109 protein-coding genes, 2 tRNA genes, 1 pseudogene and 1 riboswitch (2 of these 113 only partly in view) are annotated in these 112,156 nt (G+C 57.2%); of the genes and pseudogenes, 53 read left to right on the forward strand and 59 right to left on the reverse strand.

Translation table 11 applies throughout. From position 1 onward, the window contains the following. The 4 genes from ELK40_RS08030 to ELK40_RS08045 form a co-directional block, all read left to right on the forward strand. Nucleotides 1–34, forward strand: partial view of a winged helix-turn-helix domain-containing protein gene (locus ELK40_RS08030; RefSeq protein WP_127730271.1) — the end only. 1,196 nt of this gene lie to the left of the window's left edge; the window shows 34 of its 1,230 coding nt (coding positions 1,197–1,230); its start codon lies beyond the left edge, outside the window; it ends in the stop codon at nt 32–34. A gap of 45 nt (nt 35–79) precedes the next feature. After that, entirely contained in the window at nt 80–262 is a 183-nt protein-coding gene (gene ycaR, locus ELK40_RS08035; RefSeq protein ID WP_006174474.1) for a protein YcaR, read from the forward strand. Then, the gene (gene kdsB / locus ELK40_RS08040; RefSeq protein WP_127730273.1) at nt 259–1,005 is read left to right on the forward strand and encodes a 3-deoxy-manno-octulosonate cytidylyltransferase; all 747 of its coding nucleotides are present in this window, start codon (nt 259–261) and stop codon (nt 1,003–1,005) included. The genes ycaR and kdsB overlap by 4 nt, the downstream gene beginning before the upstream one ends. 142 nt (nt 1,006–1,147) lie before the next feature. After that, the gene (locus ELK40_RS08045; RefSeq protein WP_111964561.1) at nt 1,148–2,041 is read left to right on the forward strand and encodes a YcbJ family phosphotransferase; all 894 of its coding nucleotides are present in this window, start codon (nt 1,148–1,150) and stop codon (nt 2,039–2,041) included. Here the strand turns inward: ELK40_RS08045 and elyC are convergent. Next, the gene (gene elyC / locus ELK40_RS08050) at nt 2,018–2,797 is read right to left on the reverse strand and encodes an envelope biogenesis factor ElyC (RefSeq protein WP_063408037.1); all 780 of its coding nucleotides are present in this window, start codon (nt 2,795–2,797) and stop codon (nt 2,018–2,020) included. The two genes, ELK40_RS08045 and elyC, sit on opposite strands and share 24 nt — an antisense overlap. Before the next feature lie 124 nt (nt 2,798–2,921). Between elyC and cmoM the strand changes: the two genes are divergently transcribed. From cmoM to ELK40_RS08085, 7 genes are all read left to right on the forward strand, one after another. After that, a complete protein-coding gene (gene cmoM / locus ELK40_RS08055) occupies nt 2,922–3,701 on the forward strand; it encodes a tRNA uridine 5-oxyacetic acid(34) methyltransferase CmoM (RefSeq protein WP_023311004.1) in 780 nt (259 codons plus the stop codon). Nucleotides 3,702–3,704: 3 nt separating this feature from the next. Continuing rightward, nucleotides 3,705–5,027 carry a chromosome partition protein MukF gene (mukF, locus tag ELK40_RS08060; protein WP_041910621.1) on the forward strand — a complete coding sequence of 441 codons (1,323 nt, stop codon included), beginning with the start codon at nt 3,705–3,707 and terminating at the stop codon, nt 5,025–5,027. Continuing rightward, nucleotides 5,008–5,712, forward strand: a complete 705-nt coding sequence (mukE, locus tag ELK40_RS08065; RefSeq protein ID WP_008499954.1) for a chromosome partition protein MukE — start codon at nt 5,008–5,010, stop codon at nt 5,710–5,712. The genes mukF and mukE overlap by 20 nt, the downstream gene beginning before the upstream one ends. After that, on the forward strand, nt 5,712–10,163 hold the full coding sequence (mukB, locus tag ELK40_RS08070) for a chromosome partition protein MukB (protein ID WP_127730275.1): 4,452 nt from the start codon (nt 5,712–5,714) through the stop codon (nt 10,161–10,163). Before mukE ends, mukB begins: the two co-directional genes overlap by 1 nt. Before the next feature lie 177 nt (nt 10,164–10,340). Beyond that, the gene (gene ldtD, locus ELK40_RS08075; RefSeq protein ID WP_115874641.1) at nt 10,341–12,164 is read left to right on the forward strand and encodes a L,D-transpeptidase; all 1,824 of its coding nucleotides are present in this window, start codon (nt 10,341–10,343) and stop codon (nt 12,162–12,164) included. Nucleotides 12,165–12,338: 174 nt separating this feature from the next. After that, nucleotides 12,339–12,890, forward strand: coding sequence for a YcbK family protein (locus tag ELK40_RS08080; RefSeq protein ID WP_032639289.1), 552 nt, complete (start codon nt 12,339–12,341; stop codon nt 12,888–12,890). A gap of 20 nt (nt 12,891–12,910) precedes the next feature. Beyond that, nucleotides 12,911–13,558, forward strand: a complete 648-nt coding sequence (locus tag ELK40_RS08085; RefSeq protein WP_008499950.1) for an MBL fold metallo-hydrolase — start codon at nt 12,911–12,913, stop codon at nt 13,556–13,558. 48 nt (nt 13,559–13,606) lie between these two features. Here the strand turns inward: ELK40_RS08085 and aspC are convergent, their stop codons facing one another. The 4 genes from aspC to pncB all read right to left on the reverse strand — a co-directional run bounded on the left by aspC (nt 13,607) and on the right by pncB (nt 19,460). Next, a complete protein-coding gene (gene aspC, locus ELK40_RS08090) occupies nt 13,607–14,797 on the reverse strand; it encodes an aspartate transaminase (RefSeq protein ID WP_033145106.1) in 1,191 nt (396 codons plus the stop codon). Between the two features lie 184 nt (nt 14,798–14,981). Continuing rightward, nucleotides 14,982–16,085, reverse strand: coding sequence for a porin (locus ELK40_RS08095; RefSeq protein ID WP_047651295.1), 1,104 nt, complete (start codon nt 16,083–16,085; stop codon nt 14,982–14,984). A 606-nt stretch (nt 16,086–16,691) separates the two neighbouring features. Further along, nucleotides 16,692–18,092 carry an asparagine--tRNA ligase gene (gene asnS, locus ELK40_RS08100; RefSeq protein WP_127730277.1) on the reverse strand — a complete coding sequence of 467 codons (1,401 nt, stop codon included), beginning with the start codon at nt 18,090–18,092 and terminating at the stop codon, nt 16,692–16,694. A 165-nt stretch (nt 18,093–18,257) separates the two neighbouring features. After that, a complete protein-coding gene (gene pncB / locus ELK40_RS08105) occupies nt 18,258–19,460 on the reverse strand; it encodes a nicotinate phosphoribosyltransferase (protein ID WP_127730279.1) in 1,203 nt (400 codons plus the stop codon). A 254-nt stretch (nt 19,461–19,714) separates the two neighbouring features. Between pncB and pepN the strand changes: the two genes are divergently transcribed. Continuing rightward, complete coding sequence (pepN, locus tag ELK40_RS08110; RefSeq protein ID WP_115874643.1) at nt 19,715–22,327, forward strand: aminopeptidase N; 2,613 nt, start codon at nt 19,715–19,717, stop codon at nt 22,325–22,327. A 50-nt stretch (nt 22,328–22,377) separates the two neighbouring features. Here pepN and ssuB read toward each other — a convergent pair whose 3' ends face one another. The 5 genes from ssuB to ssuE are packed head-to-tail and all read right to left on the reverse strand — an operon-like array spanning nt 22,378 to nt 26,618. Continuing rightward, nucleotides 22,378–23,148: an aliphatic sulfonates ABC transporter ATP-binding protein gene (ssuB, locus tag ELK40_RS08115; RefSeq protein ID WP_127730281.1), complete on the reverse strand. Its 771-nt coding sequence runs from the start codon at nt 23,146–23,148 to the stop codon at nt 22,378–22,380. Further along, nucleotides 23,145–23,936, reverse strand: coding sequence for an aliphatic sulfonate ABC transporter permease SsuC (gene ssuC, locus ELK40_RS08120; RefSeq protein WP_115874645.1), 792 nt, complete (start codon nt 23,934–23,936; stop codon nt 23,145–23,147). Before ssuC ends, ssuB begins: the two co-directional genes overlap by 4 nt. Nucleotides 23,937–23,945: 9 nt before the next feature. After that, a complete protein-coding gene (gene ssuD / locus ELK40_RS08125; protein WP_111964550.1) occupies nt 23,946–25,091 on the reverse strand; it encodes an FMNH2-dependent alkanesulfonate monooxygenase in 1,146 nt (381 codons plus the stop codon). Continuing rightward, nucleotides 25,088–26,050: a sulfonate ABC transporter substrate-binding protein gene (locus ELK40_RS08130; protein ID WP_127730283.1), complete on the reverse strand. Its 963-nt coding sequence runs from the start codon at nt 26,048–26,050 to the stop codon at nt 25,088–25,090. Before ELK40_RS08130 ends, ssuD begins: the two co-directional genes overlap by 4 nt. After that, on the reverse strand, nt 26,043–26,618 hold the full coding sequence (ssuE, locus tag ELK40_RS08135) for an NADPH-dependent FMN reductase (RefSeq protein WP_127730285.1): 576 nt from the start codon (nt 26,616–26,618) through the stop codon (nt 26,043–26,045). The genes ELK40_RS08130 and ssuE overlap by 8 nt, the downstream gene beginning before the upstream one ends. 248 nt (nt 26,619–26,866) lie before the next feature. On the opposite strand from ssuE, the gene pyrD reads away from it, so the two are divergent. Together pyrD and zapC are read left to right on the forward strand one after the other, a co-directional pair. After that, on the forward strand, nt 26,867–27,877 hold the full coding sequence (gene pyrD / locus ELK40_RS08140) for a quinone-dependent dihydroorotate dehydrogenase (RefSeq protein ID WP_111964548.1): 1,011 nt from the start codon (nt 26,867–26,869) through the stop codon (nt 27,875–27,877). A 165-nt stretch (nt 27,878–28,042) separates the two neighbouring features. Further along, nucleotides 28,043–28,585 carry a cell division protein ZapC gene (gene zapC, locus ELK40_RS08145; protein WP_032651189.1) on the forward strand — a complete coding sequence of 181 codons (543 nt, stop codon included), beginning with the start codon at nt 28,043–28,045 and terminating at the stop codon, nt 28,583–28,585. Here the strand turns inward: zapC and ELK40_RS08150 are convergent. Then, nucleotides 28,582–29,691 (reverse strand): YcbX family protein, encoded by a 1,110-nt coding sequence (locus tag ELK40_RS08150; protein ID WP_127730287.1) that lies wholly within the window; start codon nt 29,689–29,691, stop codon nt 28,582–28,584. The genes zapC and ELK40_RS08150 overlap by 4 nt on opposite strands. A gap of 98 nt (nt 29,692–29,789) precedes the next feature. Between ELK40_RS08150 and rlmKL the strand changes: the two genes are divergently transcribed. From rlmKL to rmf, 6 genes are all read left to right on the forward strand, one after another. Then, entirely contained in the window at nt 29,790–31,898 is a 2,109-nt protein-coding gene (gene rlmKL / locus ELK40_RS08155; RefSeq protein WP_127730289.1) for a bifunctional 23S rRNA (guanine(2069)-N(7))-methyltransferase RlmK/23S rRNA (guanine(2445)-N(2))-methyltransferase RlmL, read from the forward strand. 12 nt (nt 31,899–31,910) lie between these two features. Then, on the forward strand, nt 31,911–33,818 hold the full coding sequence (locus tag ELK40_RS08160) for an ABC transporter ATP-binding protein (protein WP_127730291.1): 1,908 nt from the start codon (nt 31,911–31,913) through the stop codon (nt 33,816–33,818). A gap of 13 nt (nt 33,819–33,831) precedes the next feature. Beyond that, nucleotides 33,832–35,085: a membrane integrity-associated transporter subunit PqiA gene (gene pqiA, locus ELK40_RS08165; protein ID WP_127730293.1), complete on the forward strand. Its 1,254-nt coding sequence runs from the start codon at nt 33,832–33,834 to the stop codon at nt 35,083–35,085. A 4-nt stretch (nt 35,086–35,089) separates the two neighbouring features. Beyond that, complete coding sequence (pqiB, locus tag ELK40_RS08170) at nt 35,090–36,730, forward strand: intermembrane transport protein PqiB (protein WP_111964544.1); 1,641 nt, start codon at nt 35,090–35,092, stop codon at nt 36,728–36,730. Next, the gene (gene pqiC, locus ELK40_RS08175) at nt 36,727–37,293 is read left to right on the forward strand and encodes a membrane integrity-associated transporter subunit PqiC (RefSeq protein WP_008499932.1); all 567 of its coding nucleotides are present in this window, start codon (nt 36,727–36,729) and stop codon (nt 37,291–37,293) included. Before pqiB ends, pqiC begins: the two co-directional genes overlap by 4 nt. Before the next feature lie 254 nt (nt 37,294–37,547). Next, a complete protein-coding gene (gene rmf, locus ELK40_RS08180) occupies nt 37,548–37,715 on the forward strand; it encodes a ribosome modulation factor (protein ID WP_013097261.1) in 168 nt (55 codons plus the stop codon). A 70-nt stretch (nt 37,716–37,785) separates the two neighbouring features. Here rmf and fabA read toward each other — a convergent pair whose 3' ends face one another. Together fabA and ELK40_RS08190 are read right to left on the reverse strand one after the other, a co-directional pair. Next, nucleotides 37,786–38,304 (reverse strand): 3-hydroxyacyl-[acyl-carrier-protein] dehydratase FabA, encoded by a 519-nt coding sequence (gene fabA / locus ELK40_RS08185; RefSeq protein WP_008499931.1) that lies wholly within the window; start codon nt 38,302–38,304, stop codon nt 37,786–37,788. A gap of 68 nt (nt 38,305–38,372) precedes the next feature. Then, the gene (locus tag ELK40_RS08190; RefSeq protein ID WP_127730295.1) at nt 38,373–40,133 is read right to left on the reverse strand and encodes a Lon protease family protein; all 1,761 of its coding nucleotides are present in this window, start codon (nt 40,131–40,133) and stop codon (nt 38,373–38,375) included. Nucleotides 40,134–40,319: 186 nt separating this feature from the next. On the opposite strand from ELK40_RS08190, the gene matP reads away from it, so the two are divergent. Then, entirely contained in the window at nt 40,320–40,772 is a 453-nt protein-coding gene (gene matP / locus ELK40_RS08195; RefSeq protein ID WP_008499929.1) for a macrodomain Ter protein MatP, read from the forward strand. A 65-nt stretch (nt 40,773–40,837) separates the two neighbouring features. Here the strand turns inward: matP and ompA are convergent, their stop codons facing one another. After that, the gene (gene ompA, locus ELK40_RS08200) at nt 40,838–41,893 is read right to left on the reverse strand and encodes a porin OmpA (RefSeq protein WP_023311028.1); all 1,056 of its coding nucleotides are present in this window, start codon (nt 41,891–41,893) and stop codon (nt 40,838–40,840) included. Between the two features lie 354 nt (nt 41,894–42,247). Then, nucleotides 42,248–42,757, reverse strand: a complete 510-nt coding sequence (gene sulA, locus ELK40_RS08205; protein WP_127732753.1) for an SOS-induced cell division inhibitor SulA — start codon at nt 42,755–42,757, stop codon at nt 42,248–42,250. Nucleotides 42,758–42,974: 217 nt separating this feature from the next. On the opposite strand from sulA, the gene ELK40_RS08210 reads away from it, so the two are divergent. Further along, nucleotides 42,975–43,601: a TfoX/Sxy family DNA transformation protein gene (locus ELK40_RS08210; protein WP_127730297.1), complete on the forward strand. Its 627-nt coding sequence runs from the start codon at nt 42,975–42,977 to the stop codon at nt 43,599–43,601. Here the strand turns inward: ELK40_RS08210 and yccS are convergent. Together yccS and ELK40_RS08220 are read right to left on the reverse strand one after the other, a co-directional pair. Continuing rightward, complete coding sequence (gene yccS / locus ELK40_RS08215; protein ID WP_127730299.1) at nt 43,558–45,720, reverse strand: YccS family putative transporter; 2,163 nt, start codon at nt 45,718–45,720, stop codon at nt 43,558–43,560. The two genes, ELK40_RS08210 and yccS, sit on opposite strands and share 44 nt — an antisense overlap. 19 nt (nt 45,721–45,739) lie before the next feature. Further along, the gene (locus ELK40_RS08220; protein ID WP_111964540.1) at nt 45,740–46,186 is read right to left on the reverse strand and encodes a YccF domain-containing protein; all 447 of its coding nucleotides are present in this window, start codon (nt 46,184–46,186) and stop codon (nt 45,740–45,742) included. A gap of 123 nt (nt 46,187–46,309) precedes the next feature. On the opposite strand from ELK40_RS08220, the gene helD reads away from it, so the two are divergent. After that, nucleotides 46,310–48,364, forward strand: a complete 2,055-nt coding sequence (gene helD, locus ELK40_RS08225) for a DNA helicase IV (protein ID WP_127730301.1) — start codon at nt 46,310–46,312, stop codon at nt 48,362–48,364. Nucleotides 48,365–48,423: 59 nt separating this feature from the next. On the opposite strand, the gene mgsA is transcribed toward helD, so the two are convergent. Together mgsA and ELK40_RS08235 are read right to left on the reverse strand one after the other, a co-directional pair. Then, entirely contained in the window at nt 48,424–48,882 is a 459-nt protein-coding gene (gene mgsA, locus ELK40_RS08230; protein ID WP_045330803.1) for a methylglyoxal synthase, read from the reverse strand. An 80-nt stretch (nt 48,883–48,962) separates the two neighbouring features. Then, nucleotides 48,963–49,625, reverse strand: a complete 663-nt coding sequence (locus ELK40_RS08235; protein WP_127730303.1) for a DUF2057 family protein — start codon at nt 49,623–49,625, stop codon at nt 48,963–48,965. A gap of 173 nt (nt 49,626–49,798) precedes the next feature. Here ELK40_RS08235 and ELK40_RS08240 point away from each other — a divergent pair, with 173 nt between their 5' ends. Then, nucleotides 49,799–50,212 (forward strand): CoA-binding protein, encoded by a 414-nt coding sequence (locus ELK40_RS08240; protein WP_008499920.1) that lies wholly within the window; start codon nt 49,799–49,801, stop codon nt 50,210–50,212. A 37-nt stretch (nt 50,213–50,249) separates the two neighbouring features. On the opposite strand, the gene hspQ is transcribed toward ELK40_RS08240, so the two are convergent. Together hspQ and rlmI are read right to left on the reverse strand one after the other, a co-directional pair. After that, nucleotides 50,250–50,567, reverse strand: a complete 318-nt coding sequence (hspQ, locus tag ELK40_RS08245) for a heat shock protein HspQ (RefSeq protein WP_008499919.1) — start codon at nt 50,565–50,567, stop codon at nt 50,250–50,252. A gap of 60 nt (nt 50,568–50,627) precedes the next feature. Next, nucleotides 50,628–51,818: a 23S rRNA (cytosine(1962)-C(5))-methyltransferase RlmI gene (gene rlmI / locus ELK40_RS08250; RefSeq protein ID WP_014883260.1), complete on the reverse strand. Its 1,191-nt coding sequence runs from the start codon at nt 51,816–51,818 to the stop codon at nt 50,628–50,630. Nucleotides 51,819–51,991: 173 nt separating this feature from the next. Between rlmI and ELK40_RS08255 the strand changes: the two genes are divergently transcribed. From ELK40_RS08255 to yccX, 3 genes are read left to right on the forward strand one after another with little or no spacing between them, the layout of a single operon-like run. Further along, nucleotides 51,992–52,549 carry a kinase inhibitor gene (locus ELK40_RS08255; RefSeq protein ID WP_127730305.1) on the forward strand — a complete coding sequence of 186 codons (558 nt, stop codon included), beginning with the start codon at nt 51,992–51,994 and terminating at the stop codon, nt 52,547–52,549. A gap of 10 nt (nt 52,550–52,559) precedes the next feature. After that, the gene (locus ELK40_RS08260; RefSeq protein ID WP_127730307.1) at nt 52,560–53,348 is read left to right on the forward strand and encodes an AraC family transcriptional regulator; all 789 of its coding nucleotides are present in this window, start codon (nt 52,560–52,562) and stop codon (nt 53,346–53,348) included. A gap of 11 nt (nt 53,349–53,359) precedes the next feature. Next, nucleotides 53,360–53,641: an acylphosphatase gene (gene yccX, locus ELK40_RS08265; RefSeq protein ID WP_029739909.1), complete on the forward strand. Its 282-nt coding sequence runs from the start codon at nt 53,360–53,362 to the stop codon at nt 53,639–53,641. Here yccX and tusE read toward each other — a convergent pair. The 6 genes from tusE to ELK40_RS08295 all read right to left on the reverse strand — a co-directional run bounded on the left by tusE (nt 53,638) and on the right by ELK40_RS08295 (nt 59,873). Then, nucleotides 53,638–53,967: a sulfurtransferase TusE gene (gene tusE, locus ELK40_RS08270; RefSeq protein WP_111964534.1), complete on the reverse strand. Its 330-nt coding sequence runs from the start codon at nt 53,965–53,967 to the stop codon at nt 53,638–53,640. The two genes, yccX and tusE, sit on opposite strands and share 4 nt — an antisense overlap. A gap of 69 nt (nt 53,968–54,036) precedes the next feature. Next, a complete protein-coding gene (locus ELK40_RS08275) occupies nt 54,037–54,588 on the reverse strand; it encodes a LuxR C-terminal-related transcriptional regulator (protein ID WP_126302784.1) in 552 nt (183 codons plus the stop codon). 10 nt (nt 54,589–54,598) lie between these two features. After that, nucleotides 54,599–55,756, reverse strand: a complete 1,158-nt coding sequence (locus tag ELK40_RS08280; RefSeq protein ID WP_127730309.1) for a CfaE/CblD family pilus tip adhesin — start codon at nt 55,754–55,756, stop codon at nt 54,599–54,601. 1 nt (nt 55,757) lies between these two features. Further along, on the reverse strand, nt 55,758–58,475 hold the full coding sequence (locus ELK40_RS08285; RefSeq protein ID WP_127730311.1) for a TcfC E-set like domain-containing protein: 2,718 nt from the start codon (nt 58,473–58,475) through the stop codon (nt 55,758–55,760). 72 nt (nt 58,476–58,547) lie between these two features. Next, nucleotides 58,548–59,054 (reverse strand): CS1 type fimbrial major subunit, encoded by a 507-nt coding sequence (locus ELK40_RS08290; RefSeq protein WP_021240847.1) that lies wholly within the window; start codon nt 59,052–59,054, stop codon nt 58,548–58,550. A gap of 75 nt (nt 59,055–59,129) precedes the next feature. Next, nucleotides 59,130–59,873 (reverse strand): fimbrial protein, encoded by a 744-nt coding sequence (locus tag ELK40_RS08295; protein WP_111964530.1) that lies wholly within the window; start codon nt 59,871–59,873, stop codon nt 59,130–59,132. A gap of 308 nt (nt 59,874–60,181) precedes the next feature. On the opposite strand from ELK40_RS08295, the gene ELK40_RS08300 reads away from it, so the two are divergent. After that, nucleotides 60,182–60,937, forward strand: a complete 756-nt coding sequence (locus tag ELK40_RS08300; protein WP_111964529.1) for a winged helix-turn-helix domain-containing protein — start codon at nt 60,182–60,184, stop codon at nt 60,935–60,937. Beyond that, nucleotides 60,934–61,410 (forward strand): hypothetical protein, encoded by a 477-nt coding sequence (locus ELK40_RS08305; protein WP_111964528.1) that lies wholly within the window; start codon nt 60,934–60,936, stop codon nt 61,408–61,410. The genes ELK40_RS08300 and ELK40_RS08305 overlap by 4 nt, the downstream gene beginning before the upstream one ends. Nucleotides 61,411–61,464: 54 nt before the next feature. Here the strand turns inward: ELK40_RS08305 and yccA are convergent, their stop codons facing one another. Beyond that, nucleotides 61,465–62,124 carry an FtsH protease modulator YccA gene (gene yccA / locus ELK40_RS08310; protein ID WP_023335168.1) on the reverse strand — a complete coding sequence of 220 codons (660 nt, stop codon included), beginning with the start codon at nt 62,122–62,124 and terminating at the stop codon, nt 61,465–61,467. A gap of 270 nt (nt 62,125–62,394) precedes the next feature. Here yccA and ELK40_RS08320 point away from each other — a divergent pair, with 270 nt between their 5' ends. The 3 genes from ELK40_RS08320 to ELK40_RS08330 all read left to right on the forward strand — a co-directional run bounded on the left by ELK40_RS08320 (nt 62,395) and on the right by ELK40_RS08330 (nt 64,803). Next, nucleotides 62,395–64,023, forward strand: a complete 1,629-nt coding sequence (locus ELK40_RS08320; protein ID WP_127730313.1) for an ABC transporter substrate-binding protein — start codon at nt 62,395–62,397, stop codon at nt 64,021–64,023. Between the two features lie 144 nt (nt 64,024–64,167). After that, nucleotides 64,168–64,255, forward strand: a tRNA-Ser gene (locus ELK40_RS08325). A 290-nt stretch (nt 64,256–64,545) separates the two neighbouring features. Continuing rightward, nucleotides 64,546–64,803, forward strand: coding sequence for a YjhX family toxin (locus ELK40_RS08330; RefSeq protein ID WP_063453335.1), 258 nt, complete (start codon nt 64,546–64,548; stop codon nt 64,801–64,803). Between the two features lie 106 nt (nt 64,804–64,909). Here ELK40_RS08330 and ELK40_RS08335 read toward each other — a convergent pair whose 3' ends face one another. The 6 genes from ELK40_RS08335 to ELK40_RS08355 all read right to left on the reverse strand — a co-directional run bounded on the left by ELK40_RS08335 (nt 64,910) and on the right by ELK40_RS08355 (nt 70,048). Next, a complete protein-coding gene (locus ELK40_RS08335; RefSeq protein ID WP_115874666.1) occupies nt 64,910–65,746 on the reverse strand; it encodes an alpha/beta hydrolase in 837 nt (278 codons plus the stop codon). Nucleotides 65,747–65,998: 252 nt separating this feature from the next. Beyond that, complete coding sequence (locus ELK40_RS08340) at nt 65,999–66,217, reverse strand: acyl carrier protein (protein WP_008499867.1); 219 nt, start codon at nt 66,215–66,217, stop codon at nt 65,999–66,001. 17 nt (nt 66,218–66,234) lie between these two features. Beyond that, nucleotides 66,235–67,668: an AMP-binding protein gene (locus tag ELK40_RS08345; protein WP_127730315.1), complete on the reverse strand. Its 1,434-nt coding sequence runs from the start codon at nt 67,666–67,668 to the stop codon at nt 66,235–66,237. Further along, nucleotides 67,665–68,783, reverse strand: a complete 1,119-nt coding sequence (locus ELK40_RS08350) for an MBOAT family O-acyltransferase (protein ID WP_127732755.1) — start codon at nt 68,781–68,783, stop codon at nt 67,665–67,667. The genes ELK40_RS08345 and ELK40_RS08350 overlap by 4 nt, the downstream gene beginning before the upstream one ends. Nucleotides 68,784–68,792: 9 nt before the next feature. Then, nucleotides 68,793–68,915: a hypothetical protein gene (locus ELK40_RS22970; RefSeq protein ID WP_256371422.1), complete on the reverse strand. Its 123-nt coding sequence runs from the start codon at nt 68,913–68,915 to the stop codon at nt 68,793–68,795. Next, nucleotides 68,912–70,048: a D-alanyl-lipoteichoic acid biosynthesis protein DltD gene (locus tag ELK40_RS08355; RefSeq protein ID WP_115874670.1), complete on the reverse strand. Its 1,137-nt coding sequence runs from the start codon at nt 70,046–70,048 to the stop codon at nt 68,912–68,914. The genes ELK40_RS22970 and ELK40_RS08355 overlap by 4 nt, the downstream gene beginning before the upstream one ends. 277 nt (nt 70,049–70,325) lie before the next feature. Between ELK40_RS08355 and ELK40_RS08360 the strand changes: the two genes are divergently transcribed. Beyond that, a tRNA-Ser gene (locus ELK40_RS08360) sits at nt 70,326–70,413 on the forward strand. Between the two features lie 44 nt (nt 70,414–70,457). Here ELK40_RS08360 and ELK40_RS08365 read toward each other — a convergent pair. The 3 genes from ELK40_RS08365 to hpxO are packed head-to-tail and all read right to left on the reverse strand — an operon-like array spanning nt 70,458 to nt 73,611. Continuing rightward, the gene (locus tag ELK40_RS08365) at nt 70,458–71,393 is read right to left on the reverse strand and encodes a PDR/VanB family oxidoreductase (RefSeq protein WP_115876046.1); all 936 of its coding nucleotides are present in this window, start codon (nt 71,391–71,393) and stop codon (nt 70,458–70,460) included. 11 nt (nt 71,394–71,404) lie between these two features. Further along, a complete protein-coding gene (gene hpxD / locus ELK40_RS08370) occupies nt 71,405–72,439 on the reverse strand; it encodes a molybdenum cofactor-independent xanthine hydroxylase subunit HpxD (RefSeq protein ID WP_115874671.1) in 1,035 nt (344 codons plus the stop codon). 17 nt (nt 72,440–72,456) lie between these two features. Beyond that, nucleotides 72,457–73,611: an FAD-dependent urate hydroxylase HpxO gene (gene hpxO, locus ELK40_RS08375; RefSeq protein WP_127730317.1), complete on the reverse strand. Its 1,155-nt coding sequence runs from the start codon at nt 73,609–73,611 to the stop codon at nt 72,457–72,459. Nucleotides 73,612–73,850: 239 nt separating this feature from the next. On the opposite strand from hpxO, the gene uraD reads away from it, so the two are divergent. Next, complete coding sequence (gene uraD / locus ELK40_RS08380) at nt 73,851–74,351, forward strand: 2-oxo-4-hydroxy-4-carboxy-5-ureidoimidazoline decarboxylase (protein WP_127730319.1); 501 nt, start codon at nt 73,851–73,853, stop codon at nt 74,349–74,351. Then, a complete protein-coding gene (uraH, locus tag ELK40_RS08385; protein WP_115874674.1) occupies nt 74,348–74,671 on the forward strand; it encodes a hydroxyisourate hydrolase in 324 nt (107 codons plus the stop codon). Before uraD ends, uraH begins: the two co-directional genes overlap by 4 nt. Here the strand turns inward: uraH and guaD are convergent. Then, the gene (guaD, locus tag ELK40_RS08390) at nt 74,651–75,970 is read right to left on the reverse strand and encodes a guanine deaminase (RefSeq protein ID WP_127730321.1); all 1,320 of its coding nucleotides are present in this window, start codon (nt 75,968–75,970) and stop codon (nt 74,651–74,653) included. The two genes, uraH and guaD, sit on opposite strands and share 21 nt — an antisense overlap. 101 nt (nt 75,971–76,071) lie before the next feature. Continuing rightward, the gene (locus ELK40_RS08395) at nt 76,072–77,568 is read right to left on the reverse strand and encodes an NCS1 family nucleobase:cation symporter-1 (protein ID WP_115874675.1); all 1,497 of its coding nucleotides are present in this window, start codon (nt 77,566–77,568) and stop codon (nt 76,072–76,074) included. A gap of 144 nt (nt 77,569–77,712) precedes the next feature. Between ELK40_RS08395 and ELK40_RS08400 the strand changes: the two genes are divergently transcribed. The 3 genes and pseudogenes from ELK40_RS08400 to puuE all read left to right on the forward strand — a co-directional run bounded on the left by ELK40_RS08400 (nt 77,713) and on the right by puuE (nt 80,117). Then, nucleotides 77,713–78,429, forward strand: coding sequence for a GntR family transcriptional regulator (locus ELK40_RS08400; protein ID WP_115874676.1), 717 nt, complete (start codon nt 77,713–77,715; stop codon nt 78,427–78,429). Further along, nucleotides 78,429–79,261 (forward strand): annotated as a pseudogene (gene hpxA / locus ELK40_RS08405) (allantoin racemase). Before ELK40_RS08400 ends, hpxA begins: the two are co-directional and overlap by 1 nt. After that, a complete protein-coding gene (gene puuE / locus ELK40_RS08410; protein WP_244599412.1) occupies nt 79,218–80,117 on the forward strand; it encodes an allantoinase PuuE in 900 nt (299 codons plus the stop codon). The pseudogene hpxA and the gene puuE overlap by 44 nt, the downstream one beginning before the upstream one ends. 48 nt (nt 80,118–80,165) lie before the next feature. Here the strand turns inward: puuE and hpxZ are convergent, their stop codons facing one another. Genes hpxZ through hpxW form a run of 4 tightly spaced genes read right to left on the reverse strand, consistent with a single transcriptional unit; the run spans nt 80,166 to nt 83,726 of the window. Continuing rightward, nucleotides 80,166–80,552 carry an oxalurate catabolism protein HpxZ gene (hpxZ, locus tag ELK40_RS08415; RefSeq protein WP_115874679.1) on the reverse strand — a complete coding sequence of 129 codons (387 nt, stop codon included), beginning with the start codon at nt 80,550–80,552 and terminating at the stop codon, nt 80,166–80,168. After that, nucleotides 80,549–81,946 (reverse strand): AtzE family amidohydrolase, encoded by a 1,398-nt coding sequence (locus tag ELK40_RS08420; RefSeq protein ID WP_115874680.1) that lies wholly within the window; start codon nt 81,944–81,946, stop codon nt 80,549–80,551. Before ELK40_RS08420 ends, hpxZ begins: the two co-directional genes overlap by 4 nt. After that, complete coding sequence (gene hpxX, locus ELK40_RS08425) at nt 81,943–82,131, reverse strand: oxalurate catabolism protein HpxX (protein WP_115874681.1); 189 nt, start codon at nt 82,129–82,131, stop codon at nt 81,943–81,945. The genes ELK40_RS08420 and hpxX overlap by 4 nt, the downstream gene beginning before the upstream one ends. Before the next feature lie 11 nt (nt 82,132–82,142). Continuing rightward, on the reverse strand, nt 82,143–83,726 hold the full coding sequence (gene hpxW / locus ELK40_RS08430; protein WP_115874682.1) for an oxamate amidohydrolase: 1,584 nt from the start codon (nt 83,724–83,726) through the stop codon (nt 82,143–82,145). A 142-nt stretch (nt 83,727–83,868) separates the two neighbouring features. On the opposite strand from hpxW, the gene hpxU reads away from it, so the two are divergent. The 7 genes from hpxU (at nt 83,869) to hpxK (ending at nt 90,240) form a co-directional block, all read left to right on the forward strand. Next, complete coding sequence (gene hpxU, locus ELK40_RS08435) at nt 83,869–84,708, forward strand: MurR/RpiR family transcriptional regulator HpxU (RefSeq protein ID WP_115874683.1); 840 nt, start codon at nt 83,869–83,871, stop codon at nt 84,706–84,708. A 191-nt stretch (nt 84,709–84,899) separates the two neighbouring features. Continuing rightward, nucleotides 84,900–85,682, forward strand: coding sequence for a transporter substrate-binding domain-containing protein (locus ELK40_RS08440; RefSeq protein WP_023311064.1), 783 nt, complete (start codon nt 84,900–84,902; stop codon nt 85,680–85,682). A 4-nt stretch (nt 85,683–85,686) separates the two neighbouring features. Then, nucleotides 85,687–86,352: an amino acid ABC transporter permease gene (locus tag ELK40_RS08445; protein ID WP_111964571.1), complete on the forward strand. Its 666-nt coding sequence runs from the start codon at nt 85,687–85,689 to the stop codon at nt 86,350–86,352. After that, a complete protein-coding gene (locus ELK40_RS08450; RefSeq protein WP_164850651.1) occupies nt 86,352–87,008 on the forward strand; it encodes an amino acid ABC transporter permease in 657 nt (218 codons plus the stop codon). The genes ELK40_RS08445 and ELK40_RS08450 overlap by 1 nt, the downstream gene beginning before the upstream one ends. Beyond that, nucleotides 86,989–87,726 carry an amino acid ABC transporter ATP-binding protein gene (locus ELK40_RS08455; protein ID WP_115874685.1) on the forward strand — a complete coding sequence of 246 codons (738 nt, stop codon included), beginning with the start codon at nt 86,989–86,991 and terminating at the stop codon, nt 87,724–87,726. Before ELK40_RS08450 ends, ELK40_RS08455 begins: the two co-directional genes overlap by 20 nt. A gap of 13 nt (nt 87,727–87,739) precedes the next feature. After that, entirely contained in the window at nt 87,740–88,981 is a 1,242-nt protein-coding gene (locus ELK40_RS08460; RefSeq protein ID WP_115874686.1) for an alanine--glyoxylate aminotransferase family protein, read from the forward strand. Next, nucleotides 88,978–90,240, forward strand: a complete 1,263-nt coding sequence (gene hpxK / locus ELK40_RS08465) for an allantoate amidohydrolase (RefSeq protein ID WP_127730323.1) — start codon at nt 88,978–88,980, stop codon at nt 90,238–90,240. The genes ELK40_RS08460 and hpxK overlap by 4 nt, the downstream gene beginning before the upstream one ends. On the opposite strand, the gene ELK40_RS08470 is transcribed toward hpxK, so the two are convergent. Continuing rightward, nucleotides 90,206–91,207, reverse strand: a complete 1,002-nt coding sequence (locus ELK40_RS08470) for a magnesium transporter (RefSeq protein WP_115874688.1) — start codon at nt 91,205–91,207, stop codon at nt 90,206–90,208. The genes hpxK and ELK40_RS08470 overlap by 35 nt on opposite strands. A gap of 60 nt (nt 91,208–91,267) precedes the next feature. Further along, nucleotides 91,268–91,437: riboswitch (M-box (ykoK) riboswitch) on the reverse strand. 158 nt (nt 91,438–91,595) lie between these two features. On the opposite strand from ELK40_RS08470, the gene ELK40_RS08475 reads away from it, so the two are divergent. Further along, nucleotides 91,596–92,099, forward strand: a complete 504-nt coding sequence (locus tag ELK40_RS08475; protein ID WP_127730326.1) for a DedA family protein — start codon at nt 91,596–91,598, stop codon at nt 92,097–92,099. A 1-nt stretch (nt 92,100) separates the two neighbouring features. Here the strand turns inward: ELK40_RS08475 and ELK40_RS08480 are convergent, their stop codons facing one another. Continuing rightward, nucleotides 92,101–92,850 carry an SDR family oxidoreductase gene (locus tag ELK40_RS08480; protein ID WP_127730327.1) on the reverse strand — a complete coding sequence of 250 codons (750 nt, stop codon included), beginning with the start codon at nt 92,848–92,850 and terminating at the stop codon, nt 92,101–92,103. Between the two features lie 100 nt (nt 92,851–92,950). Between ELK40_RS08480 and ELK40_RS08485 the strand changes: the two genes are divergently transcribed. Further along, complete coding sequence (locus tag ELK40_RS08485) at nt 92,951–93,310, forward strand: helix-turn-helix domain-containing protein (protein ID WP_127730329.1); 360 nt, start codon at nt 92,951–92,953, stop codon at nt 93,308–93,310. A gap of 1 nt (nt 93,311) precedes the next feature. On the opposite strand, the gene ELK40_RS08490 is transcribed toward ELK40_RS08485, so the two are convergent. Both ELK40_RS08490 and ELK40_RS08495 read right to left on the reverse strand, forming a co-directional pair. Then, nucleotides 93,312–94,106, reverse strand: coding sequence for an SDR family oxidoreductase (locus ELK40_RS08490; RefSeq protein WP_127730331.1), 795 nt, complete (start codon nt 94,104–94,106; stop codon nt 93,312–93,314). A 125-nt stretch (nt 94,107–94,231) separates the two neighbouring features. Beyond that, nucleotides 94,232–94,675 carry a helix-turn-helix domain-containing protein gene (locus ELK40_RS08495; RefSeq protein ID WP_127730333.1) on the reverse strand — a complete coding sequence of 148 codons (444 nt, stop codon included), beginning with the start codon at nt 94,673–94,675 and terminating at the stop codon, nt 94,232–94,234. 152 nt (nt 94,676–94,827) lie between these two features. Here ELK40_RS08495 and agp point away from each other — a divergent pair, with 152 nt between their 5' ends. Further along, complete coding sequence (gene agp, locus ELK40_RS08500; protein ID WP_127730335.1) at nt 94,828–96,069, forward strand: bifunctional glucose-1-phosphatase/inositol phosphatase; 1,242 nt, start codon at nt 94,828–94,830, stop codon at nt 96,067–96,069. 33 nt (nt 96,070–96,102) lie between these two features. On the opposite strand, the gene ELK40_RS08505 is transcribed toward agp, so the two are convergent. Then, a complete protein-coding gene (locus tag ELK40_RS08505) occupies nt 96,103–96,330 on the reverse strand; it encodes a YccJ family protein (protein ID WP_008499832.1) in 228 nt (75 codons plus the stop codon). Nucleotides 96,331–96,350: 20 nt separating this feature from the next. Then, nucleotides 96,351–96,947, reverse strand: a complete 597-nt coding sequence (gene wrbA / locus ELK40_RS08510) for an NAD(P)H:quinone oxidoreductase (RefSeq protein WP_024909629.1) — start codon at nt 96,945–96,947, stop codon at nt 96,351–96,353. A gap of 391 nt (nt 96,948–97,338) precedes the next feature. On the opposite strand from wrbA, the gene ELK40_RS08515 reads away from it, so the two are divergent. After that, nucleotides 97,339–97,509 (forward strand): general stress protein, encoded by a 171-nt coding sequence (locus ELK40_RS08515; RefSeq protein WP_023311077.1) that lies wholly within the window; start codon nt 97,339–97,341, stop codon nt 97,507–97,509. Between the two features lie 117 nt (nt 97,510–97,626). Continuing rightward, nucleotides 97,627–98,550 (forward strand): DMT family transporter, encoded by a 924-nt coding sequence (locus ELK40_RS08520; protein WP_127730337.1) that lies wholly within the window; start codon nt 97,627–97,629, stop codon nt 98,548–98,550. Here ELK40_RS08520 and rutG read toward each other — a convergent pair. From rutG to rutA, 7 genes are read right to left on the reverse strand one after another with little or no spacing between them, the layout of a single operon-like run. Beyond that, a complete protein-coding gene (gene rutG, locus ELK40_RS08525; RefSeq protein ID WP_127730339.1) occupies nt 98,538–99,860 on the reverse strand; it encodes a pyrimidine utilization transport protein G in 1,323 nt (440 codons plus the stop codon). The two genes, ELK40_RS08520 and rutG, sit on opposite strands and share 13 nt — an antisense overlap. Nucleotides 99,861–99,881: 21 nt before the next feature. Further along, nucleotides 99,882–100,376: an NADH-dependent FMN reductase RutF gene (gene rutF / locus ELK40_RS08530; RefSeq protein ID WP_127730341.1), complete on the reverse strand. Its 495-nt coding sequence runs from the start codon at nt 100,374–100,376 to the stop codon at nt 99,882–99,884. A gap of 9 nt (nt 100,377–100,385) precedes the next feature. After that, nucleotides 100,386–100,976 carry a malonic semialdehyde reductase gene (locus ELK40_RS08535; RefSeq protein WP_111964497.1) on the reverse strand — a complete coding sequence of 197 codons (591 nt, stop codon included), beginning with the start codon at nt 100,974–100,976 and terminating at the stop codon, nt 100,386–100,388. Between the two features lie 9 nt (nt 100,977–100,985). After that, entirely contained in the window at nt 100,986–101,786 is an 801-nt protein-coding gene (gene rutD / locus ELK40_RS08540) for a pyrimidine utilization protein D (protein WP_127730343.1), read from the reverse strand. A 7-nt stretch (nt 101,787–101,793) separates the two neighbouring features. After that, nucleotides 101,794–102,180: a pyrimidine utilization protein C gene (gene rutC, locus ELK40_RS08545; RefSeq protein ID WP_010429508.1), complete on the reverse strand. Its 387-nt coding sequence runs from the start codon at nt 102,178–102,180 to the stop codon at nt 101,794–101,796. An 11-nt stretch (nt 102,181–102,191) separates the two neighbouring features. Continuing rightward, on the reverse strand, nt 102,192–102,881 hold the full coding sequence (gene rutB, locus ELK40_RS08550) for a pyrimidine utilization protein B (protein ID WP_115874698.1): 690 nt from the start codon (nt 102,879–102,881) through the stop codon (nt 102,192–102,194). Beyond that, entirely contained in the window at nt 102,881–103,972 is a 1,092-nt protein-coding gene (gene rutA, locus ELK40_RS08555) for a pyrimidine utilization protein A (protein ID WP_115874699.1), read from the reverse strand. The genes rutB and rutA overlap by 1 nt, the downstream gene beginning before the upstream one ends. A 245-nt stretch (nt 103,973–104,217) precedes the next feature. On the opposite strand from rutA, the gene rutR reads away from it, so the two are divergent. Further along, entirely contained in the window at nt 104,218–104,856 is a 639-nt protein-coding gene (gene rutR, locus ELK40_RS08560) for an HTH-type transcriptional regulator RutR (RefSeq protein WP_008499819.1), read from the forward strand. On the opposite strand, the gene ELK40_RS08565 is transcribed toward rutR, so the two are convergent. Both ELK40_RS08565 and putA read right to left on the reverse strand, forming a co-directional pair. Beyond that, on the reverse strand, nt 104,853–105,248 hold the full coding sequence (locus tag ELK40_RS08565) for a lysozyme inhibitor LprI family protein (RefSeq protein ID WP_115874700.1): 396 nt from the start codon (nt 105,246–105,248) through the stop codon (nt 104,853–104,855). The two genes, rutR and ELK40_RS08565, sit on opposite strands and share 4 nt — an antisense overlap. Nucleotides 105,249–105,299: 51 nt before the next feature. After that, nucleotides 105,300–109,262 (reverse strand): trifunctional transcriptional regulator/proline dehydrogenase/L-glutamate gamma-semialdehyde dehydrogenase, encoded by a 3,963-nt coding sequence (gene putA / locus ELK40_RS08570; protein WP_127730345.1) that lies wholly within the window; start codon nt 109,260–109,262, stop codon nt 105,300–105,302. A 423-nt stretch (nt 109,263–109,685) separates the two neighbouring features. Between putA and putP the strand changes: the two genes are divergently transcribed. Continuing rightward, complete coding sequence (putP, locus tag ELK40_RS08575; RefSeq protein ID WP_111964491.1) at nt 109,686–111,194, forward strand: sodium/proline symporter PutP; 1,509 nt, start codon at nt 109,686–109,688, stop codon at nt 111,192–111,194. A gap of 116 nt (nt 111,195–111,310) precedes the next feature. Then, a complete protein-coding gene (locus ELK40_RS08580; RefSeq protein ID WP_127730347.1) occupies nt 111,311–111,730 on the forward strand; it encodes a DUF3574 domain-containing protein in 420 nt (139 codons plus the stop codon). Between the two features lie 70 nt (nt 111,731–111,800). Here ELK40_RS08580 and ELK40_RS08585 read toward each other — a convergent pair whose 3' ends face one another. After that, nucleotides 111,801–112,156: the 3' portion of a nucleoside transporter C-terminal domain-containing protein gene (locus ELK40_RS08585; RefSeq protein ID WP_127730349.1), read on the reverse strand. It continues 829 nt past the right edge of the window; 356 of the gene's 1,185 nt are visible here — the last part of the coding sequence; the start codon falls outside the window, past its right edge; its stop codon occupies nt 111,801–111,803.

Raw genomic sequence — 112,156 nt, forward strand, 5'->3', positions numbered from 1 at the left:
CTGTCGAAGTGGCTGGGAAACAGGCACGCCCTGAAAAGGGAATGTGTTAAGCTTTAGCGATTACCCATACGGAGGAACTATGGATCACCGTTTACTTGAAATTATTGCCTGCCCGGTATGCAACGGCAAACTCTACTACAGCCAGGACAAACAGGAGCTGATTTGCAAGCTGGACAGCCTGGCTTTCCCGCTGCGTGACGGCATTCCGGTACTGCTTGAAAATGAAGCCCGCTCCCTGGTAGCAGAAGAGAGCAAACCATGAGTTTTGTTGTCATTATCCCTGCGCGTTATGCCTCAACGCGTCTGCCGGGTAAACCGCTGGTGGATATCAACGGCAAGCCGATGATTGCGCATGTTCTTGAACGCGCGCGTGAATCCGGTGCCGATCGCGTGATTGTTGCTACCGACCATCCTGACGTCGCCCGTGCGGTTGAGGCAGCAGGCGGTGAGGTATGCATGACCCGCGCCGATCACCAGTCCGGCACCGAACGTCTGGCGGAAGTGGTTGAGAAATGTGGTTTCAGTGATGATACGGTCATCGTAAACGTGCAGGGTGACGAGCCGATGATCCCCGCTGTCATTATCCGTCAGGTGGCCGAAAACCTGGCCCAGCGTCAGGTCGGAATGGCCACGCTGGCGGTACCCATTCACCACGCTGAAGAGGCATTCAATCCGAATGCGGTGAAGGTCGTCATGGATGCGGAAGGCTATGCGCTCTATTTCTCCCGAGCTACGATTCCGTGGGATCGCGATCGCTTTGCGCTTTCTAAAGAGACCATCGGTGATACCTTCCTGCGTCATATTGGCATCTACGGCTATCGCGCCGGCTTTATTCGCCGCTATGTGGCCTGGGCGCCGAGCCCGCTGGAGCATATCGAAATGCTGGAGCAGCTTCGCGTGCTCTGGTATGGCGAGAAAATTCACGTTGCCGTTGCTGAGGAAGTTCCCGGCACGGGCGTAGACACCCCTGAAGATCTTGAGCGCGTTCGAGCCGAATTGCGTTAATCTTACCGGCATCTCTCCGCAGGGAGAGATGCACTCTCCGCTTTATTTTTCACTTTCTTTTTCCTGATTGATCTCTTCCGGGTGACATCTTCATTAAGGACGCTCATTATAAAAGCAGTAGTCTTAATGGGGGTAATCTCATATGGAACAGCTGCGTGCCGAACTTAGCCATCTGCTGGGTGAGAAATTAAGCCGGGTAGAATGCGTGAGTGAAAAGGCCGATACCGCGCTTTGGTCATTGTATGACAGTCAGGGCAACCCAATGCCGCTGATGGCCAGAAGTTTCACCTCGCCGGGAGTAGCCAGGCAGCTTGCATGGAAAATGTCGATGCTGGCGCGGGAGGGGACCGTCCGTATGCCGACGGTGTACGGCGTGATGACCCACGAGGAACACCCCGGCCCGGACGTGCTGCTGATTGAGCGTTTACGCGGTGTGTCCGTTGAAGCGCCTGCGCGCACGCCGGAACGCTGGGAGCAGTTAAAAGACCAGATTGTCGAGGCGCTGCTGGCCTGGCACCGTCAGGATAGCCGCGGACTTGTTGGTCCGGTCGACAGCACTCAGGAAAACCTGTGGCCGCAGTGGTACCGCCAGCGGGTGGAAGTGCTCTGGGGGACGCTTAACCAGTTCAACAATACCGGTTTAACCATGCAGGACAAACGCATTCTGTTTCGCACCCGCGAGTGCCTACCGGCACTGTTCGACGGCTTTAATGACAACTGCGTTTTGATCCACGGTAATTTCACCCTGCGCAGCATGCTCAAAGATGCCCGCAGCGATCAGCTTCTGGCGATGCTCGGGCCGGGGATCATGCTCTGGGCTCCGCGTGAATATGAGCTCTTCAGGCTCAGCGACAGCGGGGCGGCGGAAGGTTTACTGTGGCATTACCTTCAGCGCGCCCCTGTTGCGGAAGCATTTCTCTGGCGGCGCTGGCTCTACCTGCTCTGGGACGAAGTCGCGCAGCTGGTGAACACCGGACGTTTTAATCGCGCAAACTTCGATCTGGCAACAAAATCACTGTTGCCCTGGCTCGCCTGACGATCCTTTCAGCCACTGCCAGAGGCGTCCAAGCGTCTCATAGCCGACGCGGTCGCTATGCATCAGCCACGCCGGGGAGGGGATAGCCCGCTCCCACGGGTTGAGCGGCGCGTCAACGGCCATCTGGTTTGCCGGCGCGGGAAGCGGGTGCAGGCCTTGCTTCTCAAAGAAAATCATCGCGCGCGGCAGGTGTGAGGCGGAGGTCACCAGTAAGAACGGGGCATCGCCAATCGCCTGCTTCACAGCGGCAGCCTCTTCTTCGGTATCTTTTGGGCTGTCGAGAGTGATTATTGAAGAACGCGGTACGCCGAGCGATTCCGCGACCCTGGCGCCCGCTTCAGCCGTGCTCACCGGGTTCGTTTTGGCCGCCGCGCCGGTGAAGATCATTCTTGATCCCGGATTCGCCAGCCAGAGGCGAATACCTTCGTTCAGCCGCGGCAGGCTGTTGTTGATCAGGTTTGAACTGGGGGCCCAGTCAGGATCCCAGGTATATCCGCCGCCCAGCACCACGATGTACGCCACTTTCTGCTTTCCCTGCCATGTCGGGTACTTGTTTTCGATGGGGCGTAGCAGACCATCTGCCACCGGTTGCAGGCTTAGCAGCAGCAAGACTAACCAGCCGAGCGTGATAAGCGTTTTGCCACTTTTCTGAAAGCGACTGAACCACACCAGCGCCAGCCCCAGCGCGATGATGATGAGCAGCAGCGGAAGGGGAAGCATCATCCCTCCAATGTATTTCTTAAGGGTAAAAAGCATCCTTTTTGGTTCCTTTTTTGACCATATAGCAGGTGATTACCCGTGATATTACACCAGAGAGGTTCATTCTCCGCGCGGGTGTGACAAAATAGCGGTTTTGCAGTTAGCGAGTGGAACTCTCCCAATGCGGGATCGCAATTTTGATGACATCGCGGAAAAGTTTTCGCGCAACATTTATGGCACCACGAAAGGGCAGCTCCGTCAGACGATCCTCTGGCAGGATCTGGACACCATTCTGGCTACGTTCGGTGGTCAAACGTTGCGCGTGCTGGACGCCGGTGGCGGTGAAGGGCAGACGGCCATAAAAATGGCTGAACGCGGTCATCACGTCACGCTTTGCGATCTTTCTGCTGAAATGGTCGCCCGGGCGACGCGTGCGGCAGAAGAGAAAGGTGTGAGCGACAACATGCATTTTATACAATGCGCCGCTCAGGACATCGCACAGCATTTGGAAACCCAGGTTGATCTGATATTGTTTCATGCGGTGCTGGAGTGGGTTGCCGATCCGCAAAGCGTGTTACAAACCCTGTGGTCGATGTTGCGCCCGGGCGGCACGCTGTCGCTGATGTTCTACAATGCTAACGGCTTTCTGATGCACAACATGGTTGCAGGAAACTTCGACTATGTTCAGGTCGGGATGCCCAAAAAGAAAAAGCGCACGCTTTCCCCGGACTATCCGCGCGATCCACAGCAGGTTTATGGCTGGCTTGAAGCGATTGGCTGGCAGATAGTCGGGAAGACGGGCGTCAGGGTGTTTCATGATTATCTGCGTGAAAAACACAAACAGCGTGACTGTTTTGACACCTTAACAGAATTAGAAACGCGGTATTGCCGTCAGGAGCCTTTTATCAGCCTTGGCCGCTATATTCACGTCACCGCGCACAAGCCGCAGATGCAAGGATAACCTATGAGTGAATTTTCCCAGACAGTCCCCGAACTGGTTGCCTGGGCCAGGAAAAACGATTTCTCCATCTCGCTGCCGGTAGACAGACTCTCTTTCCTGCTGGCGGTTGCCACGCTGAACGGCGAACGGCTGGATGGTGAAATGAGCGAGGGTGAACTGGTGGATGCGTTCCGCCATGTCAGTGATGCGTTTGAGCAAACCAGCGAAACCATTAGCGTGCGTGCCAACAACGCAATAAACGATATGGTGCGTCAACGTCTGCTGAACCGCTTTACCAGCGAGCAGGCGGAAGGAAACGCCATCTATCGTCTGACGCCACTGGGCATCGGCATCACCGATTATTATATCCGCCAGCGTGAATTTTCCACGCTGCGTCTTTCCATGCAGCTCTCGATCGTGGCGGGTGAGCTTAAGCGCGCCGCCGACGCGGCGGATGAAAACGGTGACGAATTCCACTGGCACCGTAACGTCTACGCGCCGCTGAAATATTCGGTGGCCGAGATTTTCGACAGTATCGATCTCACCCAGCGCCTGATGGACGAGCAGCAGCAGCAGGTGAAAGACGATATCGCGCAGCTGCTGAATAAAGACTGGCGAGCGGCCATCTCCAGCTGCGAACTTCTGCTGTCAGAAACCTCCGGCACGCTGCGTGAGCTCCAGGATACGCTGGAAGCCGCAGGGGATAAGCTTCAGGCGAACCTTCTGCGCATCCAGGATGCGACCCTGGCGCACGACGATCTGCACTTTATTGACCGTCTGGTGTTCGACCTGCAGAGCAAACTCGACCGTATTATCAGCTGGGGCCAGCAGTCGATCGACCTGTGGATCGGCTATGACCGACACGTGCATAAATTTATCCGTACCGCGATCGATATGGATAAAAACCGCGTGTTTGCTCAGCGTCTGCGTCAGTCGGTACAGACCTATTTCGATGCGCCGTGGGCGTTGACCTACGCCAATGCCGATCGTCTGCTGGATATGCGTGACGAAGAGATGGCGCTGCGCGATGAAGAGGTGACCGGTGAACTGCCGCCGGATCTGGAATACGAAGAATTTAACGAAATTCGCGAGCAGCTTGCGGCGATGATCGAAGAACAGCTCGCGGTCTACAAAACCAGACAAGCTCCGCTGGATCTTGGACTCGTGGTGCGCGACTATCTGGCGCAATATCCTCGTGCGCGCCACTTCGACGTTGCCCGCATTGTGGTAGACCAGGCGGTGCGCCTGGGTATCGCGCAAGCAGATTTCACCGGACTGCCGCCGAAGTGGCAGCCAATTAACGATTACGGAGCCAAGGTACAGGCGCATGTCATTGACAAATATTGAACAAGTGATGCCGGTTAAGCTGGCACAGGCGCTGGCGAATCCGTTATTTCCGGCGCTGGACAGCCAGCTGCGTGCCGGTCGTCACATTGGCTTAGACGAGCTGGATAATCACGCCTTTTTGATGGACTTTCAGGAGTACCTGGAAGAGTTTTACGCGCGCTACAACGTGGAGCTTATCCGCGCGCCGGAAGGGTTTTTCTACCTGCGCCCGCGCTCCACGACGCTGATTCCGCGTTCCGTGCTCTCCGAGCTGGATATGATGGTCGGCAAAATTCTTTGCTACCTCTACCTCAGCCCGGAACGTCTGGCGAATGAAGGGATCTTCACCCAGCAGGAACTTTACGACGAGCTGTTGACGCTGGCAGATGAGAGCAAGCTGCTCAAGCTGGTGAACAACCGTTCCACGGGTTCGGATCTTGACCGTCAGAAATTACAGGAAAAGGTTCGCTCTTCCCTGAACCGTCTGCGCCGTCTGGGAATGGTCTGGTTTATGGGACATGACAGCAGCAAATTCCGCATTACGGAATCTGTCTTCCGCTTCGGCGCCGACGTGCGTGCGGGCGATGACGCGCGTGAAGCGCAGCTTCGCATGATCCGCGACGGTGAAGCGATGCCGGTGGAAAACCATTTGCAGCTCAATGATGAGCATGAAGAGAATCTGCCGGATAGCGGGGAGGAAGAGTAATGATTGAACGCGGTAAATTTCGCTCACTGACGCTGATTAACTGGAACGGCTTCTTTGCCCGAACGTTCGATCTGGATGAGCTGGTCACGACGCTCTCCGGCGGTAACGGGGCGGGTAAATCCACCACCATGGCGGCCTTTGTCACGGCGCTGATCCCTGACCTTACGCTGCTTCACTTCCGTAACACCACCGAAGCGGGGGCAACAAGCGGCTCCCGTGATAAAGGTCTGCACGGTAAGCTGAAGGCCGGCGTCTGTTATTCGGTTCTGGACGTCATTAACTCCCGCCATCAGCGTGTAGTCGTGGGCGTGCGCCTGCAGCAGGTCGCCGGCCGCGACCGTAAAGTGGATATCAAGCCGTTTGCGATTCAGGGCTTGCCGACCTCCGTGCAGCCGACGGCGCTGCTGACGGAAACCCTGAATGAACGCCAGGCGCGCGTGCTGACGCTGCAGGAGCTGAAAGATAAGCTCGAAGCGATCGAAGGCGTGCAGTTCAAGCAGTTCAACTCGATTACCGACTACCACTCGCTCATGTTCGATCTGGGCGTGGTGGCGCGTCGTCTGCGCACGGCATCAGACCGCAGCAAATACTACCGCCTGATCGAAGCGTCTCTGTACGGCGGTATCTCCAGCGCCATTACCCGCTCCCTGCGCGACTACCTGCTGCCGGAAAACAGCGGGGTGCGTAAGGCCTTCCAGGATATGGAAGCGGCGCTGCGTGAAAACCGTATGACGCTGGAAGCGATACGCGTTACCCAGTCCGATCGTGACCTGTTTAAACACCTGATCAGCGAAGCCACCAACTACGTGGCGGCGGACTACATGCGCCACGCCAACGAGCGCCGCGTCCACCTCGATCAGGCATTAGAATACCGTCGCGAGCTGTTTACCTCCCGTAAACAGCTGGTGGCCGAGCAGTACAAGCACGTCGAAATGGCGCGCGAACTCGGTGAGCACAACGGTGCCGAGGGCGACCTGGAAGCCGACTACCAGGCCGCCAGCGACCACCTGAACCTGGTGCAAACCGCGCTGCGTCAGCAGGAAAAAATCGAGCGCTATGAAGCGGACCTCGACGAGCTGCAGATCCGTCTCGAAGAGCAAAATGAAGTGGTGGCCGAAGCCGCCGACATGCAGGAAGAGAACGAAGCCCGCGCCGAAGCCGCCGAGCTGGAAGTGGATGAGCTGAAAAGCCAGCTTGCCGATTACCAGCAGGCGCTGGACGTGCAGCAGACGCGCGCGATTCAGTACACCCAGGCACTGCAGGCATTGCAGCGCGCGAAAGAGCTGTGCCATCTGCCTGACCTGACGCCGGAAAGCGCCGACGAGTGGCTGGATACCTTCCAGGCCAAAGAGCAGGAAGCCACCGAAAAACTGCTGTCCCTCGAACAGAAAATGAGCGTCGCGCAAACGGCGCACAGCCAGTTTGAGCAGGCTTATCAGTTAGTCGTTGCGATTAACGGCCCGCTGGCGCGTAGCGAAGCTTGGGACGTTGCCCGTGAGCTGCTGCGCGACGGCGTGAACCAGCGCCATCTGGCCGAGCAGGTTCAGCCGCTGCGTATGCGTCTGAACGAGCTGGAGCAGCGCCTGCGCGAGCAGCAGGAAGCCGAGCGTCTGCTGGCGGAATTCTGCAAGCGTCAGGGAAAAAATTACGATTTTGACGAGCTTGAGGCCCTGCATCAGGAACTTGAGGCGCGTATCGCTGCGCTTTCAGACACGGTCTCCAGCGCCAGCGAACAGCGTATGACTCTGCGTCAGGAGCTGGAGCAGCTTCAGTCCCGTTCGAAGACGCTCCTGGAGCGGGCGCCGGTCTGGCTGGCGGCTCAAAGCAGCCTGAACCAGCTCAGCGAACAGTGCGGCGAGCAGTTCGAATCCAGTCAGGAAGTGACAGAATACCTGCAGCAGCTGCTGGAGCGCGAGCGCGAAGCCATTGTTGAGCGTGATGAAGTGGGCGCGCGCAAGCGTGACGTCGACGAAGAAATTGAACGCTTAAGCCAGCCGGGCGGGTCAGAAGATCCGCGCCTGAATGCACTCGCCGAGCGTTTTGGCGGCGTGCTGCTGTCCGAGATTTATGACGATGTAGGTCTTGATGATGCCCCGTACTTCTCCGCGCTGTACGGTCCATCCCGCAACGCGATAGTGGTCCCGGATCTGTCGCTGATTTCTGAGCAGCTTGCCGGCCTGGAAGATTGTCCGGAAGATCTCTACCTGATCGAAGGGGATCCGCAGTCGTTCGATGACAGCGTATTCAGCGTCGACGAGCTGGAAAAAGCGGTGGTGGTGAAAATCGCCGACCGTCAGTGGCGCTATTCCCGCTTCCCTGAGCTGCCGCTGTTTGGCCGCGCCGCGCGCGAAAGCCGCATCGAAAGCCTGCACGCCGAGCGTGAAACGCTGTCTGAACGTTTTGCGACCCTGTCGTTTGACGTGCAGAAAACCCAGCGCCTGCACCAGGCGTTCAGCCGCTTTATCGGCAGCCATCTCGCCGTGGCATTTGACACGGATCCGGAAGCCGAAATCCGCAAGCTCAATACCCGCCGTGGCGAGCTTGAACGTGCGATTGCCAGCCATGAAAGCGACAACCAGCAGAGCCGCGTCCAGTTCGAGCAGGCGAAAGAGGGCGTCGCGGCCCTTAACCGTATTCTGCCGCGCCTGAATCTGCTGGCGGATGACACGCTGGCCGATCGCGTGGACGAGATCCAGGAGCGTCTGGATGAAGCGCAGGAAGCCGCGCGCTTCGTGCAGCAGCACGGCAATCAGCTGGCGAAGCTCGAGCCGGTAGTCTCTGTCCTGCAGAGCGACCCGGAACAGTTTGAGCAGTTAAAAGAAGATTATGCCTGGTCGCAGCAGGTGCAGCGCGAGGCGCGTCAGCAGGCGTTTGCCCTGACGGAGGTGGTGCAGCGTCGCGCCCACTTCGGCTACTCCGATTCGGCGGAAATGCTGAGCGGTAACAGTGACCTGAACGAAAAGCTGCGTCAGCGCCTTGAGCAGGCTGAAGCGGAACGTACTCGCGCCCGCGAAGCAATGCGCAGCCACTCCGCTCAGCTGAACCAGTACAACCAGGTGCTGGCCTCGCTGAAAAGCTCCTTCGACACCAAGAAAGAGCTGTTAAACGATCTGCAGAAAGAGCTTCAGGACATCGGCGTTCGTGCCGACAGCGGGGCAGAAGAGCGCGCGCGTATCCGTCGTGACGAACTGCATTCGCAGCTCAGCAATAACCGTGCGCGTCGTAATCAGCTGGAAAAAGCGCTGACCTTCTGCGAAGCCGAAATGGATAACCTGACCCGTCGCCTGCGCAAGCTGGAACGCGATTATCATGAAATGCGTGAGCAGGTCGTGACCGCCAAGGCGGGTTGGTGCGCGGTGATGCGCATGGTGAAAGATAATAACGTTGAGCGTCGTCTGCACCGTCGTGAGCTGGCATATCTCTCCGCCGATGAGCTGCGTTCCATGTCGGATAAGGCGTTGGGTGCTCTGCGTCTGGCGGTGGCGGATAACGAACACCTGCGCGATGTCCTGCGCATGTCAGAGGATCCGAAACGTCCTGAACGTAAAATCCAGTTCTTCGTGGCGGTTTACCAGCACCTGCGCGAGCGTATTCGCCAGGACATCATCCGTACTGACGATCCGGTCGAAGCCATCGAACAGATGGAAATCGAGCTGGGCCGTCTGACGGAAGAGCTGACCTCCCGCGAGCAGAAGCTGGCAATCAGCTCCCGCAGCGTAGCGAACATTATTCGTAAAACCATTCAGCGCGAGCAGAACCGTATCCGCCAGCTCAACCAGGGGCTGCAGAGCGTGTCGTTTGGTCAGGTGAACAGCGTGCGCCTCAACGTTAACGTGCGTGAAGCGCATGCCACCCTGCTGGAAGTGCTTTCTGAGCAGCACGAGCAGCATCAGGATCTGTTTAACAGTAACCGTCTGACCTTCTCCGAAGCGCTGGCGAAGCTCTATCAGCGCCTGAACCCGCAGATTGATATGGGGCAGCGTACGCCGCAAACCATCGGTGAAGAGCTGCTGGACTACCGTAACTATCTGGAAATGGAAGTTGAGGTAAACCGTGGCTCAGACGGCTGGCTGCGTGCGGAATCCGGAGCGCTCTCTACCGGTGAAGCGATCGGTACCGGTATGTCAATTCTGGTGATGGTGGTACAGAGCTGGGAAGACGAAGCGCGCCGCCTGCGCGGCAAAGACATCTCCCCATGCCGACTGCTGTTCCTTGATGAGGCTGCGCGTCTTGATGCGCGCTCCATTGCCACGCTGTTTGAGCTTTGCGAACGTCTCGATATGCAGCTCATCATTGCGGCACCGGAGAACATCAGTCCCGAAAAAGGGACAACCTACAAGCTGGTGCGTAAAGTGTTCCAGAACAGCGAACACGTTCACGTTGTTGGGCTGCGTGGCTTTGCGCCGCAGCCGCCAGAATCATTGCCTGAAACCACGGCGGACGCTTCCTGAAGCGTCTTCTGACCCGAAGCGGCGCCCTGGCGCCGCTTTTTTTTAAACTTAACTTGTGCTTAGGGCTGCGTTATCTTTAAACTTCTTTACATAAGGTAAGGCAACCGCTTAGCCGTCTACCTATAATGAAAGAAAGCCCCAGCGTGATGGGCATGTCGTGAAAACAGGGGGCAAGGGATGTTGCTTAAGAAAGAATGTGGTCGTCAGCTGTCGGCGCTGAGTTTATGCCTGGCAGTGATGTTTGCTCCACTGTTAACCGCCCAGGCCGACGAGCCTGAAATTGTGCCGACTGACAGCTCGGCAACGACGGGCGCGCAGCCAACGTCGTTGTCCCAGCCTCTGGACCAGTCTCCGGCAACGGCTATCATGGCCGGTATTAAGCCGCTGCCGGAAGGCATCGACGCCGAATCGCTCAGCCAGCAGCTGCAGTCGGGGCTGCCGTCCGGGTACGCGCCTGTCTATCTCAATCAGCTCACGCTCCTTTATGCTGCCCGCGATATGAAACCGATGTGGGAAAACCGCGATGCCGTTCGCGCCTTCCAGCAGCAGCTGGCGGAGGTTGCGATTGCAGGGTTTCAGCCGCAGTTTACAAAATGGGTTGAGCTGTTAACCGATCCTGCCGTCACCGGGCAGGCGCGGGACGTGGTGCTTTCCGATGCCATGATGGGCTACCTGCAGTTCGTGGCGGGTATTCCGGTCAACGGCAACCGTTGGCTTTACAGCGATAAGCCGTACAAGCTGGCGACGCCGGCACTGTCGGTGATTAACCAATGGCAGTTAGCGCTGGATAACGGCGAACTGCCGCGCTTTATCGCCAGCCTCGCACCGGCGCACCCACAATATGCCACTCTGCACCAGTCGCTCCTCGCGCTGGTGGGTGACTCGCGCCCATGGCCTCAGATGCGCGGCACCGCGACGCTGCGTCCGGGGCAGTGGAGCAGCGATGTGCCTGCCCTGCGCGAGATCCTGACTCGCTCCGGTCTTCTTGATGGCGGGCCACATATTGCGTTGCCAGGCGACGATCCGCAAAACGCGGCGGTCAGCCCGTCAGCTCCCGTGAAAGAGAAAAAAACGATTGCCGTCAGCAATAAACCCGCAGCATACGATCGCGAGCTGGTTGCGGCAGTGAAGCAATTCCAGACCGCACAGGGGCTGGGGGCCGATGGCGTCATTGGCCAGACGACGCGAGACTGGCTGAACGTATCGCCTGCGCAGCGGGCAGGTGTGCTGGCGCTCAATATCCAGCGTTTGCGCCTGCTGCCTGGAACACTCTCTACCGGAATTATGGTTAACATTCCGGCTTATTCCCTGGTCTATTATCAGGACGGTAGCGAAAAACTGGCGTCGCGCGTGATTGTCGGACGTCCGGATCGTAAAACACCGATGATGAGCAGCGCGCTGAATAACGTGGTGGTTAACCCACCGTGGAACGTGCCGCCGACGCTGGCGAGAAAAGACATTCTGCCGAAGGTCTGGAACGATCCGGGGTATCTGGAACGTCATGGCTATACGGTGATGCGCGGATGGAACAGTAAAGAGGCCATCGATCCTTATATGGTCGACTGGTCGACAATTACGGCTTCTAATCTGCCGTTCCGTTTCCAGCAAGCACCCGGGGCGCATAACTCTTTAGGGCGTTACAAGTTCAATATGCCGAGTTCAGACGCTATCTATCTGCACGATACGCCGAACCACAACCTGTTCCAGAAAGATACTCGCGCGCTGAGTTCTGGCTGCGTACGCGTGAACAAAGCCTCGGAGCTGGCCAATATGCTATTGCAGGATGCGGGCTGGAACGATACGCGCATTTCGGATGCCCTGAAGCAGGGGGATACGCGTTACGTTAATATTCGACACAACATTCCGGTCAATCTCTACTATCTGACGGCGTTTGTTGGCGAAGACGGGCGTACTCAGTACCGTACAGATATTTACAATTATGATCTCACCGCGCGATCCGGCGCACAAATTTTGCCAAAAGCGGAACAATTAATCAGGTAAATGAAGCAGTTCGGGAAAAATGATTGTCGTAAGTTAGGGTGAATAAGGGGCAATATCGCTGTAAGCCGCGTATTCACTGGGGTTGGGCGCCTTGACGTACCCGGTTTTGCCAGTTAAGGTGCCCTTCGTGCGCTAAGCATATTACGATTTCTTTTACCTGTAGACCTGATTATCATGGACAAATTTGACGCTAATCGCCGCAAACTGCTGGCGTTAGGTGGTGTTGCGCTTGGCGCAGCGGCCATCTTGCCGACGCCAGCATTTGCCACCCTCTCGACACCTCGTCCGCGAGTTTTAACGCTCAACAACCTGCATACCGGTGAGTCGCTAAAAGCGGAGTTTTTCGATGGCAGAGGCTATATTCAGGATGAATTAGCAAGACTTAACCATTTTTTCCGTGATTTCCGCGCGAATAAAATAAAAGCCATCGATCCAGGACTGTTTGATCAGCTTTTCCGCCTTCAGGGCCTGCTGGGCACCAGCAAGCCGGTTCAGCTCATTTCTGGCTATCGCTCGATTGATACCAATAATGAACTGCGCGCCCACAGTCGCGGGGTAGCGAAAAAAAGCTATCACACGAAGGGACAGGCAATGGACTTCCATATTGAAGGCGTTTCGTTAGCCAATATTCGCAAAGCTGCGTTATCTATGCGCGCAGGTGGTGTAGGATATTACCCCAGCAGCAACTTTGTGCATATTGATACCGGTCCGGTTCGGCACTGGTAATAACGAAACACAGGAGCAGTATGAACTATCGTATTATTCCGGTTACCGCGTTCTCCCAGAATTGTTCATTGATCTGGTGCGAACAGACTAAACTGGCCGCGCTTGTCGATCCCGGCGGTGACGCTGAGAAGATCAAGCAGGAAGTCGCCGACAGCGGCGTGACGCTCATGCAGATTTTACTGACGCATGGTCACCTCGACCATGTGGGTGCAGCGGCTGAACTGGCTGAACACTACGGCGTGCCGATAGTTGGTCCGGAAAAAGAAGATGAGTTCTGGCTGCAGGGGTTACCCGCCCAAAGCCGCATGTTTGGCCTGGATGAGTGTCAGCCTTTGACGCCCGATCGCTGGCTGAACGAAGGAGAGCGCGTTAGCATAGGGAATGTGACTTTACAGGTGTTGCATTGTCCTGGGCATACGCCAGGCCATATCGTCTTCTTTGATGACCAGTCCCGTCTGCTGATTTCCGGCGATGTGATCTTCAAAGGTGGCGTAGGACGCAGCGATTTTCCGCGCGGCGATCACGGTCAACTGATTCAGTCGATTAAACAGAAGTTATTGCCGCTGGGTGATGATGTAACGTTTATCCCTGGACACGGTCCGATGTCGACGCTGGGCTATGAACGGCTCCATAACCCGTTCCTTCAGGATGAAATGCCTGTCTGGTAACCCGAATAAAAAAAGCCTGCATAACGCAGGCTTTTTTATGAGCGCAAATTACAGTACGGCGACAATCGCTTCGCACAGTGGCGCCATGTTGTCAGGCGTCATGCCTGCAACGTTCACGCGGCCAGAGGCCACGGCGTACACGCCAAACTCTTCACGCAGACGCAGAACCTGCTCTTTGGTCAGGCCGCTGAACGAGAACATACCGTTCTGTTTGATGATAAAGCTGAAGTCGCGATCCGCGCCTTTCTCAGCCAGGGTGTTCACAAACAGCAGGCGCATGCGCTGAATACGCTGACGCATATCGTTCAGCTCTTGTTCCCAGATAGCGCGCAGCGCATCGTTGCTCAGGATAGTCGCAACAACAGACGCACCGTGTGCAGGTGGGTTAGAGTAGTTAGCGCGGATAACCGATTTCATCTGGCTGAACGCACGATCGACGGTCTCTTCGTTAGCGGCAACCAGCGTACAGGCACCCACGCGCTCATTGTACAGACCAAAGTTCTTGGAGTAGGAGCTTGCGACAATCAGCTCCTGGTGCACGGCTGCGAACGCGCGCAGGCCTTCGGCATCTTCTTCCAGACCACGGGCGAAGCCCTGGTAGGCAAAGTCAAACAGCGGCAGCCAGCCTTTCTCTACGGACAGCTTCGCCAGATGTTGCCACTGCTCAAGCGTCGGGTCGATACCGGTTGGGTTATGGCAGCAGCCGTGGAACAGCACCACGTCACCTGCCTGCGCCTCGCTCAGGCTCGCCAGCAGGCCGTCAAAGTCGAGAGAGTGGTTTGCCGCGTCGTAGTAGGCGTATTCACGCACTTCCAGACCCGCAGAGTTAAACACGCTCTTGTGGTTAGGCCAGCTTGGGTTGCTTACCCATACGCGCTTAACAGAGGTGTTTTTCGCAAGGAAATCCGCCGCCACGCGCAGCGCACCGGTACCGCCTGGGGTCTGTGCTGTACGGGCACGTTTGTCACTCACAATTGCACTGCCTTTACCGAACAGCAGCTCCTGGGTGCAGCGACCAAATTCAGGGATACCATCAATACCGAGGTAGTTTTTGGTGGTTTCGTTTTCCAGCAGATACTGCTCAGCTTTCTTAACGCTGGTCAGTACCGGAGTTTTGCCGGTTTCATCTTTATATACACCAATACCCAGGTTGATTTTGCCAGGGCGGTCGTCGGCACGAAACAGATCGGCCAGGCCCAGAATCGGGTCGGCAGGAGCGGCGGTAATGTTCTCAAACATGACGAAGTTCCATTGTGATTACAGAAGTGAAATCCGCTATCAGGTTAACGGTAGATTTACAAAATGCCAACCGTTTGCGACGAAAAGCGTGCGGCTTTTCAAAAGTCGCCATTATTTTCTGTCAGGCATAAAAAAACAGGGCCGAAGCCCTGTTCATTAAGCATATAACAAAGTGGTGTACTGATTAGAACTGGTAGGTTACGCCAACGGTAGCCTGGTTGTCAGAGCCAACCCAGCTGGTGGACGCATCTTTGTCGTCCAGCAGGTTGAAGCGGTAGTCACCGTACACGTTGAAGTTCTTGTTGAAGTAGTAAGTCGCACCAGTGGTGATGTATTTCGCCAGGTCACGGTCGCCGATGCCGTTCAGGTCTTTACCTTTGGACTGAACGTAAGAAACGGAAGGACGCAGGCCGAAGTCGAACTGGTACTGAGCGATAACTTCGAAGTTCTGAGTCTTGTTAGCAATGTTATAAACATTACCATCATCATTCGGAACATAGTTTTCGCCGCTGTTACCCAGGCGGCTCATGTTGCGAGTCTCTGCATAAACGGTCGCGAGGTAGATGTTGTTTGCGTCGTATTTCGCGCCAACAGCCCAGGATTCAGCTTTATCGCCTTTACCATCTTTTTTCTGCTCAAGCGTACGGTTAGCGGTGCTGTAGGCACCGATCAGACCGAAGCCTTCACCGAACTCGTAACCCAGTGACAGGCCAACGCCGTCGCCGTTTGCTTCATTCAGGTTTTTACGATCGTTTTTACCCTGGTATTGAACGCCAAAGTTCAGACCATCAACCAGACCGAAGAAGTTGTTGTTACGGTAGGTCAGCAGGCCAGTAGAACGGCTGGTCATGTAGTTATCAACATAACCGCCACCCCAGGTTTCGCCAGAGAAGGATGGAGCCATATCGGTGTAGGATTCTACGTCATACACGATACCGTAGTTACGACCGTAGTCCAGAGAACCCGCGTCAGCGATTTTCAGGCCAGCGAAAGCCAGACGAGTTACGTTAGTCTGGTCACCTTCAGCTGCACCGGCGCGTGCACGGTATTCCCACTGACCGTAACCGGTCAGCTGATCATTGATCTGAGTTTCGCCTTTGAAGCCGATCTGGCCATAAGAGGAGTCAGCGTTTTTGTGTACGCCAGAAGTGGTGAAACCGTGCTCACCCACAACTTTACCGTAGAAGTCCAGCTTGTTGCCGTTCTTGTTATAGATTTCTGCAGCGTTAGCTGCACCGGCTACCAGCAGGGCAGGGATTACCACTGCCAGAATATTGCGCTTCATCATTATTTATTACCCTCATTGGTTTTTTTATGACACTCGCCACTGCCGTCAATAAATTCTGTCAATAAATATTTCCGGAACTATTGATGAGAGTTAGGTGTCTTTATGTATCTGACAGGCATCTTTCCATTCGCCGAAGCGTTTCGCTAGCCTGAAAGTGCTACAATTCTCAAGATTGAGTAACAGAAAGAAAATATGTGTAACTAAATATGTATTTTTGGGAACTTTGTGAACCACCTCAAACTTCAGAGTGCCCTGGCGAATTAAACAACAGAGCATATCCTATATATATGAATTCCTTATGATTAATTTGGATAAAGGCAATTCATATAAACAGACGCTAAACGACCCGTTTTTTCTTATGACTCCTGAAAGCCTTCTGGATGGCTGTAAAAATGGTTGAAATTTGTGCTATTGCCCGATGGAGAAATAATCGCAATAAGAATAGGGTTTGTTTTTTGTGGCTGGATGTTTCGCGGAAACAAAACGTAACAGGTAGTGGTTGTGACGGGGCGAAGGTTTAAAGACGCTGACTTTAAGCTGACGAAAACTGACAATACAGAATAAAATAATGGCCAGCATCTGCTGGCCATTTTAGTCTTTTAGCGATTAGAAGCTGGCGTTACGTGGAGTACGTGGGAACGGAATCACGTCGCGTACGTTCTGAACACCGGTCACGTAGGCAATCAGACGCTCGAAGCCCAGACCAAAACCGGCGTGCGGTACGGTACCGTAACGGCGTAGATCGCGGTACCAGCTGTAATCAGCTGGGTTGAGCCCCATCTCTTCCATACGCGCGTCCAGCACGTCAAGACGCTCTTCACGCTGAGAGCCACCGATGATTTCACCAATGCCCGGCGCCAGGACGTCCATCGCTGCCACGGTTTTACCGTCTTCGTTAAGGCGCATATAGAAGGCCTTAATGTCTTTCGGGTAGTTTTTAACGACAACCGGCGCTTTGAAATGCTTCTCGGCCAGATAGCGCTCGTGCTCAGACGCCAGGTCTACGCCCCAGTAAACCGGGTTCTCGAACTTCTCACCGCATTTCTCGAGGATCGCCACCGCGTCGGTGTAGTCCACCTGCGCAAAGTCGGCTGAGACAAAACGCTCCAGACGCGCTACTGCATCGCTGTCTACGCGTTCTGCAAAGAATTTCATGTCGTCAGGACGCTCTTCCAGCACCGCTTTGAAGACGTACTTGAGCATCGCTTCCGCCAGGCCCGCAACATCGTCCAGGTCGGCGAACGCCACTTCCGGCTCCAGCATCCAGAATTCCGCCAGGTGACGGCTGGTGTTGGAGTTTTCTGCGCGGAAGGTAGGGCCGAAGGTGTAGATCTTAGACAGCGCACAGGCGTACGTTTCGCCGTTGAGCTGACCGGAAACGGTCAGGAAGGCCTCTTTACCAAAGAAGTCTTTGTCATAGTCCACTTTACCTTCCGGCGTGCGCGGCAGGTTTTCGAGATCCAGCGTTGAGACACGGAACATCTCACCGGCACCTTCTGTGTCGGACGCAGTGATCAGCGGGGTAGACACCCAGAAGTAACCCTGTTCGTCGAAGAAACGATGCAGCGCCAGCGCCAGCGTATGACGCACGCGCGCCACCGCACCAATCAGGTTGGTACGCGGACGCAGGTGGGCCACTTCACGCAGATATTCGATGCTGTGACGTTTAGCCGCCATCGGATAGGTATCCGGATCTTCAACCCAGCCGGTGACTTCAATGGCAGAAGCCTGAATTTCGAAGCTCTGGCCCTGACCCGGTGATGCTACAACCACGCCGGTGACAATAACGGAACAGCCCGTTGTCAGGTGCAGAACGTCATCATTGTAATTGGGCAGAGAATTATTAATGACGGCCTGTACAGGATCAAAGCAGGAACCGTCATAGACGGCGAGGAAGGAGATGCCAGCTTTAGAATCTCGGCGGGTACGCACCCATCCGCGCACGGTGACTTCCTGGTCAACGGCGACACGGCCCTGGAGTACGTCGGCTACAGGCACAACGCTCATAATATTCTCTCTGTTAATAGTCGGAAAAAATAAACACTTGTCCACCCTTATGGGGGGATATCTATGTTACCTGCCATCCGCTATCAGACAAGTAAATTTCGCAGTCAAAAGAGAAGAATTGAGAAATAAATAAGGGAAGGGAGCCATAAAGGCTCCCGTAAGCGCTTAACTGGCTTTTTTAATCAAGGGGAGATCGAACGCTTTGCGCAATGCGCGGACAAACGCTTTGTCATGGCAGATGGTTTTACCCGGGCTGTCGGAGAGTTTCGCCACAGGCTTGCCGTTACATTCCACCAGCTTTATCACAATATTCAGAGGTTTTACCTGAGGAATGTCGCAGGTCAACCGGGTACCAATCCCGAAACTCAGGTTCACTCTGGTGTTGAAATGACGATAGAGTTCGACCGCTTTCGCCAGGTCGAGATTATCCGAGAAGACGAGCACTTTGCTCATCGGGTCAATGCCAAGTTTCTCGTAATGGGCAATCGCCTTCTCGCCCCACTCGATCGGATCCCCTGAATCGTGGCGTAACCCCTGATATCGCTCTGCAAATTCAGGTCCAAAGTCGCGAAGGAAGGCATCCATCGTAATGCAGTCGGTGAGGGCGATCCCGAGTTGATTCGGGTACTCCTCAAGCCATGCGGCCAGCGCCGCTCGCTGGCTGTTGGCCAGGTCAGGGCTGATCTGCTGATGCGCCTGGAACCACTCGTGCGCCTGGGTGCCCATCGGCGTCAGGTTGAGGCGACGGGCCAGATCGTAGTTACTGGTGCCCACGAACCACGGCTCCTGCTGCAGACGTTTAACGATGGCCTCCTGTACGTCGCGCGAAAAACGGCGCCGCGTACCAAAGTCCATCAGGCGGAAGCGGGACATGTCCAGCCCTGCGGTCAGCGTGGAGAAGCCAGCGAGTTTATTTTCCAGCGCGGCGACAGCCTGCGCTACGCCCGTTTCCGGCGAACGGTAGCGGTGAGCCAGTTCACTGATCACCGCCAGAAGCGGCACTTCCCACATGATCACTTCCCGCCACGGGCCTTCAAGGCGAATATCCAGCTTGCCGTTATCGTTAAGCACGGTGACCTGCTCCGGCTTATAGCGGAAATCGCGCAGCCAGTTCAGATAGTCGGCTTTGAAGAAAGGCAGGCCAGAAAGCCACTGATATTCCTCGTCCTGCAGCGTCAGATGCTGCATAGCATCGACCTGTTCACGAATGGCGTCTGCGTAGATACCGAGCAAGTCGTCGCCACGACAGCGGAATTCCGCCGCGACGTGAACGTCATAGTAGTGGTGGAAAACGGCTTGCTGCATATGCAGTTTATACGCGTCGGTATCCAGCAACGTATGCAGAACTGGAGAAGCGAATTGAGTCATAGGTGCGCAGTAGCATCCTCTCACAGGAGCGTTTAGTACAATAAACAACTCCGGAGTATACCTTGTTTAGTGATTTATTGAACCCCGATCACAACATAAGCGCGTTTTATGGTCGAGGGCATTTTGTGCCCCGTGTTATACAAATGTAGCAAAAAAGGGTTTTGACCCTGAAAAGATGAACATTCTGCATAGCGCGATTTGCGCAACAGGAATATATTGAAACGTTACTCGACAAACGATGCATAAGGTTTTCTATGACACAACAGCCACAAGCCAAATACCGCCACGACTACCGTGCGCCGGATTACCTGATTAGCGAAATCGATCTGACTTTTGACCTGGATGCCACAAAAACCGTTGTCACGGCGGTGAGTCAAGTGACGCGCCACAGCGCAACTGCCGTTCCGCTGCGTCTGGATGGCGAAGACCTGACGCTGGTCTCCCTGCATATCAATGATGAAGCTTGGTCGGACTATAAAGAAGAAAACAACCAACTGGTCATCGACAACCTGCCGGAACAGTTTACGCTGCGCATCGTGAATGAAATCAGCCCGGCCGCCAACACCGCGCTGGAAGGGCTTTACCAGTCTGGCGTGGCGCTGTGTACCCAGTGTGAAGCGGAAGGGTTCCGCCACATTACCTGGTATCTCGACCGTCCGGACGTCCTGGCGCGCTTCACCACCAAAATCATCGCCGATAAAACCCTGTATCCCTTCCTGCTCTCCAACGGCAACCGCGTAGGTGAAGGCGAGCTGGAGAATGGCCGTCACTGGGTTCAGTGGCAGGATCCGTTCCCGAAACCGTGCTACCTGTTTGCGCTGGTGGCGGGGGACTTCGACGTGCTGCGTGACACCTTCAAAACGCGCTCAGGCCGCGAGGTGGCGCTGGAGCTGTTCGTAGACCGCGGTAACCTTGACCGCGCGCCGTGGGCGATGACCTCGCTCATCAACTCCATGAAGTGGGACGAAGAGCGCTTCGGCCTCGAATATGACCTCGACATCTATATGATCGTCGCCGTTGATTTCTTCAACATGGGCGCAATGGAGAATAAAGGCCTCAACGTCTTTAACTCCAAATACGTGCTGGCGCGCACCGATACCGCTACCGATAAAGATTATCTCGATATCGAACGCGTCATCGGCCACGAATATTTCCACAACTGGACCGGTAACCGCGTCACCTGTCGCGACTGGTTCCAGCTGAGCCTGAAAGAGGGCCTGACCGTCTTCCGCGATCAGGAGTTCAGCTCCGATCTGGGGTCACGCGCGGTGAACCGCATCAACAACGTGCGAACCATGCGCGGCCTGCAGTTTGCAGAAGATGCCAGCCCAATGGCGCATCCGATCCGCCCGGATAAAGTCATTGAGATGAACAACTTCTACACCCTGACGGTGTACGAAAAAGGCGCAGAAATTATCCGCATGATCCACACCCTGCTGGGGGAAGAGAACTTCCAGAAAGGGATGCAGCTCTACTTCGAGCGTCATGACGGCAGCGCGGCCACCTGCGACGATTTCGTGCAGGCGATGGAAGATGCCTCTAATGTCGATCTTTCCCACTTCCGCCGCTGGTACAGCCAGGCCGGTACGCCAATTGTTACCGTCAAAGACGACTACAATCCGGAAACCGAGCAGTACACGCTGACCATCAGTCAGCGCACGCCGCCGACGGCAGAGCAGGAAGAGAAATACCCGCTGCATATTCCGTTTAGCATTGAGCTGTACGATAACGAAGGCAAAGTCATCCCACTGCAGAAGGGCGGCCACCCGGTACACCACGTATTGAACGTGACCCAGGCCGAGCAGACCTTTATCTTTGATAACGTCTACTTCCAGCCGGTGCCTGCTCTGCTGTGCGAATTCTCCGCGCCGGTGAAGCTGGAGTACAAGTGGAGCGATCAGCAGCTGACGTTCCTGATGCGTCACGCGCGCAACGATTTCTCCCGCTGGGATGCGGCGCAAAGCCTGCTGGCGACCTACATCAAGATCAACGTAAACCGTCACCAGCAGGGCCAGCCGCTGTCGCTGCCTGTGCACGTGGCTGACGCGTTCCGCGCGATCCTGCTGGATGAGAAGATTGACCCGGCGCTCGCCGCTGAAATTCTGACCCTGCCGTCAGCAACGGAAATCGCCGAGTTGTTCGAGATTATCGATCCGATCGCGATCGTGGCGGTGCGTGAAGCGCTGACCCGTACGCTGGCTGCTGAGCTGGCGGACGAGTTCCTCGCCATTTATAACGCCAACAAGCTTGATGCTTATCGCGTTGAGCACGCGGACATTGGTAAACGTTCTCTGCGTAATACCTGCCTGCGCTACCTGGCGTTTGGTGAAACCGAGCTCGCGAACACCCTTGTGAGCAAGCAGTATCATGAAGCGGATAACATGACCGACGCGCTGGCCGCGCTGGGTGCAAGCGTTGCCGCTGAGCTGCCGTGCCGCGACGCGCTGATGCAGGAGTACGACGACAAGTGGCATCAGGATGGCCTGGTGATGGACAAGTGGTTCATCCTGCAGGCGACCAGCCCGGCGGCCGATGCGCTCAGCAACGTGCGCAGCCTGCTGAAGCATCGTTCCTTTACACTGAGCAACCCAAACCGCGTGCGTTCGCTGATTGGCGCGTTTGCAAGCAGCAACCCGGCCGCGTTCCACGCCGAAGACGGCAGCGGTTATCAGTTCATGGTGGAAATGCTGACCGAGCTGAACAGCCGTAACCCGCAGGTGGCGTCGCGCCTGATTGAGCCGCTGATCCGTCTGAAACGCTACGATGCGAAGCGTCAGGCGAAAATGCGTGCCGCGCTTGAGCAGCTGAAAGGGCTGGAAAACCTGTCTGGCGATCTGTACGAGAAGATTGCTAAAGCCTTAGCGTAATAAAAATTAACCCGGCCCTCTCCCTGTGGGAGAGGGCCGGGGTGAGGGCATCAGGCATTAGCCTTAGCTCGCTGTAACTCCGTACCTCCACGCTTCATCACCCGATCCAGCACTTCCGCTTCCAGCTCCGCCAGTCTTGCCGAGCCCACGCGACGAGGCCGCGGAAGATCTACCGTCAGATCCAGACCTATTTTGCCATCTTCTATTAACAGCACCCGGTCGGCCATTGCGACGGCTTCGCTCACGTCATGCGTCACCAGCAGTACCGTAAAGCCGTGTGCCTGCCAGAGAGATCCAATCAAATCATGCATTTCGATTCGCGTCAGGGCGTCGAGCGCGCCCAGCGGTTCATCAAGCAACAGCAGGCCCGGACGGTGAATTAACGCGCGCGCCAGCGCCACGCGCTGCTTCTGCCCACCCGAAAGGGCTGCAGGCCATTCATCGGCTCGATTTTCCAGCCCAACGGCGGCCAGCGCCTGGCGGGCTTCATCCCGCCAGTTGCCCTTAAGACCGAGCCCGACATTATCGATAACCGATTTCCACGGCAGCAGGCGCGCGTCCTGGAACATCATGCGGGTATCGTCCTGGATATTCGAAAGCGGCGTTGTCCCTGCCAGAATGTCGCCGCCGTTGGGGGCTTCCAGTCCGGCCAGAAGCCGTAGCAGGGTACTCTTTCCGCCGCCGCTGCGCCCGACAACTGCCACAAACTGTCCGGCGGGAATATGCAGATCCAGCCCGTTAAGAATGGTGTTATCGCCGTAGCGTTTGGTGACGCCGTTCAGCAGTAGCGGTGTCCCCTGATTCAGTCGTGCAGTATTCATGCTTTCGCCTCCTGAAGGGTATAGGCCGGGTTCCAGCGCAGCCAGCTGCGCTCCAGCCACTGGGCGCTAACGTCAGCGAGTTTGCCGAGCAGGGCATAAAGGATAATGGCAACCACCACCACGTCCGTTTGCAGGAATTCACGGGCGTTCATCGCCAGGTAGCCAATCCCGGAGTTAGCTGAGATGGTTTCCGCCACAATCAACGTTAGCCACATCAGGCCGAGCGCGAAACGCACCCCGACCATAATGGAGGGCAGGGCGCCCGGCAGGATCACGTGAATAAACAGGGAAAAACCGGACAAGCCGTAGCTGCGCGCCATCTCGACCAGACCGCGATCGATATTGCGGATGCCGTGCCAGGTGTTGATGTAAATGGGGAACAGCGTGCCCAGCGCCACGAGGAAGATCTTGGCGCTCTCATCAATCCCAAACCACAGGATGACCAGCGGGATCAGCGCCAGATGCGGCACGTTGCGCAGCATCTGGATGGAGGTGTCCAGCAGCCGCTCGCCCCAGCGTGAAAGACCGCTGATCAGGCCCAGAACCAGACCGATGCTGCCGCCGATGGAAAACCCGATCGCCGCGCGCCAGGAGCTGATCGCCAGGTGCTGCCACAGCTCACCGCTGACGCTCAGCGACCAGAACGCTTCTACAACACCCTCCGGAGAGGGCAGAATGCGGCTCGACAGCCAGCCGGTGGACGACGCGAGCTGCCAGAGAGCCACAATGCCGACGGGTAAAAACCACGGCGCGGCGCGCAGCAGCCATTTTTGTGAGGTGGCAGACATGGTCGCTCCTTAGCTCTGTGCGGCTTTACGTGGAATGAATTCGTTCGCCACGGCTTCGCCCTGCAGCTGGAGCCGCTGCGGCTGCGGAATTTCCGGAATGGCGACATCCAGGTGCGGGAATAACAGCTCGCCCACCTTGTAGGCCTCTTCCAGGTGCGGATAACCGGAGAGAATGAAGCTGTCGATACCCAGCTCGGCGTATTCGTTGATGCGCGCGGCCACGGTCGGTCCGTCGCCGACCAGCGCCGTGCCAGCACCGCCGCGCACCAGACCAACGCCCGCCCACAGGTTCGGGCTGATCTCCAGATTCTCGCGCTTGCCGTTGTGCAGGGATGCCATCCGGTGCTGCCCGACGGAGTCGGTTTTGGCAAATGCGGCCTGGGCTCTGGCGATCGTTTCATCATCCAGATGGGAGATCAGGCGGTCCGCCGCCTGCCAGGCTTCTTCACTGGTTTCGCGCACAATCACATGCAGGCGAATGCCGAAGCGCACCTTACGGCCATGGGCGGCCGCCTTAGCGCGTACCTGGGCAATTTTTTCTTTCACCAGCTCAGGCGGTTCGCCCCAGGTCAGATAGAGATCGACCTGTTCTGCCGCCAGATCCTGGGCTACATCCGACGATCCGCCAAAATAGAGCGGCGGTCGCGGCTGCTGTACCGGCGGGAAGTAGAGTTTCGCGTCACGAACGTGGATATGCTTGCCTTCAAAGGTAACGGTTTCACCTTCCAGCAGGCGTCGCCAGACGCGGGTGAACTCGGCGGAAGCTTCATAGCGTTCGGTATGGTCGAGGAACACGCCGTCGCCTGCCAGCTCCTGCGGATCGCTGCCCGTCACCAGGTTAAACAGGGCGCGGCCGTTGGATAGTCTGTCCAGCGTTGCCGCCTGGCGTGCCGCCACGGTAGGGGAGACGACGCTTGGACGTAACGCAACCAGGAACTTCAGACGCTGGGTGACCGGAATCATTGATGCGGCGACCAGCCAGGCATCTTCACATGAACGTCCGGTCGGGATGAGCACCCCAGTGAAACCGATTCGGTCCGCCGCCTGCGCAATCTGTTGCAGGTAGCCGTGGTCAACCGGGCGCGAGCCCTCTTCTGTACCAAGATAGTGTCCATCACCGTGGGTGGGTAAAAACCAGAAAAGATTCAGACTCATGATTTAGCTCCTTCTTTGCCTGCGGGCTGCCAGATGCGTTCGCGAATAGTGACCTGTTTTGGCACCAGGTGGTTTTGATAGAAAAGGTCAGCCGTTTGTTGCTGAAGCGCGGCGACGTGTGCGTCCACCGGGGTAATGGTGGTCGGTGGACGGTGGTTGAGATAGCTCGCGATCACCGGCTCAGGCAAGCCCATGGTTTTCGCCAGCAGGGAAATGCTCTCCTGACGCTGGGTCTGGGTCAGGGCATCGGCCTGGGTAAAGGTATCCAGCACGCCCTGAATAAATGCGCCGTTCTTTTCCGCATACGGACGTGCGGCCAGATAGAACGAGCCGGTCTGCTTCAGCGTGGTACCGTCTTTCAGCACGCGAACGCCGCCCTGCAGCAATGCGGCGGAGTAGTACGGGTCCCAGATGGCCCAGGCATCAACGTTCTTCTGCTGGAACGCGGCGCGCGCGTCAGCGGGAGTCAGGTAGACGGGCTGAATGTCGGTGAACTTGAGTCCGGCCTCTTGCAGAGCTCGCAGCAAAAGGTTGTGTGAGCTGGAACCTTTCTGGAAAGCAACTTTATGTCCTTTAAGGTCGGCGACGCTTTTAATTTCGCTGTTTTCAGGCACCAGGATCACCTCGGCCTTCGGCTTAGGCGGCTCCACGCCTACATAGACGAGGTCCGCTCCCGCGGCCTGGGCGAAAATGGGCGGAATATCGCCAGTGCTGCCGAGATCGATACTGCCCACGTTAAGGGCCTCCAGCATCTGCGGGCCGGCAGGGAACTCCACCCAGGAGAATTTGGTGTCCGGGAAGCGTTTTTCCAGAAGCTGGTGGCTTTTCGCCAGCACCATGCTGACGCTGCCTTTCTGATAGCCAATGCGTAAACTTTCCGGAGCTGTTTCTGCGGCATGGGCCAGCGAGGTAAGGGCCATCAGACCTGCCAGTCCGATACGGGTGAACGTTTTAAACATGTGCGACTCCTTGAGGCTGACCAAACGCCGGAGCCTGGATATCCCTGCGGTGAAGGGCATGCCAGAACGTTTCCAGAGCGTTATCGAGGCGGGTTTGCAGGTTGGGCGTAAAGTGTGGTTTGTGTTGATAGTCAATGACCTGCGAGTCATCGGCGAAAACCCCGAGGAGGATCTCCTGCGCTTTCAGCGCGTTCAGTACCGGCTTCAGGGCGTAATCCACGGCCAGTAAATGGGCAACCGTACCGCCCGTTGCCAGCGGCAGCACGACTTTGCCGTCCAGGGCGCGTTCCGGAAGCAGATCGAGCAGGGTTTTCAGCGCGCCGGAAAAAGAGGCTTTATAAATGGGCGTTGCCACTATTAAGCCGTCAGCGCCGTTAAGCTGCTCGATGAGGGTTTTCAGCGCGGGGCTGTCGAAACGGGCGTAGAGCAAATCTTCAGGTTCGAAGTTATGCAGGTTCCAGTGGCACACTTCCACATCCAGAGCATTCAGTTTTTCACGGGCATATTCCAGCAGGGCGCTGGAGCGCGACGGGAATCGTGGACTTCCGGCCAGGGTAATGACGCGCATACTTCCTCCTTATAACTAATTGTTTGCTTTTATCTAACATTCATAACAATTTTAAGGAGTGTGACACCGCACCTTTATTCCACTAAATGATTTATCTGCAATTAAAATGCGAAAAAGTGCATAAGAAATGTACGGGGAGGTAAACGATTGCGTTTTACGCTGATTTTTTGCCGCAGGTCAATTCCCTTTCGCGACGGGATCGCCCATAATCCCCTCCCGGTTTGCACACCGGGAATCCAGGAGAGTTCATGTACTACCCCTTCGTTCGTAAAGCCCTTTTCCAGCTCGACCCTGAGCGCGCTCATGAATTTACATTCCAGCAATTACGTCGTATTACCGGAACGCCGCTGGCCGCTCTGGTACGTCAGAATGTGCCGGTAAAACCTGTGCAGTGCATGGGGCTGACCTTTAAAAATCCGCTGGGTCTGGCGGCCGGTCTGGACAAAAATGGCGAGTGCATTGATGCCCTGGGCGCGATGGGCTTTGGCTCCATTGAAATCGGTACCGTCACCCCGCGCCCGCAGCCGGGAAATGACAAGCCGCGCCTGTTCCGACTGGTGGAAGCCGAAGGGCTGATCAACCGCATGGGCTTTAATAATCTCGGTGTTGATCACCTGGTTGAGAATGTAAAAAAAGCCCATTTTGACGGGATATTAGGCATCAATATCGGCAAAAATAAAGACACGCCGGTAGAGCAGGGTAAAGATGACTATCTGATTTGTATGGAAAAAGTCTACGCCTATGCCGGTTATATTGCGGTGAATATTTCTTCACCCAATACCCCGGGGCTGCGCTCTTTACAATATGGCGAAGCGCTGGACGATCTTCTGAGTGCCATTAAAAATAAACAAAATGAACTTCAGTCGATCCACCATAAATATGTTCCGGTCGCGGTTAAGATCGCCCCGGATCTTTCTCCCGAAGAATTGATCCAGGTTGCCGACAGTTTGGTTCGCCATAATATTGATGGTGTGATTGCAACCAATACCACCCTCGATCGTTCCCTCGTGCAGGGAATGAAAAACTGTGACGAAGCGGGTGGGTTAAGTGGCCGTCCGGTACAATTAAAAAGCACCGAAATTATTCGCGCCCTGTCTGCGGAATTAAAAGGTCGTCTGCCGATTATTGGCGTCGGCGGCATTGACTCCGTGATTGCTGCGCGCGAGAAAATGGCGGCGGGTGCGTCGCTGGTGCAGATCTATTCCGGCTTTATTTTTAAAGGACCGCCGCTGATTAAAGAAATCGTTACTCATATCTAATCTTTTCTCTTAATCAGACAACCAGGGCTTTATTTCCAGCCCTGGTTGTTTTATATTCCGTCACTGTTGCTTATTTAGTCATTATAGTCTTTTATTAATGGTGTTATAAACGAGGCGGCAAACAGGACATTTTTAGTACAGGACGTTTGGGGACGGGAGAGACACATGCGAATTAAACCTGACGATAACTGGCGCTGGTATTTTTGCGACGAGCATGACCGAATGATGCTCGACTTAGCCAATGGCATGTTGTTTCGTTCTCGTTTTGCCCGCCGAATGTTAACCCCGGATGCGTTTTCCCCGTCGGGCTTTTGCGTTGACGATGCTGCGCTTTATTTCTCCTTTGAGGAAAAATGCCGCGATCTGGTGCTCTCTAAAGAGCAGCGCGCCGAGCTGGTATTAAATGCGCTGGTGGCTATCCGTTTCCTGAAACCGCAAATGCCAAAGAGCTGGCATTTTCTGCCCCACGGCATGAACTGGACCCCGGCGACGGGCGATGCGGCGAGCGTAAATCTGAGCGATACCGCAGAAGAGGTGAGCCTGCTGGTGGTTGAGCCTGGCGAAAATGCTGCACTCTGTCTGCTGGCGCAGCCCGGCGTAACGATTGCCGGGCGGACGATGCAGCTTGGGGATGCTATTAAGGTCATGAACGACAGGCTGAAGCCCCAGCTTCGCGTGGATGCTTTCAGCCTCGAGCAGGCGGTTTAAGCTTCCAGCTGTACGGACGTTTTCGGGACGCAGCTACAGCACAGAATTGTGCCGTCATTTCCAATTGCTGATTTTTTCAGCGCACTCACTTCGCCATCCACCAGCCTGATGCGGCAGCATCCGCAAATTCCCGCGCGACAGGAATAGGGGATGCGGATCCCTGCTTGTTCCAGTTGCTCAAGCAATACCTGTTGGTTATTACCCCGGATCACGTTGCCCTGCCAGTGAATCTCTACCGCAACGGCGACGTTTGTCTCAACGTCGACAAACTCCTCTTCCTGACCCGAGCCGTAAACCCTTGCTGGCCCACGGGCGAGCACTTCTACCTCATCACCGACGCGGATAGCGTCGCTGGAGCGCGGGATCAGGTTCTGGCCGAAATCGACATCGCTGTTATCCTGCGCGGTGCGGAATGACTGCAATGTCTTCAACGGTTCGCCGGAAGGGTGCTTCTGGCCTTTCTCCGGGCTTACCGTCGTGAAAATGCAGCGGCTGCACGGCTTCACCACGTCAAAAATGACGCTGCCAATGCGGATCACTTTCCAGGTGTCTTCATCCCAGGCGTCGGCGCCCGTTACTACCAGGTTTGGACGGAACTGTTCCATCTGAACGCTGGCTTTACAGCGGCCTTGCAAATCACGCAGTGAAGCTTCGTTAGTCAGCAGGAACGGGAAGCCATCGGCGAAGGAGAGAGGAACGGCGTCGTGGCGCTTCACGCGACGCGTCAGTTCAGGCCCAACCCAGCGCAGCTGCACATCGCGGGAGAAGAAGCCGCTCAGCCAGCGGTTGATCTCATCCGGGGCGATGCGCGCGGTAAAATGATTTCCCCACACTTCCGTCGGCGCATCGACGGGCGCAAAATCAGCAAAGCGAATTATCGCGCTGGAACCGTCCGGCGCGGTAAGGTGCAAACCGTCATGAAGCGGGGAAGGGGTAAAGCGAACCATCTGAGGGAACTGGCGTGCGGTAATGAACGTTCCGTCAGGCTCGGTGACCATAAAAATACGATCGAAGGCAAATCCGCTCATGTCGGCAAGCGCGTGAGAGACGCCGATGCCGCGCATGGATTTCACCGGATGAATAAAAAGCCTGGATAACGTCGCCACTGCACACTCCCTCGAATGAAAATAAGCCTTCAACTTTATGACATACACGCCATATTAGCTATAATGCGCGACAATTTTCTAAGAGTAAAAGTGACGATATGAATTCTCTGTTTGCCAGTACGGCCCGTGGGCTGGAAGAGCTGTTAAAAACTGAACTGGAAAGCCTGGGCGCGGAAGAGTGCCAGGTGGTTCAGGGTGGTGTCCATTTTGAGGGCGACACGCGGCTTATTTACCAGAGCCTGATGTGGAGCCGCCTGGCGTCGCGCATCATGCTGCCGATGAAGGAGTGCAAGGTCTATAGCGACCTTGATCTCTATACCGGCGTACAGATGATCGACTGGACAGAGATCTTCACCCCGAATGCCACCTTTGCGGTGCATTTCAACGGCGTGAACGACGAGATCCGCAACAGCCAGTACGGTGCCCTGCGCGTAAAAGACGCCATTGTGGACTGCTTCACCCGTAAAAATAAGGAACGTCCGAACGTCGATCGTGAAAACCCCGATCTGCGTATTAACGTCTGGCTGAACGGCGACACGGCGAGTATCTCCCTCGATCTGAGCGGCGCGGGCCTGCACCTGCGCGGCTACCGCGATCGTACCGGCATGGCACCCATCAAAGAGACCCTGGCGGCCGCCATTGTGATGCGCTCCGGCTGGCAGCCGGGCACGCCGCTGCTCGACCCGATGTGCGGTTCCGGTACGTTGCTGATTGAAGCGGCCATGCTGGCCACCGACCGCGCGCCGGGACTGCACCGCGGCCAGTGGGGCTTCAAAGGCTGGGCGCAGCACGATGAAGCGCTCTGGAAAGAGGTCAAAGACGACGCGCAGACCCGCGCACGTAAGGGGCTGGCGGAATATACCTCTCATTTCTACGGCTCCGATAGCGACCCTCGCGTCATTGAGCGCGCGCGCAGCAACGCCCGCCGTGCCGGTATCGGCGAGCTGGTCACCTTCGAAGTGAAAGACGTGGCGAACCTGACCAACCCGCTGCCAAAAGGCCCGTACGGTACCGTGATCAGCAACCCGCCATACGGCGAACGTCTCGACAGCGAACCGGCGCTGATTGCCCTGCACAGCCTGCTGGGCCGCAACATGAAGGACCACTTTGGCGGCTGGAACCTGTCTCTGTTCAGCGCCTCGCCGGAACTGCTGAGCTGCCTGCAGCTGCGTGCCGATCGCCAGTTTAAGGCGAAAAACGGCCCGCTGGACTGCGTGCAGAAAAACTACCATCTGGCGGAGAAGGCGGCCGACAGCAAGCCGTCCGGCGTGGCGGAAGATTACGCTAACCGTCTGCGCAAGAACCTGAAGAAATTTGAGAAGTGGGCGAAGCAGGAGGGCATTGAATGCTACCGCCTGTATGATGCCGACCTGCCGGAGTACAACGTGGCGGTTGACCGCTACGCGGACTGGGTGGTGATTCAGGAATATGCGCCGCCGAAAACCATTGATGCGCAAAAAGCGCGTCAGCGCATGCTGGACGTCATCGCCGCCACCATCGCCGTGCTGGGTATTGCGCCAAACAAGCTGGTGCTGAAAACGCGTGAACGTCAGAAAGGCAAAAACCAGTACCAGAAGATGGGCGAGAAGGGCGACTTTATCGAAGTGGGCGAATACAACGCGCGCCTGTGGGTCAACCTGACCGACTATCTGGATACCGGTCTGTTCCTCGACCACCGTATCGCCCGCCGCATGCTGGGCCAGATGAGTAAAGGCAAGGACTTCCTGAATCTCTTCTCCTACACCGGCAGCGCCAGCGTGCATGCCGGTCTGGGCGGCGCGCGTAGCACCACCACGGTAGATATGTCACGTACCTATCTGGAGTGGGCGGAGCGCAACCTGCGCCTTAACGGCTTAACCGGACGTCAGCATCGCCTGATGCAGGCCGACGTGCTGAGCTGGCTGCGCGATACCGACGAGCAGTTCGACCTGATCTTTATCGATCCGCCGACCTTTTCCAACTCCAAGCGTATGGAAGATAGCTTTGACGTTCAACGCGATCACCTGCGCCTGATGACCGACCTGAAGCGCCTGCTGCGCAAAGGCGGCACCATTATGTTCTCGAACAACAAACGCGGCTTCCGTATGGATCATGACGGCTTAGCAGCCCTGGGACTGAAAGCACAAGAAATCAGCCAAAAAACGCTGTCTCAGGACTTTGCCCGTAACCGTCAAATCCATAACTGCTGGTTGATTACCGCGGTCTGAAAGGAAAAATAAATGTCTTTAATTAGTATGCACGGCGCGTGGCTCTCTTTCAGCGACTCACCGCTTCTCGATAATGCAGAGCTGCACATCGAAGATAACGAGCGCGTCTGTCTGGTGGGCCGTAACGGCGCGGGTAAATCCACGCTGATGAAAATCCTTAACCGTGAACAGGGCCTGGATGACGGACGCATTGTTTACGAACAGGATCTGATCGTCTCCCGCCTCCAGCAGGACCCGCCGCGTCACGTGACCGGCAGCGTTTACGATTTCGTTGCGGAAGGGATCTCTGAGCAGGCCGAATATCTGAAGCGCTATCACGAGATTTCGCATCTGGTGATGACCGATCCGAGCGACAAAAACCTCAACGAACTTGCAAAAGTGCAGGAGATGCTCGATCACCACGGTCTGTGGCAGCTTGAAAACCGTATTAATGAAGTGCTGGCCCAGCTCGGTCTGGAACCCGATATGGAGCTGTCGGCGCTCTCCGGCGGCTGGCTGCGTAAGGCGGCCCTGGGCCGCGCGCTGGTTAGCGGGCCGAAGGTGCTGCTGCTGGACGAACCGACTAACCACCTGGATATCGAAGCGATCGACTGGCTGGAAGGCTTCCTGAAAACCTTCAGCGGCACCATTATTTTCATCTCACACGACCGTTCGTTTATCCGCAATATGGCGACGCGTATTGTCGATCTCGACCGCGGCAAGCTGGTCACCTATCCCGGGGATTACGACACCTATCTGCTGGAGAAAGAAGAAAACCTGCGCGTGGAAGAGCTGCAGAATGCCGAGTTCGACCGCAAGCTGGCGCAGGAAGAGGTCTGGATCCGCCAGGGCATCAAAGCCCGCCGTACCCGTAACGAAGGCCGCGTGCGCGCCCTGAAGGCGATGCGTCGCGAGCGCAGCGAACGCCGTGAAGTGATGGGCAGCGCCAAAATGCAGGTGGAAGAGGCGTCCCGCTCCGGCAAGATTGTCTTCGAAATGGAAAACGTCAACTACCAGGTTGACGGTAAAGTGCTGGTGAAAGACTTCTCCGCACAGGTCCAGCGCGGCGACAAAATCGCCCTGATTGGCCCGAACGGCTGCGGTAAAACCACGCTGCTGAAGCTGATGCTGGGCCAGCTGCAGGCCGACAGCGGCCGCATTCACTGCGGGACCAAGCTGGAGGTCGCCTACTTCGACCAGCACCGCGCGGAGCTGGATCCGGACCGTACGGTGATGGATAACCTCGCTGAAGGTAAGCAGGAGGTGATGGTAAACGGCAAGCCGCGCCACGTGCTGGGCTACCTGCAGGACTTCCTGTTCCATCCGAAACGCGCCATGACGCCGGTGCGCGCGCTGTCAGGCGGTGAGCGCAACCGTCTTCTGCTGGCGCGCCTGTTCCTGAAGCCAAGTAACTTGTTGATTCTCGATGAACCAACGAACGACCTTGATGTCGAAACGCTGGAACTACTCGAAGAGCTGATCGACGGCTATCAGGGTACCGTGATGCTGGTTAGCCACGATCGTCAGTTCGTTGACAACACCGTGACCGAGTGCTGGATCTTCGAAGGTGAAGGGCGAATTGGTCAATACGTAGGCGGTTATCACGACGCAAAAGGGCAGCAGGCACAGTCGCTGGCGACGAAGCAGTCAAAGTCCAAAATTGGTCCTGAAGCTACTGTAACAAAAGCAGAAACTGTCAAGAAAACCTCGGCTAAACTAAGCTATAACCTGCAGCGCGAACTGGAGGGACTGCCGCAGCGTCTTGAAGAGCTGGAGGCCGCGCTTGAGGATCTGCAAAAACAGGTTGCTGATGCGTCATTCTTTACCCAATCGCATGACTATACTCAGAAAGTACTGTCAGAACTGTCCGCGGCTGAAAAAGCCCTGGAAGAAGCATTTGAGCGCTGGGAGTACCTTGAGTCTCTGAAAAACGGCGCATAAACAGGGATAACATATGTGTGACCAGCACCATGCCGACAGGCATATTTTATGCTCGCAATGCGATATGCTCGTGGCGTTGCCAGAGCTTGGTCACGGACATAAAGCCCTGTGTCCACGTTGCGGTGCGACGTTGACAACCGAGTGGGACGCGCCGCGGCAGCGTCCCACTGCTTACGCTCTTGCAGCACTTTTTATGCTGCTGCTCTCCAATCTCTTCCCCTTCATCTATATGAAGGTGGGTGGGATAACCAGCCAGGTGGATTTGCTTGAAATCCCGGGCGTGATGTTCTCAGAAGATTACGCCAGCCTCGGCACCTTTTTTCTCCTGTTTGTCCAGATAGTTCCGGCTTTTTGCCTGGTCGTAATCCTTTTGCTGGTCAACCGCGTCAGGATGCCCGCATCACTGAAAATCCGGCTTGCGCGTATCCTTTTTCAGCTCAAAAACTGGGGCATGGCCGAGATCTTTCTGGCGGGCATTCTGGTCAGTTTCGTGAAGCTGATGGCGTACGGCGACGTGGGGATCGGCAGCAGCTTTATTCCCTGGTGTCTGTACTGCGTCCTCCAGCTGCGTGCATTCCAGTGCGTTGACAGGCGCTGGGCGTGGGATGATATCGCCCCGGCACCGACGCTTGCGCAGACGGTGAAGGTCGGCGTGCCCGGCATTCGTCAGGGGCTGCGTTCCTGCCCATGCTGTACCGCCGTGCTCCCCGCCGATCTCGACGTTTGTCCGCGCTGCGAAACGAAAGGGCACGTGCGGCGTAAAAATAGTCTTCAGTGGACGATGGCGCTGCTGGTCACGTCCATCATGCTGTATCTGCCTGCCAATATTCTGCCAATCATGATCACCGATTTGCTCGGTGACAAAATGCCCTCAACGATCCTGGCCGGGGTGATACTGCTTTGGGGCGAGGGTTCCTATCCGGTCGCTGGCGTCATCTTTATCGCCAGTATTATGGTGCCAACCTTAAAAATGATCGCCATCGCCTGGCTCTGTTGGGATGCGAAGGGCCATGGGAAACGCGATAGCGAACGCATGCACCTGATTTATGAAGTGGTCGAGTTTGTCGGACGCTGGTCAATGATAGACGTGTTTGTCATCGCCGTTCTCTCTGCGCTGGTGCGGATGGGCGGTTTGATGAGTATTTATCCCGCGATGGGGGCTTTAATGTTTGCACTGGTCGTGATCATGACCATGTTTGCGGCCATGACCTTCGACCCTCGTTTATCGTGGGATCGTGAGCCTGAATCAAGCCATGAGGAAGAGTAAGAGCATGGAAAATAAGAGTGGAGAGGCGAAAGTGCAGAAGGTCAAAAACTGGTCACCGGTGTGGATTTTTCCCATCGTGACCGCGCTGATCGGTGCATGGATCCTGTTTTATCATTACAGCCATCAGGGACCGGAAGTCACGCTGATAACCACCAATGCCGAGGGGATTGAGGGCGGTAAAACGACCATCAAAAGCCGTAGCGTGGATGTGGGCGTGGTCGAAAGCGCAACCCTGACCGACGATTTAACCCATGTGGAGATTAAGGCGCGCCTTAATGCCGGCATGGAGAAATTGTTGCATGGCGATTCCGTTTTCTGGGTCGTTAAACCGCAGGTGGGGCGTGAAGGGATCAGCGGCTTAGGAACGCTGCTTTCGGGCGCCTACATAGAGCTGCAGCCCGGCGCTAAGGGTAACCAGCCTGCCAAATACCAGCTTCTGGATTCACCGCCGCTTGCGCCGCCTGATGCCAAGGGCATCCGCGTGATCCTCGACAGCAAAAAAGCAGGTCAGCTCACGGCCGGCGACCCGGTCCTGTTCCGCGGCTACCGCGTCGGGTCGGTTGAGAAAAGCACGTTCGATCCGCAGAAACGCGCAATTAGCTATCAGCTCTTCATTAATGCGCCAAACGATCGCCTGGTCACCAGCAACGTCCGTTTCTGGAAAGACAGCGGGATCGCGGTGGATCTGACCTCGGCAGGCATGCGCGTTGAAATGGGTTCGCTGACCACGCTGTTTGGCGGCGGCGTGAGTTTTGACGTGCCGGAAGGCCTGGATTTGGGGCAGCCGGTTGCAGAGAACACCGCTTTCCGCCTCTTTGACGATCAAAAAAGCATTCAGGATGCACTCTATACCGATCACGTTGACTTCCTGATGTTCTTCAAAGACTCCGTTCGCGGCCTGCAGCCGGGGGCGCCCGTTGAGTTCCGCGGTATTCGCCTCGGTACGGTTGGGCAAGTGCCGTTCTTCGTCCCGGGTCTGAGCCAGATGCTGGATGATGACTATCGCATTCCGGTGCTGATCCGCATTGAACCAGAGCGTCTGCTTAACCAGATTGGTGAAAATCAGGATATCGCTACCCATATCACCCAACTGATGGAACGCGGTCTTCGCGGGTCGCTGAAAACCGGCAACCTGGTAACCGGCGCGCTGTATGTGGATATGGACTTCTACCCGAAAGCACCGCCGATTACCGGTATCCGTGAATTCGGCGGCTACAAGATCATCCCAACGGTGAGCAGCGGTCTGGCGCAGATCCAGCAGCGTCTGATGGAGACGCTGGACAAGATCAACAATCTGCCACTGAATCCGATGATTGAAGCGGCGACAAACTCGCTAAGCGAAAGCCAGGCAACGATGCGCCGTCTGCAAACCACGCTGGATAACATCAACAAGATCACGGCGAGCCAGAGCATGCAGCAGCTGCCGCAGGACATGCAGAAAACGCTGCGTGAGCTGAACCGCAGTATGCAGGGCTTCCAGCCGGGATCTGCGGCCTATAACAAGATGGTGGCAGATATGCAGCGTCTTGATCAGGTCCTGCGTGAACTGCAGCCGGTGCTGAAAACGCTCAACGAGAAGAGCAATGCGCTGGTGTTCGAAGCGAAAGATAAAAAGGATCCTGAGCCGAAGAGGGCAAAAGAATGAAAAAATGGCTATTGATGGTTGGCGCTCTGCTGTTAACGGCGTGCAGTTCAGGGGGAGATAATAAAAGTTATTATCAGCTGCCTGTGGCAACCCACAGCGGTGGGCAAAGCACGGCGAGTCAGGGAAACCGCCAGCTGTGGGTTGAGCAGGTCGCCGTGCCGGATTATCTGGCAGGAAACGGCGTGGTCTATCAGACCAGCGACGTTAAATACGTGATTGCGACCAACAACCTGTGGGCCAGCCCGCTGGATCAGCAGCTGCGCAACACGCTGGTGGCTAACCTGGGCAGCCAGCTTCCGGGCTGGGTAGTCGCGTCGCAGCCGCTGGGTAACGATCAGGATACGCTGAACGTCACCGTAACGGGCTTCCACGGCCGCTATGACGGTGCGGTGGTGATCAGCGGGGAGTGGTTGCTGAACCATCAGGGGCAGCTGATTAAGCGTCCTTTCCATCTGGAGCTGAAGCAGCAGAAGGATGGCTATGACGAAATGGTGAAAGTCCTGGCTCAGGGTTGGGCGCAGGAGTCGGCCAGTATCGCGAGGGAGATTTCCCGGCTGCCATAAGTAAAATTCATCATTAAAACCGCAGTTGGCCTGTCGCTGATTGCGGTTTTTTTTCGTTTTCAACTCAGGTTGTTACTTGTGCCACGTCACAATTTTTGTACAAATGAACTTCCATGTAGCTCACAGATATGACACCCGTATGAATTTTGAACATTGACGATGCGACTAATTCGGGGTATTCGTTATCTGTGCCTGTGCAGATAGTGCAGACACTGTTTTCTTTCCACCAGACAAAAGAATGAGGGAAACGAGGCATGAAGAGACAGAAACGAGATCGCCTGGAACGGGCTCATCAACGTGGTTATCAGGCCGGCATCGCTGGACGTTCTAAAGAAATGTGTCCTTATCAGACGATAAATCAAAGGTCACAATGGCTTGGAGGCTGGCGAGAAGCCATCGGCGACAGGGCACTCATAGCCTGATAACGTCTCTTTCAAAAAAGAAACCTCCGCATTGCGGAGGTTTCGCCTTTCCGGGGTTCGAAAAGCACGATCAGAACGCAGAAGTGTCCTGGAACAGGCCAACCTTCAGGTCGCTTGCGCTATAGATCAGACGACCGTCGACCAGTACTTCACCATCTGCCAGGCCCATAATCAGGCGGCGGTTTACGATGCGCTTGAAGTGAATACGATAGGTCACTTTCTTCGCTGTAGGCAGAACCTGACCAGTGAATTTCACTTCGCCCACGCCCAGTGCGCGGCCTTTACCTTCGCCACCCAGCCAGCCCAGATAGAAGCCAACCAGCTGCCACATAGCATCCAGGCCCAGACAACCAGGCATTACCGGATCGCCAATAAAGTGGCAACCGAAGAACCACAGGTCCGGGTTGATATCGAGTTCTGCTTCTACGTAACCCTTATCGAAGTTGCCGCCGGTTTCGGTCATTTTCACGACACGGTCCATCATCAGCATGTTCGGGGCCGGCAACTGTGGGCCTTTTGCGCCAAACAGTTCGCCGCGACCAGAGGCAAGAAGATCTTCTTTTGTATAGGATTCGCGTTTATCTACCATGTTCTCAGTAAGCCTTATTTTAGTGAAGGACGCAGGATAGCTAACACGTGTACGCTGAACAAGTCCGATCAGTTCGAACTAAACCAGCCCAGCCAGCGTAACGGCCATGGATAACGGTGACGAGCATCCTGCTGTGTTGCCTGAGCAATGCGCTCCTGGATAGTCTGCATCAGGGTGGTTTGCCCTTCGCCATCCCATACCAAGTTTGTCAGTAAGGGTAGTGCATCCTCAATCCCTTCGATGGCCCAGATGGCGAACTGCTCTTGTTCAACCGCATCCAGAATCTCCTGGCTAAGGCTTAAATGGCGTGCGTTAGGAGCAGGAATAATTACACCCTGCTTGCCGTTTAAACCGCGCTGCTGGCAGATAGAGAAGAAGCCTTCAATTTTTTCGTTGAGGCCGCCGACAGGCTGGGCACGACCGAATTGGTCCACCGAGCCGGTGATCGCGATGTTCTGATTGATGGGCACTTCCGCCAGGGCGCTGATTAAGGCGCACAGTTCAGCCATAGAGGCGCTATCGCCATCCACTTCGCTGTAGGACTGCTCAAACGTCAGCGAGGCCGAGAAGGGGATCTGTTGCTCAAGCTGCAGCTCAGACATCAAAAACGCCTGCATGATCATCATGCCTTTGGCGTGAATGTTGCCGCCCAGCTCGGCTTTGCGTTCGATGTCGGTAAATTCGCCATCGCCAATATGCACAACGCAGCTGATACGGGACGGTTCCCCGAATGCGCGCGGATGGCCAGGAAATTCAATCACCGACAGGGCGTTGATCTGCCCGACGCGTTCACCTTCGGTTTCCACCAGAATTTGTTCCAGCAGAATTTCATCCTGCATACGGTCAGCAAGATAGCCTTCTCGCCACTCTCGCTGAGCCAGCATCTGGGTGAGCTGCTCTCCGGTGAACGCACCGTTACCGCTAATCACACCCACTTCACGCAGCTGTTTGCCGATCCAGAGCGGGCAGAGTGGCAGCGTTTCCTGGTCACCGGTATAGCGCACCGCTTCGCGGATCAGGCCTGGCCACGCGTCAGCCGCAGGCGTTGGCAGCGCAAAACGTTCTGCAACGGTCATCACCCACTGGCACCACTGCGCCATATCGTCGGCATCGGCAATCTGGATATTATCTTCGTATTCGCTATATACCGCCTGCTCAGCCAGTTCAGGCTCCATTTCCTGGAAGTCCGCCAGCGACTCACGGTCGCCCGTCAGCACGACGGTTAACGACAGCGGCATAGACGGAACCGAGACAGGCAGGGGACGAGACTCATCGTAGCCGACCCAGTCGAAACGCTGCTGATGCACGATGGTTTTCAGACGCATCCACAGCAGCGGCTGCGAGAGCAGGGTACGCAGTGAGATGATGAGAACACCGCCATTTGCGCGATGTACCAGTCCCGGCTGCAGCGAAAGTTCGCCGTTAAACTGGCGCAGACAACCAAAGAGTTGTTCCGCCTCGACCCAGTTAGCGGTAACCACTTCGCCCTTAGCGGCAAAAGCGCCATCGGCCTGCGCCGCAGGTTCGAAAGTGACATCATGTCCCGCAATACGATACTGCCCGCCAAAAACGGCGTTCGCTTCCGGCTTCAGCTGATGCACAGCATCACCGAGCAGCGTCAGGTATTCCGCTTCTTCCGGGGCTTTGAGCAGCATGAAGGGCGCAGTTGCCCAGGGGCTTAACACCTGCTCTAGCGCGTAATGCAAACGGGGCTGCGTATCGCTAAGGATGAATTCGTGTTCTTTTGCGAGATCTGGCTGTGCAAACAGTTCCTGGTAACTTTCGGTATCCGGAACAAGGTCACGCCATGCAAGTTTCGTAATGGTCAAAGTTGATGTTTTTTAGTCAGATGTAAAAGCGTGGAGTATACCGTAAGCGGGGGGCTGTACCCAAGCAGGATTGGGGATTTCGACAGGGCGAATGGCTGCATTCACTCACAGGATATGATTTCTTTTCAGCAGATTGCTAAAAAACTGATATTCTGAACAGAGTTACGTGGTAACACTGAGATCGCAATGAAATATCAACAACTGGAAAATCTCGAAAGCGGCTGGAAATGGAAATACCTGGTCAAAAAGCACCGTGAAGGGGAGCTGATCACCTGCTACATCGAAGCCAGCGCTGCGCAAGAAGCCGTGGATATTTTGCTGACCCTCGAAAATGAACCGGTACAGGTTAACGGGTGGATTGAGAAACACATCAATCCTGCGTTGTTAAACCGGATGAAGCAAACTATCCGTGCGCGACGCAAACGGCATTTTAATGCTGAGCATCAGCACACTCGCAAAAAATCAATCGACCTTGAGTTCGTTGTCTGGCAGCGCCTGGCCGGGCTGGCACAACGACGGGGAAAAACGCTGTCGGAAACCATCGTGCAGCTGATTGAGGATGCAGAACATAAAGAGAAGTACGCCAACCAGATGTCGACGCTGAAGAACGACCTTCAGGCTCTGTTGGGTAAAAAGTAGATTTTTTACTTTTCTTCAGACAATAAAAAACCCCGCATGGCGGGGTTTTTTTATAAGACGATAACTTATGCCGCTGGCTGAGTTACAACGTCTTTGATGCCTTTAACTTCGATCTCTACGCGACGATCTGGAGCCAGGCAGTCGATCAGTGCAGCGCGAGCTTTCACGTTGTCACAGGTGTTGCCAGTAACTGGGTTAGATTCGCCCATACCACGTGGGGAGATCTTGTTAGCTGGGATACCTTTAGAGATCAGGTAATCAACAACAGACTGAGCACGTTTCTCAGACAGTTTCTGGTTGTAAGCGTCAGAACCGATACGGTCGGTGAAGCCCAGAACCACTACAGAACCGTCTTTAGGATCCAGGTTGCTCAGCTGGGTGTACAGCTGATCCAGTGCCTGCTGACCTTCTGGTTTCAGAGTCGCTTTGTTGAAGTTGAACAGAACGTCAGACTTCAGAGTGAAGTGCTTGGTCTGTACTTCTGGAGCTGGAGCCGGCGCTGGAGCAACAACTGGTGCTGCTTCTTCCTGCTGGCCGAAACGGTAGGAAACACCTACGCTCAGCATGCCGTTGTCTGGACGAACACCAACGGTGTTGCCGTCGCCGATGTTGTTAACCCACTGGTATTCCAGACGGGTAGCGATGTCACGGGTCATAGCCCACTCAACGCCACCAGCGAATACTGGGGAAACACCGGTGTCATGGTTGTCGCCAGAAATGTTGTTGCTGGAGTCAGCACGCCATACCATGCCGCCCAGACGGGTGTACACGTCCAGATCGTCAGTGATTGGGTAGCCCAGTTTAGCGGTCAGTTGAACGCCCTGTGCTTTGAAAGCGCCGTTGATGGTGTCGCCTTTGTATGGCATACGACCTAACCAGTCGTAACCCATTTCAAAACCAACATACGGGTTAACCTGATAGCCACCGAACGCACCTGCACCAAGCTGGCTCTCGTGAGTTGGGCCATCATTGTTCAGGCTGCTGTTGTACCAGCCAGTGTCGTGGAACTGAGACCAGCCCAGTTTACCACCTGCATACCAGGTATTATCTTTCGGAGCGGCCTGCGCTACGGTAGCGAAGCCAGCCAGTGCCACTGCAATCGCGATAGCTGTCTTTTTCATTTTTTGCGCCTCGTTATCATCCAAAATTCGCCATGAAAGTCTCAAGAGAGAATCACGGTTAAATCCTTCACCGGGGGGCGTGGTCAAATATAAATCTACCGATATCTTCGGCTTAGGCCGAGCACCCCTGGCGATGTAAAGTCTACAACGTAGCTGAAAACTTACAAGTGTGAAGTCCGTCAGGCATATGAAAAAAAAAGTTCCGTATACCGATTATTTAACATTTTTCGAACGAATTTTGTGCAATAAAATTAAGGAGAACCGCACCAGACAAGCCTTGCCGCAATTTTTAGGTCGGGAACTTAAATCCCATCTTGCGGTCAAAAAAAATTCCAGGAAAAATCTTAATTTCACTCAATGATACAAATTTGAGTGAATTTTTAGCCCAGAAAGTTGTCCTCTGCGGTAAGAATCCGATCGAACCGGACGCATAATGAACCCGATCGCATTCCCTTCTTCAGCGGCTTCAGACAGACGGAAATGTTCTTCTTCAGTCAATTCTTCCGGTAACCATCCAATCACCACGCTGTAATTCCCTGTGCGTAACGCGCGGATCATCGACTCAACGGTATCGCAAGGCGAGAGTTGATTAATTTGCATGACTTTCGTCAGCGGCAGGCCGGCGGACTGAACCCACTCACGGCTCAGCTTTTGCTGAGGCGTGAGCCAAAGCTGCCAGCGCGATTGCTGACCGAGCTGTTGTAATAACGGCAGTAACAGAAGTTGCGTTAACAAGGGCTGGTCTTCACGATAAACCACTTCACTGATAAGCCCCGTGGAAACACGCTCGATGGAATTCTGCGAGACATTGCCTGCAGCAGAAGAGAGAGAGGTAGCGCGATTTGCATAGCCTGAAGTGTGCATATTCATTCCAGCCCTGTAGTTACTGTATGGATATACAGTAACCCCTGTATACCTAAAGATCAACCTCATTTTCGGAAAGCGACTCGCAAAATTCATTCAATCTTGATGCTCCTCGAAAAATCATCTTGCTCAACGACGTTAAGTTGCCTATTTTCCTGCTAACGGATCCGCTAGTAAGAAATTTAGTTGTTACTTTATGATTTTGAAGGGAAATATCATGAAAAAGATATCTTATGAACGGATTTATAAATCTCAGGAATACCTCTCCCCGTTGGGCGAGATTCATCACCGCGCGTTGTTTGGCGGCTATACCCTTGCGGTGGATGATGCTGTTTTTGCCATGGTCTCAGATGGCGAGCTTTACCTTCGCGCCTGTGAGGAGAGTGCCAAATACTGTGTAAAAAATGCCTCCTCTTTTTTGACGTTGATGAAGCGAGGCCGCCCGGTGCTGCTCAACTATTATCGTGTTGATGACGGATTATGGCAGGACAGGGAGCGGTTACTTCAGCTCTCCTCGTTTGCGCTCAGTGCGGCAAGAAAAGAGCGTTATCAGCGCCATCAACGAAACCGACTAAAGGATCTGCCTAACCTGACCTTTCAGCTTGAAGTCTTGCTCTTTGAAGCTGGCATCACCAATGAGGAAATGTTGCGGGAGCTTGGTGCCAGGGCGTGCTGGCTAAAGATGCGGGCAAAAAATAAAGCGCTGAGTATTAAAGTACTCTTCGCGCTGGAAGGGGCTATCGAGGGGCTGCATGAAGCGGCACTCCCGGCAGACATTCGCCGGGAGCTCACGGAGTGGTTTAATGCGTTGACTGAGCCACAGGAGAATCACTCCTCCAGGTAGCAATGTGCTGTTGCAGCCGGCAAATTTCAGGCAGCAGAGCGATAAGCAGGCCTATCTGCTGAAGCACCAGAGGTGCTTTACTGTCATTTCCCGGGTCTAGATGCGCAATGCGTTGAGCCAGTTCATCCAGCGCCTGTTGAACGCGCGGCTCATCGGCTGGTCGATGATGAAGCGCGTCATCGACATAACAGACGGCGTCATCGAGCAGGTTGAGAATACCCGGGTTGGTGAGTTTCTCACGGTGAGCGCCCAGCGTCGAAATATAGCTGGTGAACGTATGGTTCAGGCAGAGCAGGCGGAACGCGGTCTCACGAATATCCGCCGTGGCGCGAGGCTCCGTCGACATGTTAGACACTACGGAGGCCAGTTCCGCATCACTGTTGTGCGCGTCGCGGCGGGCTATCCGGTAAGCCAGGCGGTTATCGCGGCCCTGATGATATTGCTCCAGGATCGCGTCAAGGTATCGACAGTTGGCGTTCATCGCCCTGTCTACCACGCGCGGCAAATTTCGGAAACGCCAGTCCGGCCAGATAAAGCTGACCGCGGCCCAGGCAATCGCACAGCCAATCAGGGTATCGATCACGCGGGGCAGGGCGACTTCAAACCCTTCACCCAGCAGGTTAAAGCAGAGCAGCACCAGCAGCGTGATGAACATGGTGGCATGGGCGTACTGCACGTTGCGAAACGCGAAGAACAACACGCCGGTAATCACGATCAGGATCAATTGACCTTCAACGGAGGGCACGAAATAGAGCACCGGAAGGCCAATCGCGACGCCCACCAGCGTGCCGATAATACGCAGCGCAAGACGGTGTCGGGTGGCATTATAGTTCGGCTGGCAGACGAACAGGCTGGTCAGCAGGATCCAATAGCCGTGATGCAGCCCGGTAATCTGGATAAAGGCATACCCCACGCACAGCACCAGCGACATTCGCACGGCGTGCCGAAAGAGAGCCGACTCCGGCGTAAAGTTGCGGCTCAGCCGTAGCCACATATCGCTAACGCTGTGTACGCTGTCATCAGCAAGCTGGTTTTCCACCTCACTGCCTGGCAGCGCCATCGCTTGTTCGGACTCAATGGTTGCCAGCTGGGCATCAATCGCACGCAGGTTGTTAAGCAGAAAACCCAGCGCTTTGATGTGTTCCGGTGACGTTCCGCTGGCCTGAACGCGGTCGAGTGCCGCATCAAGATGGCTGAATACGCGTTCAAAGCGGGGGTCATGCTGATAGGGCGTGCGCAGCAGAATGGAGTGCGAGAGCTGTTGGCACGCCTGGGACTGCATGGACAGCAGACGCTGGAAGCGGAACATCACGTCGCTGTAGCGGAACTTCTCGCGCAGGGCGGCATACTGAACGTGCGAGGAGCTGGCGCGTTCATGAATGTCCTGGGCGGCAAAATAGTAGTGAAGCGTCCGTCGTGTTCCACGCTGACCGCGATCGCCGCGCAGACGGGTAAGCAGGGAAGCTTTTGTCTGATTAAGAGTGGCGACCAGCTGGCCATTTGCCAGGGCCAGATCGTAGAGCGGTGCCTGGCTTTCTTCCTCGATGTCCGGGTCGAACAGCCGGGATTTCAGTTCCAGATAGCGGGCTAGCTGCTCAAAGCTGCGGGCAAGGTTATCCTGCAGCGGGCGAACCGGGAAAATCAGATGACCGGTTAGCGTCAGCAGGTTATACCAGATGGCGCCCAGCAACAGCAGAACCGGCTGCTGGTACCACTGGTCGTACAGGGAAACGCCCAGCATGGTGTAGATAGCGATCAGCAATGCACCAAAAGCGATGGTGGCATAGCGCTGCCCAAGCCCGCCCAGCAAAATAAACCCGCTGGTTGAGAGCGTAAGGCCCAGGGCAAACAGCCAGGGCCACGGGAAAAGCAGCTCAACGGAAGCTGACGCAATAAAAAAGCAGACGAGCGTAATGACCAGGTTACGTAAACGCCCGGCCAGACGGTCGTCCAGATCCGCCAGCGCCCCGGCGACCACCCCAAGCGTGAGCGGAATGGTGAGCTTGACATCATTCAGCCACCAGGGCAGGGCAACCGTGCCGCAAAGCGCGATAAATATCCTGACGTTATAAAGCCAGGTGCTGTTCCAGGTATAACGGCGAAGCAGTGGGCTTAGCATAAACGCGGCCAGTCCTTATTTACTGAAAACGACGGCGAGCGTTTGCTTCGCGCGCCGCTCTGGCCACTTCTACCGGAACAACCCTGCGACCAACGGGCCAAAGGGCGATAGCGGCGATCTTAAAGTTTGCGATCCCCACAGGAATACCAATAATCGTGATGCACTGTGCAATACCGGCAAAAATATGCATGATGCACAGCCACCAGCCAAAGAAAATCAGCCACAGAATGTTAAGCAGGGTTCCGCCCGTATTCATCAGAGCGTTTTTGCTCTCCGGATTCAGCTCGTCAACGTGGATGGCTTCATTCCCGTAGGGGATTAAGGAGAGTTTTGTGATTTCCCAGCAGGAACGGGTCAGGGGAAGCGTGAAAATCAGGACGATGCTCACCAGCGTGGCAAAAAGCCAGGAAAGGGTGGTGGCAAAACCGCCCAGCACAAAATTCAACACATTCAGAACGGTACGCATAAACGCTCACTTCCTTTCGATATAATTAACGCCCAATGATTGTAACGTTTTTTTAGGCTGGAGCACCTTAAAACTGGCAGTTAAACTGTCAGGTAAATTATCTCTTCGTGGATTTGGCGGAACATGGAACTGAAAGCAACGTCGCTGGGCAAACGCCTGGCACAACACCCTTACGACAGGGTTGTTCTCCTTAATGCCGGGGTGAAAGTCTCCGGGGAACGCCACGAATACCTTATTCCGTTTAATCAGCTTCTGGCTATTCATTGCAAACGCGGTCTGGTGTGGGGCGAGCTGGAGTTCGTTCTGCCTGACGATAAAGTCGTGCGCCTTCATGGCACCGAGTGGGCGGAAACCCAGCGTTTCCATCATCATCTGAACGCACTCTGGCAGCAGTGGAGCCAGGATATGAGCGTGATTGCCGCCCAGGTGCTGCAGCAGGTGCTGGACGATATCGCCCAGAGCAACGCGCAGCACGCGTGGCTGACCCGTCAGCAGACTGCCGGCCTGCAGCAAAAGATCCGGCAGGCACTCTCGGCGCTGCCGCTCTCCGTGACGCGTCTCGACGAGTTTGACAACTGTCGCGACGCCTGGCGCCAGTGTCAGGCCTGGCTGAATGAAAAGGATAAAAGCCGTCTCGCCCATAACCAGGCCTGGACGGATGCCATGCTTACCCAATACGCCGATTTTTTCAGTACGGTGGAATCTTCACCGCTCAATCCGGCTCAGGCGCGCGCGGTGGTCAACGGCGAGCAGTCGCAGTTGGTGCTCGCGGGAGCCGGTAGCGGAAAAACGTCGGTGCTGGTCGCGCGTGCCGGCTGGCTGCTGACGACCGGGGAAGCGGTTGCCGATCAAATCCTGCTTCTGGCCTTTGGCCGTAAGGCCGCGCAGGAGATGGACGAACGGATCCAGGAGCGCCTGCACACCCGGGATATCACGGCCAGAACATTCCATGCCCTTGCGCTACATATTATTCAGCAGGGCAGTAAAAAAGTGCCGTCCATCAGTAAGCTGGAAAACGACGCGCAGGCGCGTCAGGCGCTGTTCATCAAAACGTGGCGCCAGCAGTGCAGCGAGAAAAAGGCGCAGGCGAAAGGGTGGCGTCAGTGGCTGGAAGAGGAGCTTAACTGGGAGGTGCCAGAGGGCAGTTTCTGGCAGGATGACAAACTGGCGCGTCGGCTGGGTTCGCGACTTGACCGTTGGGTCAGCCTGATGCGAATGCACGGCGGATCGCAGGCTGAGATGATTGAAAGCGCGCCGGAGGCAATCCGCGAGCTGTTTTCGAAGCGGGTCAAGCTGATGGCTCCGCTGCTGAAGGCCTGGAAAACAGCATTGAAAGAAGAAAATGCGGTCGATTTCTCCGGTTTGATCCATCAAGCCATCATCATTCTTGAAAAGGGACGTTTTGTCAGCCCGTGGAAACATATTCTGGTGGATGAGTTCCAGGATATTTCTCCACAGCGTGCGGCTCTGCTCTCGGCGCTGCGGGCACAAAATAAACATACCTCTCTGTTTGCGGTGGGTGACGACTGGCAGGCCATCTATCGCTTCAGCGGGGCACAGCTTTCGCTGACGACCGCATTCCACCACTATTTTGGCGAAGGCGATCGCAGCGATCTGGACACGACCTACCGCTTCAATTCACGGATTGGTGAAATCGCCAACCGCTTTATCCAGCAGAACCCGCATCAGCTGGCAAAACCGCTCAATAGCCTGCGGCCTGGGGATAAAAAAGCAGTGACCCTGCTGGCGGACGATCAGCTGGAACCGCTGCTGGACAAGCTCAGCGGCTACGCGAAGCCCGATGAGCGTATCCTGGTGCTGGCACGCTACCATCACCTTAAACCTGAGGCGCTGGAAAAAGGCGCCACCCGCTGGCCGAAACTGCAGCTTGAATTTATGACGATTCATGCCAGCAAAGGGCAGCAGGCCGATTATGTGATCGTGGTGGGGCTGAAAGAGGGGAGCGACGGTTTCCCGGCCTCGGCCCGCGAGTCGGTGATGGAACAGGCCCTGCTGCCGGAGCCGGAAGATTTCCCGGATGCCGAAGAGCGGCGTTTGCTGTATGTGGCAATGACCCGCGCGCGCCATCGCGTGTGGCTGCTGTTCAATAAAGAGGAGCCATCCGTGTTTGTCGATATATTGAAGAGTATAGATGTGCCGGTGGCGCGGAAGCCATAACGCCGTCGGGCAAGGATGGGTAGGCCGGGTAAGGCGTAGCCGCCACCCGGCTAAAAAAGCTACTTCAATCTCTCTGAAAGATAACGCTGATAGTCCGGAATAAGGATATCTACCGGTGAGTTAAACTGCGGCGATTCGATGATGAAATCCGCCGTCGACAGGTTCGTCGCCACCGGAATATTCCACACCGTCGCCAGGCGCAGCAGCGCTTTGACATCCGGATCGTGCGGAACCGCGTTCAGCGGGTCCCAGAAGAAGATCAGCACATCAATTTTCCCTTCGGAAATCTGCGCGCCGACCTGCTGATCGCCGCCCATCGGGCCGCTCAGCATCGCATTCACCTGCAGACCCGTTTCGCGCTGGATCAGATTACCGGTTGTACCGGTCGCCGACAGGGCGTGTTTTTCCAGCAAAGACTGATGGCGGCGAACCCAGTTAAGCAGCATTTGTTTACAGTGATCGTGCGCTACAAGAGCAATGTGTTTGCGCTCAGGTAGCGTGCGTGTTGTCAGTTCCATAATCATATCCATCAGGTTAACTGACTACACGATGACGGGAACCGTCTGACGCTGCAAGAGAAAGGCGTAAAAAATGTGGCTTATGATGAAGGTTGTTGTTTTGCCCACTGTAAAAAACGGGCCCGCGTGTCGGGATCGGCCTGCTGGAACCAGAACTTAAGGCGCTGTTCCGTCAGGGTCTGGGACTGGGGAGGAATAACGTCCAGTTCTGAGACGCCGGAAAGCAGCGTACTGTCGTCAGCCATCATGGTGGCAAACTGAGGAAGCGATGCGCGTTTACCCGCTTTGTTATAGGTCTGGGTCGCTGCCTCGTAATCCGGGCCTTTCGGTGAGGTCGTCAACGCCAGAATATCCAGCTTCACCGGAATCGGCATCGCATCCCCGTCCAGCAGTTCAACGCGGGGTGAAGCGTCGAAGGCCGCAGATTCCTTCTCCGTTTCAAGGCGAGGCAGGGTGATATTCACCTGACTGATTTGCCGGGTATTAAAGCTGACGATCAGCGGCGGCGAGATGTACATCCTTTGCTCGTGATTCGCCAGACCGATCGATTTTTCCACCCTGAATACCAGCTGATGCGGCCCGTTATCCAGCTCGATGCTGTCTGCACCGCGCAATAACGAGCTGGAGACCTTTTTTCCGTCCAGTACAAGGAGATCAATGTCGGTAGAGAGCCGGAGCGTGGTAGCAAAAACCCAGACCGGCATCACTAACGCAATCAGAGCAGTGGCAATACCGGTTTTCATAAAAGGCTCCCGTCAGAAATCCTGTCGCCGCATTAATGTATCTAAATTTTTCGATAATCACGTTTACTAACATATAGACATATTTCGCCGTTTTGCCCTCATGCATCTGTATGGGATGGATGGTTGAGATGTGCGGTTTGGCGTACACTTTTAAAAAAGCCAGGAGAAAAACCATGAAAGAGAACGATATTGCCGAGATTCTGACATCCACGCGTACCATTGCGCTGGTGGGCGCGAGCGATAAACCCGATCGTCCAAGCTATCGGGTAATGAAATACCTTCTCGATCAGGGCTATCACGTCATCCCGGTCTCGCCAAAAGTGGCGGGAAAAACCTTACTGGGTCAGCAGGGGTATGCCACGCTCGCTGACGTGCCGGAAAAAATTGATATGGTTGATGTCTTTCGAAACTCCGAGGCAGCGTGGGAAGTGGCGCAGGACGCTATTGCCGTCGGGGCGAAAACGCTGTGGATGCAGCTGGGCGTGATTAACGAGCAGGCTGCGGTGCTGGCGCGGGATGCGGGGCTGAACGTCGTCATGGACCGCTGTCCGGCGATCGATATCCCCCGTCTGGGGCTGGCGAAGTAATAAAAAAAAGCCCGTTCATCGGGCTTTTTTTACACGCTTAGTTCCGCAGGCGCGGAGCCTGTAACTGTTTGCGGATAGTCTGAGCAAGTTCATCCATAGTGGGTTGCTCCGGATGCTCTTCCTGCAGCTCGCTACTCAGCTGCGCTTCGGCAAGGTAGGTGTGGACGGGTTGCCCGTCATCACCTTCCATCACCACATGGTACCAGGGCGCGGCGCGAAGCTCTGCATTCACCGCCAGCTCGTCTGCTGACGGTTCATCAAGGGAATACTCCGGGTCGATATCCACGACCACACCCAAATACCCGAGCAAAGTGTGGCGGACCTGCTGGCCGATACCGAATTTGCTGGCAATCATAGTCACCTCCCGGGAAATACGACTTACACGTTATGTGCGGGCAATATTTCTCTTTTCAAGTTACATGACGCGACAGGCAAACCCTTTCAGATACAGTCCTTCCGGGTAGGTAGCAATCACGGGATGATCGGCTGCCTGACGGAACTGCTCTATAAATTGTACATCACGGCCAGCATCTATTGCGGCGTCGGCGATGATTTTCTGAAATAAATCTGTGGTCATCAGGCCGGAGCAGGAGAACGTGAGCAGAACCCCGCCCGGGTTCAGCAGCTGGATGGCCAGCATGTTGATATCTTTATACCCACGGCACGCGCCCATCAGCTGGCTTTTATTTTCCACAAACTTTGGTGGATCCATCACGATGACGTCGAACTTCTCGCCCTGATCGCGATATTTACGCAGCAGCTTGAACACGTCATCGCGTACAAATTCCGCTTTGCTCAGATCCAGCTTGTTCAGCTCGACGTTCTGTTTTGCCACGTCCAGCGCTTCCTGCGAGGTATCCACGCTGACAACCTGGGCGCAGCCGCCCATCAGAGCTGAAACGGCAAAACCGCCGGTATAGGAGAAGCAGTTCAGCACGCGTTTGTCGGCAACGTACTGACGCGTAGCCAGACGACTGTCTCGCTGGTCGAGGTAATAACCCGTTTTGTGCCCGCCCTGAATATCCACCAGCAGCTTCATGCCGTGCTCTTCAATCGGCAGCAGGGCAGGCGGCAGTTCGCCGGTCACAGGACCTTGCGTCAGTTCCATACCCTCTTTTTTACGCACCGCCACATCGCTGCGATCGTAAATGGCACACTGCGGGAACAGAGTTTGCAGGGCGCTAATCAGCGCGGCACGCTGGTATTCCGCCCCAGCGCTCAGAAGTTGCAGCACCAGGAAGTTGCCGAAGCGATCGATGGTTACACCTGGCAGCCCGTCGGACTCACCGGCAATCAGGCGGTAACTGTCCAGCCCGTCGCGTTTTGCCAGCCACTCACGCCACTGCTGTGCCTGCTGCAGACGGCGAACGAAGAAGTCGATATCGATGGTTTCATCTTTATCAAACGTCCAGACGCGGGCACGGATCTGGGACGCTGGCGAGTAAGCGCCTCGCGCTAACCATTTCCCCTGATGGTCAACGATATCAATGGTTTCACCGAGGCTGGCTTTGCCTTCCATACGGGCAACCGCGCCGGAAAAGACCCAGGGATGACGGCGCAGTAATGATTTCTCGCGCCCTTTGGCTAACACTAAACGTACACTCATAATTTGCTGTTCTGTCGATTTCAGGAAATGGCGCGTAGATTACCACATTCAGCAAGGCGCAATCATCTGCGGATGCCGTTGAGCGTTTCGGCACAAAATCAAATCGCTTAGGCACATTGGGGCATTGTTGCGTGCTTTATCTTAGGGCTTCCGGTTCAGCAAAGGAAATACCCATGAAAAAGCACAGTGTAATCGCAATAGCCGCTCTGGCGGCAATGAGTTCTCAGGTTTTAGCGGCAACGCCTTTCGGCATCACCAGCCGGGATATTTCCGGCGAACGACGGTTAGCGCAACGGCAGGTGTTTGAGGGGTTCGGCTGCCACGGTGGAAATACTTCACCACAGCTGGCATGGAAGAATCCCCCCGCCGGTACGAAAAGTTTTGCCGTTACGGTATATGACCCGGATGCACCTACCGGCAGCGGCTGGTGGCACTGGACAGTAGCCAATATTCCGGCGAAGACAATGACGCTGCCTGCTGATGCCGGTAATCCGAACGGCGAGAAATTACCTGCCGGCACTGTGCAGGGGCGTAATGATTTCGGCTATTCTGGATTCGGCGGCGCATGTCCACCCGAAGGGGACAAGCCTCATCGCTATCAGATTACCGTCTGGGCGCTGGACGTGGATAAACTGCCCGTCGACAACAATGCCAGCGGCGCGCTGGTCGGTTTTATGCTCAACAGTCACGCTCTGGCAAAGGCTCAGTTAACAGCAACCTATAGCAGATAAGGATGGCAGGGTGCAGGAGTTTCATTTTCGACATAAACATCTTACAGCGGGTGAAGTGACTGCCAGCAAAATGCATCGCCTGCACCAGGTTAAACTTTTTTTTCCGGCTATTTGTCATATCACTCACGGCAGTAAGGTGATTGTTCAGGATGATAACCGCCTGGAGGCGACACGGGATGAGCTCATTATTATCCCGGCCAATACGTCGATGGAAATTATCAATCAGCCTGTAAACGGGCTGTTTCACTCGGATTTGCTAATGTTATCGCCGGAAATTGTTGCCGAGTTTAAAGCGCATTACCTGAAATCCTGGCCGCGCACGACGCTGCATTCGCTCTGTGCTCCGCTGAGCGAGGGGCTGGCATTTATGTGGGACAACCTGCTGCACGCCGTCCGTCAGGATTTACCGGAGGCGCTACAAAAGCATCAGGCTTTCGGCCTTTTGCTGGCCCTGCTGCATGACGGTGTGGCGGGTCCGCTGCTTGTTGAGCGAAACAGTAACCTGACCGAGCAGGTGCGACAGTTCATTATGCTGTCGCCCGCCAGAGCCTGGACCGCGCAGGACGTTGCCAGCCGTCTGGCCCTGAGCGTACCGACGCTGCGCAGACGGTTACGCGAGGAGTCACAGAGTTTTCGCCAGATTGTCGAGGAGGTGAGGATGGCCGTGGCTTTGTCACAGCTACAGTCAACCCGATTACCGATCGGCGAAATCGCATTACAATGTGGGTATCTTTCCAGCTCTCGTTTCACTGCCCGTTTCCGGCAACACTATGGCTGCTTACCGAAAACGCTACGTTAAGGAGAAGAAGAATGTCTAAAGTCTGCACTATTGCCTGGGTTCACGGCGTTGTTCAGGGCGTCGGGTTCCGCTACAGCACCCAGCGCGAAGCGGTTGAGCTTGGGCTAACGGGATACGCGCGCAACATGGACGACGGAAGCGTCGAAGTGGTCGCCTGCGGCGAAGCGGAGCAGGTCGACAAGCTGGTGGCGTGGCTGAAAGCGGGTGGGCCGCGCAGCGCGCGGGTTGATAAGGTCTTAACTGAACCCCATCAACCGGGGCGCGAATACGTAAACTTCGGTATTCGGTATTAAATACACTTCACCGGCTTAGGCAGGCCAGCAATTTTGGTGGCCTGTTTTGCCGGGCCTTTCGGGAACAGACGATACAGATAGCGGCTGTTGCCTTTCTCTTCACCGAACTTATTGGCCATCGCCTTGACCAGCATGCGGATGGCCGGAGAGGTGTTGAATTCAAGATAGAACTCGCGAACAAAACGCACCACTTCCCAGTGTTCTGGAGAGAGGGTTATCCCTTCGTTTTCCGCAATTTTCTCCGCCAGCGGTTCGCTCCAGATCGTCGTATCTTTCAGATAGCCTTCGCTATCGGTCTCAATTTCCTGGCCTGCAAAAATGAACATAATTTTCTGTCGTGTGTGAAAAAACCGGCGACAGTGTAGCAAAAAAGAGGCCGCAGGATAAACCGTGCCCTACAGGAGGAGCTGCAGCAGATTATTGGCATTAAGCTTTTTCAGCGCGTTGCATTTATGGGTCGAAACCTGTTTCTCAGACATACGCGTCATGATGGCAATGTGGCGTACCGGCAACCCGGTAAGCATCAGATCGAGCACGTTGAATTCAAGGCCGGTAAGACAGCAGTCAAGACTTCGAACGCGACGGGGCTCTTTTGCCAGCAAATACGCCGCATCGGCAACGGCGATCCTGTCGTCGATGATATAAAGCGTTAGCGTACCGAAACGCTTGCGTAAATGCGTCGCCAGCGCCCACCCTTTTTCATTGCAGACCAGATAAAGGCTGCCTTGCCAGCGGGCGGCTTCCAGTCTGAGTAAAATGTTAATCAGTGCCTGATGCGTACCCGCAACGGAAAAACGACAGCGTACGACAACCACGCGGCGGGTAAGCAGCGTTGGCTGCCATTGTACGGTATCGCTTATGACCTCTGGCTGGACGCCCCGACGCAGCAGCGCATAGCGCAACCCTTCGGCGTAAAATCGATTGTTGTCGAGAATGGCGTAACTCACGGTGACCTCGTTATATCGTGCTGGGCGTATAGATAACGCGCAGCGTGCCGGTGTAGTCGCCCGCGTTTTTGCTGCTGGCAGCAAACGCGGGGGTTTTCAGGATAATCGGTGCAGGAATGCACAGTACGCTCTCGCGTCCGCCGGGCAGCACGACCTGACGCAGATACTGCGGATCGTTTGTGCCTTGCCAGACAAGGGTTTTACCGTTCGAGACGGTTTCGGTTGCGCCTGTTATTGGATTGGTGACGGAGACCCGATAATCGAGACGATCCCGCGCATCGGTCTGGCTACCGCCACGTCGCCTGATAGAAAACGCGCCATCTGCACGGCCCGCTGACGTAAGTCCGTCGTCCTCAAACCGAAGGTAGGCGCGGGTGCTGGTACTGTTATTGCCGTCGTACAGGCACATATCCAGCGAGTTCTCACCCTGGATCTCACTGCCTCCCGGTCGCCCCGGGAAGTTGGTCAGGTTGAGGTTAACGATGGGCGTTGAGTGCGGAAAGGCTGGCAGATATATCTGCTGGTTTCCCGGGTCGACCACCTCAATGCGAATATTTGCCTGCCATTTGGCGATGGTGAGATAGCCAGGACAACCGACATTTACGTCATTGAAGTTGCCGCCGCAGTCGGCGCTTCCCCACTGACGCAGGTTCTGCTTCAGCGTGGCGGTCCAGATCCCCGGCAGGGCGAGCTTATCCAGTTCGCTTTTCACGATATAGAAATCGAAATAAGGCTCTCTGTTCCAGTCAGCGATGGTGGCCGTTCCCCCTGTCACGAAGCTGGCAAAGGTAAACACTTTGTTGTTGATAAACATGTAGTGATCGCCATACACCTTGATATCCGCCGTCTTGCCGGTGAGGGTATGCGTGAAACGTAAATTGATGGCATAGGGCGCGGCCGGGTTTGCCGAGAACCAGACCGGTGAGTTCATGCAGGCGCCGTTCGTGGTATCGGTACGGGACTGACAGGTCAGGGTATTGCGTCCCCACTTTTGCGGATCTGCGGCGTCAAAGCCGCCCGATTCATGAAACCAGATGTCAAAACGCGCGGGCGGCGCGGTGCGATCGAAGCTGATCCCTACGCTGGTGTTTCGTCCCGCGGGAGAGCCTGCCAGCGTCTGGCTGGCCCACAGGCTTAAGAACAGTAAAATAAAGAGGCACTTAATCACATCATTTCCCTTTTGTGAGGCTATCGGTGTTCATGGCAGTCGGGCCAGCAGGAACCGACCGTCCGGCCAGCATCAGCTGTGCCTGCTGCTGGACGGCATCCGGCAGGGCGGAGAAGGTTAACTCCTTACAGGGGATCGACCCGACGTAACGCACCACGTCGCGCATACTCTTCACGTTCAGCGCACACTGATAAAACTGCTGCTGACGCACCAGGTAGAGGTTATGCAGCAGGGCGTCGCTTTGGGCGCTAAACCCGCCGTTGCCAAGGTCGCTCCAGCCGTTCACGTTCAGCGGCACGCCGCCGATAAACGGCGAATGACGCTCGTCGGTTAACTGGCCGAGCCAGGTGTAGCTTGCGGTGGTTTGCACCTCCCGGCGCAGCAGTTTGCCAGGCACCATAAACAGCGTTCTGCTGCCCGATCCTTGCGTGATTTCACTGCTGGCTCCTCGTGAGACATCCAGCGATTCGTTAACCGTCAACGTTGTCTGCTGATAGCCCGGCACCGCGAAGAGGGCGCGGCTATTGCCCGGAATATCTGCGCTGCCGCCGTTATCCAGCGACACGGCCACGCGCGGATCCTGAGCATCTTCCGGCGTGGTCACGTTCACCGCGACGGCGGAAGCAGGGCGACCGTCGCTCCAGCGGCCCAGCCACAGGCCAGAACGCGACAGCGCAAGGGTCGAGCTGTAGTTGCCGCTGCTGCTCAGCGTATGGCGCCGATCCTGACGATCCCAGGCGTCGCTGACGGTAAGACTGCCGTTGCCATATCGCCCGCCCTGGCGCGTATAGGCTGAGGTATTCAGCGAGTCGCTGTTAATGCCCGATGCGCTAAGGCCGTACTCATTTTCGCCGCGGGCATCGGCATACCAGTTATGCGCCACGCTGTAGCTCAGCTGGTTTTTTTCACGTTGCTGGTGCTGCCATGTCGCGCCCAGAGAGGTGTAGCTTGATGCATCGCCCTGACGGTTATGCGTCATGGACAGGCTCACGCTCAGGTAGCCGCCTTTATCCCTGCCTTCGCGTGAGTCATCGTTACGCATGAACAGGTTAATGCTGCTGTTAATGTTCAGACCATGGGGGCTGAAGGCCTTGCTCAGGCCACCCTGCCAGGCCCGCGTACGCGAGCGGGTCATATAGACTGATTCCCACGGCAAACCCGCATCGTGGCGATCGTCGCTGTCCGGGAGCTCCCGACGTGAAACGTACCGTCCTTCGTTGCGGTTATCCGAATACCCCAGGCTCGCATACCAGGCGCCGACCGGGACGGAGAACATCACCGAGAGGGTGCGATAACAGCCGTTCACGGCATCAAACCCTGTACTTCGGGTGTTGCAGTTTTCCGCTGATAGCGCGTTGCGATAGAGGCTAAGTGAAAAACCGTCGTTGTAGCTGATTTGCTGGATATTGCCTCGCTGGCCTTCGCTGCCGTAAAGGTAGCTAAACCGGGTACTCAGCACGCCATCGATCGGGCCCGCGTTGAAGCCCCGGCTCCAGTCGATCGCATTTTCCAGGAAACGCTGGTTTTTCTTGAACGTTGCGCCGCTGGTTAGCGCCAGCGACGGGGTCAGGGGCAGGCGTACGCCCGCCTGCGCAACCGCACGGCGTTCTTCGTTTTGTTCGCTGTTGTCGGTTTCGCCCGCCTGCAGGAACCACTCGACGCGGTCGAATGGCGTAATGCCGGTTCGGGTAAACGGCACCTGCTCGGTGCGCGTCAGCCGGTTATTTTCATAGATGGAGAGCGTCACGGTGTAGCTCCCGTCCGGGAACGATCGCGTGTCCAGGGTTTGCGCCCCGGCATTCAGATAAAAGCTCGCCAGAAGCTGATTGCCCCGGCGGGCGTCGATACGCGCGTCATGGGAAAGTAGCACGGTAACAGGGGTTCCCTTCGACTGCTGAACCGGATTTATCCACGCCCTTGTCGATCCCGTGCGCAGGCCGCGAATTTTGCCCAGCGGCAGCTGGCTGAGGTTAATATTTCCGCCAGCATTACTGAACAGATCGCGGGTATCCATCTCGCCTAGCTGGACATAGTACTGACGCAAGATATCCTGGCGGAACCAGGCGTTGTTGACGGTTATCTCCTGCTGCTGCTGACGCCGTGAACGCTGTCCCAGCCAGGTCCAGTCGAGATTAACATAGCCGTCCTGCGTGAGCGCCAGCGCGCCGTTGCCCTGCACGGTAGCCGACTGATAATCCCTGTCGGCAACGAAGTTAATGTTCTGCTGATGGATCAGCGCATTTTCAGTGTCCTGCGTGGGCTGATACCACTGATTTTCCGCGATGGCTTTAGGCAGAAATTTCTTGTCCAAAAACAGGCTAATGCGGGCGTTATTCTCGTCATAGATAATGGCCGCGCGGTCGGTATCAATGTAATCGCAGCCTGCTGCGGAGCCGTTGCTGCTGCAGGCCAGGTTGCCGTTACGGGCAAGCGGAACGGCCAGCGCGGCAGACACGGTGGCAACGAGTGCAGGGGCGTCATTGAACCGTCGTTTGATGGCCGCAACCACGGTTTCAGGTGCGACAAAGCTCACCGTTTCAAGGGTGATATCCGTTTCAAAAAGTCCAAGCGACTCGCCGTAGAGGTTGACCTCTGTCCACAGGCGCTGCGTTTTCGCCAGATCTTCAAAACCTGCCGGGACGGCCATCCCGGCGCAGGCGAGTTGGATGGAAGCGGGTAACAAAGCAACAAAGAGGAGGGTATTTCTGTGAAACGCCATGAACGAGCCTCGACATCATCCTGACGTCAGAGGGTGGGCACCCTCTGACGTTATTCCTTAGGTGCTGTGTTGTTACGCACCGCCTTCCGTGGTAGTCGCCTGCGTCAGCATCAGGCTGACAACGCCGCTGTACTGACCGGTTTTCAGAATGCCTTTGGTGGTCTGGGAAATGGTCAGCGGAAGTACCGCTGAACCGTTTTCGATGCTTCCCGGGAACAGTTCGGTACCGGTGTATTCAACATCTGCGGTAGAGAGGGTTTTATCGCCCAGCTTCACCGTCATTGGGATGGTCTCAGCGCCGTCGGCATTCGCCAGCTTCGCGGCGCTCACCAGACGGACTTTCACGTTGCTGGTGGCGGAGTTAGACCACACCTTGGTATTCAGACGATAGCTTTCCAGACCGCGGCCAGGCAGGTACTGCATATCGATGCTTGCCGGCAGCGGCGTGTTATCGGCCTGGGTCATATCCAGCTGTGAATCAACGCTGGCGTTGACGGTAATATCTTTTTGAATCGCCAGCGCGCTAACGGACGTGGTCATCGCGGCAACAATCATTAGAGGTTTAAAGTACTTACGCATTGATATCTCCATATTTACAAATGAGCACCCTGGCTCTTTAAACAAACCCTTTGGGGTCTTTACGGTGACGTCGTGTTATTGCACGACGGGTAAATCAGCTTCTTCAGCGGTTTTATTCACCCAGTTGAAGTAGCGGAATTTATATTTCTGGCCTTGTGTCTTTGTGAGCGTTTTTAATTTCCGTTCGGTGTCCGGATAAATCGTCGCGTCTTCTTTAACCCATTTACACGACGAATCTGCGTTACAAATACCGATCTCTCTCAGCGGCACGCGCAACGTGCCGTTGTTTTTTAACGTGCCCCTGCGAGGGTCTATCGTCAGTGAAACCACACTTTTTTCCGGTGCGAGATGGATCAGGGCGCCCCAGATCACATTGACACCCAGTCTTGCCGTCGCCGCAGGGCTTTCTGCCTTGCCCGGAATAATGCTGTCAGGCTGCTTTACTCCTTCAAAATAGACGCGCCAGGTCGTCTCTTTTTCCGGGGGCGTAAGCGATACCAGACGAACCACTCGCATTGCGCCTGCCGCAAGGGCGAATTTTTCCGGTGTGACAACAACACCGCCTTCTTTCCACGAGGCCACATCAATCTCTTTTTCCTGGGCCGTGCCGGGATTAAGAATTTTCTTTTGCCTCACCCGAATGAACTGAATATCATCCGTTTTTGAGGCCACCTTAATTTGCGCCGCACCGGACTTATCCACGTTAAGTTCCATGGGATACACGCTCATATTGGCCAGTGCCATTTCTGAGAAAAATGGCAGTGACAGCGCAGCGATATAAAAGGCAGTTGTCTTATTCACATTTTTTTTCTGTTTCACTTTCGGTCCGCCTGCGTTGAGTTCATTCCCGGAGCATTCACAACGGGACACCCTCTGCTAACGTATCGCTTCAGGGCAGGGAAACTTTAACCAGAACAGCGGTTTGTGAAAATTTGTATTAATTAACTCGTTACATACAGTTTTTTATCCTGCTTTTCTGGCTTTAAGGTTGTATAGTTAAGCGAAAATACCGCGACCAGGGATGGAGAGAGAATTCCTTCTGATGAAAAAATAAGCAGATCGGGAGGCGATTTTCATGTCGATGTACCAGGGATTAAAAAGCATGCGGTAACAGCCGAGAATAAAAGATGTTTTTTATATGCAATAATTCGTTGTTATTTGATCCTGAAGCACATGCAATAAGTCTTGTTGGACAACCGGAATCTGTATTAACGCTTTCGGCACCCGCCGTTCGCCTCTTACAGGAATTTATTAAACACAAAGGGCACGACCTGAGTCGGGAGGAATTGATTACCCGCGTGTGGGAGGAGTTTGGCTTTACGCCATCGGGAAATAATCTCAATAAAGCGGTGAGCGAATTACGGAAAAGCTTCCAGGCGCTGGGAGAGAGGTATGAATTTATCGTAACCGTGCCCCGTTATGGGTTTCGCTTTGAGGCCGATGTGATTTTTCAGCCTGGAGAGAATATTCAAACCGCCGAGCCGCAGCCTCCGTCTGCACCGCAACAGGAAAAGCGGCGACCCGCTTCCCTGAAAAGGTGGGGGATTCCTGCCGTATTGATTGTCGCTGTATTGGGAGCGAGCTTCTGCTTTAGCCGACAGCAGGGGATATTCGTCCCGGCGAAACTCATGCCGGTTAAGGAGAAAATCGCGCGTTGCAGCATCTGGATTATCAACGATCACGGAAGACCGCTGGTGTTATCGAAATTAGCGGAGCGGCTGACGGCCAATAACGTGGCGTGCGAACGTGAGGAATACGACATTTATTATTTCAGCGCCCGTTTTTCTATTGCCACTGCAGATGAGGTGTTCATTGGCGCTTGCCCGGTCAGTAAATCCAGCCTGTGCAAAACCATCCGTTATAAAAGTGGGGCACAAAAATGAAAATAAAACTTCTTTTTGGGCTGGGTGGCGCATTGGTCGGCAGTGCCCTGGCGCTATTTTACTATTCCGGCTGTGTGTTTAAAAAGGATGTGCTGGCCTGCAGCACTGAATTTAACTTCACGCGCAATGAGGGAAAAGCCAGCGAAGTAAAGGTCAATACCGTTGCTCAGTTCTATTTTCACCGGGATGGTACAGGGGTAACTACCTATAAAGGCGCGGCAAGGGCTGACGGGCAAAATATGATCGTTGACAGGGACGTGGACTTTACCTGGCAGCAGCGGGACGACGATAAGGTCATTGTATTGAGCTACACCGAAACCTGGCGTCGGCACAATGACAATACGCCTGATGCACAGTGGGGGAGCTTTGCCAGTCCTACCGCACGTTATTACCTCACGATCTCTGAACTCTCGCCATCCGTGTGGCTGATTCAGGACCGGCGTTACCCCACCTATATTTGCCGGGGTGAGTAGGGCATAAAAAAAGGAGAATGCCAGAGGCATTCTCCTTTTTAATATCCGTTGTGCTTAATCGCGGCTGGCGAAGCCCAGGATGCTCAACAGGCTGACGAAGATGTTGTACAGCGACACGTAAAGGCTCACGGTGGCGCGGATATAGTTCGTCTCACCGCCGCGAATGATGTTGCTGGTTTCAAACAGGATCGCGCCGGAAGAAATCAGAATAAACACGGCGCTGATCGCCAGATGCAGGGCAGGCAGCTGCAGGAAGATGTTGGCCACCATACCCACCAGCACCACCACAACACCCGCCATCAGCATGCCGCCGAGGAAGGACATGTCCTTACGGGTGGTCAGCACGTAGGCCGAGCAGCAGAAGAATACCAGCGCGGTACCGCCCAGCGCCATGCCGATAAGGTCGCCCATACCGGCAGACAGATACGCGTTCAGCATCGGTCCCAGGATGTAGCCCAGGAAGCCGGTGAAGGCAAACGCCGACAGAATACCGACCGGTTTGTCAGCGGTTTTGTAGGTCAGGAACATCAGACCGTACATACCCACCAGCGTCAGAATGAGCCCCGGAGACGGCAGCATCAGCACGGTGCTGGCGGTGGCGGTGATCGCTGAAAACGCCAGCGTCAGGCTGAGCATGAAATAGGTATTGCGCAGCACCTTGTGGGTGCTGAGTAGCGATGTGCGGTCGCGTGAGGAAGTAATTATACGATCCATGAGTCACTCTCTTATGACAGATGTAATTAACGGAAAGAATAGGAAACGGGGCGCCAGTCTCAAAGTGGTTTTACCCATCTTTACTCAGCAGGTTAGCGCTGGAGCTGGTTGTTTCTTCTGCATAAATACATTTCACCAGTATGAACAGCGGTTTGATGCGATTAATCAGATCAACCTCTTATAGGTTACTGAAAATTATTGCCTTATTACCATAAGGCCGCTAAGAGTTATTTCCGGATCGTCACAAAAACAGACAATAAGGCGAAGGAAATGAAACCACAAACACGCACGCGCTTTACGCTCTCTTTACTTACCGCAGGGATCCTGTGCGCCAGCACGGCAACCTGGGCGGCTAACGTGCCGGCAGGAACGCAGCTGGCCGATAAGCAGGAACTGGTCAGGAACAACGGTAATGAGCCCGCTTCGCTCGACCCGCATAAAGTCGAAAGCGACGTCGAATTCAATATTATCAGTGATTTATTCGACGGGCTGGTCAGCGTTTCCCCGTCGGGTGAAGTTCAGCCCCGACTGGCGGAAAAATGGGAGAACAAGGACAACACCGTCTGGACGTTCCATCTGCGCCCGGGCATCACCTGGAGCGACGGCACTGCCATCACCGCGGAAGATGTGGTCTGGAGCTGGCAGCGTCTGGTTGATCCTAAAACCGCTTCACCGTATGCCAGCTATCCTGGCAACATGCACATCCTAAATGGTGCGGATATCGCTCAGGGGAAAAAAGCCCCCGATACGCTGGGCGTGAAAGCCATTAACGACACCACGCTGGAAGTGACATTGACTCAGCCTAATGCGGCATTCCTGGCAATGCTGGCGCACCCGTCACTGGTGCCGGTGGATAAAGTGCTGATTAGCCGCTTTGGCGACAAGTGGACCAAGCCTGAACATATCGTCACCAGCGGGGCGTATAAGCTTTCACAGTGGGTGGTCAACGAACGTATTGTGGCGGAGCGCAACCCGCGCTACTGGGATAATGATCATACCGTGATCAACAAGGTGACGTATCTGCCTATCACCTCCGAGGCTGCGGATGTGAACCGCTATAAAGCGGGTGAAATTGATATCGTGTACACCGTGCCGATCAACCAGTTTGCCCAGCTTAAGAAGACTCTGGGCAGCCAGCTGGATGTTTCTCCGCAGCTGGCGACCTATTACTACGAATTCAATACCACCCGGCCGCCGTTCAACGACGCCCGCGTACGTAAGGCGCTGAACATGGCGCTCGATAAAGACATCATTGCCGGGAAAGTGTTAGGGCAGGGGCAGCGCCCGGCCTGGCTCATCAGCCAGCCGGATATTGGCGGCGTTAAGCTCCATAACCCGGACTACGCCAGCTGGCCGCAGGACAAGCGCATCGCTGAGGCGAAAAAACTGCTCAACGAGGCCGGGTACAACGAAAGCCACCCTCTGCGCTTCAACCTGCTCTACAACACCTCTGAATCGCACCAGCGCATCGCAATTGCCGCCAGTTCCATGTGGAAAAAGAACCTCGGCGTGGAGGCGAAGCTGCAAAATCAGGAGTGGAAAACCATGCTGGATACCATGCACACCCACAACTTTGACGCGGTGCGGTACGCGTGGATTGCCGATTACGACGATGCCGCGACCTTCCTGAACACCTTCCGCACCGGCGACAGCGAAAACACCAGCCAGTACAGTAATCCGGAATACGACCAGGCGCTGGTGAATGCCGCAAAAGCCAAAACAACGGAAGAGCGGGGTAAGTTCTACCAGCAGGCGGAAGATCTGCTGGGGCGCGATGTGCCGGCCATTCCGGTGTATCACTACGTTCGCACGCACCTGGTGAAACCGTGGGTGGGTGGGTTTACGCCGGATAAGCTGGGGTACTATTACACCAAAGACATGTACATCAAAAAACACTAAGCCTGAGCGCGGGAGACTGTGCTGATAAAATCGTCGATGTGTCGTCAGTTCAACCGATTAAACACGTTTTGACTATTTTTACAGCGAACGAGTGCAGCCACTCTTTACAGCACGCGGTGAGGTGTTTATAGTTCGCCTCACTTAGGAAGTGTGGCCGAGCGGTTGAAGGCACCGGTCTTGAAAACCGGCGACCCGAAAGGGTTCCAGAGTTCGAATCTCTGCGCTTCCGCCAGATATAAACCCCAGGTTACTTGTGAACCTGGGGTTTTTGTTTTGGATTGACCGATCCGCCTCACACTTTCAAGACCCCGTTATTTCCCCGCAAAAATCAGGCGCTATTATTCACCCCGTAAATACCTTTTCATCTCTCATCGAGGCTTTGATGCTGGAGAATGTTTTCATCAGATAATCAGTTTCCCGACCTTTTCAGGACGGACTGGTTATCGCTGCGCTTAAACCTTACGCACGCACCTGCGGGTGTGGGCTCGTTTTTACGCATGATGATTACACAGGTTTTCCAGTATGAATTTATCCCGTCAGGAACAACGTACCTTACACGTTCTCGCCAAAGGTGGGCGTATTGTGCACGTCCGCGACAGTTCCGGCCGCGTTACGTCCGTAGAGTGCTATACTCGTGAAGGGCTGATATTGAGCGACTGCACGCTCAGCGTCTTCAAAAAACTCCGCACCAAAAAGCTGATCCGATCCGTGAACGGGCAACCTTATCGGATCAACACCACCGGGCTGAACAACGTTCGCGCCCAGCTGGATAATCGCTAAGCGAAATAGACAACGCCACCCTCGGGTGGCGTTCATGCATTGAACTGGATATCGTGGCGGAATGTAGGCCGGGTAAGCGCAGCGCCATCCGGCAAGAAACGCAGCGTTATGAGCGAATAAAAGCCAGAATGTCCGCGTTGATAGTATCCGCATGGGTGGTATGCATCCCGTGCGGGAAGCCCGGATAAATTTTCAGTACGCTGTTCGCCAGCAGCTTGTCCTGCAGCAGGGCGGCATTCTTATACGGCACGACCTGATCGTCGTCGCCCTGCATCACCAGAACGGGAACCGTGATGGTTTTTAAATCTTCCGTCTGATCGGTTTCAGAAAACGCCTTAATCCCCTCATAGTGGGCCTTGGCGCTGCCGATCATGCCCTGACGCCACCAGTTCTGAATCGTACCCTGTGAAACCTCGGCTCCCTCACGGTTAAAACCGTAGAAAGGACCGCTGGCGACGTCGAGATAAAACTGGGCGCGGTTAGCCGCCAGCGCTTTGCGGAAGCCATCGAAAACCTCGATCGGCGTTCCGCCGGGGTTAGTCTCCGTTTTGACCATGAGAGGCGGAACAGAGCTGACGAGCACCGCTTTGGCAACGCGCCCCTGCGGTTGGCCGTACCGGGCAACATAGCGGGCGACCTGGCCGCCGCCGGTGGAGTGACCGACGTGCACGGCATTACGCAGATCCAGGCTTTCAACCACGGCTGACGCATCGGCCGCATAATGATCCATATCGTGCCCTTCACTCACCTGGTCCGAACGCCCGTGACCGCGGCGATCGATAGCGATAACGCGATAGCCTTCAGCAAGGAAGAAGAGCATCTGGTTATCCCAGTCATCGGCACTCAGCGGCCAACCGTGGTGGAAGACAATGGGCTGGGCCTCTTTGGGGCCCCAGTCTTTGTAGTAAATGTTGACGCCGTCTTTCGTGGTTACGAATGCCATACTGCAGACTCCTCTGTTAAAGGCAAAACGATCGCAACCCGGGTGGAGAGCGAATCATTAATGCCTTAATTAAGTTGGCTTTTTTCTGTTTCCCGTACCGACAGTACCCCTAAAGTGTAGGTGAAATAGTAAAAGCAGTGGGTTTCATTCCTGTGAAAGGCAGCGTTTTGCTTTCAGGCGGGAGGGGGGAACGAAAAAAGGCTCTGGGGAGATCCTCCAGAGCCTTCAGGGCAGCATTAACTGCAGGGGCGTTTAGCGGTTTTCTTCAATATAGCGGGCCAGGTCAGCCGGGGTTTTCAGCACCGTCGCTACGTCAGTTGGCGGGATCATACAGCCGTAAACGTCCTGCACTTCCAGCACCATATCGACCGCCAGGATGGAGTCGAGAATGTCGGATTCAATCAGTTCATCGTGAAAGCCCACCTTACGGGATAACACTTTTTCGAACAGGGCGAGAATTTCTTGTTCCATAATTTTTCCTGGAGTCATTAATTTGTGCGGGCGTAAGCGTCCAGCAGCTTGCGGTCAATTTTGCCGTTGGGATTCAGCGGCAAAGCGTCTTTTACGATAATTTGTGAAGGCACCATATAGTGCGGAACCACCTTAGACAGCGACGTTTTGATGGTATCCGGCGCCATATCGGTCACGCAGAACGCGGCAATGCGCAGCACGCTGCCGCAGGATTTCATCAGCGGCAGAACCACCGCTTCGTTGATGCCGGACATGGCCAGCAGGCGGTTTTCAATCTCGTTAATTTCAATACGGTAGCCATTCAGTTTGACCTGGCTATCGTTGCGGCCCTGGCAGTAGATAAGTCCCGCTTCATAGCCCAAATCGCCGGTCCGGTAACCGCGAAATGCTTCATTTTCCCGACGGAGTAATTTTTCTGCGTTCTCCTGCGGCAGGCCGAGGTAGCCGCGCATGACGTTTTTACCCCAGATAATCAGCTCGCCTTCAGCGGAAATTTCCATTCTGCTCTCAGGCATCATGACCCCCACCGGCAGCACGGCGCTGTCGCTGTTCAGGATCTCATCCGTGATTTCAACCACGGTGGTCGCGATGGTTGCTTCCGTTGGACCATAGGAGTTAATGATTTTTGCCTGCGGGAAGCGGCGGCGAAGCTGTTTAACCAGCGCTTTATTCAACACTTCACCAATGAAGATAAAGACGTTGAGTTCAGGTAAATACTCGCTGTTAAACTGCGGGGAAAGCAGCTGCTGGTAAGCAAAAGAGGGGGTGGAAACCCAGGCGGAGACGGCGTTGCTTTTCAGTCGCTCCAGCCAGTTCTCTTTTTGAATGTCTTCTTTGGCGTTCAGCACGATGTGTCCACCCATCGCCAGATTCGCCAGCAAAGGGATCAGGGAGAGGTCAAAACTGAACACCGCGTGGTTCATCAGCACCGGTTTTTCCGGCAGCGAAAAGTCCTGGCTGACCCATTTCATGAAGTGCCATACGCTTTCACGTCCAATCTGCACCCCTTTAGGCTTGCCGGTACTGCCTGAGGTAAACATGATATAGGCCAGATCCTGCTCCTCCAGCACCTTGCCCGGTTCACCCGTAGCGATAAACTGCCGGGTCGCGACGTCGTAATAGTAAGGGGCGCTGGCCAGATGGCAGATCTCCCGCAGGCGCTCCTGCGGGTAAATGCAGTCCACCGGAATATACGGAATGTTGTGCAGCAGGCAGCTATAAATCGCCACGGCGAACTCGGCCTGCTGGTGTCCGTACAAGACGACCGGCGTACCGGCAACAGGCTGGCAACGCTGATAGCGCTGCGCCCAGTTCGTCACGGCCGCGGAAAGCTGCAGCCAGCTTAAGGCTTCGTCGCTGCCGCTGATGGCCGGCTGCTGCGGGGAGGCGGGATCGCATAATGCCGCACGCAAGAAATCGTGCATTTCCTGAAGATCGGAGTGATTTTTCATAGAGGTGACATTCCACTAAAGATGTAAAGGGAGCCCGCGGCGCTTCCCAGCGTCAGAATGCGTCCCAAAAACGCAACGGCCGGATACTGCAACCCGCGGTGTAACGTCGGGCTGCGTTTGGCTGACCACAGCAGCATGTTATGGGCGACAGAAATGCCGCCAAACAGCGCGCCGCTGATGACGTAATGGCGTTCCAGGCCATTCCATGCCCCCATGCAGAACAGGGTGCAAAAAATACCGATATTTTGCGCCAGCGTTTTGTTCTGACGGAAAAAGTTGAACTTCATCAGGTTCATATAAACGGGCATAAAGACCACATCGCGCAGCCATTCAGACAGGCTGATGTGGAAGCGGCGCCAGAAATCCTGCGGGTTCTTTGCCAGAAGCGGCATATTGAAGTTTGCCGGAATGTTGAGTCCAAACAGGCGGCCTGCGCCGATGGCCATATTGCTGTAGCCCGCAAAATCAAAGTACAGATAGGCGCTATAGGCAATCGACATCACCACGCCCACGGTCAGCGTAAACGGCTTATGGCTCCAGGGCTGCACGACAAGTGAGTCAACCAGCATCGCAAACAGGAACTTCTGGATAATGCCGGTAATGATTTGCTCCAGCGCCACTAAAAACTGTTCGCGAGTAAGAGCAAAGACGGGCTTGCTGACGTCGCTCATCCATGTCCGCCAGCGGTACATTGGGCCCGCCAGAATAATAAAGGGCATAAACAGATAGCAGAAATAGTGCAGGAAATTCTGCCCTTCTTTTTTACTGCGATAGAGCAGCACGTCCACCGCGCGGAACGTCATAAAAGAGAGGCCGATCATGCCGAGATGGTGATTAACGTGCAGTTTCACCAAAAATAAAGGAAGCAGCGTTAACACAATCGCCTGCCAGGTTTTTAACCATCCTTTTTCTTTCAACGCGGCGACAAGGTAAAAACTAAAAAAAACGACCGCGGGAACACGGTAATCACCCTGAAAAATATAGCCCCAGCCTAATGCGGCCAGGACGGATAAGGCCGATAAATACGTCAGGCGATGGCGTAATACGCGATTGACCAGCGCAAACGCCAGGGCGGATGAAAACAAATAGACAAAAAACATTCCTGAGCTATACATCATTCGGCCTCAGAACTTTTGATATTCAAAATGCAGCTGCATACTCATGCTGTCATCGACAGAGGTCCACGCGACGACGGTAATCGCCAGCAGGAGATAAAGGAAAAAAAGACGGATCGCAATTTTCATCATTTAAAACTCTGTGCAATAAAGCGAATCATAGGAACCCAGGCCAGTTCGGAAGGGTGCAAACGATCCCAGTTCCAGCCATTCTGATAAGGCATGGCGTACATATCTAAATAGGGGATCTGGTTCTTTTCCAGAATGGTTTTAATTTGCTTATCAACGGGGCGGAAGGTATCGGTGTTGTAAAGCGCCCAGGGGTTAACCGGGTCGACGATAGCAATCACCTGCACGTGATGTTCTTTCAGCAGCTGGACGGTTTTACTGAAAGCGGCGATTTGCGCAGGCACGACCGGCGTGTCGTCCCACTGTTGCCGCGTACCGTCCTCTTCGTAAATCGTTTTGTCCATCCACAGGGTGGCCGCGCTCTGCTGGCGTTTTTTATTTAACTCGCGGGCATTCGCCAGCTCTTTATCCCAGTCAGGGATAATGTGGGTGGCTGGCTGCGGCGGCCAGGTCTGAACCGTCTGGGGCCTAATGTTGAGCAGTGACAGCCAGTCGTTTTTTATCATGGTACAGACATTCGCAAACTGGAAGCTCAGCTCGTCCCAGATCAGATCGGGATGCCAGCCAAAGACGCGCATTTGGCCAAAGGTTAAATGGCTTATTTCTTTACTATCAATATGCTTTAAATAATTAACCAGCAGCGGGCGCGCCTGCGGATCCTTCATCAGTGGATTAAAAATAGAGCCGGGGAAATTATCGGCATAAATAGCCGGTGGCAGCCCTTTTGAGTAAAAGCTGTCAGGCGCCAGCAGCAAAACAACTTTACTGTTTGCGTTAAGGCTATTTTTAAAGCGTGAGAATAGTAAAAATTGCGTTTCATCATCGACAAACGCATCGCCATACGCCACGACGGGTTTGTGTAATTGCTTATTAAAGTAATTATATACAGCGTAATGTTCATCTTCTGAGGTGGCAACCTCAGACGCGCCAATGAAGAAAATAGCATTCCCTTCTAAGGCATGAGAAATAGTGGCAATTTTTTCCGCCTGTTCTTTAGGCGTGCCCGCCATTGATTTAATCAGCGGCTGGAAGGTGAGCGGCGGATCGAAACTCGTCACCAGCGGGTGAACACAGAGAAACAAAATGGCCAGCGTCGCCATCAGGATATGTAAGCAAAGCGAATTTTTGATTTTCATCATCAACCAGTAACACTGCATGGCAGTAATTTCTAAATCTGTGGCTACTCAGATTTATAACAATTACACAACAAATGACCGTTTATTTTTGTGGCATTCTATACCAGAGCGTTTTAAAACGATGAGCGTTGCTATGTTACGGTATGTACAAGGTCGCGGAGAGTGATGTGAAGTCAGCGTTTGGGTGACTTTTTGCGCAGTCAAACGCCTGTGGGGAAAAATAGAAAAATTCCTGCTTTACAAGGCGCTAATAGATGTTTATAGTGCGCCTCACTTTGGAAGCGTGGCCGAGCGGTTGAAGGCACCGGTCTTGAAAACCGGCGACCCGAAAGGGTTCTAGAGTTCGAATCTCTACGCTTCCGCCAAATTCGAAAACCCTGCGATAGCAATATCGCAGGGTTTTTTCGTTTTACAGCCCAATCACCAGCTCCCCGGAATGGCTTCGCGAACAGCACAGCGCCACCTGCTGGTTCGTCGCACTTTTTTCCGCCTCCGACTGCACGCTATCCCGGTGATCCACCACGCCGTCAATCACCGGCGTCAGGCACGCGCCGCAGATCCCCATTTCGCATGACAGCGGAATGTCCACCCCGTTTTCCTGTAATACCTGGGCAATGGTCTTATCCGCAGGCACCGGCCAGCGCTCACCGGTGGAGGCCAGTTTGACCGTGAAAATCTCCCCGGTTTCACCGCCTGCGGCGGGCGCAACGGGTTGAAACGCCTCGCTGTGAAGGTGGGCGTCATCCCATCCCTTTGCAGTGGCGACCTCACACACTTTTTCCATAAATCCTGCCGGTCCGCATATCCAGGCGTGAAGCCCCGCCTCGGGCGCGGGGAGATGATCTGCCAGCGTTATGCGCGGGCTGGCGGTATGAATGAGGCACTCGTCGAACCGGGAGAGTTCACGCGTAAACGCCGCGCTTTCGCGGTTTCTGACGTAGTAGTGCAGCGTGAATGGCGTTCCGGTTGCCTTCAGCTGCAGGGCCATCGCATACAGCGGTGTAATGCCAATGCCCGCCGCCAGCAGCAAAACCCGCTCTGCCTGCTGAAGCGGAAACAGGTTGCGCGGGGCCGATATCATCAGCTTCTGCCCGGGACGCAGCGTCTCGTGAACGTAGCGCGACCCGCCGCGCGAGGCGGTTTCACGCCCCACGCAAATAAGATAGCTCTCGTCCCCACATGCCCCGGTCAGTGAATACTGGCGCACCACGCCGCAGGGCAGGTGGACATCAACGTGCGCGCCGGCCTGCCACGCCGGGAGCGCTTCGCCGTTTTCAGCCACCAGCCTGACGGCGAGGCTTTTGTCGCCCTCGCGCCACAGCCCGTCAACAATTACGCTCAGCATATCGGCCTCCGTCATACCAGGAAAAATTCGCCAAAGCCCATCTTCTTCAGCCCCCGACGGTAGGCAATTGAGCTTTTATCTGCGGGAATATGGGCTTCCAGCGTCAGATCCAGCGGCAGGCTTTCCGGGCGCTGGGTTTCGACCATCAGGCGATCCTCTTCAAAAATGCGCAGGTTAAAGGCATGCACATCCTCCACCGGAATATGCAGGTCAAAGTTGCGGGCGATAGGGGCGAACATGCGGGTCACGCGCGACGACACGGGCGACGCGGCGTTCATGATCACCAGCCGCGATTCACCCGGAAAATGAATCGTCAGGGTAGCGGTAAACGGCAGGTGCATTTCAAAATGGCGCAGCCACTGGAACCCTTCTGGTGCCTGCACGGGTGAACTGGCGGGATAGTTGCTCACGGAGCTCCAGTAATCCGCCACGAAGCCGAACGGCGTCTCCTGCGGCTGATAGGCAGGTACAAGCTGATTATTGGGGTCGGCAAAGGTATCGGTGTGGATCCACGCAAAGTGCGCTACGTCCAGAAACCCCTCCACCTGACGCCCGGCGAAGCCGTTCACCTCAAACGCCGGGCAGTTGATCTGCTGAAATCCGTCGTCATCCCAGTGCGGCATGGTGGGCAGCGGCGCGGGGTTTTCCGGATCAAAGGCCAGGCAGGTCCAGATCAGCCCGAACCGCTCCTCCACGGCGTAGTTAATCAGGTTCAGCTTCGCCGGAACGGGCTGGTCGGGGCTGGACGGAATACGGTTGCAGCGCCCGTCCTCCCCAAAGCGTAAACCATGATAGGGGCAGATAATCCCGTGCTCATCGTGAAAGCCGAGCGTCAGCGGCACGCCGCGGTGCGGGCAAACGTCACGGGCGACCACAACCTGCTCGTTTATCCGATAAATCACCAGCTGTTCATCCAGCAGCGTCGCTTTGACCGGCGCCGGACCGACGTCGCAGGCGCGCGCGACCGGATGCCAGCATTTCGCCAGACGCAGCCAGTCTTCTGGCTCAAACGTGCAGTGGGCGGGTGGAGTCGGTTCTCTTTTCATCGTTGTCCCTCTTGCGTTCAGCCTAACGGGCCGCCCTGAATGGTCTCGCACAGACCGTTGATGATGCGCTCTCCGGTCTCTTCGCTAAGCTCCTGATACCAGGCCTGCGTCAGCGCCATGTCTTTCCCGTGGGTGACGTCGCAGCGCTTACGCGCCTTCAGGACCAGGTCGCGCACCCGGTCGCAGCGCAGCGCCTCGTACTGCCGCAGCGCCAGCGTAATATTATGGTTTTCACGCAGGCATTCCCCCAGCACTACGGCATCTTCCATCGCCGCGCAGCCGCCCTGGCCGATATCCGGCGTGGTGCTGTGCGCGGCGTCGCCGAGCAGCGCGACGTTGCCGCGCACCAGGCTGTCGAACGGCTCGATATCGTGGATTTCGATGCGGTTGGTCGTTTCAGGATCCAGCGCCGCGATAAGCTTCTGCACCGGCGGCGCCCAGCCGCGGAAGTAGCCCGTGAGATCGGCACGCAGGGTGGTGCGATCTTCCGCCAGGCCTGCGGGCAGCGGCACGTCAAAAAAGAAGTAGAAGCGTCCGCCGGAGACGGGCATCAGCGACACGCGTTTGCCTTCGCCAACGAAGGTGGTCCACTGGTGCGCCGGGGCAATCTCTTCGTCAATCTTCACCAGCCCGTTCCAGTTTACGTACCCGGCGTATCGGCGCTCCGGGGTATACCCCAGCACATACGGGCGAACCGCCGAGTGGCTGCCGTCGGCGGCAATCAGAAAATCGCCGGTTGCCGTGGTGCCATCGGTGAAGGTGACGTTCACGCCCGCGTCGTCTTCATGGACGTGTTCCACGCGCTTGCCGAACTGCACCCCGTCGCGCCCCCAGAAGTCCAGCATTTCGCGCTGGAGTTCAGCGCGCGAGACGGGGCAGGGACGCCCGCCGGTACGCTCAACCAGCGGGGCAAGGCTAAAGCGGGTCAGAGTCTCGCCGCGCCGGTAATCCTTGTAGGCCATAAAACGCATCGGCCCGCCCCAGGTCTCGATGATGTCGCCCATGCCGAGGTGCTGCATGCATTTCACGCCGTTAGGCCAGATGGAGATGGCCGCCCCGACGGGCCTGATCTCCTTCACGGCTTCAAACACGGTACAGTCGATGCCCGCTTTCTTCAGCGCCACGGCAGCGCTCAGGCCACCAATGCCCGCGCCAATCACGATTGCTTTCATGCTTCTCTCCTTTTGCAGGGTGTAAAGACATTCAGCAATTTGCGTACCAGGCTGCAGCATGGCGAAAACGGCGTTGTGAGGGAGACGTTTGCACTGCTAAGGTGCGTAAACGCGGTGAGCGTGCCTTTTTATGAATCAAAAATTTCCAGTTGAGCTATACGGAATCGACTGTTTCACGCCCGCGTTCAGGGTGGCGTGGTTTGTGCAATAGCCTGGAGAAGGATAACAAAGGAGACACTATGATCGCACTGCACGACTTCAATCAGCTTCCTGAGAAAGATGCTCTTACGCTGCTTCTGCCCTGCGTGGCGATACCCGGCTGGGCCGACGCGCTGGCTCTGGGGCGGCCATACGCCAGCCGGGACGAATTACTCAGTACGGCAAACGCGCTGACGCAAAACTGGGACGAAGCGGAGCTGGCGCAGGCCCTGAGCGCCCATCCGCGCATCGGGGAAAAGCCCGCGGGTTCAGCGGCGGAGGCGGCGCTGTCGCGTCAGGAGCAGGGCGCTGTGAACGATCGCGATGGCGCCCTTGCCCAGGCGCTGCGCGAGGGGAATGCCCGCTACGAGGCCCGCTTCGGACGCGTGTTTCTGATCCGCGCGAAGGGTCGCAGCGGCGAGGAGATATTGCGGGCCCTGCACGCGCGGCTGGAGAACAGCGACGCGCAGGAAATCCGTGCCGCGCTGGAACAGCTGCGGGAAATTACGCTGCTTCGGCTGGAAGGAGTTATTAGCGAATGAGCACACTCAGCACCCATATTCTCGATATCTCTACGGGCAAGCCCGCAGAGGGCGTAACGGTTCATCTGCAACAGGACGGAAAGACGCTGGCGACGGGCGTGACCAACGCGCAGGGGCGCATCGCCGCGTTCGTTGCCTCTCTGCCCGCGGGCCGCTATCGGCTGGTGGCGGAGATCGGGGCGTGGTTTAGCGATACCGGCCGGGAGACAATCTACCCCTGTGCGCAAATTGATTTTGTGACGGGAGAAACGGCAGACGAGCATTTCCATCTGCCGTTTGTGATTGCCCCCGGCGGGTGGTCAACCTACCGGGGCAGTTGACCACACCCGCTCGCCGTTAACCCAGGTCTCGCTGATGTTGCGCTCGTCTCCGAGGGTCATCAGCACAAAAAGCTGCTCGTAGATATCCTGACAGCGGCGATTGCGCAGGCGCTGCAGCGGCGTCACGTCGGGATCGATGACCACAAAATCCGCCTCTTTGCCGGTTGTGAAGTTGCCAATCTTATCGTCCAGCCGGAGGGCGTGCGCGCCGCCCAGCGTGGCGTGATAAAACGCCTCGCTGGCGCGCAGGCGGTAGCTCTGAAGCTGGCCGACCTTGTAGGCTTCCCCCAGCGTGCGCAGCATGCTGAAGGTCGTGCCCGCCCCAACGTCGGTGCCGATGCCCATCCGCACCCTGTGCTGCCAGCAGGCGGGGAGGCGAAACAGCCCGCTGCCGAGAAACAGGTTAGAGGTGGGGCAAAACGCCACCGCCGAGCCGGTGTCATGCAGGCACTGCCACTCGCTGTGGTGCAGATGGATCGCGTGGGCAAACACGCTGCGCTCGCCGGTCAGGCCGTAGTGGTGATACACGTCCAGATAGCGCTCGTGCTCCGGCCAGAGGTCGCTTACCCAGGCCACTTCGTTGGGGTTTTCGCTCAGATGGGTCTGCAGCCAGGTGTCCGGGAACTCCTCTCTGAGCAGGCTGACCGCCGCAAGCAGCTCGGGGGATGACGTCGGGGCAAAGCGCGGCGTAATGGCATAGCCCAGCCGTCCCCGATGGTGCCAGCGCTGGATTAGCGCCCGCGTCTGCCGGTAGCTCTGCTTCGCGTCTTCGCTCAGGTAGTCCGGCGCGTGTCTGTCCATCATCACCTTTCCGGCGATAAGGCGCATGTTGAGGCGCAGGGCCTCGGTAAACAGCGCCTCGACCGATTCAGGATGCAGCGTGCAAAATACCAGCGCGGTGGTAGTGCCGTTGCTCACCAGCTGCTGTATGAAAAATTCGGCGATCTCTTTCGCGTAGGCCTCATCGGCAAACTGGCTCTCCACCGGGAAGGTGTAGGTAGTCAGCCACTCCAGCAGCTGTTCGCCAAAGGCGCCGATCATCTCCGTTTGCGGGTAATGGACGTGGGTGTCGACAAAACCGGGCAGAAGCAGCCTGCCGCGCAGGTCGGTGTAGCCCTTGTGGGGGTCAAGATACTGCTCGCCCTCCTGCCACGGCATCTGCGCCAGAATTTTTCCGCTCTGTATAAACAGCAGCCCGTCCTCAAGGTAGCGCGCGTGTTGAGCAATGGCGTCTGCGCTGTCGCAGACCCGGGCAATATCAAAAAATGCACCGCGTATCGCAGTCTGGTATTCCATCATGGTTCCTGCCTTCGTGTTTGCGTAGCGGGGGGTGAGAAGGCTCAGCAAGAACGGTGCCAGAATGAAAGGGCCGCAGATAAGCTGCGGCCGGAGGGAGGGGGTTACTCTTTTTGCGTTGCCACGCGGGAGCTGAACGACGTCGCACCCGCCGTCTCTCGATCTTCCCGCGCCAGCCAGCGGTAGGTCACGCCGCCGAGGAAGACGCCGATAAACCAGCTGAAGTTCGCCACCTCATGCAGGGCCGGGATAAAGCTAATCACCAGGCCCACGGCAACGGACGGGATCAGCGCGCCAATGGCTTTCGGGTTAAAGCCGTTGCGGTACCAGTATTTGCCCTTTGGCGTGTCGTCGAACAGATCGTCAACCGACACCTTGCCGCGCTTAATCAGGTAGAAGTCGGCAATCAGAATGCCGAACAGCGGGCCGATGAACGCCCCGAGCACGTCCAGGGTGTAGTGGATAAGCTCCGGCGAGTTGAACAGGTTCCACGGGGTGAGCAGGATCGAGCCGACGGCGGCAATCATCCCTCCGGTGCGGAAGCTGATTTTCTGCGGCGAGCAGTTAGAGAAATCAAACGCCGGCGAGACGAAGTTTGCCACGATGTTGATCCCTATGGTGGCGGTGATCATCGTCAGCAGGCCAATCGCCACGGCCAGATCGTTGCCCACGCGGCTGACGGTCTCAATCGGGTCAGTGATCATGCGGCCAAACAGCGACTGGGTGCCGGAGACAATCACTACGGTGACGATGGAGAACAGCAGGAAGTTAAACGGCAGGCCCCAGCGGTTGCCGCGGCGGATCTCGCCCATGCTTTTGCCGTAGCGGGAGAAGTCGCCAAAGTTGAGCAGCGGGCCGGAGAAGTAGGAGACCACCAGCGCGGTCGCGGTGATCATCTGCCAGGTCTGCTCGCCCGCGCTCAGGGATTTGCTGGCGAGGGTAAAGGAGATCCCGTCAAAACCGGTCTTGTATACAATCCAGCCTGCGAGGGCAAGCATCACTACGTAGACCGCCGGACCGGCGATATCAATAAAGCGCTTGATGGCGGTCATGCCGTGCCAGAAGACCATCGCCTGCAGGACCCACATAATAGCGAAGCAGATCCAGCCCAGATGAGACAGGCCCAGGAACGCGCCGGCGGTGAGCGAAGAGAGCGATGGCCAGAACTTCAGCGCCACCAGCATCAGGGCGTTGGCGGCCAGATAGGTCTGAATCCCGTACCACGCAAAAGCGATCAGCCCGCGGATCACCGCCGGAATATTGGCCCCGAAGACGCCGAACGCCTGACGGCTGATCACCGCATAGGGCACGCCCGCCATCTGGCTCGGTTTGGCCACCAGATTGGCGCACAGCTGCACGATGCAAATCCCCACCAGCAGGCAGAGCAGCACCTGCCAGCTTGCCAGCCCGAGCGTAAAGAAGCTCGCGGCGACAACATAACCCCCCATGCTGTGAACGTCCGACATCCAGAACGAAAAGATGTTGTACCAGCTCCAGTTCTGGTCACGCGTCGGTGCCAGATCCTCATTGCAAAGACGTGGGCTGTAAACCGCACCGGAATCAGCGGCCGTACCTTGCTGTGCGTTTTGACTGTTTGGCATGAAACCTGCTCCTGTGAATGAAAACCCGTTAAGCGGGAGTGCAAATGGTGTTGCAGGATCCAGGCCAAAATAATAAATCTTGTATGCAATATTTTATTTTTATGTATACGATTCGATAACGAAGAGTAAAAGACGGAGTGGTGAATGAACAACATAAACGCCCTGCAGACCGCGCCAGACCTGCATGACAAAGACGAATCGATCTTTCAGGCGCTGATGACCGCGATTGTCGAACATCAGCTGCTGCCGGGGAGCAAATTGCCGGAAGAGGCGCTGGCCGAGGTGTTTGGCGTAAGCCGCACGGGCATCCGAAAGGTGCTTCAACGACTCGCCGCTGTGCAAATGGTCACCCTGACGCCCAAGCGTGGTGCACACGTCGCCAGCCCGACGGTGGAAGAGTCGCGACACATCTTTCGCACCCGCGCGCTGCTGGAGGTCGCTAACCTTCCGGACGTGCTGGCGCACTGCCAGCCGCCGCACCTTGCCGCGCTGGAGACCATTATTCGCCAGGAGCAGCAGGCGCACGAGGCCTATGACGGCCCGGCGGCGATTCGCCACTCCGCCAATTTCCACATTCAGCTGCAGGCCATATCCGGCAACCAGGTGCTCACTGAGATGGTGACCGGCCTGAGCCAGCGTTCTTCGCTGGTGATTGCCGCCTGGGGCGCGCCGTGGCGTCAGGGCTGCCGCTGCAACGATCACGAACAGCTTGTGGATCTGCTGCGCCAGAAGGCGCTCCAGCCGCTGAGCGATGCATTAATGCACCATTTTGAACATATCGTCGCCAGCCTCTGCTTCGAGCGGGCGGGCGAGTGCCTGCCTGATTTTGCCCGGCTGTTTGCCGGCCACAAGGAGTCGTAATGTCTGTCTGTATACAAGTGATCAACCCCAACACCAGCCTCGCCATGACGGAAACCATCGGCGCGGCGGCGCGCGCGGTGGCGGCGCCGGGGACGGAGATCCTCTCGGTCTGCCCGAGCGCGGGCTTGCCGTCTATAGAAGGCCACTTTGATGAGGCCATCGCCGCCGTCGGTGTCCTGGAACAGATCAAAAAAGGCAGGGAACAGGGCGTGTCGGGTCACGTGATTGCCTGCTTTGGCGATCCGGGCCTGCTGGCGGCGCGCGAGCTGGCCCAGGGGCCGGTTATCGGCATTGCCGAAGCCGCGATGCACATGGCGACGCTGGTGGCGACGCGTTTTTCGGTGGTTACCACGCTGCCGCGCACGCTGATTATTGCCCGTCATCTGTTGCACCAGTATGGCTTTCAGGACCATTGCGCGGCGCTGCACGCCATCGACCTTCCGGTGCTCGCGCTGGAGGACGGCAGCGGTCTGGCGCAGGAAAAAGTGCGCGCGCGTTGTATACAGGCGCTGAAAGAGGATGGCTGTGGCGCCATCGTGCTGGGCTGCGGCGGCATGGCAACGCTGGCGCAGGAGCTGACCCGTGAACTGCGCGTGCCGGTCATCGACGGCGTCAGCGCGGCGGTGAAGATGGTGGAATCGCTGGTAGCGCTGGGGCTGTCGACCAGCAAGCACGGGGATCTGGCGTTCCCGGAGAAAAAACCGTTAAGCGGGCATTTTCAGGCATTGAATCCATTTTAATTTTTGGGGGTGGCAATGGGGCTTTTTGAACAGGATTATCCGCGGGATCTGCGCGGCTACGCGGGCAACCCGCCGCACGCACGGTGGCCTAATCAGGCGCGCATCGCCGTGCAGTTTGTGCTCAACTATGAGGAAGGGGCGGAAAACCACGTTCTGCACGGCGATGCCGGATCCGAGCAGTTCCTGTCGGACATTATCGGCGCGGCCAGCTACCCGGATAAGCACATGTCGATGGACTCCCTCTACGAATACGGCAGCCGCGCCGGGTTCTGGCGGATCCACAATGAATTTCAAAAGCGCGGCCTGCCGCTGACGGTCTTTGGCGTGGCGATGGCGCTGGCGCGACACCCGGAGATCGTTGAGGCGATCAAAGCCGCGGATTACGACGTGGTCAGCCACGGCTGGCGCTGGATCCACTATCAAAACATGGACATCAGCCAGGAGCGCGAACACCTGCATAAGGCGGTGCACGTTCTGACCGACCTGTTCGGCAAGCCGCCAGCTGGCTGGTACACCGGACGAGACAGCCCCAACACGCGCCAGCTGGTGGTGGAGCACGGCGGTTTTGACTACGACAGCGACTACTACGGCGACGATTTGCCCTTCTGGACGGAAGTGGCCTGCAGCGACGGCTCCCGTAAACCGCACCTGATCGTGCCGTATACGCTGGATACGAACGACATGCGCTTTGCGACCGCGCAGGGGTTTAACACCGCCGAGCAGTTTTATACGTATCTGAAGGACAGTTTTGACGTGCTGTACGAAGAGGGAGAAAGCGCGCCGAAGATGATGTCCATCGGCATGCACTGTCGCCTGCTGGGCAGACCGGGGCGTTTTCGCGCGCTGCAGAAGTTCCTGGATTATGTGCAGCAGCACGAGCGGGTGTGGGTCTGTACCCGCCAGCAGATTGCCGACCACTGGCGGGAGGTGCATCCGTTTCAGAAATAACTGAGCCGTCTTTAGCCGGGTGGCGGCTGCGCCTTACCCGGCCTACGACTACGACATCAAACTCACCTGCGCCGCCACGATGCGCCATCCGTAGGCAAACCGCACCCACGTCTGCTGCTGGCGGCCAATGCGTTCCGTCCCCTCGCGGGTAAACTCGGTGCTGCACACGGCATAATCCTCCCCGAAGGTGGTAATCACTGTGTGGCGCAGCGTCCGCTGCAGCCCGGCGGCGGGGCGCGCCGCCCGAAAGGCGCGGATTTCATCAATCCCGTACAGGTTTTCACCCGCTCCGAGACGCACCGTGCTTTTGTCGTGCCAGAACAGCTCGTCCAGCACCGCAACGTTGTTGCTCACCAGCGCGTCCTCATAGCGGTAAAACGCGGCGGTCACCTCGGCAACCACCCACGGGAGGTTAATGTCATCGTGATTCATCATGCTGCTATCTCCGCCGGGCGGGCATCGGTGATGCCGTTCTCTTCCAGAACCCGCGCGACGCGCAGGCAGGCCTGCTCGTTAAACGGCGCGGCAATCAGCTGCAGGCCGATAGGCGCACCCTGCGCGGTGCGCAGGGGAACGGTGGTCACGGGCAGGCCCAAAAACGAAATCGGCTGGGTCAGCATCCCCATGCTGGCGCGAATGGGGAGCGGCTGGCCGTTAATATCCATGGTCTGCTCACCCGCCAGCGTGGCGCTGCGCGGAGTGGCCGGGGCGATCAGCACGTCGGCCTGCGCGAACAGGGTTTTGAACGCCTGCCGGGCGTGAGCGCGAAACCGCTGGGCCTGAATATACCAGGCGGAGGGGATCATCGCCCCGGCGAGCAGCCGTTCGCGAGAGTGCGGCTCAAAACGCGCCGGTTCATGGCGAAGCGCGGGCAGGTACTGATTTCCCCCTTCGGATGCGCTGATGATAAACGCAGCGGAACGCGCCAGCTCGGCGTCAGGGAACTGCAGCTCATCCTGCACGTCGAGCGCCTTCGCCACCCGCGCCACGGCGGCTCTGGCGTCTGCGTCGCACCAGGTGGTGAAATAGCCGCCGAGCACCGCGCAGCGCAGGCCATCAAGCCCGCGATCGAGCAGGGGGCGCGTCTGTTCCCGGGAGCACTCGGCCTGAAAACCGTCGCTGGTATCCCGTCCCTGCAGCGCGTCATACACGGACGCCAGGTCGCACACGCGGCGGGCGAAGGGGCCGATATGATCCAGGCTCGCGACAAACGGATGGCTGCCGGATCGCGACAGGCGGCCAAAGGTGGGCTTCAGGCCATAGATACCGCACAGGGAGGCCGGAACGCGAATCGAGCCGTTGGTGTCGGTGCCGAGCGAAAAGTGCACCAGCCCGGCGGCCACCGCGGCGGCTGAACCGCCGGACGACCCGCCCGCAATGCGCGTCAGGTCGTGCGGGTTACGCGTCGTGCCGTAGTGGCTGTTCTCGGTGGTAAAGCCGTAGGCGTAGGCGTCCATATTGACCATCCCTGTCAGCAGCCCGCCCGCGCTGCGCAGCTGGCGCACCGCAAAACTGTCAGCGGCGGCGGCAGGGCGCTGGCTGAACAATTCGGCTCCGGCGAGGGTGGTATGACCGGCAACGTCGAACAGATTTTTTACCGCGTAGGGCACGCCCGCCAGCGGCGGCAGGGGGCGCTTTTCCCGTCGCAGGGTATCGATATTGTCGGCCTCGGCGAGCATGCGTGCTTCCGTCACGGCGGTCCAGGCGCCGATCTGCGGGTTAACGCGCGCAATCCCCTCCAGCGTCTGTCGGGCGATCTCGCGAGCGCTCAGCTCCCCCGCGCTCAGCGCCTGCTGGATCGCGCTGATACTCATCTCGTGTAGCGTCATGCTTTATACACTCCTGCAATCTCCAGACGGTCGTCGAGCGGCAGCGCCATCAGCGGGGCGGCCATGGTGGCTATGCGGCTGAACTGCACCTGCAGCTCGGCGCGGCGGGCGTCATCCAGCGTCACGCCGAGTACAGTTTCCATTTGCGCCAGGTATGCCTGCCAGTCGGGTTGGTGTGTCGTCATTTTTTTTCTCCTCAGAATCCGGCGGCCGCGCCGTTGCTGCGCGGGTCAAATGCCCCTTCGAACAGCCCGTTGGGGTGGCGGACAATCGCGCCCGCGTGGCCCATGGCTTCACTAAAGTCAGGGAAAAGCTCCACCTCGTGACCGAGTGCCCGCAGGCGCACGACCGTCTCGGGTGAAAAACGTCCTTCAAGCTTTAGGGTGTCCGAGGTTTGTCCCCAGGTGCGCCCCAGCAGCCAGCGCGGGCGGGAAATGCTCTCCTGTAAAGGCACGCCCTGAATCGCATAGCGGGTAAAGAGCGCGGCCTGGGTCTGCGGCTGTCCGTCGCCGCCCATCGATCCGTAGACCATCACGCGCCCGTCCTTCAGACGCGCCGCCGCCGGGTTCAGGGTGTGGAACGGCTGTTTGCCCGGCGCGAGGGCCAGAAGATGGGCGGGATCGAGGCTGAAGGATGCGCCCCGGTTCTGCCAGACGATGCCGGTATCGGGCAGGACAACGCCGCTGCCGAACTCGTGATAGATACTCTGGATAAACGACACGGCAAGCCCGCTGCTGTCCATCACCCCCATCCACACCGTATCGCCGGGGCCTTTTCCGGTACCCCACGGCGCGGCGCGGCCGTCGTCAACCCTGTCGGCAAGCGCCTGCAGGGCGGCGGGATCCAGCAGATCCTGAATATCGGTTTTCAGCTCGCGCGGGTCGGTGATGTGGGCATCACGCAGGCCAAAGGCCAGCTTGGTGGCTTCAACGATGCGGTGAAGGGTTTCGGCGTCGTCGGCCTCCGCCATGTTCAGGCGGTCGGTGATGCCGAGTATCGCCAGCGAGACCAGCCCCTGCGTCGGCGGAGCGTGGTTAAAGACCTCCCCCTGCTGATGCTGCAGCTTCAGCGGCGCGGTGCGCCGGGCTGCGTGGGCGTGTAAATCGGCCAGCGTAACGGGCAGGCCCAGCGTCTCCATGCCGTGCGCCAGGACTTCCGCTAGCGGGCCGCGATAAAAACTGTCCAGACCGTCTTCCGCCAGGCGCCTCAGGGTTGTAGCCATGGCGGGCTGGTAAAAGCGGCTCCCGGCCTGCGGCGGCTTGCCGTCGACCAGCCAGGTTTCCGCGAAGCCCGGCACATCCTTCAGCTCGTCGAACTTGCTGGCGGTGGCGTGAGCCTGAGAGGCCGTGACCGGCGTGCCGTTCTGCGCGTAGTCAATGGCGTCGGCCAGCAGGCGGGCCAGCGGCAGCGACTTGCCGGTCATCTCACGGGAAACCTTCAGCGCCTCGTCCCAGCCGCTGACCGTGCCGGCGACGGTTAGCGCCGCCTGCGGTCCGCGATGGGGGATCTGCGTGAGCCCGTCGTAGGCGGCCAGCGTCGCGTGCGATCCTGCCGCGCCGCTGGCGTCAATGGCGATGGGGTCGCCTTCCGGCGGTACGATAAGCCAGAAGCCATCGCCGCCCAGCCCGTTCATATGCGGGTAAACCACGGCGATGGTGGCCGCCGCCGCGACCATCGCTTCTATCGCACTGCCGCCTTCGCGTAGCACCGCCAGCGCGCTCTGGCTGGCGAGGTGGTGGGGCGCAACCGCCATACCGTGTGTGGAGACATTACTTTGCATAAAGAGTCCTCGTAACCCTGAAAGTCACAAGGCGCTGCAAAAGCTGTTCCAGTTCTGAAAGAAAAGTTTCAGTAAACTGGCACGTATAATGAAAGGTAGAATGAAAACCAAAATGTGATGAAACAAAAGTTACAGAGGCGCTATGGAACAACTGGATGAACGTCTGAAAGCACAATACCCGTCGCTGTCGCCGCAGGAGCAGCGGGTGGCGGACTTTATTTTTGATCATTTTGACGATCTCATTAGCTACAACAGCGCCGAGCTGGCGCAGCTGAGCGGGGTATCGAAAGCCACGGTGAGCCGTCTGTTTAAGCGTCTGGGCTATGAGAAATATAAAGACATGCGCGAAGAGCTGCGCACCCTGCGCCAGAGCGGGATGCCGCTCACCGATAATCGCGACGCGGTGCAGGGCAACACGCTGCTGGCACGCCACTACAAGCAGGAGATGGCGAACCTGACCCAGTGGGTCAATGCCCTCGACGCGCAGCAGTTTGCCGACGCCATGGCCTGCATGGTGAAGGCGCGGCGCATCGTTATTATCGGCATGCGTAACGCCTATCCGGCGGCGCTCCACCTGCGCCAGCAGCTGCTGCAGGCGCGCGGTCAGGTGCTGGTCCTGCCGCAGCCGGGGCAGAGCCTGAGCGAGGAGCTGGTGGACTTAACGCCGGACGATCTGGTGGTCATGATGGCCTTCCGCCGCCGTCCGCGCATTATCCGCCCGCTGATGCAGCAGCTTCAGAGCAGCGGTATTCCGGTGCTGCTGATGTGCGAGCCGCAGGCCCACAGCCTGTTTCCGCTCGCCAGCTGGCAGCTCTGCGCCCCGCTGGACAGCGTCTCGGCCTATGACAGCTATTCCTCGGTTAACAGTCTGATCAACCTGCTGGCGAACGCCTTCCTGCATGAGATCCTCGATAAAGGCCGTCCGCGCATTCACGAGATTGCCTCCCTCTATCAGCAGCTGGACGAGCTCGAACAGCGATAATGGGGCATCAGGCTGGTGCTTTGCATTAAAATGGTGCGTAATGGCGGGGCGAAAATGGAGAGCATTTTCGCCCCGCCCGCGTTTTATAAGGCTTTAAAAGAATATTTCCCGCTTCGCCTTATCTGGCACATTAGTTGCAAAATCACATTCAAAGAATCTTTTGTTTCATGTTAACGTTACGGGGAAGCACCATGAAAAAATTGTTGATTGCACTGGCCGGGGCAGCATGCCTCTTCACTCAGCTGCCGGCAAAGGCTGACCAGCTACAGGATATCGAGAAGCGCGGCACTATCCGTATTGCCGTTCCGCAGGACTTCCCGCCGTTTGGCTCGGTGGGGACCGATCTGCAGCCGCAGGGGTACGACATCGATATGGCGCGCTATCTCGCTAAACAGATGAAGCTCAAGCTGCAGCTGGTGCCGGTGACCAGCGCCAACCGCGTGCCGTACCTGCAAACCGATAAGGTGGACCTGGTCATTTCCAGCCTCGGTAAAAACCCGGAGCGCGAGAAGGTAATCGACTTCAGCCGCGCCTACGCGCCGTTCTTCCTTGGCGTGTTTGGTCCAAAAGGGGCCGAGCTGAAGGACGCCGCCGCGCTGAGCGGAAAAACCATCGGCGTGACGCGCGGGGCGGTGGAGGACATGGTGCTGACCGGACTGGCGCCGAAAGACGCGGACGTGAAGCGCTACGAAGACAATAACACCACGCTCTCCGCTTACCTGTCGGGGCAGGTGCAGTACGTGGCAACCGGTAACCTCGTGGTGGCGGCCATTTCGCGCCAGAACGCGGATAAAGCCCCGGTGCCGAGCTTTATGCTGAAAGATTCGCCGTGCTTTATTGGCCTGAAGAAAAACGAACCGGCCCTGAAGGCAAAAGTGGATGCGCTGATTGAGCAGGGCATCAAGGACGGCACGCTGAACGGCCTGTCTGAGCAATGGCTGAAGGCCCCGCTGCCGGCAAACCTTGGCGCCTGAGCCGATGACTGAGCAACTTGATTTCTCCGCGCTCTGGCCGCACTGGCCGGAGCTGCTGGCAGGGCTGTGGGTCACCGTTCAGCTGACGGTGATGGCGACCGTCGGCGGGCTGGCGATAGGGATTTTCGGGGCGGCGATCCGCAGCGGACGCACGACCTGGTTCAGCCGGATCTGGGGCGGCTACGTGGAGATCATCCGCAACACGCCGTTTGTGGTACAGCTGTTTTTCATTGTCTTCGGCCTGCCAAATCTTGGCCTGAAGATGACGGCGGGGGAAGCGGCGCTGCTGGCCATGGTGGTAAACCTGGGCGCCTACAGCACCGAGATTATCCGCGCGGGCATTCAGGTCACGCCGAAAGGGCAGTGGGAAGCCGGACGCGTGCTGGGGCTCACCCGCCTGCAGACCTTTATTCGCGTGGTGCTGCCGCCCGCGCTGCAGCGCATTTACCCGGCGCTGGTGAGCCAGTGCATCATCGTGATGCTCGGCTCGTCGGTGGTGTCGCAGGTCTCCTATGAAGAGCTGACCTTCGCCGCCAACCTGATCCAGTCCAGAACGTTTTTGAGCTTTGAGGTTTATCTGGTGACAACCGGGATTTACCTGGCGCTGTCGATAACTCTGCGCCAGCTGATGATGGCGGCAGGACGCAAATGGCTGGGGGTGCAGGCATGATGACCACCTTTACCGACTGGGACATTATTCGCAACCTGCTGCTGGCCGGACGCTGGACGGTGCTGCTGTCGCTGGTGGCGTTCGTCGGCGGGGCGGTGGTAACCCTGCCGCTCCTGCTGCTGCGCCTGACGGGCGGGCGCACGGTGAAGCGCATTATCCGCGGCTATATTGAGCTGTTTCAGGGCACGCCGCTGCTGATGCAGCTGTTCCTGGCCTTCTTCGGCGTGGCGCTGTTCGGCATCGACGTCTCGCCGTGGACCGCCGCCTCGCTGGCGCTGACGTTTTACACCAGCGCGTTTCTGCTCGATATCTGGAACGGCTGCATTCGCGCTTTACCGAAGGGGCAGTGGGAAGCGTCGCGCTGCCTGGGGCTGACCTTCGGCCAGACCCTGTTTCGCGTCGTCGCCCCGCAGGCGCTGCGCATCGGCATCGCGCCGACGGTCGGCTTTGCAGTGCAGGTGATCAAAGGCACCGCGCTGGCGTCGATTATCGGCTTTATCGAGCTGACCAAGGCCGGGACGATGCTGACCAACGTGACGTATCAGCCGTTTAAGGTCTTTGCGCTGGTGGCGCTCGGCTACTTTATTCTGTGTTATCCGCTGTCGCGCTACAGCCGCTATCTGGAGACGAAATTCAATGCCTCTCATCACCATTAATCAGGTGCAGAAGTACTACGGCGATAACCACGTGCTCAAGGGCGTCGATCTGGATATCGACATGGGCCAGGTAATCTCCATTATCGGGCGCAGCGGATCGGGCAAAAGCACGCTGCTGCGCTGCATTAACGGTCTGGAAGGCTATCAGGACGGCAGCATCAAGCTGGGCGGCATGACCATTACCGACCGGGATTCCCAGGCGCGTGAAATCAGCCGCTCGGTGGGGATGGTGTTCCAGAGCTTCAACCTGTTCCCGCACATGACGGCGCTGGAAAACGTGATGCTCGCCCCGCGTCGGGTGCTGAAGAAAAGCGCCACCGAATGCCGCGAGCTGGCGCAGCGCATGCTGGAGAAGGTTGGCCTCGGCGATCGTCTGGATTACTACCCGTCGAGCCTCTCCGGCGGCCAGCAGCAGCGCGTGGCGATTGCCCGCGCGCTGGCGATGTCGCCGAAAGTATTGCTCTGCGACGAGATCACCTCCGCGCTCGACCCGGAGCTGGTGGGCGAAGTGCTCAAAGTTCTGGAGCAGCTGGCGGCCGAGGGGATGACGCTCATACTGGTTACCCATGAAATGAATTTTGCCCGCGAAGTGGGCGACCGCGTGGTGTTTATGCACCAGGGGAAAGTCTGGGAGCAGGGCGACAGCAAAACGCTGTTCGCCAACCCGCAGACCACGGAACTGAAGCAGTTCATCTCCTCCGTGCGCGGCCTCAACTGATAAGGACTTAACAATGGATATCGCACACTTTCCGCAAATCAACCCGCCGCAGCGCCTGCTGATGGGGCCGGGCCCGATCAACGCCGACCCGCGCGTGCTGCGCGCCATGTCGAGCCAGCTGATCGGGCAGTACGATCCGGCCATGACCCACTACATGAACGAGGTGATGGCGCTCTATCGCGGCGTATTCCGCACCGAAAACCGCTGGACGATGCTGGTGGACGGTACCTCCCGCGCGGGGATTGAAGCCATTCTGGTCTCCGCCATCCGCCCGGGAGATAAGGTGCTGGTGCCGGTCTTTGGCCGCTTTGGCCACCTGCTGTGCGAAATTGCCCGCCGCTGCCGCGCGGAGGTGCATACCATCGAGGTGCCGTGGGGCGAGGTGTTTACCCCGGACCAGGTCGAGGATGCGATTAAGCGTATTCGTCCGCGCCTGCTGCTGACCGTGCAGGGCGACACCTCCACCACCATGCTGCAGCCGCTTGCCGAGCTGGGCGCGATCTGCCGCCGCTACGACGTGCTGTTTTACACCGATGCCACCGCGTCGCTCGGCGGTAACGCCCTGGAAACCGATGCCTGGGGGCTGGATGCCGTCTCTGCCGGGATGCAGAAATGCCTCGGCGGCCCGTCTGGCACCTCGCCGATCACCCTGAGCGCGCGCATGGAGGAGGCGATCCGCCGCCGCAAATGCGTTGAGGAAGGCATACGCACCGACGCCCACCGCGACGGCGACGAGGAGATGATCTACTCCAACTACTTCGATCTCGGCATGGTGATGGACTACTGGGGGCCGGAACGTCTTAACCACCACACCGAAGCCACCACCGCGCTGTTTGGCGCCCGCGAGTGCGCGCGTCTGATCCTGCAGGAGGGGCTGGATAACGGCATCGCTCGCCACAGGCTGCACGGCGATGCGCTGCTGAAGGGCATTCAGGCGATGGGGCTGGAGACCTTCGGTGACCTGAAGCACAAGATGAACAACGTGCTGGGGGTGGTGATCCCACAGGGCATCAACGGTGACCAGGTGCGTAAGCTGATGCTGGAGGATTTCGGGATTGAAATCGGCACCTCGTTTGGCCCGCTGCACGGCAAAGTTTGGCGCATTGGCACCATGGGCTACAACGCACGCAAGGACTGCGTGATGACCACCCTGAGCGCGCTGGAGTCGGTGCTGAACTACCTGAAATTCTCCACCACGCAGGGGGCCGCCATGCAGGCCGCGTGGGACCACTATCGCCGCGAGACGCCGCAATGAGCCCGGCGGCAGAGCGGGTGATGGCGCGCGCCGACGCGCTGGCCGCCATCAGCGAAACCCCGGACGGCCTGACGCGGGTCTATCTCTCCACGCAGCATCTGCAGGCTAACCTGCTGGTCGGCGAGTGGATGCGCCAGGCGGGCATGACCGTCTGGCAGGACAGCGTGGGCAATATCTGCGGACGCTATGAAGGCCAGCAGGAGGGGGCGCAGGCGGTGCTGCTCGGCTCGCATCTCGATACCGTGCGCAATGCCGGGCGCTACGACGGCATGCTCGGCGTGCTTGCCGCCATTGAGGTGGTGGACAGCCTGCACCAGCAGGGTGTGCATCTGGCGCAGGCCATCGAGATTGTCGGCTTTTGCGACGAAGAGGGGACCCGCTTCGGCATTACGCTGTTAGGCAGCCGGGGCATCACCGGCACCTGGCCGCAGGGCTGGCTGGAGAAAGCCGACGCCAGCGGAATCAGCGTGGCGCAGGCGATGACCCTGGTGGGGCTCGATCCTGCACGCGTGTTGCATGCCGCGCGCCGTCAGGTGGATTTCAGCGCCTATCTGGAGCTGCATATTGAGCAGGGGCCGTGCCTTGAGCAGGAGGCGCTCGCCCTGGGCGTGGTGCAAGCCATTAACGGCGCGCGTCGTCTGAACTGCCGCTTTACCGGCGAGGCCGGGCACGCGGGAACCGTGCCGATGCACCACCGCAGGGATGCGCTGGCCGCCGCCGCCGAGTGGATGGTCATCATTGAAAACGCTACCCGACAGCAGGGCGGAAACCTGGTGGCGACGGTTGGCGAACTGCGCTGCCTGCCGGGGGCGGTGAACGTGATCCCCGGCGAGGTTCAGCTCTCGCTGGATATTCGCGGCCCGCAGGATGCGCCGCTGGATCGGTTGCTTAACGAGCTGCTGGAGCATGCGCAGGCGATCGCATCGCGCCGCAATCTGGACTTCAGCGCCGAGGAGTTTTACCGCATTGCCGCCACGCCGTGCGATATCCACCTGCAAAACGTGCTGGGGGAGGCCGTCACATCGGTACAGGGGCGCTCGCTATCGCTGCCCAGCGGTGCGGGCCACGATGCGATTGCCATCGCGGAACGCTGGCCGGTCGGCATGCTGTTTGTGCGCTGCAAAGGGGGCGTCAGCCACCATCCGGCGGAATCGGTGATGGCTGAAGATGTCGCCCTGGCGATTGAGGCGTTTTCGCGAGCGGTGATCCAGCTGGCGGACCGCGTTACTCCAGCCCCAGCGTATATTGCGCGATCTTAAAGTAGATAATCAGCCCGGTACCGTCGATAAGCGTCGCAATAAACGGCGCGGAGACGACCGCCGGGTCAATGCCGCAGCGCTTGAGCACCATCGGAATGACGGACGAGACAATCGCACTCCAGAGCGTAATACACACCAGCGTCAGGCTGACGATGAGCGTAATCTCCAGCCCAATCCCCATCATCCAGGCGCGGATACACCCTGCGATACCGAGCGTGGCGGCAATCATCAGCGAGGTGGTCATCTCTTTACGCAGCACGCGGCCAACGTCGCGCAGACGGACTTCTCCCAGCGCCATGGCGCGCACCAGCGTGGAGGTGATCTGCGTCCCGCTGTTGCCGCCCGTGCCGATCAGCAGTGGAATAAAGAACGCCAGCGCGATGGCGGACTCCAGCGCCTCTTCGAAATGCTGGATCACCGAGCTGGTGTAGGCTTCTGCGACAAAAAGCAGCAGCAGCCAGACGGAGCGTTTCTTCCACAGGCTATAAGGACTGGTATCCAGATAGGGCTTCTCCAGCGGTAGCGTCGCCCCCTGAAGCTGGGCGTCTTCAGTGACGTCATCTTCCAGCAGATGGGCGATTTCGCGCTCCGTCAGGCAGCCGACGAGCTTGCCGTGGGTGACCACAGGCACCACATCCGCCCCGCCGTGCGCCAGCAGTCCGGCAACGTCGGCACGTTCATCCTCCGGTTTGACCTGCAAAAACTGCGAAATCATCAGCGGTTTCACCGGCTGGACCGTGTCGGCGGTTTGCAGCAATTTACGCACGGCAATCATGCCCGCCAGGCGACCATTGTCTTCAATAAAAATATGAGACGGAATATCGTCGTCTTTTAATTTTTCGAAGAATTGCTCGCGCGCCAGCGCCACGCATAATGAAATATCAAGGACAATAAAATCGGTATTCATATATTGCGCGACAGCGCTGTCATTGAATGCAAGGTTTTGGTTGTGAATAGCGTAAGACATAGTGAATTCCCTTTGAATAATAACATCTCTCAGGGGCGAGCAAGACAGGGCATGTCGAAGAGGAGATCCCCACGTCCTGGGTTCAGCACTGTACACCGTATCCCGTGAGGGAAGTTATACTGACAAAGCCTTGATTCGACAGTGCCTGTTTTACCCTGTGCCGGTTCTCTCGAACCTACCAGAGCGATAACGTGTATTTGTACAGGAGCCTCGCCATAACGAGATCGTTGTAAAACGAGGGAAATAATACGCCTGTTTAAATTTACCGCTCAGGAAATTAAATAATGTTTAAGAACGGTTTAGATAAATATTATTAATAAAGCGTTGAGGGTTTATTTAGGTTTATTCATTTTAAATGGAGGGTTAAATAATTAACGGAGGAGAGAAAATGGCGTGGCTTGATAATCTGCTGAATCATTTTGCGCTGTATCCGGCACATCTTTTCGCGCTGTTATTTGTGATGGCGCTGAGTAAATCGACGGTGCTGATCTCCTCCGTGCTGCCGCCCGCGTCGGTGATGCTGCTGGCGTGCATTACCGTTAGCCAGGGGAGCATGCATCCAGCGTTGGCATGGCTGGCCGTAGTGATGGGGGCAACGGCGGGATCGGTGCTGAACTACCACTTAGGGCAACTGATGGGGCACACCCGGCTGGTCGCGCGCTTTACGTCGAAGCATGCCGCTACGTTTTTGCGGGTACAGCATCAGCTGCAAAAGAACGGCGTCATCGCACTGTTTACGTCGCGCTTTCTGGCGGTGCTGCGTTACATCGTGCCGCTGGCAGCGGGTATGCTCAGGCTGAACGCAGTTAAGGTCTACCTCGTCAGCCTGCTTTCCGCCTGCGCGTGGGCGGCGCTGTATGTCGGCGCGGTCACCGGCATCAGCGCCTTTTGAGTTACAGGCTCCCCATTCCGCCGTCCACCAGCAACTCCGTTCCTACCGTGTAGCTCGACTCGTCGGACGCCAGATAGAGCGCGGCTTTTGCCAGCTCCACCGTTGAGCCCATTCTGCCGAGCGGCACCAGCTTGATGATTTCCGCCATCATCGCGTTAAGCGCCTCGTCGCTTAAGCCCGTTTTGGTAAACGCCGGGGTCTCCACCGGACCGGGGCTCAGGCCGTTGACGCGTATCCCGCGCGGCAGCAGTTCCGCCGAGAGCGTGCGCGCCAGCGACAGCAGGGCGGCCTTGCTCGCGGCATACACGCTGCTGGTGGGCAGGCCGATGCGCGCGCTCACGGAGCCGCAGAGGATCACCGACGACGGGTTATTCAGCAGCGGCAGCAGCGCCTGAATCAAAAAGAACGGTCCCTTCAGGTTGATGCCCATCAGGCGATCCCAGGTCTCTTCCCGCCACTCTTCCAGCGGCGCGTGCGTTACGTCGCCGGCGTTGAGAAACACCGCGTCCAGGCGTGGCCAGCGGGCGGCGAGGGTTTCCGCCAGGGCTTTTTGCGACGAGATATCGCCCGCATCGGTTGGGATTACCCAGGCCTTATCGCCAAGAATGCGTTCTGCTTCGGCGAGGGTGTCCGGGTTACGCCCGGTCACGGCGACGCGCGCGCCTTCGGCGATAAACGCCTGCGCGGTGGCGAGACCGATGCCGCTGGTGCCGCCGGTAATCAGCGTATATTTATCTGTTAAACGACCCATATTCTTCTCCTGAAATGTCACTGGAGAAAGCACTATAGAAACGTTAGTATCGAAAGGAAACCAGGTACCAAATGGATACTAAAGAGGCAAGAGGTGTGCTATGGCAGAAATGCTGGAGGTGTGCTGTGAAAAAAAATCTGAGGCGTATACCTGCCCGATGACGCAGTTTGTGAACCTGATTTCCGGTAAATGGGCGATCCCCATTCTCTATCGCCTGATTGTCTTTAATACGCCCGTACGCTTTGGCGATCTGCTGCGGGCGGCTGCCCCCATCACGCAGAAAGAGCTGACTAAGCAGCTGCGCCTGTTTGAGCAGCGCGGGCTGGTGACGCGGACGGTCTACCCGGAGATCCCGCCGCGCGTGGAGTATCAGATAACCGAGCTGGGGTTAACCCTGCAGGACGCACTCTCCCCGCTGGCCGCCTGGATGAGCGAGTACGGCGGCCAGCTTGAGCGTTAGGCTACTGTTTTACGTAGCGCGGTGCCGGAATGCCGGTGCGCGCGCTGTTGAACAGCTCAAGACGCGCCGCTTCGTAGCGATCCCACAGGCCAGCGTCATGCATCGGCGGGATGGTGATCGGTTCACCCTGATCCAGACCCGCCAGCGACGCATCCACCATATCGTCGGTGGTCATCACCGATCCTTCCGGCAGATCGTCCACCGTGACGCCTGAATGGCTCCAGATTTCAGTCGCCGTGGCGGCAGGCAATACGGCCTGAATGCGCACGTTGCTGTCGGCAAATTCTTCCTGTAACCCACGTGTAAAGCTCAACACCCACGCCTTGGTGGCGCTGTAAAGCGCGCTGCCCGCCCGGACGTGCAGGGCCAGCACGGACGCGATATTGATCAGCGTGCCGCGATTGTTCTGCGCCAGGCGCGGCAGGATGGCGTAGGTCAGACGCATCAGCGCCGTGGTGTTCAGGGTATTGATGGCCTGATGCTGCGCCACCTCGCCCGCGAGGAACGGTGCCATCTGCGCGGTGCCCGCGTTGTTAACGAGCGTATCAATGGCGGTATTGCTGCGCAGCTCTTCTTCCACGGCGCAGATCCCGGCTTCATCGGTGAGATCGGCAACCAGAATATCGACGGCCACGCCATAGCGCGCGCGAAGGTCGGCGGCGAGGATTTTCAGGCGATCCTCGCGACGGGCGACCAGCACCAGGTTAGCGCCGCGCGCGGCAAGGCGGTCAGCATAGACGGCACCGATCCCGGAAGAGGCACCCGTAATCAGGGCTGTGGTGATTTGCGTAGTCATCGTGTGTTACCTCAAAGCAAAGTGGGTTATTTGGTTTCAATATGAAACTGAATAAACTCTCTGCTATTTGGTTTTATAATGCAACCATATTTGCGAGCATTTTGTGCTTTTGCCGTCGGGAACGGTCAGGAGGGGAGTTTAGCCACGATCTCTTCAGGCGTCAGTTCGCGCCCGTCGTCGGCGATAAGCGCCAGTTTACGCAGAGGTTTGCGCTGTTCGGTATCGACCAGCACGGTGCTGCATTCGTTTTCCGCGAACAAAAACTCGTTGCCCCACTGGGAGAGGGCAACCAGCACCGTTTGCAGGGCGCGCCCTTTATCGGTCAGGACATACTCTTGCCAGGCGCTGCCGTCAGACGCGGGCTGAAGCCGGAGTATGCCCTCGTCGACCAGCAGCTTGAGCCGCGTAGTCAGCATATTTTTTGCGATACCGAGGCTTTTCTGGAACTCGCCGAAGCGTTTAATCCCGCGTAGCGCGTCGCGAACAATCAGCAGCGACCACCAGTCGCCTATAATATCCAGCGAACGGGCGACGGGGCAGGTGCTCTCTTCAAGGCGGGTACGTTTCACAGCGAATTCTCCGGTGGGGTGTGGTTTTATTATAAAACTAATCTGCACGCGTCGTAAGCATGTTAATCATCAGTTTGAGAAATGCTTCCCGGAAAATTGTCACGAATCTGTCACACTGAACGCGACATTTTAAAACGAGTGAGGAATTATGGATGAGAAAAGCACTACTCGCGCTGGCAGTCGCCGGTTCCATTTCAGCAACGTTTGGCGTGCAGGCGCAAGAGACGCCGGAAGGGTATCAGCTGGAGCAAGTTTTAATCATGAGTCGCCATAACCTGCGCGCGCCGCTCGCTAATAACGGCAGCGTGCTGGAGCAGTCCACGCCGAAGCAGTGGCCGGAGTGGGAGGTGCCGGGCGGTCAGCTCACCACCAAAGGTGGCGTGCTGGAAGTCTATATGGGCCATTACATGCGCGAGTGGCTGGCGCAGCAGGGGATGGTGAAGACGGGAGAATGTCCAGCGGCGGATAGCGTTTATGCTTACGCCAACAGCCTGCAGCGTACCGTCGCCACCGCGCAGTTCTTCATTACCGGCGCGTTCCCGGGCTGCGATGTGCCCGTGCACCATCAGGAAAAAATGGGCACCATGGACCCGACGTTCAACCCGGTGATTACCGATAACTCGCCGGAATTCCGCGAAAAAGCGCTCAAGGCGATGGAGACCGAGCGGCAGAAAATGCAGCTTGGCGAAAGCTATAAGCTGCTTGAGCAGATGACTAACTACGCCGATTCGCCGTCCTGCAAAGAGAAAAAAGTCTGCTCTCTGGCGGACGCAAAAGATACCTTCAGCGCCGACTATGAAAAAGAGCCTGGCGTATCCGGGCCGCTGAAGGTGGGTAACTCGCTGGTGGACGCGTTTACGCTGCAGTATTACGAAGGCTTCCCGGCCGACCAGGTGGCCTGGGGAGAAATCAAAACCGACCAGCAGTGGCGCGTGCTGTCGAAGCTGAAGAACGGCTATCAGGACTCGCTGTTTACCTCAACCGAGGTGGCGCAAAATGTGGCGAAGCCGCTGGTGAAATATATCGATAAAACGCTGGTCACCGACCAGGCGAAAGCGCCTAAGATCACCCTGCTGGTAGGGCATGATTCGAACATTGCTTCCCTGCTGACGGCCCTGGATTTCAAACCGTATCAGCTGCACGATCAGCAGGAACGCACCCCGATTGGCGGCAAGATTGTCTTCCAGCGCTGGCATGACAAAAATGCCAACCAGGAGTTGATGAAAATCGAGTATGTCTATCAGAGCTCAGAGCAGCTGCGCAACGCCAGCGTGCTGTCGCTGCAGTCGCCTGCACAGCGCGTGACGCTGGAGCTGAAAGGCTGCCCGGTAGATGCGAACGGCTTCTGTCCTGTCGACAAATTCAATGCGGTGATGAATAACGCGGCGAAGTAAGAGAGAACCCCCCGCTGCGGCGGGGGGAAACGCTTAGACGTTTTTACGTTCGATGGTTTGCTCGCCCCAGAAGAGCGAGTCTTTATCCGTTTTTTCGAAGGCGCGCACCAGCACCTCATCGTTACCTTCCTCCCAAATCTGCTCGGCCAGCTTTTCATCGTATTTCGCGACTTCAAAGATAGCTTCGGCAATCTCTGGAGAGGTGTTGCGTAAACTTGCCCATTCGCCCACGTGGTGAGCTTTGGATTCTTGAGTTGGCATGCTTGTCCTCCTGTTGGGTGTTAGCCGTTCAGTTTTTTGGCCAGACCCGCGACGTATTCACCCTGATAGCGGGCGATAGACAGTTCTTCATTGCTTGGCTGACGTGAGCCATCACCACCGGCAATGGTGGTTGCGCCGTACGGCGTACCGCCACGCACCTGGGAAACGTCAAACAGCTCCTGCGCGCCGTAGCCAATCGGCACAATCACCATCCCGTGATGAGCAAGGGTAGTCCAGGTTGAGGTAATCGTCTGCTCCTGACCGCCGCCGGTGCCGGTAGAGCTGAACACGCTGGCGAGTTTGCCGTAGAGCGCCCCGGATGCCCAAAGTCCGCCGGTTTGATCGAGGAAGGTGCGCATCTGGCCTGACATATTGCCGAAGCGGGTCGGGGTGCCGAAGATAATGGCATCATAATCCGCCAGCTCCTGCGGGGTGGCGACCGGGGCGTTTTGCGTTTTCCCCCCGGCTTTCAGGAAGGCTTCCGCCTGCATGGTTTCCGGTACGCGTTTCACCACAACCTCAACGCCGTCAACCCTGTTTGCACCTTCTGCTACCGCGTGAGCCATGGTTTCAATGTGTCCATACATGGAATAATAGAGCACCAGAACTTTTGCCATTTTGCTTCACTCCTCGTTGGTTTCTCTGACAGCGGATCGCTGCGCTCTTTTAAAGATATGCCATCACGGCCAGACTGCAAAAATGAACGCCATTTATTTGATTTATAACAACATGAGTAGAAAAATGGCTTTGTAGCAAAATGATACAACTTTCCAGGTGCGGATTTTTAAAATGATAAGAAAGGCTTATGCATCCCCGCCGCGTCATCTCACCTGAAAGACTGAGATCATGTTGCAGGATATTACCTGTGGCTTGCCGGACAGCCTCAGTCCACTAAGCTTAGTTTCACGCGGCACAGATTGAGGCGTCGTCCTTGCGCCGCGAGGTGAAAGAATCCTCTTTTACTGAATGCAATATGATGTCTAATGTTTCACACTCTGGAGGTTAGAGATGGCAAACCATCGTGGTGGTTCAGGTAATTTCGCTGAAGACCGTGAAAGAGCATCAGAAGCAGGTCGTAAAGGTGGCCAGCACAGCGGGGGCAATTTTAAAAATGACCCTCAGCGCGCATCAGAAGCTGGTAAAAAAGGGGGGAAAAACAGCCACGGCAGCAGTAAGTAATACGCCGGGTTGAACCTCTGCCGCCGGGATCTCCCGGCGGTTTTTTTATTTCTGCAACATTGAACTGTAACCAAAGGCAACGCACACTACAGAATTGTTTTCTCTTTCTGGTGCCGCATGTCTGTCTCACGCTTCAAATTCTCCGTTAAACCGCAGGAAGCCATCCTCATTCTCATCACCATGTTCTGGGGCGGGACGTTTCTGGCCGTTCAGTACGCGGTGACCCTCAGCGATCCGTTCTTTTTTGTTGGCCTGCGCTTTGCGACGGCGGCGCTTGCCGTGGGGCTAATTTCGCTTAAAACGCTGAGGGGGCTGACGCTGAAAGAGCTTAAGGCCGGCGTGGCGATTGGGGTGGCGATAGCGATGGGCTACAGCCTCCAGACGTGGGGATTGCAGACCATCTCCAGCAGCAAATCCGCATTTATCACCGCCATGTATGTGCCCCTGGTGCCGCTGCTGCAGTGGCTCTGCCTGGGTCGGCTGCCGGGGATGATGTCCTGTATTGGCATAGTGCTGGCGTTTATCGGTCTGATTTTGCTGGCCGGGCCGGAAAACAATCTTCTGGCACTGGGGCCGGGCGAAATCATTACCCTGATTGGGGCGATCGCCATTGCGGCGGAAATTATTCTGATTAGCGCCTGGGCGGGCAAGGTCGACGTCAAACGCGTAACGGTGGTGCAGCTCGCGACGGCGTCTCTGGTGGCCTTTGCGACGATGGTTCCGGCAGGGGAGTCCGTGCCGCAGATGTCCACCGGTCTGGTGGTAGTCGCACTGGGGCTGGGTATCTTCAGCGCCATTATCCAGGTCACCATGAACTGGGCGCAGCGCAGCGTGTCGCCGACGCGGGCAACGGTGATCTACACCGGTGAGCCGGTCTGGGCAGGCATTTTCGGGCGACTCGCCGGCGAGCGTTTGCCGCTGCTGGCCCTGGTGGGCGCGGCGTTTATTGTCGCCGGGGTGCTGGTGAGCGAGCTGAGGCTCAAGCGGAAGAAAAACGCGCTGCCAGAAGATGACAGCGCGACGTTAAATCACGAATCCTGACGCACCACCTCGCCCTGCGGCGCAGCGGCCATCCGGCGGCTCAGCAGGGCGTTAAGCAGGATCGCGCCGAAGGTTGCCGTGCCAATCCCGCCGATCGTAAACCCGCCCAGCGTCAGGGCAAAATCGCCTGCGCCCAGCACCAGCGTGACGGCCACCATAATCAGGTTGCCGTTCTGGCTGAGATCGACCCGATGCTGCACCCAGATACGCGCGCCGGCCACCGCGATCAGCCCAAACACCACGATTGAGGCCCCGCCGATGACCGGTGACGGAATGGTGTGGATCAGCGCGCCGAACTTCGGCGAGAAGCCGAGCAGCATCGCCATCACCGCCGCCGCGACAAAGACCAGCGTCGAATAGACTTTGGTTACCGCCATCACGCCGATGTTTTCGGCATAGGTGGTGACGCCGCTGCCGCCCACGGAACCGGAGAGCATGGTCGCCAGCCCGTCGCCGACGAAAGCGCGGCCCATGTACGGGTCCATACTGCGCCCGGTCATCCCCGCGACCGCCTTCAGGTGACCCAGGTTTTCCGCCACCAGGATCACCGCCACCGGTGCGATAAGCATCATCGCCTGGGTGTTAAAGGTGGGCGAGGTGATTTTCGGCAGGCCGAACCAGGCGGCCTGATGCAGCAGGGTAAAATCAATCGGCTTGCCCAGACCAAAAACGTTCGCCAGCACGGCGTAGACCAGACAGGCGAAAATCAAACCGACCAGGATCAGCAGCCTCTGGATCATGCCTCGCGTAAACACCGCCACCAGGCCGATGCACAGCACGGTCACGACGGCCATCCAGCTTTCAAACGGCGAGCCGGAGACGCTTTTCACTGCAATCGGCGCAAGGTTCAGGCCAATCGCCATCACCACCGCGCCGGTCACAACTGGAGGCATCATGCGTTCGATCCAGCGCGTGCCGATCTTCATTACCACCAGACCAATCAGGGTATACACCAGACCGCAGGCGATGATGCCGCCGAGGGCCACGCTCAGGTTGGGGTTGATTCCCTGACCGTTAAACCCGGTAGTGGCGATGACCACCCCGACAAAGGCGGCGCTGGATCCCAGATAGCTGGGCACACGCCCGCCGGTGACAAAAAAGAACAGCAGGGTACCGATACCCGACATCAGAATAGAGAGGTTGGGATCGAGTCCCATCAGCATCGGCATCAATACCGTGGCGCCAAACATGGCGACCGCGTGCTGGACGCCCATCACCATCGTCTGCCCGAGCGGGAGTCGTTCATCCGGCGCGACCACGCCAGCTTCTGTGGAGGTCGATTTCAACTGCCAGTGGGGAAATCCGAACATGGTCTGTCTCCTTAAAGCGGGTTAACAGGCGGGTCGCATCAGCGCGTGGTAGCCGCGGTCAAACCACACCAGGCCTTGCGGCGCGGGGTGGCGAATAATCGAAACGATGTCGCAAAAAAGAATGTCATGGGTACCGACGCTCACCACCTGGCTGATCCGGCAGTCAAACGAGGCCAGCGCCTCCTCCAGGCGCGGACAGCCCGTGTCGCCCGTTTGCCAGCGGGCGGCGGCGAAGCGTTCTTCCATCGGCGTTTTGCCGCCAAAGAGGTTTGAGAGCGGCTCCTGTCCGGCGCTGAGGGTATTGACGCACAGGGTGCGGTTCTCGCTGAACGTCGGCCAGACGGACGCGCCGCGGTTCAGGCACACCAGCAGGGTGGGCGGTGAATCCGTGACGCTGCACACCGCGCTGGCGGTGAAGCCTGCCATCCCCGCCGGGCCGTCGGTGGTGATGATATTCACCGCCGCGCCAACGTAGGCCATGGCGTCGCGAAAGGTTTGCTTATCCGGTGTTGTCATGCTCGCTCCTTACGCCAGCCCGCAGGCATCGTCGAAGGTCAGGCGCGGCAGGCGGCCGTAAAGTTTGCCCGGGTCGCCGTAGCCGATATTGATCAGCAGATTGCTTTTAAGCGTCGTGCCGGTGAAAAAGGCCTCGTCGACCTTTTGGCGGTCAAAGCCCGACATCGGGCCGGTATCCAGCCCCAGCGCGCGACAGGCGAAAATCATGTAGGCGGCCTGCAGCGAGCTGTTGCGAAAGGCGGTCTCTTCCGCCAGCGCGGGGCTTGCGGTAAACCAGCTTCGGGCATCGCCGTGCGGAAACAGCTCAGGCAGGCGCTCGTAGAATTCACCGTCCCAGGCGACAATCGCCGTGACCGGGGCGGTAAGCGTTTTCTCCAGGTTGCCGCTGGAGAGCGCCGGGCGCAGCTTCTCTTTTCCCTCAGCGCTTCGCACAAACACAATCCGCGCCGGGGAGCAGTTGGCGGACGTGGGCCCCCATTTCATCAGGTCGTAGATTTCGCGCAGCGTCTCGTCGCTGACGGCAATATCCTGCCAGCCGTTATGGGTGCGGGCGCCGGTGAACAGCGTTTCCAGCGCGGCGGGGGTAATGGCTTCGCTCATTAAAGCTCCTTATAAAGCAGGTTCAGGGCTGTGCAGCAGGCTGGCCAGCCCGTTCAGCAGCAGGGTGTTGAAGGTGTCCGGCTCGGTGACGTTGCAGGCATGCCCTCCCTGGCGCATCACCGCGCTGTGGCTGTGCGGGATCGCAGCCTGCAGCTCAGACGAGCAGACAGAGGGCACCAGCATGTCGTCGGCGGAACAGATGATCTGTACCGGGCAGCGGATGCGCGCCGCATGGCGGCTGAAGTCGGCCTTTTTCAGGGCGCTGAGCCGGTGCAGCAGGTTGGCTTTTCCCTGAAAATGGGCCAGCGCCAGCGCTTCTTCGGCCTCCAGGCGGGGCGCGCGAGCGGCCATCCAGTCTGCCGGGTAGAGAAACAGCGGCTGCGCCTCAACCCACGCCTGCGGGCCACCGTAATGCAGCAGGCGCTCGCGGATCTGAAAGCAGCGGCGGGTGTGGGCGTTGAGGGTCAGCCAGCCGTTGACGCACACCAGCGCGGTGAGGGCGTCGGGCCTGTCGAGGGCCAGCTGCAGGCCGACCAGCGCCCCCAGCGCGTGGCCGACGACGCTGTAGCGTGCAATTCCGGCCTCAGCCAGCGCCTGGTCCAGTTCGTCCGCCATCTCTGCAAGGCTGTACCCTTCCGGCAGGACGTCGGGGTAATTGCCCGTTCCGCGCTGGTCATAGCACACCACCTGATACTCCGGCTCCAGCGCGGCCAGCTGTGGCAGCCAGTAGCTGCCGCTGCCGCCGAGACCGGCAATAAGGACCACCACGGGCGCACCCTCATACGGGGGCGGTGAGACGGAGAGTTTCATGGCCGCCTCACTTCGCGATGTGCGCAACGGTGGCGATCTCAACCAGCGCCTCCGGCTTCACCAGGCCGCACTGAATGCAGAACCGGGCCGGCTTATCGCCGGGGAAGAACTCCGCGTAGATTTCGTTAATCGCGGCGTAATTTTTCCAGTCGGTGATAAAGATGCTGTTGAAGGTCACGTCCTCCATCGTGCCACCCGCCGTTTCGATCACGGTTTTGATCGTCTCCAGCACGTGGCGGGTTTGCGCCTTTGGGTCGTTGATAAACACCACGTTGTTGTCTTTATCAAACGGCAGCGTGCCTGAGACATACACCACGCCGTCGGCAAGGGTGCCGGGGACAAACGGGGCGATGGGCGTGCTGGTGCCCGGCGGGATGATTACGGATTTCGGCATCAGATGTCTCCTCAGGCGATACGGGCGAGCGGGGGATTCAGGGCGTCGCAGAACTCGGTGACGCTGCTGACCCAGCCAAAAAAGGTTTCTATATTGAACAGGGCCGCCTTCTGGGCGAATTCCGGCCCGGCCTGATGGGTCGCGTCTTCCAGCACCACGCCAAAATACTCAAGGAAAAAGCCGTCGCGCAGGGTCGACTCCACGCAGACGTTGGTGGCAATGCCGGTGAAGACCAGGTGGCGAATGCCCCGGCTGCGTAGCAGGCTGTCGAGCGGCGTGTTGAAAAAGCCGCTGTAGCGCGGTTTGGGCAGGACGATATCACCCGCCTGCGGGACCAGCTCATCCACCAGCTGATAATCCCAGCCGCCTTTCGCCAGCAGCTTGCCCTGCAGTTCGGGCCGTTTGCGCATGGTTTTCAGGGCGTTCGACTTGTGGAAGTTGGGCGAGCCGGGGCCACCGGCCTCGACGTACTGGTCATCCCAGCCGTTCTGGAACCAGATGATGAGCATGCCCGCAGCGCGCGCGGCGGCGACGGCGGTTTTAATGTTCGCGATCACCGGCTGCGTAGCGGAGACGTCGAAGCCCGCCAGGTCCAGATAGCCGCCCTGGCTGGCGTAGGCGTTTTGCATGTCCACCACGATCAGCGCGCTCTGCTCCGGCGTGAAGGTAATGGCTTCCGGGCGTGCGTTAAGGGTCGTCATTATGCCACCTCCTTCGTGACGGCAGGGATGTGGGCGCGGCACTGCATCAGCGGCTGGATGCGCTCGCCGAAGGTTTCCACGCCGGTGAGGAAATCATCGAAGGTCAGGAGGACGCCTTCCGCACCGGGCACGGCCGCCACTTCGTCAAGCATTCTGGCGACGCTGGCGTACGAGCCGACCAGCGTGCCCATGTTGATATTGACGGCAGAGGTCGGGTCGGCCATCTGGCGCACGTTTGTGTCTGCGCCGGAGCGGGTATCCTTCTGGCTCTGCTCGGTAAGCCAGCTCAGGGCCTCCTCGTCGGCGCCGTCCTTATAGCGCTCCCATTTCGCGCGCGCGGCGTCGTCGGTTTCGTCTGCTATCACCATGAACAGCACGTAGGAGCCCACGTCGCGCCCGGTTTTGTCGGCGGCCTCTTTCATGCGAGCGGCGGTCGGGGCGAAGGCGGCAGGCGTGTTAACGCCTTTACCGAAGCAGAAGTTGAAGTCGGCGTATTTGGCGGAGAATTCCATCCCCGCGTCGCTCTGTCCGGCGCAAATCACCTTCATCGGCACCGACGGCTGCGGGCTGACGCGACAGTCGTTCATGGTGAAGAAGTCACCCTTAAAATCGCTTTTGCCGGTACCCCACAGGTCGCGCAGAACCTGCACGTATTCGTTCAGGTAGTCGTAGCGACGCGAGAAGTAATCGTCACCCGGCCAGAGCCCCATCTGCTCGTACTCGGGTTTTTGCCAGCCGGTAACCAGGTTGACGCCAAAGCGCCCGCCGGAGATGGAGTCGATGGTGGAGGCCATGCGCGCCACGATCGCTGGCGGTAAGGTGAGCGTGGCGGCGGTGGCGTAGATCTGGATCCGCGAGGTGACTGCCGCCAGCCCAGCCATCAGGGTGAAGGACTCCAGGTTGTGATCCCAGAATTCGGTTTTGCCGCCAAAGCCGCGCAGCTTGATCATCGAAAGCGCAAAGTCGAAATGGTAGTGCTCCGCTTTCTGCACGATGGCTTTATTGAGCTCAAAGGTCGGCATGTATTGCGGTGCAGTGGTCGAGATAAGCCAGCCGTTGTTGCCGATGGGTACAAATACGCCAATTTTCATCACGAACCTCTCTTCATTACGTCGCAGGTGTAACGGTGATTTTGCAAAGGCAGTGCCAGTTTTGAAAATGGCAGTGTTATTAGTGTGTTAATCAGAAGTTGGTGGATTGATGCAGCTAAATGTGGACTAACTGGTCAAAAACATTGCACAGAAAACAGGCATTCATGCGCGATCGGAGTGCAGGATGTCGTGGTGAGACGGGGGTTTTGCTATGCTGAGGGCAACGCAGAATAAGGAGAGCGGGAATGACACAAGGCGCAGTGAAAACACCAGGTAAACGTTCGCAGGCGGTGAGCGCCAAGAAGCAGGCGATCCTCAGCGCGGCGCTGGAGACGTTTTCGCAGTTTGGCATTCACGGCACGCGCCTGGAGCAGGTGGCGGAGCAGTCCGGGGTATCCAAAACCAATCTGCTCTACTATTACCCGTCGAAAGAGGCGCTGTATGTCGCGGTGATGCAGCAGATCCTCGATATCTGGCTGGCGCCGCTGAAAGCGTTTCGCGAAGAGCTGGCCCCGCTGGTAGCAATCAAGGAGTACATTCGCCTGAAGCTGGAGGTGTCGCGCGATTACCCGCAGGCATCAAGGCTGTTTTGTCTTGAGATGCTGCAGGGCGCGCCGCTGTTGCAGGCGGAGCTGACCGGAGATTTAAAACAGCTGGTGGACGACAAGTCGGCCATTATTGCCGGATGGGTTGCCAGCGGAAAGCTGGCCCCGGTCGATCCGCATCATCTGATCTTTATGATTTGGGCCTCCACCCAGCATTACGCTGACTTTGCGGCCCAGGTCGAGGCGGTGACCGGAAAAACGCTCCAGGACGAAGCGTTTTTCCACAGCACCCTGGAAAACGTGCAGCGGATGATTATTGAAGGGATCCGCTTACGTTAGTTTGCCGGCGGGAGAGGGCAGCTTAAGTCGCCCTCTTCACACTGCATCAGCGAGGCCAGAAACGCTTCGCGCTCCACGGTTTTTTCAGCCAGGCACTGGTTAACAATCATTGGCTGAACGCTCCCGCCTTCCGTACCCGAACCGATAAACGCGCAGTCCGCATCGCGCAGGGTAATCCACGCCTGCTGCGCTTTTTTCAGCAGATCTCGCTGAGGAGCTGCCGCACGCTTAACGGCCGCCTGGTACGTCTGGTTGAGCTTTTTATCGGCAGCCTGGTACTGCTGCGCGCTACAGGTATTCAGTTCAAGCTGGGTGGTCGCTTTGTCGCACTCGTCGGCCAGCGCGCTGGCGCTCAGCAGCAGCGCTGCACTGGCGATAAGATATCGTTTCATATATTCCCCAATAAAATAAGGCTCCGTCTCCGGAGCCTTATTAGCACAGCGTTAACCTATTGTCATCAGACTGGCGTTACCGCCCGCCGCCGCGGTGTTGACGCTGAGCGAGCGCTCCACGTACAGACGCTCCAGCAGCAGGTTGGTTTCCCCGCGCGCAAAGCCCTGCACCGAAACAATCGCCCCGCTGCGGGCCGCAACCTGCTCGCACAGCTCGCGCAGCTGGTCGGAATCACCGTGATAGATCACCGCATCAAACGGCTGGGTCAGCAGCGCATCGGCTTTCGCGAAGTGAATACGGGCCGAGACCGCTTTTGGCAGCTGTTTGGCCAGGTCCCGATGCAGCGCATCGTCCGGCCACAGCACTTCACACCCGGTGGCCATCGCGGCGGCCAGCTGTACCAGCGCGTCCTGCTCGTTATCCGCCACGCACAGTACGCGTTCGCGCGGCATCAGCGTCCAGGTATTGCGCTCGCCGGTCGGCCCCGGCAGCAGACGCTGCGTACCGGCCTGTGCCAGCTCGCCGTACTGCTGCGCCACGGCACGCAGTTCAGGACGTTTTTCCGCCCAGGCGATCAGCGCCTCCAGCGGCTGGGTCAGCACGGTTTTCAGCTGCGCATCCACCGGATACTCCGCATCCTGACGCGCCAGGGTGACGCCCAGCGCGTTCTCCGGACGGTTCGCCAGCAGACGGTACAGGTAGAGCGGACCGCCCGCTTTCGGACCGGTGCCGGAAAGGCCTTCACCGCCGAACGGCTGCACGCCCACGACCGCGCCAACCATGTTGCGGTTAACGTACAGGTTGCCCACTTTGGCGCTGCCGGTCACCTGCGCAATGGTCTCGTCGATACGGGTATGCACGCCGAGCGTCAGGCCATAGCCTGAGGCGTTGATCTGCTCAACCAGCTCGTTGAGGTTGTTACGGTTGTAGCGCACCACGTGCAGCACCGGGCCGAAGACCTCTTTTTTCAGCTCGTCGAAGCTTGCCAGCTCGATAAGCGTAGGCGGCACAAAGGTGCCGGAACGCCACTCGCGGGCGTCTTCGCTGTTGTCTCGCACCGCCTGGAACACCGGACGGCCTTTCGAGCGCATGGCCTGAATGTGGTTTTCAATATTGGCTTTGGCTTCCGCGTCGATCACCGGCCCGATGTCGGTGGTGAGACGGCCCGGGTTGCCCATGCGGCATTCGGCCATCGCGCCACGCAGCATCTTCAGCGTGTGGTCTGCCACGTCATCCTGCAGGCACAGCACGCGCAGGGCGGAGCAGCGCTGACCGGCGCTGTCGAAGGCGGAGGCCAGCACGTCAACCACCACCTGCTCGGTGAGGGCAGAGGAGTCGACGATCATGGCGTTCATGCCGCCGGTTTCCGCGATGAGCGGCGTAGGACGACCCTGCGCATCCAGACGGGTGGCAATATTGCGCTGCAGCAGCGAGGCCACTTCGGTCGAACCAGTAAACATCACGCCGCGCACGCGGTTATCGGAGGTCAGTTTGGCGCCCACGGTTTCACCGCGGCCCGGCAGCAGCTGGACCACGCCCGCCGGTACGCCTGCCTCCAGAAGAATGTTGATGCCCTGCGCGGCAATCAGCGGGGTCTGCTCCGCCGGTTTTGCCAGCACGCTGTTGCCTGCGGCCAGGGCGGCGGCAATCTGTCCGGTGAAGATCGCCAGCGGGAAGTTCCACGGGCTGATACAGACGACCGGACCCAGCGGACGGTGGGTTTCGTTATCGAAATCATCGCGCACCTGACCGGCATAGTAATGCAGGAAGTCGACGGCCTCGCGTACTTCGGCGATGGCGTTGCTGAAGGTTTTACCCGCTTCGCGCACCAGAATGCCGATGAGCGACTGCATCTGATCTTCCATCAGCACCGCCGCGCGTTCCAGAATGGCGGCGCGCTCCTGCGGCGGCGTGGCGAACCAGATAGGGGCGTTATTCACCGCGCTGTCCAGCGCCTGATCCACTTCCGCTTCTGTCGCTTCACGCACGTAGCCGACGATATCTTTTGGCTCTGCCGGGTTGATGACCGGCTGCATGTCGCCGTCATCAACGGGCTGCTCCAGCATCGGTTTGGCCTGCCACTTCTGCAGCGCGCTGTTGAGCAGGGCAGAGGAAAGGGACGCCAGACGGTGTTCGTTGGCGAGATCCAGACCCGCCGAGTTGACGCGACCTTTGCCGTACAGCTCGCGCGGCAGGGCAATTTTTGGATGCGGCAGACCAATCTGGCCTTCCTGCGCTGCCATCTTCTCAACGGCCTGTACCGGGTCGGCCACCAGCTCGTCCAGCGGCAGCGTGGTGTCGGCGATACGGTTAACGAAGGAGGTGTTCGCGCCGTTTTCCAGCAGACGACGAACCAGGTACGCCAGCAGGGTTTCGTGCGTGCCCACCGGAGCATAGATACGGCACGGGCGGTTCAGCTTGCCGTCCGCCACTTTACCGGTCACCTGCTCGTAAAGCGGTTCACCCATGCCGTGCAGGCACTGGAACTCATACTGGCCCGGATAGTAGTTTTGCCCGGCCAGACTGTAGATCGCCGCCAGGGTGTGGGCGTTGTGGGTAGCGAACTGCGGATAGATCAGGTTCGGCACGCCGAGCAGCTTTTTCGCGCAGGCGAGGTAAGAGACGTCGGTGTAAACCTTACGGGTATAGACCGGATAGCCTTCCAGCCCTTCCATCTGGGCGCGTTTGATTTCGCTATCCCAGTAGGCGCCTTTCACCAGGCGGATCATCAGGCGACGACGGCTGCGGCTGGCCAGGTCAATCAGGTAATCAATGACGAACGGACAACGCTTCTGGTAGGCCTGGATAACGAAACCGATGCCGTTCCAGCCCGCCAGCTCCGGCTCGAAGCACAGTTTTTCCAGCAGATCGAGGGAGATCTCCAGACGGTCGGCCTCTTCGGCGTCGATGTTGATGCCGATGTCATACTGGCGCGCCAGCAGGGTCAGGGACTTCAGGCGCGGGTAGAGCTCTTCCATCACCCGGTCATACTGCGCGCGGCTGTAGCGCGGGTGCAGGGCTGAGAGCTTTATCGAGATGCCCGGGCCTTCATAAATACCGCGACCGTTGGACGCTTTACCGATGGCGTGGATCGCCTGCTGGTAAGAGACCATGTAGGCCTGCGCGTCGGCGGCGGTCAGGGCCGCTTCACCGAGCATGTCGTACGAATAGCGGAAACCTTTGTCTTCCAGCTTGCGGGCGTTCGCCAGCGCTTCGGCAATAGTTTCCCCGGTCACAAACTGTTCGCCCATCAGACGCATCGCCATGTCCACGCCTTTGCGGATCAGCGGCTCGCCGCTCTTGCCGATGATGCGGTTCAGGGAGCGTGACAGGTTGGCTTCGTTATGGGTCGAAACCAGTTTGCCGGTAAACAGCAGGCCCCAGGTTGCCGCGTTAACGAACAGCGACGGGCTGCGGCCAATGTGCGAATGCCAGTTGCCGTTGCTGATCTTGTCGCGGATCAGCGCGTCGCGGGTGGCTTTATCCGGAATACGCAGCAGCGCTTCCGCCAGGCACATCAGCGCCACGCCTTCCTGAGAGGAGAGGGAGAACTCCTGCAGCAGACCCTGAACCATCCCGGCGCGGCCGGTGGCGGTTTTCTGGTTGCGCAGCTTGTCGGCTAACTGATACGCCAGGCTGTGCGCCTGTGCGGCAATGGCTTCCGGCAGGCGAGCCTGCTCCAGCAGCATCGGCACGGCGTCGGTTTCGGCGCGGCGGTAGGCGCCGGTAATGGCGGCGCGGCTGACGGACTGCGGCAGGATCTGCTCGGCGAATTCAAGGAACGGCTGATGGCTTTCGTCGCCAGCGGCCGGCGCCTCTTCGCTTTCATTGGCGGCACCGGCGAGCAGGGCAGGCAGCTCCGGCAGGCCCTCATCGCTCTCGAGTCTTTCGAGATAGTTAAAAATCGCCTGCTTAATTAACCAGTGCGGCGTGCGGTCAATGCGGGTTGCTGCGGTCTTAATCCGTTCGCGGGTCGCGTCATCCAGCTTAACCCCCATGGTGGTCATACCCATGCCAAAGCTCCTGTTGTTCTGTAATAGCGTTCTGTAGATAGCGTGAAATATCCCCCATGTTGCAACTTTGTGCAACCGTGTTAAATGTGACCTGGTTTGCAACCCCGAAAATGAATGGATTGTTAACGAATGGTTAGCTGGAAAAACGTGCTGGCTTTGTCGCGGAAAGCCTGGTTTTATGCGGAAGTTAACACTTTTCAAAGGTGCAACCCGTAAAAGCGTGAGCGAGTGCAACCTATAGGAAACTCGTATCAAACCGGGGATGAAATTGATGTAAATGCAGTGTTAAATCGTTTGTCAGCGGAGGGCGCATACGGCAGGATAGCGCGCCCAACCGAAACACAAGATACCGTCACCTCGTTCCGGTGATCATATAACAAGGCAACCCGGACGGTTGTCGCTCGACACTTTTGGAGAATTTGAATGGCTATTAGCACACCGATGCTGGTGACATTTCTCGTTTATATTTTTGGCATGATCCTGATAGGGTTTTTGGCGTGGCGTTCTACAAAGAACTTTGACGACTACATTCTGGGCGGACGCAGTTTAGGCCCGATGGTGACCGCGCTCTCCGCGGGCGCATCCGACATGAGCGGCTGGCTGTTGATGGGGTTGCCCGGTGCGATTTTCATCTCCGGTATCTCGGAAAGCTGGATCGCCATCGGTTTGACCGTCGGCGCGTGGATCAACTGGAAGCTGGTGGCAGGCCGTCTGCGCGTGCATACCGAAGCCAATAACAACGCCCTGACGCTGCCGGATTACTTCACCGGACGTTTTGAAGATAACAGCCGCATCCTGCGTATTATCTCTGCGGTGGTTATCCTGCTGTTCTTCACCATCTACTGCGCCTCCGGCATCGTGGCCGGCGCGCGCCTGTTCGAAAGCACCTTCGGCATGAGCTACGAAACCGCCCTGTGGGCCGGTGCCGCTGCGACCATTCTCTATACCTTCGTGGGCGGGTTCCTGGCGGTAAGCTGGACCGACACCGTGCAGGCGAGCCTGATGATCTTCGCCCTGATCCTGACCCCGGTGATTGTGATTTTCACCGTTGGCGGCTTTGGCGAATCGCTGGAAGTGATCAAGCAGAAGAGCATTGAAAACGTCGACATGCTGAAAGGGCTGAACTTCGTGGCCATCGTCTCTCTGATGGGCTGGGGTCTGGGCTACTTCGGTCAGCCGCACATCCTGGCGCGCTTTATGGCGGCGGATTCTCACCACACCATCGTACATGCCCGTCGCATCAGTATGACGTGGATGATCCTGTGTCTGGCGGGTGCGTGCGCTGTTGGCTTCTTCGGTATCGCCTACTTCAGCAACAACCCGGCGCAGGCGGGTGCGGTGAACCAGAACGCCGAACGCGTGTTTATCGAGCTGGCGCAGATTCTGTTTAACCCGTGGATTGCCGGTATTCTGCTCTCCGCGATCCTGGCGGCGGTGATGTCCACCCTGAGCTGCCAGCTGCTGGTTTGCTCCAGTGCGATCACCGAAGACCTCTATAAGGCCTTCCTGCGTAAAAACGCAAGCCAGAAAGAGCTGGTGTGGGTCGGGCGCTTCATGGTGCTGGCGGTTGCGCTGGTGGCGATTGCGCTGGCGGCCAACCCGGAGAACCGCGTGCTGGGTCTTGTTAGCTACGCGTGGGCGGGCTTCGGTGCGGCGTTTGGTCCGGTCGTCCTGTTCTCCGTCATGTGGTCCCGTATGACCCGTAACGGCGCGCTGGCGGGGATGATTATCGGTGCGGTGACCGTTATCGTCTGGAAACAGTTCGCCTGGCTGGGCCTGTATGAAATCATTCCTGGCTTCATCTTCGGCAGCATCGGTATCGTGGTGTTCAGCCTGCTGGGTAAAGCGCCGTCTGCCTCCATGCAGAAACGCTTTGCGGAAGCCGATGCGCATTACCACACTGCGCCGCCGTCTAAGCTTCAGGCAGAATAATTTTTCTCGCTGCACAATACAGGCCGGGTGAGCGTAAGCGCACCCGGCTTTTTTCTTGCCAAAATCCGTAATTTCCTGTGATATCCATGTGCTTATAACAATGAGGATAGCGAAGCATGACAATCAAAACAGGGTTAATGGCGGCGGCATTATTGATGCTGGCTGGCTGCAACGCGCCATCGCAGCACGCTGCGGTGGAGACCTGCAAAGCGGATAACCAGATGCAGCAAACCACGCTCTATTTCGGCTTAAATCGTCCTGCCGGGGCCCAGATAACCAGCAACGAGTGGCAGCAGTTTGTTGACCAGGACGTGACGCCGCGCTTTCGCGATGGCTTAACGGTGTTTGATGCGCGCGGGCAATGGCTGGGGAACGACGGGAAAGTGGCGCGCGAGCCGAGCAAGGCGCTGATGCTGATACATGGAAAAGATGCGCAGAGCGAGAAGAACATCGAAGCGTTGCGCGGAATTTATAAGACACGCTTCGCGCAGGAGTCGGTGATGCGTGTCGACCAGCCGGTGTGCGTGCAGTTTTAATGAAAACGGCGGGAATTCCCGCCGTTGTTGTTTTGTAGGCCGGGATCGCTGCGCGCCACCCGGCATTGCATCAGAGCACCAACCCCGCAAAGCTCGCCGATAGCAAACTTACCAGCGTTGCTCCATACACCAGACGCAGACCGAAACGCGACACCACGTTCCCCTGCTGCTCGTTAAGACCCTTAATCGCTCCGGCCACAATGCCGATGGATGCGAAGTTCGCGAACGACACCAGGAAGACGGATAAAATCCCCAGCCCGCGCGGGGACATTTGATGAGCGATTTTTTGCAGCTCAATCATCGCCACAAATTCATTCGCCACCAGCTTGGTCGCCATAATACTGCCCGCGTTCAGGGCGTCACCCAGCGGAATACCCACCAGCCACGCCAGGGGATAAAATACATAGCCCAGGATCTGCTGGAAAC

Origin of the sequence: Enterobacter sp. N18-03635, assembly GCF_004006055.1 — a bacterium.
Lineage (GTDB): Bacteria > Pseudomonadota > Gammaproteobacteria > Enterobacterales > Enterobacteriaceae > Enterobacter > Enterobacter vonholyi.

Excerpts from the sequence above, each read along its gene's own strand:
- asnS (WP_127730277.1), bottom strand. The coding sequence starts at position 18,092 with ATGAGCGTTGTGCCTGTAGCCGACGTACTCCAGGGCCGTGTCGCCGTT.
- matP (WP_008499929.1), top strand. The coding sequence starts at position 40,320 with ATGAAATATCAACAACTGGAAAATCTCGAAAGCGGCTGGAAATGGAAA.
- ELK40_RS08045 (WP_111964561.1), top strand. The coding sequence starts at position 1,148 with ATGGAACAGCTGCGTGCCGAACTTAGCCATCTGCTGGGTGAGAAATTA.
- ELK40_RS08565 (WP_115874700.1), bottom strand. The coding sequence starts at position 105,248 with ATGAAACGATATCTTATCGCCAGTGCAGCGCTGCTGCTGAGCGCCAGC.
- ssuE (WP_127730285.1), bottom strand. The coding sequence starts at position 26,618 with ATGCGCGTCATTACCCTGGCCGGAAGTCCACGATTCCCGTCGCGCTCC.
- mgsA (WP_045330803.1), bottom strand. The coding sequence starts at position 48,882 with ATGGAACTGACAACACGCACGCTACCTGAGCGCAAACACATTGCTCTT.
- hpxW (WP_115874682.1), bottom strand. The coding sequence starts at position 83,726 with ATGCAAAGTAATGTCTCCACACACGGTATGGCGGTTGCGCCCCACCAC.
- putP (WP_111964491.1), top strand. The coding sequence starts at position 109,686 with ATGGCTATTAGCACACCGATGCTGGTGACATTTCTCGTTTATATTTTT.
- ELK40_RS08240 (WP_008499920.1), top strand. The coding sequence starts at position 49,799 with ATGAAAGAGAACGATATTGCCGAGATTCTGACATCCACGCGTACCATT.
- ycaR (WP_006174474.1), top strand. The coding sequence starts at position 80 with ATGGATCACCGTTTACTTGAAATTATTGCCTGCCCGGTATGCAACGGC.
- rutF (WP_127730341.1), bottom strand. The coding sequence starts at position 100,376 with ATGACAACACCGGATAAGCAAACCTTTCGCGACGCCATGGCCTACGTT.
- pyrD (WP_111964548.1), top strand. The coding sequence starts at position 26,867 with ATGTACTACCCCTTCGTTCGTAAAGCCCTTTTCCAGCTCGACCCTGAG.
- hpxO (WP_127730317.1), bottom strand. The coding sequence starts at position 73,611 with ATGAAAGCAATCGTGATTGGCGCGGGCATTGGTGGCCTGAGCGCTGCC.
- ELK40_RS08255 (WP_127730305.1), top strand. The coding sequence starts at position 51,992 with ATGAAAAAGCACAGTGTAATCGCAATAGCCGCTCTGGCGGCAATGAGT.
- ELK40_RS08335 (WP_115874666.1), bottom strand. The coding sequence starts at position 65,746 with ATGGCATTCGTAACCACGAAAGACGGCGTCAACATTTACTACAAAGAC.
- zapC (WP_032651189.1), top strand. The coding sequence starts at position 28,043 with ATGCGAATTAAACCTGACGATAACTGGCGCTGGTATTTTTGCGACGAG.
- hspQ (WP_008499919.1), bottom strand. The coding sequence starts at position 50,567 with ATGATTGCCAGCAAATTCGGTATCGGCCAGCAGGTCCGCCACACTTTG.
- ELK40_RS08355 (WP_115874670.1), bottom strand. The coding sequence starts at position 70,048 with ATGAAAATCAAAAATTCGCTTTGCTTACATATCCTGATGGCGACGCTG.
- ELK40_RS08085 (WP_008499950.1), top strand. The coding sequence starts at position 12,911 with ATGAACTATCGTATTATTCCGGTTACCGCGTTCTCCCAGAATTGTTCA.
- ELK40_RS08480 (WP_127730327.1), bottom strand. The coding sequence starts at position 92,850 with ATGGGTCGTTTAACAGATAAATATACGCTGATTACCGGCGGCACCAGC.
- rmf (WP_013097261.1), top strand. The coding sequence starts at position 37,548 with ATGAAGAGACAGAAACGAGATCGCCTGGAACGGGCTCATCAACGTGGT.
- ldtD (WP_115874641.1), top strand. The coding sequence starts at position 10,341 with ATGTTGCTTAAGAAAGAATGTGGTCGTCAGCTGTCGGCGCTGAGTTTA.
- ELK40_RS08160 (WP_127730291.1), top strand. The coding sequence starts at position 31,911 with ATGTCTTTAATTAGTATGCACGGCGCGTGGCTCTCTTTCAGCGACTCA.
- ELK40_RS08395 (WP_115874675.1), bottom strand. The coding sequence starts at position 77,568 with ATGCCAAACAGTCAAAACGCACAGCAAGGTACGGCCGCTGATTCCGGT.
- ELK40_RS08305 (WP_111964528.1), top strand. The coding sequence starts at position 60,934 with ATGAAAATAAAACTTCTTTTTGGGCTGGGTGGCGCATTGGTCGGCAGT.
- cmoM (WP_023311004.1), top strand. The coding sequence starts at position 2,922 with ATGCGGGATCGCAATTTTGATGACATCGCGGAAAAGTTTTCGCGCAAC.
- uraH (WP_115874674.1), top strand. The coding sequence starts at position 74,348 with ATGAGCACACTCAGCACCCATATTCTCGATATCTCTACGGGCAAGCCC.
- helD (WP_127730301.1), top strand. The coding sequence starts at position 46,310 with ATGGAACTGAAAGCAACGTCGCTGGGCAAACGCCTGGCACAACACCCT.
- kdsB (WP_127730273.1), top strand. The coding sequence starts at position 259 with ATGAGTTTTGTTGTCATTATCCCTGCGCGTTATGCCTCAACGCGTCTG.
- elyC (WP_063408037.1), bottom strand. The coding sequence starts at position 2,797 with ATGCTTTTTACCCTTAAGAAATACATTGGAGGGATGATGCTTCCCCTT.
- rutR (WP_008499819.1), top strand. The coding sequence starts at position 104,218 with ATGACACAAGGCGCAGTGAAAACACCAGGTAAACGTTCGCAGGCGGTG.
- wrbA (WP_024909629.1), bottom strand. The coding sequence starts at position 96,947 with ATGGCAAAAGTTCTGGTGCTCTATTATTCCATGTATGGACACATTGAA.
- aspC (WP_033145106.1), bottom strand. The coding sequence starts at position 14,797 with ATGTTTGAGAACATTACCGCCGCTCCTGCCGACCCGATTCTGGGCCTG.
- ompA (WP_023311028.1), bottom strand. The coding sequence starts at position 41,893 with ATGAAAAAGACAGCTATCGCGATTGCAGTGGCACTGGCTGGCTTCGCT.
- rutB (WP_115874698.1), bottom strand. The coding sequence starts at position 102,881 with ATGACGACCCTTAACGCACGCCCGGAAGCCATTACCTTCACGCCGGAG.
- ELK40_RS08470 (WP_115874688.1), bottom strand. The coding sequence starts at position 91,207 with ATGTCTTACGCTATTCACAACCAAAACCTTGCATTCAATGACAGCGCT.
- ELK40_RS08220 (WP_111964540.1), bottom strand. The coding sequence starts at position 46,186 with ATGCGTACCGTTCTGAATGTGTTGAATTTTGTGCTGGGCGGTTTTGCC.
- rlmKL (WP_127730289.1), top strand. The coding sequence starts at position 29,790 with ATGAATTCTCTGTTTGCCAGTACGGCCCGTGGGCTGGAAGAGCTGTTA.
- tusE (WP_111964534.1), bottom strand. The coding sequence starts at position 53,967 with ATGTTCATTTTTGCAGGCCAGGAAATTGAGACCGATAGCGAAGGCTAT.
- ELK40_RS08210 (WP_127730297.1), top strand. The coding sequence starts at position 42,975 with ATGAAAAAGATATCTTATGAACGGATTTATAAATCTCAGGAATACCTC.
- ELK40_RS08460 (WP_115874686.1), top strand. The coding sequence starts at position 87,740 with ATGGATATCGCACACTTTCCGCAAATCAACCCGCCGCAGCGCCTGCTG.
- ELK40_RS08505 (WP_008499832.1), bottom strand. The coding sequence starts at position 96,330 with ATGCCAACTCAAGAATCCAAAGCTCACCACGTGGGCGAATGGGCAAGT.
- guaD (WP_127730321.1), bottom strand. The coding sequence starts at position 75,970 with ATGATGGAATACCAGACTGCGATACGCGGTGCATTTTTTGATATTGCC.
- ELK40_RS08450 (WP_164850651.1), top strand. The coding sequence starts at position 86,352 with ATGACCACCTTTACCGACTGGGACATTATTCGCAACCTGCTGCTGGCC.
- ELK40_RS08080 (WP_032639289.1), top strand. The coding sequence starts at position 12,339 with ATGGACAAATTTGACGCTAATCGCCGCAAACTGCTGGCGTTAGGTGGT.
- ELK40_RS08400 (WP_115874676.1), top strand. The coding sequence starts at position 77,713 with ATGAACAACATAAACGCCCTGCAGACCGCGCCAGACCTGCATGACAAA.
- ELK40_RS08580 (WP_127730347.1), top strand. The coding sequence starts at position 111,311 with ATGACAATCAAAACAGGGTTAATGGCGGCGGCATTATTGATGCTGGCT.
- ssuD (WP_111964550.1), bottom strand. The coding sequence starts at position 25,091 with ATGAGTCTGAATCTTTTCTGGTTTTTACCCACCCACGGTGATGGACAC.
- uraD (WP_127730319.1), top strand. The coding sequence starts at position 73,851 with ATGATCGCACTGCACGACTTCAATCAGCTTCCTGAGAAAGATGCTCTT.
- ELK40_RS22970 (WP_256371422.1), bottom strand. The coding sequence starts at position 68,915 with ATGATGAAAATTGCGATCCGTCTTTTTTTCCTTTATCTCCTGCTGGCG.
- fabA (WP_008499931.1), bottom strand. The coding sequence starts at position 38,304 with ATGGTAGATAAACGCGAATCCTATACAAAAGAAGATCTTCTTGCCTCT.
- ssuB (WP_127730281.1), bottom strand. The coding sequence starts at position 23,148 with ATGAATACTGCACGACTGAATCAGGGGACACCGCTACTGCTGAACGGC.
- ELK40_RS08455 (WP_115874685.1), top strand. The coding sequence starts at position 86,989 with ATGCCTCTCATCACCATTAATCAGGTGCAGAAGTACTACGGCGATAAC.
- rutD (WP_127730343.1), bottom strand. The coding sequence starts at position 101,786 with ATGAAACTCTCCGTCTCACCGCCCCCGTATGAGGGTGCGCCCGTGGTG.
- agp (WP_127730335.1), top strand. The coding sequence starts at position 94,828 with ATGAGAAAAGCACTACTCGCGCTGGCAGTCGCCGGTTCCATTTCAGCA.
- yccX (WP_029739909.1), top strand. The coding sequence starts at position 53,360 with ATGTCTAAAGTCTGCACTATTGCCTGGGTTCACGGCGTTGTTCAGGGC.
- ELK40_RS08235 (WP_127730303.1), bottom strand. The coding sequence starts at position 49,625 with ATGAAAACCGGTATTGCCACTGCTCTGATTGCGTTAGTGATGCCGGTC.
- ELK40_RS08330 (WP_063453335.1), top strand. The coding sequence starts at position 64,546 with ATGAATTTATCCCGTCAGGAACAACGTACCTTACACGTTCTCGCCAAA.
- ELK40_RS08340 (WP_008499867.1), bottom strand. The coding sequence starts at position 66,217 with ATGGAACAAGAAATTCTCGCCCTGTTCGAAAAAGTGTTATCCCGTAAG.
- rutA (WP_115874699.1), bottom strand. The coding sequence starts at position 103,972 with ATGAAAATTGGCGTATTTGTACCCATCGGCAACAACGGCTGGCTTATC.
- ELK40_RS08515 (WP_023311077.1), top strand. The coding sequence starts at position 97,339 with ATGGCAAACCATCGTGGTGGTTCAGGTAATTTCGCTGAAGACCGTGAA.
- putA (WP_127730345.1), bottom strand. The coding sequence starts at position 109,262 with ATGGGTATGACCACCATGGGGGTTAAGCTGGATGACGCGACCCGCGAA.
- mukE (WP_008499954.1), top strand. The coding sequence starts at position 5,008 with ATGTCATTGACAAATATTGAACAAGTGATGCCGGTTAAGCTGGCACAG.
- pqiC (WP_008499932.1), top strand. The coding sequence starts at position 36,727 with ATGAAAAAATGGCTATTGATGGTTGGCGCTCTGCTGTTAACGGCGTGC.
- sulA (WP_127732753.1), bottom strand. The coding sequence starts at position 42,757 with ATGCACACTTCAGGCTATGCAAATCGCGCTACCTCTCTCTCTTCTGCT.
- ELK40_RS08095 (WP_047651295.1), bottom strand. The coding sequence starts at position 16,085 with ATGATGAAGCGCAATATTCTGGCAGTGGTAATCCCTGCCCTGCTGGTA.
- hpxX (WP_115874681.1), bottom strand. The coding sequence starts at position 82,131 with ATGACGACACACCAACCCGACTGGCAGGCATACCTGGCGCAAATGGAA.
- mukF (WP_041910621.1), top strand. The coding sequence starts at position 3,705 with ATGAGTGAATTTTCCCAGACAGTCCCCGAACTGGTTGCCTGGGCCAGG.
- ELK40_RS08475 (WP_127730326.1), top strand. The coding sequence starts at position 91,596 with ATGGCGTGGCTTGATAATCTGCTGAATCATTTTGCGCTGTATCCGGCA.
- ssuC (WP_115874645.1), bottom strand. The coding sequence starts at position 23,936 with ATGTCTGCCACCTCACAAAAATGGCTGCTGCGCGCCGCGCCGTGGTTT.
- mukB (WP_127730275.1), top strand. The coding sequence starts at position 5,712 with ATGATTGAACGCGGTAAATTTCGCTCACTGACGCTGATTAACTGGAAC.
- ELK40_RS08365 (WP_115876046.1), bottom strand. The coding sequence starts at position 71,393 with ATGCTGAGCGTAATTGTTGACGGGCTGTGGCGCGAGGGCGACAAAAGC.
- ELK40_RS08440 (WP_023311064.1), top strand. The coding sequence starts at position 84,900 with ATGAAAAAATTGTTGATTGCACTGGCCGGGGCAGCATGCCTCTTCACT.
- pncB (WP_127730279.1), bottom strand. The coding sequence starts at position 19,460 with ATGACTCAATTCGCTTCTCCAGTTCTGCATACGTTGCTGGATACCGAC.
- pqiB (WP_111964544.1), top strand. The coding sequence starts at position 35,090 with ATGGAAAATAAGAGTGGAGAGGCGAAAGTGCAGAAGGTCAAAAACTGG.
- ELK40_RS08445 (WP_111964571.1), top strand. The coding sequence starts at position 85,687 with ATGACTGAGCAACTTGATTTCTCCGCGCTCTGGCCGCACTGGCCGGAG.
- ELK40_RS08485 (WP_127730329.1), top strand. The coding sequence starts at position 92,951 with ATGGCAGAAATGCTGGAGGTGTGCTGTGAAAAAAAATCTGAGGCGTAT.
- hpxD (WP_115874671.1), bottom strand. The coding sequence starts at position 72,439 with ATGAAAAGAGAACCGACTCCACCCGCCCACTGCACGTTTGAGCCAGAA.
- ELK40_RS08130 (WP_127730283.1), bottom strand. The coding sequence starts at position 26,050 with ATGTTTAAAACGTTCACCCGTATCGGACTGGCAGGTCTGATGGCCCTT.
- hpxK (WP_127730323.1), top strand. The coding sequence starts at position 88,978 with ATGAGCCCGGCGGCAGAGCGGGTGATGGCGCGCGCCGACGCGCTGGCC.
- ELK40_RS08320 (WP_127730313.1), top strand. The coding sequence starts at position 62,395 with ATGAAACCACAAACACGCACGCGCTTTACGCTCTCTTTACTTACCGCA.
- pqiA (WP_127730293.1), top strand. The coding sequence starts at position 33,832 with ATGTGTGACCAGCACCATGCCGACAGGCATATTTTATGCTCGCAATGC.
- ELK40_RS08290 (WP_021240847.1), bottom strand. The coding sequence starts at position 59,054 with ATGCGTAAGTACTTTAAACCTCTAATGATTGTTGCCGCGATGACCACG.
- ELK40_RS08490 (WP_127730331.1), bottom strand. The coding sequence starts at position 94,106 with ATGACTACGCAAATCACCACAGCCCTGATTACGGGTGCCTCTTCCGGG.
- ELK40_RS08300 (WP_111964529.1), top strand. The coding sequence starts at position 60,182 with ATGTTTTTTATATGCAATAATTCGTTGTTATTTGATCCTGAAGCACAT.
- rutC (WP_010429508.1), bottom strand. The coding sequence starts at position 102,180 with ATGCCGAAATCCGTAATCATCCCGCCGGGCACCAGCACGCCCATCGCC.
- ELK40_RS08535 (WP_111964497.1), bottom strand. The coding sequence starts at position 100,976 with ATGAGCGAAGCCATTACCCCCGCCGCGCTGGAAACGCTGTTCACCGGC.
- rutG (WP_127730339.1), bottom strand. The coding sequence starts at position 99,860 with ATGTTCGGATTTCCCCACTGGCAGTTGAAATCGACCTCCACAGAAGCT.
- hpxZ (WP_115874679.1), bottom strand. The coding sequence starts at position 80,552 with ATGATGAATCACGATGACATTAACCTCCCGTGGGTGGTTGCCGAGGTG.
- pepN (WP_115874643.1), top strand. The coding sequence starts at position 19,715 with ATGACACAACAGCCACAAGCCAAATACCGCCACGACTACCGTGCGCCG.
- yccS (WP_127730299.1), bottom strand. The coding sequence starts at position 45,720 with ATGCTAAGCCCACTGCTTCGCCGTTATACCTGGAACAGCACCTGGCTT.
- ELK40_RS08350 (WP_127732755.1), bottom strand. The coding sequence starts at position 68,783 with ATGTATAGCTCAGGAATGTTTTTTGTCTATTTGTTTTCATCCGCCCTG.
- ELK40_RS08285 (WP_127730311.1), bottom strand. The coding sequence starts at position 58,475 with ATGGCGTTTCACAGAAATACCCTCCTCTTTGTTGCTTTGTTACCCGCT.
- rlmI (WP_014883260.1), bottom strand. The coding sequence starts at position 51,818 with ATGAGTGTACGTTTAGTGTTAGCCAAAGGGCGCGAGAAATCATTACTG.
- ELK40_RS08345 (WP_127730315.1), bottom strand. The coding sequence starts at position 67,668 with ATGAAAAATCACTCCGATCTTCAGGAAATGCACGATTTCTTGCGTGCG.
- hpxU (WP_115874683.1), top strand. The coding sequence starts at position 83,869 with ATGGAACAACTGGATGAACGTCTGAAAGCACAATACCCGTCGCTGTCG.
- ELK40_RS08520 (WP_127730337.1), top strand. The coding sequence starts at position 97,627 with ATGTCTGTCTCACGCTTCAAATTCTCCGTTAAACCGCAGGAAGCCATC.
- yccA (WP_023335168.1), bottom strand. The coding sequence starts at position 62,124 with ATGGATCGTATAATTACTTCCTCACGCGACCGCACATCGCTACTCAGC.
- ELK40_RS08420 (WP_115874680.1), bottom strand. The coding sequence starts at position 81,946 with ATGACGCTACACGAGATGAGTATCAGCGCGATCCAGCAGGCGCTGAGC.